Origin of the sequence: Actinospineispora eucalypti (assembly GCF_039543365.1) — a bacterium.
GTDB lineage: Bacteria > Actinomycetota > Actinomycetes > Mycobacteriales > Pseudonocardiaceae > Pseudonocardia > Pseudonocardia eucalypti.
In genome coordinates this window covers 594,826-707,120 of sequence record NZ_BAABJP010000007.1, presented here as the reverse complement: position 1 = coordinate 707,120, position 112,295 = coordinate 594,826, and the positions used below count along the sequence as shown (strand labels likewise).

Sequence of the window (112,295 nt, the reverse complement as noted above, 5' to 3'; positions counted from 1 at the left end):
CTTGGCTCGTATGGAAGGGCATCGTCGCAGACGGGTCCGACAATTTACGACGCTTCACGACCGACCTTCGCATGGTCGACTCCACCCAGCGGGGGCCGCCCCGGACCACCGCCGCCCGGTGGTGCACCGCTGGCTGGAGGGTCTGGCCGGTGTGGTGTTGGTCGCCCTCGGGTCCGGCTCGCCACCGACGCCGCCCGCTGACACGAAACGGCCGGTCCCCGAGTGTGCTCGGGGACCGGCCGTCGTGTACATGCGGGTCGATCAGGTGTGGGTGACGTCCAGGTCGTGCGAGTCCTCGAACCGGGCGTCGTTGTGCGAGCTCACGTCGTCGTGGCTGTCGCTACGGCTGTGGTCCTCGTAGTTCGAGTAGTCGCTGTTGTCGGTGTGGCTCTGGTCCACGCCCTGGTCGGCGTAGCCGTGGTCGCCGGCCACGTTCACCGCGGTGTCCCCGTCGCCGGAGTTGTGCACCGAGGTGTTGGTGTCGTTGTCGCTGTTGTAGCCGTGCGAGTCACCACCCACCGACATGGAGCCGCCGTCACCGAAGCTGGCATGACCGATGTTCGAGCTGGTCGCGTCGCCGGAGCCGAACGAGGTGGTGTTGTCGTCCCCGGTCACCGCCTGGTTGTTGTCGCCGACCACGTTGTGGTCACCGGTGGTGATGTCGCTGTCCCGGATGTCGCCACCCGCGGCCACCGCACCGTCACCCGAGGCCACCACCGGGTCGTTGTCGATGACCTGGTTGAAGTCGCCACCGTCGGTGTCGATGTTCTGGTGGATGGAGTTGTCGATGTTGGTGCTGTGGTCCTCGACGGAGGTGTAGTTGTTGTTGACGTAGCTCTTCAGGTACGTCGCACCGTCGTGGTCGCCGTGGTCGTGGTCGTAGTGCCTCGGCGCCGGGTAGTGCCCGTGGTCGTTGTCCGCGATCAGGGTCAGCGCGTCATACACGTCGGCGCCGCTGAGGTTGTGGAAACCGTGGTCCGCGGCGTACCCGTTCGGGTCATCCAGGAACGCGTCACGGGCGTCCGGGTCGTCCAGCAGGTCGCGCAGCCAATCGAGCAGCGAGGTGCTCATCTCAGTCAACTCCTAGGTCTTGATCGGGGAACGAAGTACGTCGTTGACGGTGACACCGACACTAGGGCGGGTCCTTCACCCGGCAATCGGGGAACCCACCTGGTTCCCCTAGCGCGACACCCAGGCATCGGGCGTTACTCCGATTAGGGGCATAGGGAACCGCTCGGGTGCCGCTCCCCGGCTGGCGAAAACGCCGCGGGCGCCTGGGGCGCCCCACGGCAGCAGGCTGGCCGTGCGGTACCGGCCAGCCCGGCACCTCGGCGAGCGGCGTGTGCGGAAGGTCGTACAGACTGGCCACCGCCTCGGCGTCGGCGTATCACCGGCCCGCCCGGGCGATCGGAGCGATGAGTGCGGCCGAGCAGGCAGCGTTCGCGGCGGGTGCGCGGAGGAGAAGTTCCCAGCCCCTCCGCTCGCCGGTTGGTCGGCAATGCGGTATCGGCCGCTCGCTCGGTGCTCCCCGTGCCCATCCCGCGTACCAGTTCCGCCGTCCCCGTACTCCACACCTGGCCACAAACGATCACAATCGCCTCGTCGGCCTGTCCTGCACGCTGACCGCCCAGAACTCTGAGCAGCGAGAATCGGACCTGTTCGTGCTCGAACCGGTACCGCTGACTGAACTCGTCCGTGGGGTTCTGAGGACCATTTCGACTACCCACGGTCATTCGTGACTCCATCGAGGCCAAGATCATGACCATGGGCAATCGGTAGAGTACTGTTGCGCCGCGACAAATCGATTTCCACTTCTCGGCGGCTCCCCGAAACGCATTCGAGAATGCCGGAAATCCGCTCCCCGACACTCACCGAGAAAGCATTCTAATGCGCAAATTCCCCCTGGTCCTGACCGTCCTCCTCGCCGTCGCCGGCTGTTTCGGCCTCAGCGGCGTGGCCGCCGCCGCACCCAGCGGCCACACCTCACCGGTCGACCTGACCTGCACCGGCAGCGAGACCGTTGACTACCACCCGGGTCTGTTGCTGACCCCGAGAAAGGTCGACGTGGAAGTCCGCGGCGACCTCTCACACTGCAGCTCGTCGGACCACGACCTCACCGCCGGAAAGTACGGCGAGGACTTCCACGCGGAATTGTCCTGCTCCACATTGCTGGCCGGGCGGGAGGGCACCCGGGTCTTCAAGTGGAACAACGGGCACACCAGCACGTTCAAGTTCACCCGGGCGATCAACGACGTCGGCGGGCAGACCACGGTCACCTTCACCGGCACCATCACCGACGGTCAGTTCAACGGTGCCCACGCCGTCGAGCAGGCCGTGATCCCGACGCTCTCCACCGCGAAGTGCCTGGCCCACCCCGGTCCTCACCCGCCTCGGACCGGGCACCGTCCTCCTCACCATCACCAAGCCCTGACCGACCGGGCCAGTTCCTGAACCCTCGGACAGGCCGGAGGCCGGGTCGCAGGGCCTTCGGGCGCCACACCAGGCCGGCGCGGCGACCTGCCGGCCGGGAACCAGGTCCGCCTCCACCGGCCGCGCGTCACCCTTGAGCGAGCGCCACAGGTGGTCGCCTAGTACCACAGAGTGAAACTGGCAATTAAGCCGGCGGCGCCACCTCACCGCGCCATCCGCCGGTCGCGGTCCCCTGGTGCTCGATGTACTCCTTGAAGCGGGTCAGGTCCCCCTTGGTCTGCAGGCCCACCATGCCGAGCGCCGCGCCCGCCTTCTCGGTGAAGCCCTCCGGCTCGAACTCCAGCTGGAGGGTCACCCGGCTGCTGTGGTCGTTCAGCCGGTGGAAGGTGACCACACCGGCGTGGTGCAGGCCGTCCACGGTCTTCCACGCGATGCGCTCGTCCGGGTGCTGCTCGGTGATCTCGGCGGTGAACTCCCGGCGGACGCCCTCCACCTTGGTCGTCCACCGGGTGGTGGTCGGGGTGATCTGCCGGACGTCCTCGACCCCGCCCATGAACTCCGGGAAGGTCTCGAACTGGGTCCACTGGTTGTACGCGATGCGCACCGGGACGGCGACATCGACGGAGTCCTGGATGCTCTTCAAGGTCGGAGCCTCCTCTGTCTCGATCGACTACTGGCGAACCCGGCACATACCCGCCCCGCCCGGCCGGAAACACCCCTCCCCGCGCATGTGGAAGCATCGAACGCGTGAGCATCGTGCTGGGCATCGAAACCTCCTGCGACGAGACCGGCGTCGGGCTGGTCCGCGACGGGGTACTGCTCGGCGACGCGCTGGCCTCCTCCATGGACGAGCACGTGCGGTTCGGCGGGGTGGTGCCGGAGATCGCCGCCCGGGCCCACGTCGCCTCGCTGGTGCCGTGCGTGCGGGAGGCGATGGCCAAGGCCGGCGCCAAGCCGGAGCACATCGGCGCGATCGCGGTCACCGCGGGACCGGGGCTGGCCACCGCGCTGCACGTGGGGGTGGCCGCCGCCAAGGCGTACGCGGCCGCCTGGGGCGTGCCGCTCTACGGCGTGCACCACCTGGCCGGGCACGCCGCCGCCGACCTGCTGGAACACGGCGCGCTGCCGGCCAGGAGCGTGGCGCTGATCGTGTCCGGCGGGCACACCTCGCTGCTCGCGGTCGGCGACCTGGCCCGCGACGAGGTGGTACACCTCTCCGACACCATCGACGACGCGGCCGGTGAGGCGTTCGACAAGGTGGCCCGGATCATCGGGCTGCCCTACCCCGGCGGCCCGTCCATCGACCGGGCCGCGCGCGAAGGTGACCCGAACGCGATCGCCTTCCCCCGCCCGCTCACCGGCCCGCGCGACCCCGAGCTGGGCTTCTCCTTCTCCGGGCTGAAGACCGCGGTGGCCCGCTGGGTGGAGCGGTGCGAGTCGGACGGCCGGCCGGTGCCGGTGCCGGACGTGGCCGCGTCCTTCCAGGAGGCGGTGGCCGACGTGCTGACCTCGAAGGCGATCCTGGCCTGCCGGCGCCAGGGGGTGGACACCCTGGTGGTCGTCGGCGGGGTGGCCGCGAACAGCCGGGTCCGCTCGCTGGCCGAGCAGCGCTGCGCCGAGGCGGGCATCACGCTGCGGGTACCGCCGATGCGCCTGTGCACCGACAACGGCGCCATGATCGCCGCCGTCGGCGACCTGCTGGTGCGGGCCGGCGCGGAACCGACCGGGCTGCACGTGTCCGCCCGCCCCAGCGTGGTGCTGGAGCGGGCGCAACTGGTCTGACCGCTCACTCCGCCGGGCTGTAGGTGGCGGTGAACCTCACCGTGCCCCTCCCACCCGTCGCCTCGAACGGGTTGTCCATCACGAACGAGAAGGTCATCCTCTCGCCCGGATCGCAGGTGAACGCCCGCCGCGCCACCACCTGGCCGTTCGCCTTGACGTTCACCATCCCGTCCGCCCGCCGCACGCCGTTGTTGACCAGCTCCATGTTGATCAGGCAACTGGACGTGTAGCAGGGCGTTTTATCGGTCAGGCGCACGTCGAGGCCGCTGAGGTCGGGCGTCCCGGGCGGCGCCCCGGGCGAACCCGGGTAGGCCGGAGCTACGGCCGGCGGCCGGGCCGGGCGGTCGGCGGGCGGATCGGCCGTCACGCCCGCCCACAGCAGTACGCCTCCGACCCCCAGGACACCGAGCAGCCCGCAGATCGCCAGGATGATTACCGGAACCTGCCAGTCCGGGCGTCGCGCCGGCGGCACGACATGGACGGCCGGGTACGGAGCCCGGTAAGTGGACGCCGCGGGGTGTGGGGTCCGGTAGCCGGGCGACGTGGGGCGAGGGGTGGCGAACGCCGGTTGGTGGTACATCGCACGGCTCCCGTTCGGTCGGCGGCTGGGCTTGCCGGTACCGACCCCGCGCGGCGGCCAGCGGTTGGGGTCAGATTCGTCCGAGCACCGCGCGTACCTCGATCTCGATGACCACTCGTTGCGGGTTGGGCCGGGGTTGCCGGTAGCGCTCGGCGTACCGGCGTTCGGCCTCGGCCACCCGGTCCGGCTCGGCGCGCACCCGGGCCATGCCCTGCACCGACGACCAGCGCCCGCCGTCCACCTGGCTCACCGCCACCGGGGCGCCCCCGTCGCCGGCCGCCCGCACGTTCGCCGCCTTCACCGAGCCGGATGACGTGATCACCCGGGCCACCCCGGCCTCGAGGTCCAGCGTGGCCCCCACCGCGACCGCGTGCGGCCGTCCGTCGGGCCGAACCGTGCTCAGCACGCACACCCGGCGCTCGGTCCAGAACTCGCGGAACCCCGGGTCCGCCGCCGCTTCATCCCACCGCATCGGCCAAGTCTCCCCCGGACCCGCCCCGCACCCCCGTCGACAACAGCTACCGGACGTGCCCGGCCCCAGCGAGCCGCCTCGCCGAGGGGCAGCACAGTCCCCTTTCGATCATGAATTCAGGGGACTGGGCTGCCACTCGACGCCTCTGACCCAGCATGCGGGCGAGGCGGGCGCGGGCACCGGCCCAGTCTCTGTCACATCCCGGCGCGCCGCTCCGTCAAGCAGGTGTAACCACGGACGAAACGGCACGGGAGTGCACCATGGAAGCTCGTTTGAACCTGTTCACCAATCCGGTCGCGGTCAAGTTCCTGCGGCACGTCGTCGCGGCGAGCAAGTCGCTCGTGGACGCGCCGCTGCCGGCCGCGACGGCCGAGCTGATGCGGATCAGGGCGAGCCAGATCAACGGCTGCGGGTTCTGCCTGGACATGCACACCAAGGACGCCACGGAGGCCGGGGAGGACCCGACCCGGCTGCACCTGGTCGCCACCTGGCGGGAGGCCACGGTGTTCACCGAGGCCGAGCGCGCCGCCCTGGAGCTGACCGAGGAGGGCACCCGGATCGCCGACGCGGCCGGCGGCGTCAGCGACGGGGTCTGGGCCAACGCGGCCAAGCACTACGACGAGGACCAGCTGGCCGCGCTGGTCTCGCACATCGCGATGATCAACACCTTCAACCGGCTGAACGTGATCACCCAGCAGCCGGCCGGCAGCTACACCCCCGGCCAGTTCGACTAGAGCCGAGGCGCTAGGTCCCTCGACCGCCGGCCACCCGGCGCACGGTGAGCACGTTGAGCAGCGCCGAGGCGATCAGCAGGATGCCGAGGGCGGCCAGCTGGTACTGGCCGCCCTCACTGCCCTCGAAGGCCAGCAGGATGCCCGCGTTCAGCCAGACCACGAGCAGCGCGGCGACCAGTACGCCACCCACTCGGCCGATGCCACCGGCGATGGCCACGCCGCCCAGCACCGCGATGGTGATCGCGGGCAGCGCCATGCCGTTGCCGGTGCTGCCGGCGTCGGGCCGGGCCGAGGCGAACTGGGCCACGGTGACCACCCCGGCCACCCCGGAGAGCACCCCGGACAGCAGGTAGGCGCGGAACCGCACGGACGCCACGTTGAGGTTGGCGAACCGGGCCGCCGTCTCGTTGGTGCCCACGGCGTAGAGCCGCCGGCCGTACGACGTCCGGTTCACCAGCAGCCACACCAGCACCGCGCTGGGCAGCAGGAAGGTGAACACCTGCAGTGGCACCGACAGGTCGCCGAACAGCGGCACCGACGACGTCAGACCGGCCAGCTCCTGCACCGGCCGGTTGGAGATGGGCGCCGCGTTGGTACTGACCAGGGCCAGCGAGCCGTACCCGTAATAGGTGGCCAGCGTGGCGATCAGCGCGGGAAATCGCAGGTAGGCGACCAGCACGCCGTTCACCGCGCCGAGCGCGGCGCCGACCAGCAGCGCGGCCACCACCGAGGGCAGTACCGGCCATCCCCACTTGCCGACCATGAAGCCGAACGCCATGCCGACCACGGAAACCATCGACCCGACCGAGAGATCGATCCCACCGCGCCCGGACACCATCACCACGAACTCGGCCAGCCCGAGCAGGCACAGCGGCACCACGTTGTCCAGCGTGGCGCCGAGGTAGGGCAGGTCGTAGGGGGCGGTCAGGTAGCCCTGCGCGGACAGCACCGACATCCAGACCAGCAGCACCGCCAGCAGCACCGCCAGCAGCGCCACCCGGTCCGTGAGCAGGCGTTCCAGTGCGCGCCTCACAGCGACCGCCTCCGCCGCTCGCGCAGCAGGTCCACCCCGACGGCGACCACGATGAACAGGCCGATGAACAGCTCGGTGAGGTCGCTGCGCCAGCCCAGCAGGGTGACCGCACTGGTCACCGTGGCCACCAACAGCGCGCCCAGCATGGTGCCGAGCACGGTGCCCCGCCCGCCCAGGATGCTGGTGCCGCCGATCACCACCGCCGCGATCACCTGCAGCTCCAGGCCGACGCCGAAGTTCTGCTGCACCGTGCCGGCCGAGCCGACCGTCACGCACGCGGCCAACCCGACCAGCAGGCCGGTGACCAGGTACACCCCGACCAGCCGCCGGGTCACCCCGATACCGGCCAGCCGGGCGCCCTCGGCGTTGCCGCCGATCGCGTAGAGGTGGCGCCCGGTCGGCACGTACCGCATGTAGACCCAGGCCAGCGCGGCCAGCACGACCGCCAGCAGGAACGCGGTGGGCAGCCCGGCCAAGGTCCCGGGTGAACCGCCGCCGAGGAAGGCCAGCGAGGGCGGCACGCCGTCCACCTGCTCGCCGTCGAAGACCCGGTAGGCCAGGAAGCGGTAGAGGTTGAGCGTGCCGAAGGTGATGATGATCGGGTGCACCCGGCCGTAGGCGGTCAGCACGCCGTTGGCCAGCCCCAGCAGCGCCCCCAGCAGCAGCGCCACCAGCAGCGCGCCCGGAGCCGCCCACTGCGCGTCGCGCAGCAGCTTGCCCACCACCACGGCGACCACCACCAGCGTGCTGCCCACCGAGACGTCGATCCCGGCGGTCACGATCACCGCGGTCATGCCCACGCCGATGATCGCCACCGGGGACATGCTGAACAGGATGTTGTGCAGGTTCGCGCCGCTGAAGAAGGTGTCCGTGGCCAGGCCCAGCACCAGCCAGAGCACCGCGACCACCCCGACCAGCGCCAGCTCCTGGCCCTCCACCGCCCGCGCGGTGATCCGCTTCGGGGCCGTCTTCGGGGTCGTCGGGGCGGTCACGAACGGGCCTCCGAGACGTCACCGGCGGCGGCCGCGAGCACATCGGCCTGGCTGGCGCCCGGCCCGAAGGAGGCGGTGATCCGGCCGGCCCGCACCACCAGCAGCCGGTCGGCCAGGCGCAGCACCTCGGGCAGGTCGGTGGAGACCACCAGCACCGCGCTGCCCTGCTCCGCCTGGCCCCGCACCAGCTGGTGGATCTCCTCCTTGGCGCCGACGTCGACGCCCTGGGTCGGCTCGTTCAGCAGCAGGACCTCGGGGCGGTCCACCAGCGCGCGGGAGATCACCACCTTCTGCTGGTTCCCACCGGACAACGTGCCGACCAGGCTGTTCACCCCCGGCGTCTTGATCGCCACCCGGCGCACGAAGTCGGCCGCCACCCGCCGCTCGGCCGCCCGGTCCACCCAGTACCGGGGCCTGCTGAGCCGCACCAGGTTGCCCACCGAGATGTTGAACGCCACCGACTTGCTCTCGAACACCCCGGCCACCTTGCGGTTGGCCGGCACCAGCCCGATCCCGGCGCGCGCGGCGTCGCTGGGCCGGCGCAGGGTCACCGGGCGGTCGTGCACGACGACCGTGCCCGAGGTCGCCGGGTCGATGCCGTAGAGCGCGTTGGCGATGTGCTCGGTACCCGACCCCACCAGCCCGTACAACGCGACGATCTCCCCGGCGTGCAGCTCGAAGGACACCTCGGTGAACGCGGGCGGGCGGCTCAGCCCGGTCACCCCGAGCACCACCGGGGCGTCCTGGTCGACGGAACCTCGGCCGGCCGACTCGGTCAGCTCGCCGCCCACCATGAGCTCGGCGATCTCCCGCACGCTCAGCTCGGCGGACGGGCGGTCGGCCACCACCCGGCCGTCGCGCAGCACGGTGACCCGGTCGGCGATCTGGGCCAGCTCGTCCAGCCGGTGCGAGATGTAGACGATGCCGACGCCGTCCGCCCGGGCCGCCCGGATGGCGGTGAACAGCCGCTCGATCTCCGAGTCGGTCAGGATCGCCGACGGCTCGTCCAGCACCAGCACCCGCGCGTCCCGGCCGCGGAGAGCAGCGTCAGCGGAACGACCCCGACGACTGAGCGCCTTGGCGATCGACACCAGCTGCTGCTCGGCCACCGGCAGGTCGGCGACCCGGGAGTCGGCGATCGCCGGGTCCAGCCCCAGCCGGCGCAGCAGGGCCACCACCTCGGCGCGCTGCCGGGACCGGTCCAACAGCCGGCGCCGGGTCAGCTCGCGGCCGAGGAACACGTTCTCGGCCACCGACAGCTCACCGAACAGCTGCGGCTCCTGGTACACCGTGGCCAGCCCGGCGGCCAGCGCCTCGGCGGTGGAGCCGCCGGCCAGCCGCCGCCCGGCGATGGTGATCTCGCCCGCGTCCAGGGTCTCCGCGCCGGACGCGATCTTGATCAGCGTGGACTTGCCGGCGCCGTTCTCCCCCACCAGCGCGTGCACCTCACCGGCCCGGACCTCGAAGTCCACCCCGTGCAGCACCCGCACCGGGCCGTAGCTCTTCCTGATCCCGGCCAGCGTCAGCAGTGCAACCATGCGTCAGTAGCTGAACTTGTCGACGTTCGCCGGGGTGAGCACCAGCGGTTCACCGAGCAACAGCGTCTTCTGGGCCGCGTCGTACTTCACCGCCGGCAGCGCCTCGCTGACCCGGTTGGTCTCGGCCAGCGGGGTGCCCTTCACCGACTGGGTGGCCGCCCACGCGGTCAGGTAGCCCAGGTTCTCCACGTCCCACAGCACCGAGCCGGCCGAGGCGCCGCTGGCCAGGTACCCCTTCATGGACTGCGGGGTGCCCACGCCGACGGTCTGCACCGTGCCGATCTTGCCGGCCTCGGTGACCGCCTGGGCCACGCCGGTGGCCGAGGTGGTGCACTGGCCGACCAGCCCGGTCAGGTCCGGGTGGGCGTTCATCAGGTCCTTGGACATGGCCACGGCGGCGTTCTGGTCCTCGCCGGCGTAGACCACGTCGATGAGCTGGGCGTTCGGGTACTTGGACGCCGCGTACGGTTTCTCCACGTCGATCCAGGAGTTCAGGTTGGCGGCGGTCTGCCCGCAGGACACGATGGCGAACTTGCCCTTGCCGCCCATCTTGGTCAGCAGGGTGTCCACCACGACCTCGCCGATGCCCTTGGGGCTGGCCTGGTTCACGAACGCCTCGCGCACCGAGTTGGGCGCGTCGGTGTCCGAGGTGAGCACCTTGATGCCCTTGGACTGGGCCTCGGCCAGCACCGGGGCGATGGAGTCCGGGTCGTTCGGCGCGACCACGATCGCGCTCACCCGCTGCTGGATCAGCGAGCGCACGATGCTGGTCTGCGCCGCCGGGTCGGCGGTGGTGGGGCCGTTGTAGATCCACTGCACGCCGAGCTCCTGGGCGGCTTTCTTCCCGCCGGTGTTCATCGCCTCGAAGTACGGGATGCCCTGGATCTTCGGCACGAACGCGATCTTGACCTGGGCACCGTTGCCGCCCGCGCCGCCGCTCTCCGTCTTCTTGCTGCACCCGGACAGGGCGAGGGCAGCGGCCAAGACCAGCGTCGCGCCCACCGTCAGGGACCTGGACCACTTCGTCATCTGTGTTCCCCTCACGCCGACAAGGAGGACACTCTAACTCGAACTCGACCGACCGGAAATCGTTCTCTCGTCAACTACCAGGTGACCGGCAGCGAGGTCACCGCGTACACGATGGAGAACGGCCGATAGGTCAGCTCCACCTCGGCCACCGCCAGCTTCAGCTCCGGGAAACGGCGCAGCAGGGCGGGGTAGGCGATCGCCATCTCCCGGCGGGCCAGCTCAGCGCCCACGCAGCGATGGATGCCGTACCCGAAGGCCAGGTGCGAGCTGACCGTGCGGGAGGGGTCCACCCGCTCCAGGTCCGACCCGAGGAACGGGTCCCGGTTCGCCCCGGACAGCGAGCAGATCACCATGTCCCCCGGGCCGATCCGCTGCCCGCCGATCTCCACCTCCCGGCGGGCCCACCTCGGGAACGCCACCTGCACCACCGAGATGTACCGCAGCAGCTCGTCCACCAGCGGGTACACCCGGTCCGGGGCCAACGCCGCCGCGCGCTGCTCCGGTTCGCGGAGCAGGATCAGCGTGCCCAGCGCCAGCATGCTGGCCGTGGTGTCGTGGCCGCCGGTGAGCAGGCCGTCGGCCAGCCCGGCCAGCTCCCGGTCGGTCAGGTCGTCGCCGTGCTCGCGGATCAGCCGGCCCAGCAGCCCGTCACCCGGCTCGGCGCGCTGCCGGGCGACCAGGCCGCCCAGGTAGGCCACCGACTCGTTGACCGCGTCCACCCCGCTGTCCAGCGCGCCGGAAAGGTCGAACCGGTTGTTGGACAGCCGCTGGAAGTCGTCGCGCTCCTCGTCCGGCACACCGAGCAGCTCGGAGATCACCAGCGCGGGGATCGGCTGGGCGAAGGTGCTCACCAGGTCCACCGGCGTCTCCGGGTCGGCCGCGCGCGCGGCCGCCATGTCGTCCAGGCACCCCTCCACCACTTCGGTGATGCGCGGCTCCAGCGCGCGTAACCGTTTGGCGGTGAACTCGGGCAGGAGCAGCTTGCGCAACCTGGTGTGTTTGGGCGGGTCGGCCATGCCCAGGCCACCGGGATCGCGGTCCTCGGTGGGGCCGCCCATGTTGGCCAGGTTGGCGAAGTCGTTGCTGAAGCGGTCGGCGTCGCCGAGTACGGCGCGCGTCTCGGAGTAACCGGTGACCAGCCATGCCGTGGGCCCGTTCGGGATCACCAGCGGACTGACCGGACGCTCGGCGCGCAACTGGCCGAGCTCCGGCACCGGGTCGAGACCGTTGCGGAGGAACTGCACCAGGGTCAGGGTTGGCTCGGACATCAATCCGGATAGTTGCCGACGACCGGCGACCGCCTTTCACCGGGGTAGGAAAAAGCCGGCAAAATCACCCCATTTTCTTTGCCATCGGCAAGGGTATTATTGACTTCGTCATAGATCTTGCCTACCGAGTGGCGAAAGGCCTGGCCATGCCGATCAGCACGACGCTCAGCGACGGGACCCGGAGCCGGCAAGTGACCCAGGTCCGCGCCTTCAACCGCTTCTACACCCGGATCATCGGCGCGCTCCGCGCCAACCTCCTGGACTCGCCGTTCTCCCTGGTGGAAGCCAGGATCATGTACGAGCTGGGGCAGCTGCCGGACGGCCTGGAGGGGGCGGCGCTGCGCCGCATGCTGGACCTGGACCCCGGCTACCTGAGCCGGGTTCTCACCAAGCTGGACACCAACGGCCTGGTCAGCCGCACCACCAGCGCGACCGACGGGCGCCGGCAGATCATCCGGCTCACCGAGGCCGGCCGCGCCGCGTTCGCCACCCTGGACCAGGGCTCGGACGACGCCGTGGCCGAGCTGATCGACCCGCTCGACCCGGAACAGCGCGCCCGCCTGGTCGAGGCCATGGTCGCCATCGAGCAGGTGCTCGGCGATCGCCCGGCCGCCCGGGGCTTCGTGCTGCGGCCGCCGGAGCCCGGCGACCTGGGCTGGGTGGTGGCGCGCAACGGCGCGCTGTACGCGGAGGAGTTCGACTGGGATGCCTCCTACGAGGCACTGGTGGCCCGGATCGTGGCCGACTACGCACAGAAGCACGACCCGGCCCGAGAGGCCTGCTGGATCGCCGAGCTGCACGGCCGCCGGGTCGGCGCGGTGTTCTGCGTCACCGACGCCGACGACCCGACCGGGCGGACCGCCCGGCTCCGCCTGCTGCTGGTGGAGCCCTCCGCGCGCGGCCACGGCATCGGCGAGCGGCTGGTCGACGAGTGCGTGCGGTTCGCCCGGCGCAACGGCTACGACCGGATGACCCTGTGGACCAACTCGGTGCTCGCGTCGGCCCGGCGGATCTACCAGCGGGGCGGCTTCACCCTGGACTCGGAGAACGAGCACCACAGCTTCGGGCAGGACCTGGTGGGCCAGACCTGGTCACTGAAGTTGAACTGAGATTACTGAGTGTAGTCGTCTACTTTGCGGACACGGTGATTCATCCCATTGAGTGTCGATGCCATGCTGGGCATACGGACATCTGCGTAACTGTTCGCATTACACGTATGGGCCGAACGCTGGAGGAGACGACGTCGTGTTGCACGGACGCTGGCAGAGCCTGGGCTCGCCGATCCGGTTGGTCTCGGCGGTGCTGAGCATTCTGTTGCTGACCGGCCCGCTGCTGCTGTTCGCCACCGGCACCGCGTCCGCGCACGGCCCCAACGAGCTCACCGCCAGCGAGCCGCCGGCCCACTCCACGGTGTCCGAACCGCCGAAGCGGGTGGTGCTGAACTTCAAGTGGCGGGTGCGGCCCGGGTCGGCCGTGGTCACCGTGCTGGGGCCGGACGGGCGCACCGAGTGGCAGCAGGGGAAACCCGGGGAGCTGGAAAACTCGGTGGGTGTCGACCTGCGCCGGCTGGACGGCGCGGGCCACTACGAGATCCGGTACAGCGGGCTCAGCAAGCGCGGCCACCCGTTCCAGGGCAGCACCGGGTTCACCCTGGCGGCCGGGGTGGCGGGCCGCGGCGGCCTCCCGGTGGCCTGGGTGGCCGGCGTCGTGCTGATCACCGCGCTGGCGACTACCGTCGGAGTTCAGCTGAACCGCCGCCTTCCCTGAAGCCGCCTTCCCGCAAGGAGCCACCCCGCATGGAGTACCGCAAGCTCGGCGCCACCGGGCTGGACGTGTCCCGGATCTGCCTCGGCTGCATGAGCTTCGGCCAGCCGGACCGGGGCGGCCACCCCTGGTCCCTGGACGAGGAACGGTCCCGGCCGCTCATCCGCCGGGCGGTCGAGGCCGGGATCAACTTCTTCGACACGGCCAACGTCTACTCCGCCGGCACCAGCGAGGAGATCACCGGCCGGGCACTGCGCGAGTTCACCGACCGCGACGAGGTCGTCATCGCCACCAAGCTGAACGGGCGGATGCGCCCCGGGCCGAACGGCGCCGGGCTGTCCCGCAAGGCGGTGCTCACTGAGATCGAGCACAGCCTGCGCCGGCTGGGCACCGACTACGTGGACCTCTACCAGATCCACCGGTGGGACCCGAACACCCCGATCGAGGAGACCATGGAGGCGCTGCACGACGTGGTGCGCTCCGGCAAAGCGCGCTACATCGGCGCATCCTCCATGTGGGCCTGGCAGTTTGCCAAGGCGCAGTACACCGCCGAGCGGAACGGCTGGACCAAGTTCGTCAGCATGCAGGACCACTACAACCTGCTCAACCGCGAGGAGGAGCGGGAGATGCTCCCGTTGTGCGCGGACCAGGGCGTCGGGGTGATCCCCTGGAGCCCGCTGGCCCGGGGCCGGCTGACCAGGGACTGGGACACCAGCACCGCGCGCAGCGAGACCGACGAGTTCGGCAACAAGCTGTACGTGGACTCCGACCGGGACATCGTCGCCCAGGTGGCCAAGCTGGCGTCGGCGCGCGGGGTACCCCGCGCCCACGTAGCCCTCGCCTGGCTGCTCAGCAAGCCGGTGGTCACCGCCCCCATCGTCGGCATCACCAAACCCGAACACCTGGACGACGCCGTAACCGCGGTAAACCTCACCCTGGACGCGGACGAGATCACCCAACTCGAAACCCCCTACGCCCCCCACTCCGTCGCCGGCTTCGCCTAACCTCCCTTCCCGCGAGTCGGGAATCTAGGTACGGCGAGTCGGGAAACTAGGTACGGCGAGTCGGGGATCCGGGTACGGCGAGTCGGGCATCCAGGCACACCTAGACACGGCTAGCCGGCCAGGTGGCGCGCCATGGCCTCGGCCGGCGCGGACAGGGCCGCCCGTTCGCGGCAGCACAGCAGCAGGCTGCGCCGCGCCCAGGCGTTGTCCAGCCGCACCGCGACCAGCCCCAGCTCCGCGCGCCACCGGTCCACCGCCGCCTCCGGCAGCACCGCCACGCCAATCCCGGCCGCGACCGCCCGGCAAACCGCCTCGGTGCCGCCCAGCCGCGCGCGGTACCTGGGCCGCAGACCCAGCGGCTCGGCCTGCCCCGCCAGGTGCTCCTGGAACGGGTTGCCCGCCCCTCGCCCGACGAACGGGTGCTCCAGGCACTCGCTGAACGACACTTCCGGCCTACCGGCCAGCGGATGGCCCGGCGGGCACACCACGACCAGCGGATCGGGCCGCAGCGGTTGTGTCTCCAGCCCGCCGTGGTCCACCGTGTCGGCGATGATGCCCAGCTCGGCGCGCCCCTCCCCGACCGCGGCGACGATCTCGTGGCTGGGCCGCTCCTCGGCCTGCACGTCGATGTCCGGGTGCTCGGCGAGGAACTCGGCCAGCGCGGTGGGCAGCAGCGTCTCTATCGCTGAGGTGTTCGCGGGCAGCGGCAGCGAGTTCCGCGCGCCGTCGGCCAGCCGGGCCAGCTCGGCGCGCATCCGGGTCCACTGCCGCACCACCGTCCGGGCGTGCGCGACCAGCAACCAGCCTTCGGGTGACGGGGTGACACCGCGCCGGTGCCGGAGCAGCAGCGGCGCGCCGAGCGCCTGCTCCATCGCCTTGATCCGCGCGCTGGCCGAGGCCAGGGAGAGGTGCGTTTGCGCCGCCCCCTGGGTGATGCTCCCCCGATCCACCACGTCCAGGAACAGCTGCAGGTCGGTCAGGTCGTAGGACACGGTCCCGCATCGTATGCCTTCGACACAGCCGAAGGCTAACCCCTGAGTTTCCGCATTGTGAAAGCCCGACCGCCGGGGCAACCTGGGCGCATGACCGCAACCGAGGTGACCGAACGACGCATCCTGCCCGGCTGGGCACTCGACGCCTGGGCGGACCGGCTGCTGGAGCAGGCCGGCGTCGGGGTGACCATCCTGGACCGGGCCGGACACGTCATGTACTTCAACAAGTGGGCCTCGGAGAACCTGGACCGAAAGACCGAGTACCTCGGCGTCGACGTGCGCAACCGGCACCGCCGGAGCATCACCAACCCCCGGTTCGACGCCATGATCGCGCTGTTCGAGAACGGCCGGACCGAACCGGTGCGCTACGTCGCCCGCCCGTACGGCAAGACCACCATCCTGGTCACCGTCTCGCCGATCAAGGTGGACGGCGAGCTGGTCGGTTTCTCCCAGATCGTGCTGCTCAAGGACGAGGTGCAGGAGCTGTGCGCCCGGTTCGACGAGTCCGGCAACGAGTCCTTCGAACGCGAGATGCTGGGTTAGTGTCTCCCGCACGCGCCTGACTGGGCGCGTGCTCGGCCAGCGCCTTCGGCGCTAACGCCCGGCGGCGTAGCCCTGGGAGCCGCGCGGGTTGGCGGCGGCGGCCAGGTGACCGGGCTCGCGGGCCACGGCGGAGAGCCGGCCCACGCTCCACGGCTCCCGCTCCACCACCCGGTGGCCCCGGCGGCGCAGCTCGGCCAGCACCTCCGGGGCGAACCGGTTCTCGGCGGCGACCTGGCCGGGATGCGCGGCCCGGGGAAAGAACGAGCCGGGGAAGTGCTCGCTGTGCAGCGCAGGCGCCTCGATCGCCGCCTGCAGGCCCAGCCCGCCGTGCACCAGGGCCAGGAAGAAGTGCAGGCTCCACTGGTCCTGCTGGTCCCCGCCCGGGGTGCCGAAGGCCAGCCACGGCTCCCCGTCGCGCAGCGCGAAGCTCGGCGACAGCGTGGTGCGCGGCCGCGCCCCCGGGCGCAGGGAGTTCGGCAGGCCCTGGTCCAGGGCGAACATCTGGCCCCGGGTGCCCAGAGCGAACCCCAGCGCGGGAATCGTCGGCGAGCTCTGCAGCCACCCGCCGCTCGGCGTCGCGGAGACCATGTTGCCCCAGCGGTCCACCACGTCCAGGTGGCAGGTGTCCCCGTTCACCCGGCCGCTGGCCGCGACCCTGGTCGGCTCGCCGACACCGAGCCCGGCCATGCCGAGCCCTCCCGCGCCGACCAGTTCTCCCCCACCGGAGCTCGCGTACGCGGGCAGCCTCGGCGCGCGGCCGCCCGGGCTCCCCGGCCGCAGCTCGTCGCTGGCCGACGGGCCGATCAGCGCCCGCCGCTGTGTGGTGTAACCGGCGTTGAGCAGCAGGGGCAACGTGTCCGGCTCGGCGCTGTCGCCGTACCAGGCCTCCCGGTCGGCGAACGCCAGCTTGGCCGCCTCGATCACCACGTGCAGGTAGTCCGGCGAGCCGTAGCCCAGTTCCCCGGAGCCGAGGCCCATCCCGTCCAGCAGGGCCAGCTGCTGGCCGAACACCGGGCCCTGGCCCCACAGGTCGGTCTTGAGCACCTGGTAGCGCCCGGCGTAGTCGAACCGCACCGGCTGCTCCACGGTCGCCGACCACCGGGCCAGGTCGTCGGCGGTGAGCAGCCCGGCGTGCTCCCGGCCGGAGGTGTCCAGCCAGGCCCGGCCGGCGCTGAACCGCCCGATCTCCTCGGCCACCCAGCCCCGGTACCAGGCGTCCCGGGCCGCCGAGATCCCCGCCTCTCGGCTCGGCCGGCCGCGCGCCTCCTCGGCCAGCCGCCGGTAGGTCTCGGCCAGTGCCGGGTTGGTCATCCAGGCACCCGCCGCCGGCGCGGCGCCTCCGGGCAGCCAGGCCGCCGCCGAGGTCGGCCAGTGCTCGGTGAACAGCTCGTCCACCAGCTCGATCGTCGCGGCGGCGGTGGCCGGCAGCGGGTAACCGGCGGTGGCGTAGGAGATCGCGTAGTCCAGCACCTCGGGCAGGCCCCAGCTGCCCCACCGTTCGAGCAGCAGCGTCCAGACGCCGAACGCGCCGGGCACGGTGGCCGCCAGCGGTCCGGTACCAGGCATCAGGTCCAGGCCCAGCCCCTCCAGATGGGCGATGGTGGCGGCCGCCGGCGCCACGCCCTGCCCGCACACCACGTGCGCCGCGCCCTCCCGGGCGTCCCAGAGCAGCAGCGGGACCTCGCCGGCCGGGCCGTTCATGTGCGGCTCGACCACCTGGAGCACGAATCCGGCGGCGGCGGCCGCGTCGAACGCGTTGCCGCCGCGTTCCAGCACGCTCATCGCGGTGCCGGAGGCCAGCCAGTGGGTGGACGCGGCCATACCGAACTGGCCCAGGAGCTGCGGTCGAGGAGGTGTCACAGAGTAGACAGCGTACGTGTGACGTCGCGCGCGGCGCGAGCCACCAACTCGCCCGTGCCCTTCGGCGGCGCCTGGTGGCTGAACAGCACCGAGATCGACGCCAACAGGCCGCTCCGGGTCGACACCGAGGCGGCGAAGCAGTACACCCCTGGCGCCACGTCCTGATGGTCGATGGCCAGCGCGGAGTGGTCGGTCAGCCGGTCCCGGACGCGCTTCCACTCCCGCCAGGAGTACCCGGGCGGAAGCAGGTGCGGGGGTTGCGCGGCCAGCAGTACCTGCCCGACGGCCGTGCGCACCACCCGTTCGTCGGCGATGCTCAGGTGCTGGCTGTTCTCCGCGCCCGTGCCGGCGCCGGCCACCACCCGCATCTCGCCGCCGTCCAGCACCGCCACCATCGCGGCGGCCGCGGTGAGGCGGGCCAGGGTCCGGCACGGCACCAGCGATGCCCGGCGCAGCGCCGGGTCCGGCTGCCAGCCCCGCCCCAGCCGGGCCAGCGTGCGGCCGATGTAGTAGCGCTGGTTGTGCCGCTGCACCGCCCCACGCGCGACCAGCTGCTCCAGCAGCCGGTGGGTGGTGGCCTTGGGCAGGCCGCTGTCCCGCGCCAGCTCGGACAGCCCGGCCCCGTGCTCGGCCCGGGACAACGTCTCCAACAGATCGAACGCGCCGTCCAGCACGCCCCTGCCGCCACCCTCGGTGGTCATCTCCACCTCGCACGCCCGTGCCCAGGCCAACCGTCCTAGCGTACCGACCGGACGTGATATCTGGGGTCCACTCAGCGGACCGATGCCTTGTTGACACCACTCCCCGAACGGATGATCAGCCGGGATCGCGACCGGGGGGTGCTGGTGGTGAACGTGCCGCTGCGCCTGCTGTCGTCCCTGCTCATGGCGGTGCCGCTGGTGACGGCGGCGGGCGTCCAGGCGAGCCCGTCTTCGACCACGCCCGGCGGTCAGGTCACGGTCACCGGGTCGGGATTCGACTGCGCGACCCCGGACCTGCCGAGCCGGGCCGTGGAGGTCTACGCGACCGGCCCGTCGAGTGACCCCGCCAACCGTCCCGCGCCGGTCCAGGTGGAACCGGACCAGTTCGGCTATTTCCGGGCCACACTCATCTTCCCGCCGACCGCGCCGTCCGGCGAGTACACCGTTGCGGCCTGGTGTGCGGCGGGGACGCACGACGGGCCGGGCATAACGACGAAGGTCACCGTGACCGCGCCGCCGGAGGAGCTGCGGCTGAGCCCCGGCTCGGTCGCCGCCGGCGGGTCGGTCACCGCCACCGGCAGCGGGTTCGTGAAGTGCGCGGCCGCCGGCGCCCGGGTGGCCATCCGGTTCGAGGACGCCACCGGCACCGCCCTCACCGACACCGCGGTCACGGCGGCGGGCACCTTCAGCGCGAGCTTCCGGGTGCCGGCGGGCACGCCGCCGGCCGGGTACGGCGTCGCCGCCGAGTGCACCGCCACCGAGACCGGCGAGTACGCCTCCGCCCCCCTCACCGTCACAGCAGCCCCGCGAACCACCACCCCGGGCCCGACCACGCCCCGCACGGCCTCACCGGACACCGGGACCCCGGAGACCGGGACCCCGGGCACCGGGCAGGGGTCGAGCGGCACCCCGGGCGGGCCGGGTACCTACACCGAGGGGCCTGATCCGTCGGGGCTGTTGGTGCTGCTCGCGGTGGTCGCCGCGCTGGTCGGCGGAGCAGTGCTGGTCCGGAAGCTGCTGCGCGGACGACCCGGCAAGTCGCCCGGGCCGCCGCCGGTGATCCACGCCAGCGCCGGGCCGCCCGAGCCCGGGACGACGCGGCTGCGCACCGGGCCGGGCCGGGCGCTGGCGATCCGGGTGCTGGCGCGCTCCGAACCCGGCGAGACCCGGGTGCGGGGCAGTGGTGGGGAGTGGTCGGAATGAGTCCGAGATGAGCGCCGGGCCGACCCTGGCGACGGTGCTCGGCTCCGGCGACACGGGCCGGGCCGGCACCGAGGTGCGCGGCGGGATGGCGCGGGCGAAGACCGCCGAGGACAACCTGGACGTCGGGCACGGCCCGCCGACCTTCCGCCTGTTCGAGGAACACGTCGCGGACGCACTGGTCGCCCAGCTGAACTCGCCGGTGGCCGACCTCGTGCTGGACGGCTGGCGCAAGTACCGGGAGCTCATCAAGGCCGCCGAGGACAGCCGGAACAACCCCGGATCACCCGCGGCCGTGGAGCTCGCCACCCACGAGATCGGGGTGACCAACCGGTATCCGGTGGACGTGTACGTCAACGGCAACCTGGTCAAGACGTTGGCCTTCGAGCTGGCGGTGTTCCTGGAGCTGCACAGCGTGGTCGCCGAGCTGCGGGACGGCCGGCTGGTCGCGGTGCGGGCCGGGGAGCTGCGGGCCGGCGCGCGGCTCGCGCTGGACGGCGTGACGCTCGCCGAGGGCACGCTGCCGCTCGCGGTAGCTCCCCTGGTCCCACTCGGCGCGGGCCTGGAGCTGGTGCCCGCCCGACCGGCTTCCGCGGCATCGAGCCCCGGCCCGGCTGCCCCGGCACCGCATGCCGGCCCGACTCCGTCCCCGGCGACGCAATCCGCCCCGGCGACGACGCCACCGAGTCCCTCGGGCGCCCCGTGGTGGACGAAGACATCCACCCCCTCGACCTCGGCGACGCCCAAGGAGACCCCCTGGTGGGAGCGCACATGAACCGAGACTGGCGCGCGCTCCCCCTCGCACCGGTGTACGCGCTGCTGATCACCTCGGCGCTGGTGCTGCTGGGCGGCGCGGTGCTGCAGAGCCCCACCACCCGGGTCCGGTTCCTGGACGTTCCGGAACTACCGCACCGGCCGTTCTCCGTGGCCCTGGTCAACGAGCGGGACAACCGGCTGCTGGGCACCGGCCTGGTCGACGACTCCCGTGAGGTCTCGTTCGTGACCCCGACGGAGAGCGCGCAACTCTGCGTCATCCCCCCGGCAACTCCGTCGATATGCCAGCCCGTCCGCGCCAACGCCGAGGAGCTGACCTTCCCGGCCCGGAGGCCCCGATGAGCCGCCCGGCGGTGCTGGCCGCCAGCCTGCTCTGCGCGCTGCCCGGCGGCTGGCTGGCCAGCCTGGCCTGGACGCTGACCACTCCCGTCCGGGTCGCCCTGGTGCTGACCGGCGCACTGGTCGGCGCGGCGGTGGCCGCCCTGGCGGTGACCGGTCCGTCCCCCGCCCGGCCCGGCCCGGCTCGGCCCCCCGAATCCCGGGCGAACGGACCCGGACGGCGCCCGCCGGCCGCGGGGGCTCCGTCCGACACCGCTCTGCCCCGCCACCGGACGGCCGACCGCGCCGTCTCCCGCCACGTCGCGAGCGGCTCCGCCGATCCGTCCCCGCCGGACCCGCACCCCGCCGGGCCAGACGACGCCGGGCCGGTTGGCCCCTGGCCGGACGGCGGGGACCGGGCCGAGCGGGCGGCGCTGATCGCGCAGTGCCCCCGGTGCGGCGAGCTGCGCCTGGACTCCGGCCGCAACGGCCCGGCCTACCGGTTCCGGTGCGGCAACCCGGGCTGCGGCCACGCCTGGACCTGGCACCCGGACGAGCCGTGGCCGCCGGTGGTGGTGCGCCGGAACCTGCCGAGCCGAACCGACCGGAAGCCGGGCTGACCAGAAACGGGAGAACATGTCCGAAACCACCTACAGCCGGTCGGTCACTCGGTCCGACCCCGGGTGCATCGCCGTGCTCCTGGACCGCTCCGACTCGATGAAGACGCCGTGGTCCGGGACGGGTTCCTCGATGGCCGTCGGCGCGGCCCTGGCGCTGAACAACATCTTGTTGGACCTGTGCATCACCGGCACCGCCGAGGTGAACCAACCGGTACGGCACTACTTCGACGTCGGCGTGTTCGGCTACGGCGCCTGTCTGACCAACCCCGGCGAGGGTGTCGAGTCGGCGTTCGGCGGGGCGTTGGCCGGGCGCGGGCTGGTCCCGCTGCCGGAGCTCGCGGACAACCCGCTGACCGTGCGCGAGGAGCCGTCGGTGGATCGGATGGCGGCCAGCTCGATGATCCCGATCTGGGTCGAGCCGGTGCACGGCTACCGCACCCCGATGTGCGAGGCGATCGCGGTGGTCGGCGACCACGTGCTGGACTGGGCGCAGAAGCACCGCGACTCGTTCCCGCCGATCGTCATCAACATCACCGACGGGATGGTGACGGACAGCCCGTACCGGGGCGCCCGGCTGGAGGAGTGGGTCCAGCGGCTCACCTCGATCCGCACCAACGACGGGCCGGCGCTGTTCTTCAACGTCTTCCTCTCCCCCGCCCACGCCCCCGAGGTGCTCTTTCCCGCTCGCGCGGCGGGCCTGCCCGAGCCCGGCCCGCTGCTGTTCGGCCTGAGCAGCGAACTTCCCGCGCCGATGCTGGAGAACGCCCGGGCGGACGGCGTGGACGTGCGGCCGGGGGCGCGCGGGCTGGCGTTCAACGTGGGCCGGTCCACCCTGCTCCGGGTGCTGCAGATCGGCACCCGCGTCCCCGGCCGGCCCTACTAGCGTGGAACGCGCATTCCGAGCGGGCGCCCAGTTCGGCGCACGCGGGCGACACTGGTCCGTGATCCCGACCATGGTGACCTTCTACGCGCCGAAGGCGGGCAACGCCGAGCACGAGTGGGAGGACGGCGCGGCGACCGACCCGGGCGACCCGCTGGCCGGTCGCAACCCCCGGTTCGCGGTGGCCGACGGCGCCACCGAGGGCTTCGGCTCGGCACGCTGGGCCGCGGCGCTCACCGCCGGCTTCCTGGGCAACGGGGCCGAGCGCCCACCCCCACTGAGCCACGGGCCGCTGGGTGAGTGGCTGGTCCGCGCGCAGGAACGGTGGAACCGGGACCCGGCCCTGGCCGGCGCGAACGAGCTGGCCCGGTTGAAGGCCGCCCGGGTGGGTTCGTTCGCCACCTTCCTGGGGTGCGAGCTGACCGGGCTGGCCGGTCCGTCACCGGGCTGGCACGCGATCGGGCTGGGCGACACGGTGCTGTTCCAGGTCCGGGGCCGGCGGCTGGTCACCCAGGCCCCGCCGATCCCCCCGGACGGCTTCGGGGTGAACCCGGACGGCATCTCCACCAAGCCCGAGCGCCTCGCCGCCACGTTGGACCGGCTCGAGTACCACTCCGGCCGGCTGGCCGAGGGCGACCGGCTCTACCTGGCCACGGACGCGCTGGCGCAGTGGCTGGCCGGCGCCGCGCACAGCGGCGCGCACAGCGGCGGGCACGGCGGCGGGCATGGCCGCGGGTCGCCGTGGCCGGCGCTGGCCGCGCTGGAGCACCCGGCCACGTTCCGGGCGCTGGTCACCGAGCTGCGCCGGACGGGCGCGATGGTGAACGACGACGTCACGCTGCTGCGGGTACACCTGGCGGCCGGGCCGCCCCGGCATCTGGTGGTGTGCGGGTAGATGTCGGATTTCCCCAGCAAGGAGGACTACCTGAAGGCGGTCCAGCATTCCGAGGCGTTCCGCTGCGCGGAGCTGCGGAGCGCGGAGTTCGCGCTGCACCCGGTCTGGCGGATTCCCAGCCCGGCCTCGGGCACCAGTGCGGTGGTGTTCAAGGCGGTGCTGGACGGCGAGGAGCAGGCGCTGCGCTTCCCCACCCGGGCCGGCGCCTGCCACCGGGACCGCTACACGGCGCTGCGCGACCACTTCCTCGGCCACCGGCTGACCGACTGCGTGGCCATGTCGCACTGGGTGGACGACGCGATCACGGTGAACGGCCGCACCTGGCCGATGATCCGGATGACCTGGGTGAACGGCCGCACCCTGAACCGGCACGTCGAGGACCTGGTGGAGACCGGCGACACCGGCGCACTGGCCACCCTGGCCGGCACCTGGCGGGATCTGGTCCTGCGCCTGCAGGCGGCCGAGTTCGCGCACGGCGACCTGCAGCACGGCAACGTGCTGGTGGACGGTGCGGGGGTGCCCCGGCTGGTCGACTTCGACTGCTCGTGGATCGGCCGGTTCGCCGGGCAGCCCCCGCCGAGCGAGACCGGGCACCGCAACTACCAGCCGCCGGGCCGGCCGTGGGGCCCGCGGATGGACACCTTCCCCGGGCTGGTCATCTACCTGTCCCTGCTCGCGCTGTCCCGCAACCCAGCACCGTGGCGGAGCCTGCACGTCGGGGACAACCTGCTGTTCCAGCGCGACGACTTCCAGCCGCCGTTCCGCACGCCGACCTGGACGCACCTGGCCGCCCTGCACGACCCGGAGGTGGACCACCTCGCCGACCGCCTGCGGGAGCAGTGCCATCCCGGCTCGCCCATCCCCGAGCTGCACGAACTGCTCACCGGCGCCGCCACCCGCCCGTGGTGGGAACGCCTGGACCAGCCGGTCCCCTCAACCCCGCCGCCGCCCCGGGGGAAGCCCAAGCGGCCGAAACCATCGCCGACGCCACGCGCCTCGGCCAGGCCGACCACCAAGCGAGCGCCCCTGCACCGGCGCATCTCGCGGGCCTTGGGTGCGACGCTGGCCGGCCTGCTCACCTGTGGCTTCTTCACCGCGATGAGCCAGGGGCTGGGTGCGCCGCCGGCGACCGGGCTGCTGGCCGGGCTGGCGATGGGCATCCTGCTGGCGACGGCGGTGCTGGTGCGGCAGTGAGCTACCGCGGGGTGTCGCAGTTGATGCACCGGTAGCGGTGGCCGACCATCGCCACCACAATCGCCACCACCACCCCGGCGACGGCCCAGTGGATGTTCGTGAAGATCCGGTCCACCGGCGGTGTCCCGCCGTGGCTGAGCACCCGGAGGAACCCGCTCTGCATCACCGTCATACCCACCCCGCCGAGGAAGGCGAGCACCGCGACCAGCGCGGCGACGGGGTTCACGTGGCCGGCGTAGTAGCGGCCGCCGCACTGCCGGCACGGACGCTTCCGCGTCACCGAGGTCTGCGCCACGAACCGAGTGTGACGAGGGCACCGCACCGGGTGAAGCACCCGGTCCGCTGGGTGGACCGCCGCTGCCGGTGACCACCCTCACCCGACCTCACCGGTGGGCCAATGAGCGCACAGCCCGAGCAGGGGTCAGGATGTGCTCGGGATATTGACCGGAACGGGAGGTTTTGGTGAGCGAGAGCAGAGTGGCCATCGTGACCGGGGCGGCGCGCGGCATCGGTGCCGCGACCGCGCAGCGGCTGGCCAAGGACGGGCACGCGGTCGCCGTGGTGGACCTGAACGAGGATTCCTGCGCGGACACGGTCACCCGGATCACCAAGGACGGCGGCAACGCGCTGGCCGTCGGCGCGGACGTGAGCAGCACCGAAGCGGTGACCGCCGCCGTCGAGCGGGTCGCCGACGTGCTCGGCCCGCCCACCATCCTGGTCAACAACGCCGGCGTGACCCGGGACAACCTGGTCTTCAAGATGACCGACGAAGACTGGGACATGGTGATCGGCGTGCACCTGCGCGGCTCGTTCCTGATGGCCCGCGCGACCCAGGCGCACATGGTCAAGGCCGACTGGGGCCGAATCGTGAACCTGTCCAGCACCTCCGCACTGGGCAACCGGGGCCAGACCAACTACTCCACCGCCAAGGCCGGCCTGCAGGGCATGACCAAGACGCTGGCCATCGAGCTGGGCCGCTACAACATCACGGTGAACGCCATCGCGCCCGGGTTCATCGCCACCGAGATGACCAAGGCCACCGCCGAGCGGGTCGGCGTGGCGTGGGAGGACTACCAGAAGAACGCGGCGGCCAATATCCCGGTGCGCCGGGTCGGCAAGCCGGACGACATCGCCAACGCGGTCTCCTTCTTCGCCAGCGAGGACTCCGGCTTCGTCTCCGGCCAGGTGATCTACGTAGCCGGCGGCCCCAAGGCCTGACCAGGGAGGGCGGGAGCACCCGACTGCTCCGCGGTTTCGCCGAGCGGCAGCGTAGTTCCCCCATTTCATGATCGAAAAGGAACTGGGCTGCCGCTGGGTGCTAGGGGGCGGCGGCGCGGCGGGCGCGGTGCCAGGTGACCAGGCGGCGGGCGATCGGGTCCAGGACGCGGGCGAGCACCGGGCCGAGAATGGCCATCAGCAGCACATACGTCGTCGCCAACGGCGCCAGGCCGTCGTTGAGCGCACCGGAGGCGACGGCCAGCCCGGCGATCACGATGGAGAACTCGCCCCGGGCGACCAGCGCCGCCCCGGCGCGCACGCGGCCCGTACCGCTGGCCACCCGACGAGCCGCGAACCAGCCGGTGGCCAGCTTGGTGACCGTGGTGACCGCGGCCAGCGCTATGGCCACCGGGAGCACCGGCGGGATCTCCCCCGGGTGGGTGTTGAACCCGAAGACCACGAAGAACATGGCGGCGAACAGGTCGCGCAGCGGGGTGAGCACGCGGGTGGCGTTCTCCGCGGTCTCCCCGGAGATGGCGATGCCCAGCAGGAACGCGCCGACCGCGGCCGAGACCTGCAGCTGCGACGCCAGCCCGGCCACCAGCAACGCGACCCCGAGCAGGCGCAGCAGGAAGACCTCGGAGCTGGGCGAGTCCACGATCAGCGAGACGAACCGCCCGTAGCGCAGCGCCACCACCATCACCACGGCCAGCAGCGCCAGCGCCACCCCGACGCTGCGCAGGCCGTTCAGGAAGCTCACCCCGGCCAGCGCGGCGGTCGTGATGGGCAGGTACAGCGCCATCGCCAGGTCCTCCATGACCAGCACGGAGAGCACCGCCGGGGTCTCCCGGTTACCCAGCCGGCCGAGGTCGCCGAGCACCTTGGCGATGATCCCCGAGGAGGACACCCAGGTCACCCCGGCCATGGCCAGCGCGCCGAGCGGCCCCCAGCCCAGCAGCAGCGCGGCGATCGCCCCGGGCGCGGCGTTGAGCACCATGTCCAGCACCCCGGCCAGCCAGGACTGGCGCAACCCGGTCACCAGGTCGGTCGCGCTGTACTCCAGGCCCAGCAGCAACAGCAGCAGCACCACGCCGACCTCGGAGGCCAGCTCGGTGAACGACTCGATGCCGGCCAGCGGGACCAGCCCGCCCGTGCCGAAGGCCAGTCCGCCGAGCAGGTACAACGGCACCGGGGAGATCCCGATCCGGGACGCCATCCGGCCGAGCACGCCGAGCCCGAAGAACAGCGCACCGAGCTCGAGCAGCGCGATCGCGGTGTGCGGCAACGGCTCAGCCTTGTTCGAGGATGGCGGCCGCCTGCTTCAGTCCGTCCGCTGTGCCGACGATGACCACCAGGTCGCCGCCGTCGAACCGGAAGTCGGGGCGGGGCGAGGGCAGCACAGTGCCGCCCCGGAGCACGGCGACGACGGACGCCCCACTGCGGGTCCGCATCGCGGTGTCGCCGAGCGTGCGGCCGGCGTAGGGCGAACCGTGGGTGATGGGGAACTGCGCGGTGGCCACCCCGGGCACCTCGGACTGCTCGGCCCGCAGCTGGGCGACCAGGTTGGGCGCGCCGAGGAGGGTGCCCAGCGCCACACACTCCGGCTCGTTGAGCGGCACCGCCGCGCTGCACGCGTCCGGGTCGGTCAGGTCGGAGACGAGCAGCTCACGGTGCCCGTCTCGATGGCTGAGCACGCCCACCCGCCGTCCGGTGCTGGTGGTGAACTCCTGCTTCGTGCCGACCCCGGGCAGCCGGGTGACCTCCACATCCACGCCAACCAGCCTAACTTTCTCTGGTTAGTACAACGAACAACAGCCCGGCCAGCATCGCGAAACCGCACATCAACGCGCCCATGCCGAGCGCACCGGCGCCCCCGAGCCATCCCACGGCCGGCGCGGCGGCCGCGCCCAGGGCGAACTGGGTGAGCCCGAGCAGCGCGGAGGCGTTGCCTGCCTCCTCCTTCCGGTCGGCCAGGGCCAGCGCCACGGCGTTCGGCGCGATCAGCCCGACGCTGGCCACCACCACGAACAGCCCGACCAGCACGAACGGCAGGCTCAACCCGAGCGCCGTGGCGACCAGCAGCTCCAGCCCACCCAACACGCTCGCGGTCAGCCCGGCCGCGACCAGCGGGCGCGACGACCAGCGGCGCAGCAGCGCCCGGTTCAGCTGGCCCAGCCCGATGATGCCCACCGAGTTCACCCCGAAGGCGATGCCGAACTCCTGCGGGCTGAGCTGGTAGACGTGCTGCAGCACGAACGGCGTGCCGGCGATGTAGCAGAACAGCGCGGCGAACACCGCGCCCAGGGTGAGCGCGTAGCCCATGAACGACCGGGTGCCCAGCAGCCGCCGCATCACCCGCAGGCTGTCCGCCAGCCCACCGGTGCGCCGGGCCTGCGGCGGCAGCGTCTCGGCCAGCCCGAAACCCACCGCGACCAGCAGCGACGCCCCGTAGACGGCCAGCACGCCGAACAGCGCCGGCCAGGGCAGCACCTCCATCAACAGGCTGCCCATCAGCGGCGCCGCGATCGGCGCCACGCCGTTCACCAGCATCAACAGCGAGAAGAACCGGGCCATCTCGACCCCGGCGAACAGGTCCCGGACCACCGCCCGGGCGATCACCATGCCGGCCCCGCCGGCCAGGCCCTGGACCAGGCGCATCCCGGTCAGCACGGTGACCGATCCGGCCAGCGCGCAGCCGATGGACGCCGCCACGTACACCGCCAACCCGATCATCAGCGGCCAGCGCCGGCCCAGGGCATCACTGGCCGGGCCGACCAGCAGCTGCCCCAGGCCGATGCCCACCAGGCAGGCGGTCAGGGTGAGCTGCACCTGCGCCGCGCCCACCCCGAACTGCCGGGACATCTCGGGCAGCGCGGGCAGGTACAGGTCGATCGACATCGGCGCGAAAGCGGCGAGCGAACCCAGGATCAGGGTCAGCCGGAGGCCCCGGTGTTGGGTTTCGCTCAACGCTCCCGCTAACTCAGCGCTGCCCGATGCGCGGTAAGAACCGCCCGGTGCGCCGGCGGTAGCGCTGGTAGTCGGCGCCGAACAGCCCCTCCAGCGTCGGCTCACGCACCGCGCGGGCCTGCACCTGCACCGCGACCAGCAGCAACAGGGTAGCCAGCACCGCGAGCGGGGTGGGTGCCATGAACAAGGTGCCGGCCATCAGCACCACTATCCCGGTCAGCCCGGGATTCCGCACTCGCGAATAGACGCCGCCGGTGACCAGCCGCGCCTCGGTGCGGCCGTCCCGCCACGCCCGCCGGACCCGGCCCAGGCCCACCTGCGCGGCCAGCAGCAGCGCCACGCCCAGCAACATCACGCCGGCGCCGAGCACGGCCCAGCCGGGCGCGGACAGCGGCCGGATCGGCTGCACCAGGTCGGCGGCCACCAGCACCGAAGACGCCAGCCCGAGCAGCACCGAGGACCACAACAACACGGCGGCCAGGCGCCCGGTGCCGCCGCGCCGCCGGGCGGGCACCCGGTACGGCCCGGGACCGCGACCACCCTGCACCTTCGGCGCGCGCGTGCGCACCAGCCAACCGGCGATGATGCCCACCACCGCGACGCCGAACGCCACCCAGCCGGCGATGTGGTGCCCGGCGGCCTCCCACCGCCCGGCCTGCGCGAACTGGCCGGCCGCGTCGATCAGCAACCAGCCGCCGAACAGCACGAACAGCGCCGACGCGCCGAACCGCACGGTACGTTCCGGCAGCTGCCGGCCCAGCACCCGACCGACCAGGATGGCCAGCGCGTCCGCCACCACCATGCCCACGGTGGAGCCCAGCCAGGTGCCGAACCAGCCGTGGTGGGTGGCCAGCGTGATGGTGGCCAGCATGGTCTTGTCACCCAGCTCGGCCAGGAAGAACGCCCCGGTCACCGCGATCACGGCGGAGCGGGTGGTCCGGTTCGCCCGGCCGCTGTCCGCCTCGGAGAGCTCGTCCCCGCGCAGCGTCCACGCGGCGAACCCGAAGAAGGCCAGCCCGCCGGCCAGCAGGATCCACTGGGTAGGCATTGCCGCGCCGAGGCCGTAGCCGACCGCGACCGAAACCGCGTGCACCAGCGAGGTGGCCAGCGTGATGCCGGCCAGCACGGGCCACGGGCGGTAGCGGACGGCGAACGTCAACGCCATGAGCTGGGACTTGTCGCCGAGCTCGGCGACGAAGATCACCCCGAAGCTCAGCAGGAAGGCTGGGACCCACTCGACCACGTCTGTACCCCCGATCGTGTCGGACCGGAGGAATGCGAGTCTCCGACCCGGCGGTTACGCCGAATCGAAGGTCTCGCTCGCCTCTCTCGTGAACCAGAGAGGCCGCACGGCCGGGCGGCATGGGCCACCAGTGTGTCGACCGCGACGTTGGGAGCTACTCCCCTTCGCTGTCGCCCAGTTTACCAGGTTGGTCCGGCCGGGTGAGGATGACGACCGGGATCTCCCGGTCCGTCCAGGCCTGATAGCTGGCGAAGTCGGCGTAGAGATCGACCAGGCGCGGCCACAGCTCGGCCCGTTCGGCCGGCGTCGCCACCCGCGCGCGCACCGGCTGGTTCGGGTGCCCCTTGAGGTGCACCCGGGTTTCGGGGTGGCTGGTGAGGTTGAAGAACCACTGCGGGTGCTTCGGCAGGCCGCCCTGCGAGCCGACGATCACCAGGTCGTCGCCGTCGCGCAGGTAGAGCAGCGGGGTGGTGAAGCGGCGGCCGGACTTGCGCCCCCGGTGCTCCAGCAACAGCGTCGGCACCGGCTTGCGGAAGCCCGCGCCCATCCGCCAGGTGCTCCCGACCCGCCCGCCGGTGAGCTTGAAGATCTTCACCTGGCCACGCGCCATGTACTTCATGATCTTGGCCGTGACCGGCGAGTTCAGGTGCTTGGGGGGTTCGGGCAGGCGTTCCACTGGTCAACTCCTGTCGGGCGGGCCAGCGAAGATGGCGGTCACCACGTCTACCAGGTGGCTCACCACATCGTCGGCGTTCCAGGGGTGCTCGGCGTGGTTCAGCAGCCGTTGGGTGCGGCCGACGTCGCCGAGGACGTGCAGTGTCAGGTGCATCGCCTGCACCATCCGGAAGTGCAGCGTGGCGGGGGCCACGCCCGGGCTCAGCCGTTCCAGCCGCTCGACGAAGTCCGCGTTGCGCTCGGCGAACGACCCGGCGATCGCGGCGAGCCCGTCGTCGCCGGTGGCCAGCATCTGCCCGACCAGGCGAACCCAGTACCCGCCGCCGTCGTCGAGCACGGCGACCACCGGCCGCACAAACGCCTCCGCCAGGTCCCGAGGGGTGACGTCGGCTCCGGACAGCCGCGCCAGCAGCGAGTCGCGCCCGCTGGACACCTGGTCGGCCCGGCCGCGCAGCACCGCGTCCAGCAGCCCTTGCTTGGAACCGAAGTGGTAGTGGACCGCGGCCACGTTGGTCCCGGCCGCCTGCATCACCGCACGCAGCGACACCGCCCCGACGCCGCGCTCGGCGAAGAGGCGTTCGGCGACGGCGACGAGCCGCCGGTCGGTGTCCACCCCGGCGACTCTATCAACTGATTGAATCGACTGATAGAGGCGGCTTCGCGCATCGTGGTCGACCAGAGTTCGTTTGACCCCGCGTAGGCGACCTTCCAACGGCGGAACGGGGCGGCGGCATGCCACGCAACGGGTGGGCACGACTCGGCACCGGCATGCTGTGCGCGGTGTTGGCCGCCGCCGCGCAACTGGCCGCTCCCGGCGCGGCGGCCGCACAACTGGCCGTTCCCGACGCGGCGGCGCAGCCGGGCGACCACCCCGCGCACGGCTTCGTGGCCGCCGACCCCGGCGACGGTGAGCCGGAACCGCCCGGTTCTCCGCACCTGCCCGCGCTGCCCGGGGTTCCCGGCCTGCCGGGCGTGACCGGCCCGACGCTGCCCGCGAACGACGCGGAGGCGATGCTCGGCGCCATTCCGCCGTCCCGGGTCGCCGAGATGAAGCCGGCGACGACGATCCCGGGCCCGGCGTTGCGCCCGGTGCCCCGGGCGGACTGCGACGGGGACTCGCGCCCGCTGCGCGGGGTGCAGGGGCGGGTCACGGCGGCGGACATGAACTCGCCGGCCGCCGACAAGGGGTGGACCTGCAACGCCACGCAGGTGTCGCACCACCTGACCCCGGGCGGTTTCCGGGTGTGGCGCTACACCGACCGCCAGGGGCACACCTGCGCCTACTACGACACGTCGTTCACCGCCCCGGCCAACCTGCTCAGCGCAGGGGGCGGTCCGTCGCTGGGCGTGGCCGTCCTGGACATGTCCGACCCGGCCCGGCCGAGGCTGACGACGATGTTGCGGACGCTGGCCATGCTCTCCCCGCACGAGTCGCTGAACCTCAGCGAGCGGCGCGGCCTGCTCGCCGCCGCCGTGGGCAACGCCGGGACGGCACCGGGAACCGTGGCCGTCTACGACGTGGCCGGGGACTGCCGCCGCCCGGCGCTGCTGTCCCAGATGCCGATCGTGAACGGGCACGAGAGCGGGTTCAGCCCCGACGGCAACACCTTCTGGGTGGCCGGCGCCGGCGGATACATCTACGCCGTCGACGTGGCGGACCCGCGCCGGCCCCGCACGATCTGGCAGGGTGCCTACTACGCCCATGGCCTGAACGTGTCGCGCGACGGCAACACCCTGTTCCAGTCCGACCCGATCAACGGGAACGTCGGCATTCTCGACGTGGCCGACGTCCAGGCGCGCCGGGCCAAGCCCCAGGTCCGGGACATCAGCCGGATGACCTGGCCGACGGCGTCCATCCCGCAGAACACGGTGCCGTTCACCAGCCGCGGCCACCACTACCTGCTCGAGTTCGACGAGTTCGCGTTCCGGTTCAACCCGGCGACCCTGGACGACCTGGCCGGCGCCGCGCGGATCATCGACATCGAGGACCCCAGGTCTCCCCGGGTCACGTCGGACCTGCGGCTCGAGGTGAACATGCGCGACCAGCACCGGGCGGCCAACGCCGACCCGTCTCCCCTGCCGCCGAACCAGGCGCTGGGCTACGGCGCCCACTACTGCGCGCTGGACCGGCTGGAAGATCCCGAGATCGCCGCCTGCTCGTTCCTCAACTCCGGGCTGCGGGTGTTCAACATCAGCGACCCGTCCAGCCCCCGCGAGGTGGCGTACTTCGTCCCGCCGCCGAGGGCGGGCAAGATCGCCGGGCTGCTACCCGGCAGCCTCGCCTTCTCCCAACCGGCGTTCGACCCGGACCGGCGCGACGTCTGGTACACCGACGCCGGTTCGGGCTTCTACGTCCTGCACCTCTCGGCGCGGGCCTGGCCGCGGCGATGAACTCGAAACTGGCCGCACTGGGAATCCTCGCCGGACTGGTCGGCGCCTTCCTGGTCGGACGCGTGACCGCGCCGGACCAGGACCGGCCGGACCCCGCCGACGTGGCCTTCTCCCAGGACATGAGCACCCACCACGAACAGGCGGTGCTCATGGCCGGGCTGGCGGACAACCGGGCCGGGCCGGCGGTCAAGGTGCTGGCCGACGCCATTCTCGGCAGCCAGTCCCAGGAACTCGGAGGAATGCGCGGCTGGTTGCGACTGTGGGGCAAGCCGGCGGAGTCCGCCCATGCCGAGATGGGTCACTCGATGCCCGGAATGGCCTCGCCCGAAGAACTCACCAACTTGTGGGCCAAGTCCGGCAACGAGTTCGACGTGCTGTTCCTGCGGCTGATGATCCGGCACCACCAGGGCGGAATCGCCATGGCCCGCGACGCGCACCCCACCCTCGAAGTCGTGCGGCAGGCCGCCGCCCAGATGGCGAACGCCCAGACCGAGGAAGTCGGCCAGATGCTGGCCCTGCTCAGAACCTACGGCGCCGCGCCCCTACCGCCTCCGTGAAGAATTGACACCGGTCCGGCGCGGCTTGCCCATCGCCCGCGGCACGCCGACATCCACAACTATCTTCATGCGGTGATCGGTATTCGGGGTTTTCGGCGGGGTGTTTGGCTGGTGTCCATCCATTTCGGGGGGATAAATTCCGGCCAACCGTGGTGGATGCGGATTTCCCACCCGGCGTGGTGGATCATCCGGTGGTGGGCCCAGCAGAGCATGACCAGGTTGCCCAGGTCGGTGCGGCCACCGTGGGCCCAGGGGATGATGTGGTGGACTTCGCAGTGGCGGGGTTTCCTGTTGCAGCCCCACCAGGCGCAGCCTCGGTCGCGGGCGGCGACCGCCCGGCGTTGGTAGTGGTCCACGGTGCGTCTGATCCGCCCGACATCCACGACTTTGCTGTCACCGTCCATCACCACGGGTAGGACTTTGCAGTCACACGCCAGTTGACGGATTTGCGCGGCCGTGGCCCAGCCGAGCCCGAGGGTGGCCCCCCGTATCCGTTCCCGCAGGTCTTGTTCTTGGATGATCACGGTCAAGTGGGGTCGTTCCCCACCTTGGATGGGCAGGTCAGCCTGGTCGAGCGCCTGGACACACAGCGCGCCGAGGGCATCCGCGTCACGCTCAGCCAGGGACTTGTCCTCGTCTTCGTCGCCGCTGGTGCGGTGGCCTTCCAACGCCAACGACAACGCGGTGAAGGTTGTGGTGTCGAGTTGGCCTTTGACCCGGCCGCCCTGGCCGTCGCGGCAGCGGCACAGATACAGCTCGTTCAGCTGTGGTTTCTCGTCCTCGGGTTCCGGACCGTCCTGATCCAAGGTGTTCAGCAGCTGGGCACCGAGGCGACGCAGTTCATCGGGCCGACACGTCACCGCCCATTCGGCGAGCTGTTTCTCCGCACCACCCCACACGCCGGGGTCCAACCGCCGCCCGGTCGGGGAGTTCAACAGGTTCTCGATGACGTCGGCGTGCGCCTGGTCGATGCTCAGCTCACCCAACGCCGAAGCGGTGGCGGGCATGACCGGTTCTACCGGTTGCCCGCCCAGGGCGGTGGGGAACACCGAGCGGGCGACCGCGACCATCCGTCGAGCTCGCCCCGGGTGGTAGCCCAACAGGTCGGCGATCGCGGCGCGGGTGGTGACACAGCGCTGGTCGAACTCCCCCGACCGGTCCAGATCGGCCACCACGGACAGCTTCAGGTGCGACACGTGCCGCCCCAGCCGTTCCAGGGCTTTGAGGCCTTCGATCTGGGTGGCGCCGTCAGCGGTAGCGAGGTACGCGCCGAAGGCGGCCACCGCGGCGGCCGCTTCCTCAACACATTGCTCGAACATGCGTTCATGGTATCGTAGATTGCGAGCCGGGAGCAAATCTATTGAAGATGGAGGTGTGGGTCGTGTGCCGTACCCGGCTTGCAACGCAAGACAGGACCCGGGGCACCGGCTTTCGGAGCGGGTTCCCTGGCTGTGGGCCGTCTTTCGGGGGAGCGAGCGTGGAAACTCGATTCCCCCCGAAATCCGGCTCCTGGTCCCATTCGCCACGCTGCGCGAAGAAGACAACCACTCTGGCCGCCCGGAATTTTATTTGGTTTCACACCTCGCGAGCATGAGGGAACATTGCGCCACCGTAGAATTCGATCATGCTTACTGGGCGCCCTACGGGTCGTCCCGGTGGCACGCGCGCCGGCGGGCTGCGCCCGCGAGATCGCGTCCCGCCCGCTGGCCGAATCCACGCGACGCCGTTGACGAGGCGCCGCGCTTGCGGCTCGCCTGGGGTGCCCACTACGCCAGCGCCCCGCGCGCTTGCTCGGCGGCCGGAAGCGCGCTGAGGCCGGGCAGGTGGGAGGCGTCGGACTTGATGTCCACGGCGCCCGCGATCGTGCGCCCGAGTTCGCCCGTGGCGCCGCGGGGTGTGCGCCATGCGACATGGCCGTCCGGCCGGACCAGGACCGCGCCGTGCTCGCCCACCTCGAACAGGTCAATCAAGGCCCTTTGGTCCGTGGTGGGGGCCGGATCGAGGGCGATGATGCGGAGCGGGGTTCCGGCTGGGAGGACGGCGCGCCACGCCTCGGGCGCGGCGCTGTACAAGCTGTACTCGCGCAGGTCCAGGACGTCGTGCGTGGACACGGCCTCACCATCATGGCTGATGACGGCATGCGGGAGGCGGGCTCCGGGCCAGGTGGTGGGCCGGTACCGGATGACGCCGGCACCCTCGAGGGGCTGTGACGAGTGCTCGCTACGGATGAGCGGACCGTCATAGGCGTAACCGAACTCGAGGCCGGTGGAGGCGAAGTGTTCCAGCTGGGCCGGGATGCGCCGCCTGATCGTGGCGCGACGGTACCGGGAACCGCCGCTGGTGCCCGCGAGCGTGGCGGTGCGGCGTGCCGCGGTGCCGATCAGCCGCTCGCTCGCCGCGCGCAGGACCCACGCCGGCAGGCGGTTGACGAACGGATGGTCGAACGCGGTGGTCAGGTGGCCCAGTGCCCGGTTGGACGCCGCGAGGCCCCGCATGACCTCATCGAGCTTGAAATGGTTGGCGACGCTCTGCGCGGCGAAGCGTTCCACGACCGGTCGGCGCTCGGGTTCGTAGCTGTCCAGCAGCGTGGCCGGCGCGCGGTCCTCCAGTACGGCGGCCAGTTTCCAGGCCAGGTTGTGGGAGTCCTGCACGCCACTGTTGAGCCCGAACCCGCCGGTGTGCGGGAAGCGGTGCGCGGCGTCGCCCGCCAGGATCACGTTGCCCCGCGTGAAGGTCTCGGCGGTTTGGCTCGTCATCGTCCAGGTACCGGTGGAGTGAATGCGTGCGGGCACGTCCCGGCCGATGACCGAGGGCAGGGTCCGCTCCCAATACGCGCGGCTGTCCCGGGCGATCTCCTGCTGGCCGCTGAGGTAGGCCGTCATGAGCACGTAGTTGTCCTCCGCGTGCGCGATGAGCCCGCCGGAGAACGTGGGCGAGTAGATCCAGCTGAGCAGCGGGCGGCGCCCGCCTGAGAACGGCAGCTTGGCCCCGAAGAAGGCGCTGCCCAGCTTGGCCAGGACCGGCCCGCGCATCTGGATCCCGAGCGCGTCACGGACGGCGCTGTTGGCGCCGTCGGCGCCGATGACGTACCGGGCGGGCAGAACGACGCGTCGCCCGCCGGCATCCGCGGCGTGGACCGTCACGCCGGAGGAGTCCGTTGTGACAGCCTGAACCCGCACGCCACGGCGGAAGTCGATCAACGGATCGGCCTCGATAGCGTCCCAGAGGACCGGCATGAGCAGGTGCTGACCGATGTGGGAGACCAGATACCGGCTGTGGCTGGACACCCGGGCGAGGTTGTCCGCGTCGGAGGTGAGGTCGATCTCGCCGAGCGGTGCGGAGTACAGGTCGGTGCACCAGCGCACGACGCCGATCTCGTCCAGGGGTGGTGCGAGCGCGGCGATTCGCGAGGCCAGCTTCGGTGCGGCGCGGCGCCAGATTTCCAGTGAGCGGGCGTTGATGACGTGCGCGGCCGGGTGGTTGAGCGCATCGGTGCGCCGTTCGAGCACCGTGCTCGCGATGCCGTATCGGGAGAGCAGGAGCGCCATGGTGCACCCGGTCGCGCCGGCGCCCACGATGGTGACGTCGCCCATCACAGCGTCCGGAAGTTGATCGCTTTGCGGTTCGCCTTCTGCGTCGTCCCGGGCCGGGTACCTGCGCCCTGTTTCAGCAGTTCACGCTCCGGGACGCCGGCACGGTATCGCTCCAGCAGGTAGCCGGGGTCGATGTTCACACCGATCGGGTTCGCCTCGAATTCGTCGCCCTCGATGTAGTCCATGACCTGCCGGGCGCTGGGGAAGTTCTCGACCTGGAACTCCAACCGGATGCCGTCCGGGTCCTCGTAGTACAGCGACGTGGTCGGCCCGTGGTTGATGGCCCAGACCGGCTCGATACCGATCTCGCGAAGTTTCTCCCACTTGTGTAGCAGCGTCCCCAGGGAGTCGAACCCAAACGCGAGGTGGTCGATTCCGTAGACCTTGCGGCGCAGCTTCGCCAGTGGAAACGCCAGCTTCACCGGGCTGGGCAGCTTGATCAGGGCCAGGCGATGGCTCTCCTCGTCCCAGGTGAGAAAGGCGAACGTCTTGTCCTCGTGCACCACGTGGGCGTCGAAGACGTGCCCGTACCAGTCGATCATCTCCTGGGCTCGGGCGGTCTTGACGACCCAGTGGGCGAGGTATGCCGGGGCTCTTCGGGTCTCGTGCGTCATGCGTTTACTCCTTCAAGGTCAGGTTCGCCGGCCACCAGTGAATCCGCGCGGCCCAGCGACGCGCTTGGACTACGGTTCAAACGGCGGCGACCCGCTTGCACTTCAGTCGAATCGGGTGAGGACGTTTTGACCGGTCCCGGGCGGTGGATCCGCGAACTGAGCCCGCACGAGCCGGACGCCCTGACGCGATCCGCGCTGGGCGCCGAGAAGGTCGGCCGGTTCGTCGAGAGGCTCGGGCCGGGGCCGGTGGGGTGGGCGGTCGAGCTGGGCCGGGGAATGGCGGCGCACATCGCCGCCCAGATCCCGGAGTTGGGCGTGGACGGAGTCGTTCAGGAGATCGGAAGGGGCGGCGAAGCGGTCGCGCTGGGTCTGGTCGCCGCGCTGGCCGATGCGCACGATCTCACCCTGGCCGCACCTCCGGAGTTTCTGGCCGGCCCCGGCGAGGCGGTCAGCCGCGGCGTCGGCATCGAGCACGTGCTGCGCAGCATCCACATCGGGCACGGCTATGCAAGCCGGATGGTGCTCGCGGCAGCCGAGCAGCACCTTCCGCCCGGGGAGCGATTCGCTGAGCTGCGGCGCATCTCCGACCTGCTGTTCACCGCCGTCAATGCGCTGTCCGCCGAGATGGTTCGCGAGTTCGCCACAGTGCGCGACGCGTGGCTGGCGAGCTCGACCGCGGTACGGATCGAGCTGGTGCGCCAGATCCTGGACGGCGACCCGGTGCCCGTCTCCCGGACCACGCGCACCCTCGGCTACGACCTCACCCGCCACCATCTGGCCCTTGTGGTGTGGTCGGAGGAGCCGGTCGGGCCCAGCCAGCTCGAGGGGGTCGCATCGGCGATGCTGAGGAGCGCGGATCGCACCGCCGCGCTGATACTTCCGATCGGCCGGCGGCGGGTGTGGGCATGGGGGTCGGGCGTGCACGCGGCCCCGTTCTCGGGCCCGGTCGCCGCGCCGGCGGCAGGGGTCCGGGTTGCCGCCGGGCTGCCGGCCCCCGGAGTTCGCGGATTTCGGACGAGTCACGTGCAGGCGTTGGAAGCGGCAAGGGTCGGGGCGCAGTCGCGGACCGGGCGCTGGCTGTTCGACTACGCGGAGCTCGACCTCGTCGCCATGCTGAGCACCCGGCTCGACGTCGCGGCGGAGTTCGTGCGGCGCGAGCTGCGCGGGCTGGCCGGTCCGGACGAGAACGCGGCCATGCTTCGGGCCACGCTCAAGAGCTATCTGGACGCGGAACGCAGCCTGCAGCTGGCCGCGGAGCGGCTGCATATCGCACGCGGCACCGTGGCCTACCGGATACAGCGGGCCGAGCAGCTACGCGGCCGTGAGATCGGCGTGCGGCGCATGCAACTGCAAGCCGCGCTGACCCTCGCCGAGGAGCTGGGCGACGCGGTCCTGACCGAGCGGGCCTGAACCCGGGTTCAAGCACCGCCAACGCAATTGCACTCAAGTCCAAGCGGCGGTGGATGTTGGGCGGCTTCACTCTCAGCCAGCCAACCCCTGGAGGATCACATGGTGACCCACCTTGCCCGCTATCGGACCGAAGGCGACGAAATTCGGTGGGCCGTCGTCGATGGAGACAGTCTGGCGCCGCTGGAGGGCAGGTACCACACCACGGCGGAATTCATCGAGCACGGCGCCGCGGTCTGGCAATCGGCCACCCGGCGGTCTGCCCGACAGTCGATCGACTCGGTGGAGCTACTGTCACCGGTGACGGTGCCGTGCCGGGTGATCTGCCAGGGCGCCAACTACCGCCGGCACGCGATCGAATCGGGCCTGGACCCCGATGCCCGCGCCTTCAACGTGTTCTTCGACAAGACCGACGCCTCCGTGACCGGCCCGCGGGCCGCCGTCACCCGGCCCGCTCATGTGCGGCTGCTGGACTACGAGATCGAACTTGCGCTGGTGCTGCGTAGACAGGTGGACGGGCCGGTCGCCGTGACCGAGGAGAACCTGCACGAGTACGTCTTCGGAGTCACCATCGCCAACGACCTGTCCGCACGTGACGTCCAGCTGCCGCAGGGGCAGTTCCTCAAAGGCAAGAGCTACCGGGGCTTCTGCCCGGTCGGCCCGTTCCTCGCCGTCCCCGGCCCAGAGGAGTTCGACCTGCTCGACCGCCTCCAGCTGCGGCTCGAAGTCAACGGCCAGCTCCGCCAGCGGGACAGCACCGCGAACCTCGTCTACCGGCCGGCGGAAACGCTCACCGAGCTGAGCACGTTCTGCAACCTCAGCCCCGGCGACCTGCTGCTGACCGGGACCCCGCACGGCTGCGTCGCCACCTCCCCGCCACCGCTCGTGCGTCGCCTGGCCACCGCGCTGCTCCCCGAGGACAAGCTCTGGGCCATGTTCGTGCGGCAGAACCTGCACAAGCCCTACCTCGCCCCCGGCGACGTCGTCACCGCGTCGATCCACACCGCGGGCCGATCGATCGACCTCGGCGTGCAGCGCACCACGATCACCACGGCGCGTGCCTGAGGGCCGGGCGAGACGTATCCACCTCGAACGTCGGGGTGTCCGGGGAGCTCGAGACCTACTCGCCAGGCCGAAGAGAATCCGTCGCCGCAACGCGGCGCCGGGCCAACCCGTCAATGATCGAGCCCCGGTGACAACACAAATCGGTTGCCGCCCGGCGACGACGGCGGATGCAATGCCGGCATGGTCACCCAGGTAGGAGCCGTTCGGATCGGCGCCCTCGTTCCGCTGACCCGGCCCGGTTGGGTCGAGGCCGGCCGGCACCTGCTCGCCGGGCTCGAGCTGGCCGTCGGCGAGGTCAACGATGCCGGCGGGATCGCCGGCAGGCCACTGGAGCTGGTGGTCCGGGACACCGCCGCCGATCCCCGGCGGGCCGAGGCGGCGGTCGAGGAGCTGGGCCGCCTGGGCGTGGCCGCCCTGGCCGGCGAGTACCACAGCGTGGTCGCTCGCGCCGCCGCCACCAGGGCCGACGCCCTCGGCCTGCCGTTCCTGTGTTCGTCGGCGGTTCTCGATGCGCTCACCGAAGGGCCGACGGAATGGGTCGCGCGCCTCGCCCCGGCGCAGTCGCGGGCCTGGCGGACCTACGCGGACTTCCTGCTCGGGGCGGGCCACCGCCGGGTCGCCGTGGCCGCCGAGCCGAGTGTCTACTGGGCATCCGGGACCCGCATTATGCGGGACCGTCTGGCGCCACACGGCGCAACCGTGACCGAGCTCGACCCGCGATCCGTGGTCGACGAGCTGGTCGAGAGGCGCGCGACGGCCCTCCTGCTCCTGGTCGGCCACCCGGAGCCGGCGGTGTCGATCGTCCGGGCGGTCCGCCGCGACCCGCGCCTGGCCGAGGTCCTGATCGGTGCGCCGGCCGGGCAGCCCGAGCTGGCCGAATGGTCGGCGTTGCTGGGCGACGACGGGGCCGGGGTCCCGTTCCTGCGCTACCTGCCGGAGCGCCTCGGACCGCTCGGTGCGCGGGTCGAGGCCGCGCTGCGCGAGCGGTTGGGCCGGGCGCCCTCCTTCGTCGCCTTCGAGGGATACGACACGGTCACCGTCCTCGCCGAGGTGCTGCGTTCCCACGGCGCGGACCGGGCGGGCATCGCCGAGTGCTGGCCGCGGGTTGCGGTTGAGGGCACCCGAGGGCCGATCCGGTTCTCCCGGGAGCCCGGCATCGGCGTGTGGCAGTGGGCCTGGCCGCCGATCCAGGTCGTCGACCGTGACCCGGCGGAACCCGGTCGTTTTCGGGTCCTCCACACCGGCTGAGAGTGACCCGGCCGACGGCCGGCTGGGCTTCTCCTCGCCCGGACGCTCTGATTAGGTAAGGCTAAGCTTTACTGGCGGGAGGGGGCCGGGGTGGCGGAGACGGACCGGGATCTGGCCGAGCTGGGGCGGTCGGTCCGAGGCCGGGTGACGCTGGCGGCGGGGCTGGCCGCGCTGGGGACGGCGCTGTCGGTCGCGCCCATGGTGGCCGTGGTGGAGATCGGGCGGCGGCTGCTGGCCGGGGAACGCGACGGGTTGTGGCCGATCGCCTGGTTGGCCGTCGGCCTGTTCGCCGCACGGCTGGTGCTGTACGCGCTGTCCGGCCTGATCAGCCACCTGGCCGACGTGAACCTGGCCGTTGCGCTGCGCCAGCGGCTGGCCGACCACCTGGCCCGGCTGCCGCTGCACTGGTTCGCCGGCGCGGTGTCGGCCAAGGTGAAGACCACCGTTCAGGACGACGTGGCGACCCTGCACCACGGCATCGCGCACGCCCGGAGCGACCTGGCCTCGGCGGTGGCCGGGCCGCTGGTGATCGCGCTCTACCTGCTCTGGGTCAACTGGCCGCTGGCGCTGCTCACCCTGGCCGTGGTGGCCGGCGCGCAGTCGGTGCGGATGCGGATGGTCCGGTTGGCCGCGGCGCCGGTCCGGCGGATCGCGGCGGCCAACGCCGAGCTTTCCGCCGCCGCCATCGAGATGGTGCACGGCATCGCGGTGGTCAAGGCGTTCGGCAATGCCCGGGCGCCGGAGCGGTTCCGCGCGGCCGCCGCCGCGTTCGCCGACGCGAACGACTCGGCGCAGCGGGTGTTCATCCGGCAGCGCAGCCTGACCCGGGCCACGGTGGCGCCGGCCAGCATGCTGCTGATGATCACCGGGGTGGGCGTGGCTTTCGTCGCGCTCGGTTGGGCGGCGCCGATGGACGTCGTGGCGTTCGCCCTGCTCGGGCTGGGCCTGTTCGAGCTGATCAGCCCGATCTACCTGGGCCGGGACCAGCGGCGCGCCTCGGCGGCCGCCGCCGGCCGGATCGGCGAGCTGCTGCGCGAGCCGGCCGAGGCCGACGCGGCCGACCCGGCGACCCTGCCCGGCGGGCCGCTCGGCGTGGAGCTGGACGGGGTCCGGTTCGCCTACCGGGACGACGGGCACGAGGTGCTGCGCGGCGTCTCCGCCGAGCTGGCCCCCGGCACGGTCACCGCGGTGGTCGGGCCTTCCGGCGCCGGCAAGTCCACCCTCGGGCTGCTGCTCGCCCGGTTCTACGACGTGACCGGCGGGGCGATCAGGCTGGGCGGGCGGGATATCAGGAAAATCAGCCGGGACGAGCTGTACCGGCACATCGGGTTCCTGTTCCAGGACGTGGTGCTGCTGCGCCAGTCGGTGCGGGACAACATCGCGCTGGCCGTGCCGGACGCCCCGGACGACGCCGTGCACGCCGCCGCCAAGGCGGCCGCGATCCACCAGCGGATACTCGCGCTGCCGCGCCGCTACGACTCGGTGATCGGCGACGATGCCCGGCTCTCCGGCGGCGAGGCGCAGCGGGTCAGCATCGCCCGCACGCTGCTCGCGGACACCCCGGTCCTGGTGCTGGACGAGGCCACCGCGTTCGCCGACCCGGAGTCCGAGGCGGCCGTCCAGGACGCCCTGGCCGAGCTGGCCCAGGGCCGCACCCTGCTGGTCATCGCGCACCGGCTGCACACCATCACCGGGGCCGACCAGATCCTGGTGCTGGACCAGGGAGAGATCGTGGAACGGGGCCGGCACGAGGAACTGCTCGCCCGCGACGGGGTGTACGCGCGGCTGTGGCGCGCCCGGTACGACGCCGCCGAGGGGGTGGCGCGGTGATCGGGCTGCTGTTCCGGGTCTCCCGGCGGTTCGGCGGGGACACCCGGCTGCTGCGCCGGTACCTGGGGTCCACCGGGCTCTACGCGATCAGCGAGGGCGCGGCGTTCGGGCTGCTGGTCCCGCTGCTGGCCGAGCTGCTGGCCGGGCGGCCGGGGCGCGCGGCGTGGTGGCTGCTGCCGCTGGCCGGCTGCGTCGCGGTGGGCTGGTACGCGCACTTCGACATGGGCATGCGGGCGCTGCGGCTGGCCTCGGCGTGGCGGCGCGCGCTGTACGAGGCGATCGGCGCGCACCTGGTCCGGCTGCCGCTCGGGTGGTTCGACGGCTCGCCGGCCACCGCGGTGGAGCGGCTGCTCGGGCAGAGCGTGGACGTGCTGGTGCGCACGGTGATGCTGGCCCAGCAGGTGCTCGCCGCGTGGGTCACCCCGGCCACGATCTTCGTGTTCCTGCTGTTCTACGACTGGCGGATGGCCGCCGCCGTGGCCTGCACCGCCCCGCTGGTGCTGGCCGTGTTCGCCGCCGCGCGCCGGCTCACCGACCGCACCGAGGCGGCGCACCACGCGGCGGCCGCCGAGGCCAGTGCGCGCCTGGTGGAGTTTGCCGGGGCGCAGCCGGTGCTGCGGGCCAACGGGCGCACCGGCGGCGGCCGGGAGCTGCTGCGCACCGCCCTGCTCCGGCAGCACGCGGCGGCCCGGCGGGAGGTCCTCGGCGCGCTGCCCACGATGCACCTGGGCCAGCTGGCGGTGCAGCTGGCGTTCACCGCCGTGCTCTCGGTGGGTCTGCTGCTGGCCACCGGGCAGGAGATCACCCCGGCGCGGGCCATCGCGCTGATCGTGCTGGGCGTGCACTTCCTGCAGCCGTTCGCCTCGGTGGCCGGGGTGGCGGCCGCGCTGCGGCACTGCCGGGCGGCGTTCGAGCGGATCGACGAGGTGCTGTACACCGAACCGCTGCCCGAACCGCTCAGCCCGAAACCGCCGGCCGGCGCGGGCATCGAGCTGGCCGGGGTGCGCTTCGGCTACGGGACGGCCGAGCCCGTGCTGGACGGCGTTGAACTGCGCGTGCCGGCCGGCGGCACCACCGCACTGGTCGGCCCGTCCGGCGCCGGCAAGACCACGGTGATCAAGCTGGTGGCCCGGTTCTTCGACCCGGACGAGGGCGCGGTGCGGATCGGCGGCGTGGACCTGCGGGATGTCGCCGCCGCCGAACTGGAGCGGACCGTGTCGGTGGTGTTCCAGGACGTGTACCTGTTCGACACCACCATCGAGGAGAACATCCGGATCGGCGCCCCGGGGGCCGGCGACCAACAGGTGCGGGAGGCGGCCCGGCGGGCCCGGGTGGACCTGATCGCGCAGCGGCTTCCGGACGGCTGGCGGACCAGGGTCGGCGAGGGCGGCAAGCTGCTCTCCGGCGGCGAGCGACAGCGGGTGGCGATCGCCCGGGCACTGGTCAAGGACGCGCCCGTGGTGCTGCTGGACGAGGCGACCTCGGCGCTGGACACGGAGAACGAGGGCGCCGTGCACCAGGCGCTGGCCGAGCTCGGCCGGGGCCGGACCCTGCTGGTCATCGCCCACCGGCTGGACACCATCGCCGGGGCCGACCAGATCGCCGTGCTGGACGGCGGCCGCATCGCGCAGACCGGCCGGCACGAGGACCTGCTCGCCCAGGGCGGCCGCTACGCCCAGCTGTGGGCGGAACGGGAACGCGCCCGGGGCTGGCGCCTGGTCGAAAGCTAGGCCGGCGCCTGGTCGGACGCTAGGCCCGCGGCTGGTCGAAAGCTAGGCCGGCGGCTGGTCGGACGCCAGACCGCCCAGGGCGGCCAGCCGGGCGCGGCAGTCGTCGATCATCGACCGGGCAATCTCGCCGGCCGGCCGCAGCTCGGTGAACCCGCCGACCACCTGGCCGATGAAGAACGACTCCAGCTCGGTGGCGCCGGGGTGGCCCGACTCGGCGGCGCGGGCGATCCGCCGCATCGCGTCGGACACCAGCATCGGCTGCAACGGCAGCGGCAGCGGGCCGGGGCTGTCCGAGCGGTCCCACTCCTCGTGCCAGGCGGTGCGCAGCTGCCGGGCCGGCTTGCCGGTCAGGGTGCGCGAGCGGACGGTGTCCGAGCTGGTCGCGGCCAGAAACTTGCGCTTCACCGAGGCCTGCGCGATCTCCTCCTCGGCGGACAGCCACACCGAGCCGCACCACACCCCGGCGGCCCCCAGGGCCAGCGCGGCGGCCATCTGCCGCCCGTCGGCGATGCCGCCGGCGGCCAGCACCGGCACGTCGCCGGCCAGGTCCACCACCTCCGGGGTGAGCACCATGGTGGCGATGGTCCCGGTGTGCCCGCCGGCCTCGGTGCCCTGCGCGACCAGCACGTCCACCCCGGCGGCCAGGTGCCGGCGGGCGTGCTCCGGGGTGCCGAGCAGCGCGGCCACCGCCACGCCGGCCTCCTTGGCCCGGGAGACCAGCGACGGCGGCGGGCTGCCCAGCGCACTGGCCACCAGCGCGGCGCGGTGCGCGAACACCACGTCCAGCAGCTCGTCCACGCCGGCCGGGTCCAGCCCGGCCACCCAGCCGTCGGCGCCGTCGGCCCGGGTGGGCAGCTCGGGGATCTGGTAGCGGGCCAGCAGATCGTCCACGAACCGCAGGTGCTCCTCGGGGATCTGCGCGCGCAGGCTGGCCACCAGGTCGCCGGCCTCGCCGCGCGCCATCTTCGAGGGGATTAGCAGGTCCACCCCGTAGGGCCGGCCGTCCAGCCGTTCCTCGATCCAGTGCAGCTGAGCGTCCAGCTGGGACGCGGTGTACACGGTGGCCGCCAGCACGCCCAGCCCGCCGGCCCGGCTCACCTCGGTGACCACCCCGGGCGAGCGGTTGAACCCGACCAGCGGCGCCTCGACGCCGAGCAGATCAGCGAACGCGGTGCGCACCGGCGACCTCCCCGAAGGCCGGCGGCTCGAAGGCCCGCACCGGCGGCGGTTCCCCTTCGAACCGCTCCACCTCGACCAGCGCGTGCTGGCCGGTGCAGCCCTGGGCCAGCCGCGACGAGCCCCGGTCGGCGGTGAGCACGTTGGGGTTGCCGTGCGCGCAGGTCACCTCCTCACCGGAGGGGTCGAACCAGGCGCCCGTGGGCAGCTGCGCCACCCCGGGGCGCAGGTCGGTGGAGAGCACCGCGCCGGCCAGGCAGCTGCCCAGGTCGTTGTGCACCCGCACCAGGTCGCCGTCGGAGATGCCCCGCGCCGCCGCGTCATCCGGGTGCAGCCGGATCGACTCCCGCCCGGCCACCTTGGCGCCCTGGCTGTGCCCGCCCATGTCCAGCTGGCTGTGCAGCCGGGTGGCCGGCTGGTTGGCGATCAGGTGCAGCGGGTATTCGGCGGCGCGGGGACCACCCAGCCAGTCGTGCGGCTCCAGCCAGGCCGGATGGCCGGGGCAGTCCGGGTAGCCGAAGCCGGCGACCGTTTCGGAGAACAGCTCGATGCGGCCGCTGGGCGTGTCCAGCCGGTGCGCCGCCGGGTCGGCGCGGAACTCGGCGAACAGCACCCGGTCGTCGCGCCGGTCGGGCAGCTCGAACACCCCGTCCGCCCAGAACCGGTCGAACTCCGGCACGTCGTAGCCCCGCCCGACCAGCCGCTCCCGCCACTCGCCGTACAGGTGCCGCAGCCACTCGCCGCTGGTGCGCCCCTCGGTGTACTCCTTGCCGACGCCCATCCGCTCGGCCAGCTCGGCGAAGATCTCGTAGTCGTCCCGGCCCGTGGGCTCCAGCGCACGCTTCATGGCCAGCAGGTGGCTGTCCCCCCGGCCGACGCCGAGGTCGTCGCGCTCCAGCGTGGTGGTCACCGGCAGCACGATGTCCGCGTGCCGGGCGGTGGCGGTCCAGTAGGGCTCGTGCACCACCACGGTGTCCGGGCGGCCGAACGCGCGGCGCAGCCGGGTCAGGTCCTGGTGGTGGTGGAACGGGTTGCCGCCGACCCAGTAGACCAGCTTGATGTCCGGGTAGCGCAGCCGCCGGCCGTTGTAGTCGAACGGCTCCCCCGGGTTCAGCAGCATGTCCGAGATCCGGGCCACCGGGATGAAGTCGGTCACCGGGTTGGTGCCCTGGCGCACCGAGGGCAGCGAGTACCGCCCCTGCGCGCTGCCCACGTCGGCCATCGAGCTGTAGCCGTGCCCGAAGCCGCCGCCGGGCCGGCCGATCTGGCCGAGCAGCGCGGCCAGCGCCACCCCGGCCCACACCGGCTGCTCGCCGTGCTCGGTGCGCTGCAGCGACCAGCTGACGTGCATCAGGGTGCGGCGCGCGGCCATCGCCCTGGCCAGCTCGCGCAGCCGCTCGGCCGGCACACCGCAGCGCGGCGCCGCCCAGTCCGGGTCCTTCGGCTGTCCGTCCGGCTCGCCGCGCAGGTACGCGATGAACCGCTCGGCGCCGACCGTGTAGCGGTCCAGGAACGCCCGGTCGGCCAGCCCCTCGTCCACCAGTACCCAGCAGAGGGCCAGCATGGCCACCACGTCGGTGCCGGGCACGATCGAGTACCAGTCCCCCGGCACGTCGTCCGGCAGGTCGTCGCGCAGCGGGCTGAAGTTGGCCACCCGCATGCCCCGGCCGCCGCCCTCGGCCAGGTGCGCGCCGATCGAGTGCCGGGCGTGCCCGCCGGGCGCCACCCAGGCGTTGCTCACCCGCAGCCCGCCGAAGGCCACCAGCAGCTCGGTGTGCCGGGCGATCACCGGCCAGGACGTCCCGCCGGACATGACCTGAGCCGCCCCGCCTGTGCCAACGATGTGCGGCAGCACGACCACCGAGGTGCCGTTGCTGTAGGTGTTCACCGAGCGGGTGTAGCCGCCGATCTGGTTCAGGAACCGGCGCAGATGGCTCTGCGCGTGGTGGAAACGCCCCGCGCTGGCCCAGCCGTAGGAACCGCCGTAGATCGCCGAGTTGCCGTGCCGCTCGCGCACCCGGCCCAGCTCACCGGCCAGCAGCGAAGCGGCGGTGTCCCAGTCCACCTCGACGAACTCGTCACCGCCCCGCGCCGGGTCCGCACCGGGACCGCGCTCCAGCCAGCCCCGGCGGACGGCCGGCCGGCGCACCCGGGACCGGTGGTGCACCGCGCCCGGGATGTTGTCCAGCAACGGGGACGGATCGGGGTCCAGCGGATGTGGTTCGACCCGCAGGCCGGCCGGCCCCGGGCCGGTCACGGTGGCGGTGAAAGCTCCCCAGTGCGTGCTGTTCGGTACCCGGTCCACCCGGCCAGTCTCACTCGCCGCCGGCCGGTGCGTCCAGGGTGACGGCGAGCAACCGGGCCTCCCTGGTGTGCCGGCGCTCGTGCTCGGCGAACGAGGGGGCCGTGCACAGGTACAGGGTGCGCCCGCCCGGTCCGCCGAGGGCGCAGGCGTACACGTGGGTGTCGCCGGCGTCCACCTGCCGCACGATCTCGCCACCCTCGGCGACCTGGATCGCCCGGCGGCCGGTCGCGTCGGCCACCCAGATGGTGCCGTCCGGGGCGGCGCAGATGCCGTCCGGCACCACGTTCAGCTGCCCGAGGACCTCGGTGATGTCCGTGCTCTCCGGCGCCGGGCCGAAGCCGGCCCACTCCCGCCGGTCGGTCAGCCGGCCGTCCGCGCCGACGGTGAACGCGGTCAACCGGTGCCCGAACGACTCCGCGACGACCAGCGTCCGGCCGCCGTCCACCAGCACGACTCCGTTGGGGAACGCCAGGTCGGTGGCGGCGACCTCGGCCCGGCCGTCCGGGTGCACCAGGATCAGGTTGGCCGTGGTCATCGGTGCGCCGCTCATCAGGTCGAAGCCGAAGTTGCCCACGTAGGCCCGGCCGGCGTCGTCCACCAGCATGTCGTTGAGGTACCAGCTGGCCAGCTCACTGAGGTCGGCGTGCACGGCCAGCCCGCCGTCCGGCTCGCGGCGCAACAGCTTCCGGTCGTGCATGGACACGACCAGCAGGCGCCCGTCCGGCAGCCAGCCGAGCCCGGACGGCTGCTCGGGCACCTCGGCGATCGTCTCCACCCGCCCGGTGTCGTCCACCGCGACGACCCGGTGTGTGTAGAAGTCCGACATCCAGATCCGGCCCTCATGCCATCGAGGACCTTCCAGAAAGGAGAACCCGTCCGCCACACTGCGTACCGTCATGATCCGAGCGTCGCACAGATCACGACCACCCGCCGGGGTGATACTCCCTTCGATAGATTGAAAGCTCAACCACTACGGCTCCACGAGGTGTCACCCGATGCTCCACCGACTGCCCTCCCCCACCGGCGACATCGCCGTCCTGATCGGCCGCGTCCTCCTGGGCGTCATCCTGCTCGCGCACGGCCTGCAGAAACTCGGCAACGGCATCGGCGCCACCGCCACCGGTTTCGAGAAGATGGGCGTACCGCTGCCCACCGTCTCCGCCCTCTACGCCACCGTCGTCGAGGTGGTCGGCGGCGCCCTGCTGATCTTCGGCGCGGGCACGGTGATCGTGTCGCTGCTGGTCGTGCTGGACATGATCGGCGCCGCCGTGTTCGTCCACATCAGCAAGGGGATCTTCGCTGCCAGCGGCGGCTGGGAGCTGGTCGGCGTCATCGCCGCGGCCGCCCTGGTCCTCGCCGGCACCGGCGCCGGCCGCTACAGCATCGACCAGGCCCTAGTAGCCCGCCGGAGCAAAGCTTCAGCCTGACCCGCACCCGCCCCACGGCGACGCACCCAACCCTCAGCGACGTCGCGCAGGAAACCGTGACGGCGCATAGCCCGCACCACGTGCGGCGTCACGGTTTCTTGTGCGGCGTCGGACTGCGGAGTGCGGCGCCGGGGGCGAGCGAGCCGACGTCGGGGTGCGTCGGGGTGCGGTGCCGGTCGCAAGACGGCTTGGACGGCCGCGGCTGGGCGGTCTTCCGCGCCTTGGGCCGAGCCGGTGCGACTTGGTGGGCGGCTGTGGCTTGGGCCGGCCGTTGCGGCCAGGCTGGGCTTCGGCCGTGTGGGGTGTTCGGCGGGGTGTGTTCGTCACTCCCGTTTCACGACTGGCACACCATGGGGGCTGACACAAGATCGAACCCGCATGGTGTGCCCCTCATGCAACCAGAGTGACGAATGATGCGCCGCCGGCGGCCAATTCATGATCATCAGGGCATGAGGGCCGCGTCCAGCGCCGCCGGACGACCGCGGTGCCCTGCTGATCATGAAATGCAACGGGCCGCACCCGAGCCGCGGCAGACCGCCCAGCCGCGGCCGTCCAAGCCGTCATTCGAACCGGCACCGCACCCCGATCGCACCCGAACCGGCGGAATACCCGGCCCGCACGCCTGGTTGAACAGTCTGAGGGTGTGCCGGGCGCCACACCTGTGCCGGCTCCATCGACGGCCTCGTCCACCGGGTGGAGGGTCGCGATGTTCGAGGGTTTCCGGGAGTTCGACGTCGCCGGTGTGCACGGGCGGGTCGGCGGCTCCGGGCCGCCGGTGTTGCTGCTGCACGGCATCCCACAGACCCACCTGATGTGGCACCGGGTGGCCCCGGCGCTGGCCGAGCGGTACACCGTGGTGGCCGCCGACCTGCGCGGATACGGCGGCAGCGGGGTCGGCGCCGGCGATCATTCCATGCGCTCGCTGGCCGCCGACCAGGTCCGGCTGATGACGGAACTCGGGTACCGGGAGTTCGCCGTGGCCGGGCACGACCGGGGCGCCCGGTGCGCGTACCGGATGGCCCTGGACCACCCCGACGTGGTCAGCGCGCTGGCCGTGCTGGACGTTGTGCCCACCGCCGAGGCGTTCCGCCGGGCGGACCGGGAGTTCAGCCTCGGCTACTGGGTGTGGTCCTTCCTCGCCGCCCCCGCCCCGGTGCCCGAGCGGCTCATCGCCGCCGACCCGGACACCCTGGTGAACCACATGTTGGAGGCCTGGTCCGAGCGCCCCGACGTGTTCCCGCCCGAGGTGCGCTCCCACTACGTCGAACAGTTCCGCGACCCGGCCCGGGTGCACGCGATCTGCGAGCAGTACCGGGCGGCGGCCACGCTGGACGTGGCCCACGACGAGGCCGACCGGGGCCGGCACCGGATGCGCTGCCCGGTGCTGGCGCTGTGGAGCGAGGCCGGCGCGGTGCACGCCTGGTACGAGCCGCTGGAGGTGTGGCGGGAATGGGCGGACGACGTGCGCGGCGGCCCGCTCCCCGGCGGGCACTTCCTGCCCGAGGAATGCCCGGCCGAGGTCCTCACCGAGCTGACGCGGTTCCTGGACGAGAGTGACCGGCGAGGGGCTGGACCAGGCACTTCATCGCCGAAGGCGATTCGTGAATGACCCTCTGAACAAGCATCACTGTAGCCTAGCCTTACCTGTGGGTATCGGGGCTTGCTTTGGAGGGATCGGTTGGCTGGTGCTGAAACGCCGCCCGCCTCACCGCGGGCCCGGCGCACCGGCCTGCTGTTCGTGCTTCTGGGCCTGATCGCGCTGGCCGCACTGGCCAGCCTGGCGGTGGGCGCCAAGGCGATCCCCCCGGACCAGGTGTGGCAGGCGCTGGTCGCCCCCACCGGCGGGGAGAACGACAGCGTGGTGCGCCAGCTTCGGGTGCCCCGGACGCTGCTCGCGCTGGTGGTCGGCCTGGCCCTCGGCGTGGCCGGCGCGCTGATGCAGGGGCACACGCGCAACCCACTGGCCGACCCCGGGCTGCTCGGGGTCAGCGCCGGCGCCGGGTTCTTCGTCGTACTGGCCAGCCAGCTGCTCGGGCTGACCAGCCTGTACGGCTACATCTGGTTCGCCTTCGCCGGCGCGTTCACCGCCAGCGTGCTGGTGTTCCTGCTCGGCTCGCTCGGCCGGGGCGGCCCGACCCCGGTGACCCTGGCGCTGGCCGGCGTCGCCCTCAGCCAACTGCTGCTCGCGCTGACCACCGCGATCGCGCTGGCCGACGACCGCACGCTGGACACCTTCCGGTTCTGGTCGGTCGGCTCGTTGGCCAACCGGGACCTGGGCATCCTCACCCAGGTGGCGCCGTTCATGCTGGCCGGGCTGGTGCTCGCGGCGATGAACGGCCCGGCGCTGAACACGCTGGCCCTGGGCGAGGACGTGGCGCGGGGTCTGGGCCAGAACGTCGCGCTGGCCCGCGCCACCGGGCTGACCGCGATCACCCTGCTCACCGGGGCGGCGGTGGCCGCCTGCGGCCCGATCAGCTTCATCGGCCTGGTGGTGCCGCACGTGGCCCGGTACTTCACCGGTCCGGACCAGCGCTGGCTGCTGCCCGCGGCCGGGATGATCGGCGCGGTGCTGCTGGTCGCCTCGGACGTGATCGGCCGGGTGCTGGTGCGGCCGGCCGAGCTGCCGGTGGGCGTGGTGGTCGGGTTGATCGGGGCGCCGTTCTTCGTGGCCCTGGTGCGGCGGCGGAAGCTGGTGCGGATATGACGGTGGCTGGGCGGGTCCCGGTCCGGGTGGGCCGGTTCTCCGGGGTGTGGCGGCCCCGGTTCGTCACGGTGACGCTGGTCGGCGTGGCGCTGCTGGTGCTGGCCTCGGCGCTGAACATCGGGCGCGGCGACTACCCGATCTCCCTGCTGGAGGTGCTGCGCACGCTGCTCGGCGCCGGGGACGAGGCGCAGCGGTTCATCGTGCTGGACCTGCGGCTGCCCCGCACCCTGACCGGCCTGCTGGTCGGCGCGGCACTGGGCCTGTCCGGGGCGATCACCCAGTCCATCGCGCGCAACCCGCTGGCCAGCCCGGACATGCTCGGGGTGACCGACGGGGCCAGCGCGGCGGCGGTGCTGGCCATCGTCATCGGGGGTGGGTCCGGGGCCGTGGCCGGGGCGCTCGGCGCGATCGGCGTCCCGCTGGCCGCGCTGATCGGCGGGCTGGCTACGGCGGCGCTGATGTACGGGCTGGCCTACCGGCGCGGGCTGGACAGCTACCGGTTGGTGCTGGTCGGCGTGGGAATCAGCGCGGCGGCCCTGTCGCTGACCTCGTGGCTGCTGGTGGTGGCCAAGATCGAGCAGGCCGGCGAGGTGCTGGTCTGGCTGCGCGGCTCGCTCAACTCGCGGGACTGGGGGGACGTGGTGCCGGTGGGCATCGCGCTGCTGCTCCTGGTCCCGCCGGCGCTGCTGCTCACCTTCCGGCTGGGCGTGCTGCAGCTGGACGACGACGCGGCGCGCGGGCTGGGCGTGCCGGTGGACCGCTCGCGCGGGGTGTTGCTGCTGCTCGCGGTCGGCCTGGCGGCGGTGGCCACGGCGTGCGCCGGGCCGGTCCGGTTCGTCGCGCTGATGGTGCCGCAGATCAGCCTGCGGCTGGTCGGCTCGTCCCGGCCACCGCTGGTCACGTCCGCCGTGTACGGCGCGCTGCTCACCGTGGCCGCCGACATGCTGGGCCGCACCGTGCTCGGCGAGGAACAGCCGGTGGGCATCGTGACCGTGGTGCTCGGCGCCCCCTACCTGCTCTACCTGCTGGTCCGGCAGAACCGAAAGGCGACCGCATGACGTCCCTGCAAGCGCGCGGCGTCCGGCTGGGCTACGGCGAGACCGTGGTCATCGACGGCCTGGACCTGGACGTGCTCGACGGCACGGTGACCGCCGTGATCGGGCCGAACGGCTGCGGCAAGTCCACCCTGCTGCGCGCGCTGGGCCGGCTGCTGCCGCTGCGCGGGGGCCAGGTGCTGCTGAACGACAAACCGCTGCGCCAGTACCCCACCCGCGAGGTGGCCAAGATCATCGGCGTGCTCCCGCAGTCGCCGGTGGCGCCGGAGGGGCTCACCGTCGCCGACCTGGTGGCGCGCGGGCGGCACCCGCACCAGACCTGGTACCGGCAGTGGTCCAGCGACGACGAGCAGGCCGTGGCCGAGGCGCTGAGCTGGACCGGGATGACCGAGTTCGCCGAGCGCACGGTGGACTCGCTGTCCGGCGGGCAGCGCCAGCGGGTGTGGATCTCCATGGCGCTGGCTCAGGGCACCGACGTGCTGCTGCTGGACGAGCCGACCACGTTCCTGGACCTGGCCCACCAGGTCGACGTGCTGGACCTGGTGGAGCGGCTGCACCAGGAGAAGCGCCGCACCGTGGTGATGGTGCTGCACGACCTGAACCTGGCCGCCCGCTACGCCCAGCGCCTGGTGGCCATGAAGGCCGGCCGGATCGAGGCCCAAGGCCCCCCGGCCGAAGTCCTCACCCCCGACCTCCTCCGCCAGGTCTTCGACCTGGAAGCCCAAGTGGTAACCGACCCCGTAGCCGGCACCCCCCTAGTGGTCCCCGTAGGCCGCCGCCACCGCCTCCCAGCCTGATTCAGTCACTTCAGGAGGCCGGTTCAGTCAACAGTGTTGACTGAATCAGCGTGCTGAAGTGACTGAATCGGCGGGGCGGGGTCAGGAGGCGAGGCCAGCCTCGGTGAGCTTGCGGCGGTGCAGGGCTCGGCGGTGGGCGGCGCGGGCCGCCAGCCGGGCGCCCGGTGGGCGGGGCGGCGGTGCCATGGGCCGGGGGACGGTGACGGGGCAAGAGGCGGCGGGTTCGGGGGCCGGGGATTCGGCGGCGGGTGGGCGGGTCGGGTGGAAGGGGCAGCCCAGGTCGGCGTCGGAGTTCTTGTCCGGCAGGAAGTACTGCCGCCACTCCCGGTTCGCCGGGTCGCCGTAGTTGCCCAGCGCGGACGAGGGCGGCGTGCCGTCGAACGCCCGCAACCGCCGGCGGATCACCCGCCGGGCCGCCGCGCCCCGGGGCGAGTCCGCCTCGAGGCCGTCGAACACCCAGCGGGGCTGGAAGGTGATCACGAAGCCGGGTGAGTAGCGGCTGCGCCGGCGCACGTGCGCCGGGGTGTTGCACACCACGAAGATCGAGGTGCCGCCGAAGCTGAACTCCCACAGCGGGTGGTCCGGGTCCTCCGGCACGGCCTCCGGCCAGCGTTCCGGATCCTGCTCGTGCAGGAACTGCAGCACCGACCAGAACTTGGCGTGGTACTCGGCCAGCGAGCGCACCCGCGCCTGGGGCCGGAAGAACACGATCAGCGAGGTGTCGCTGGACAACGACTGGTAGGTGTCCAGGTAGGTGCGGATCACGTCCACCAGCGGATGCCAGGTGTCCTGGTCGTCCAGGTCGTCCACGAAGCTGAACCGCAGCGTGCGCTTCTTCGCCGCCGCCACCGCGAAGGTGCACGGGAACGGCGACTCGTTGGACAGCAGCGCCTCGACCAGGTCGTCCAGGCAGGCCGGGCCCCAGTCCGGCACGGCGCCGAGGGTCCAGTCCTCTACGCCATCCATCAGCTGACCTGCCGCAGCATCTCGTCGGGGATGATCGGTTGGTGGTAGGTGCACGAGCCGGAGAGCACCGTCGAGCCGTGCAGCCGGGAGACCGGGATGAGCAGCTTGTCGCCCTGGTTGAGCTGGATCTTGTGGGTGACGTTGTTCCAGAAGTGCATCTGGCCGACCTCGATCATCACCAGCCGGTGCTCGTTGTGCACGTGCGTGGTGGAGGTCTCCTCCTCGGTCTCCACGAACGTGTCCAGGTCCACCTCGATGTTCTCGTTGGTGATGATCTGGTCCAGCTTCTCGGCCTTCTCCTGGTACTCCGGGATGCGGTCGGCCCAGGTCACCTGCTCGGCCAGGTCGCGGTGCCACAGGTCGGTGAGCCAGGCGGCATCCGCGAAGCCCCGGTGGAACGACTCCAGCACGCGGCCGCCGAAGATGCCCGGGAACGGGCCGAGCAGGGTCTCCAGGTAGCCCTCCAGGTCCAGCTCGGCCGGCCGCCGGAAGTAGTCGGCCGAGGAGCCGAAGCCACCGGAGAACACCTCGGCGAACCGGGCGGCGCTCACCCGTTCGTCGATCTTCAGCTGAACCAGCGCGCCGAGCAGCTCGAAGAACCGCTCGTGGTTGGCCCCCAGGTAGTGCGCGTGGTTGCCCCGGGCCAGCGAGGAGTTCAGGTACAGCTGCCAGTACGCCCCGGCCGTCGGCCGCAGGCCGGCGTCGGTGAGCAGCGAGCGGTAGCGGGTGCCCGAGTCCAGCCAGCCCCGGTACTCGTCCAGCAGCAGGCCGGCCAGTTCGGGGTGCGCGGCGGAGTACTCGCCGATCGCGTTGCGGCCGACCGCCGCGTAGCTGGCCGGCAGGAAGGCGGACAGCTGCAACAGCAGGAAGGTGGCCGACTCGCGGCGGTCCTTGGTGTCCAGTGCGGCCTGGAAGCCCTCGCCGGGCTGCTCGGTGCGGCGGTCCAGGTACTCCCGCGCGTACCGGGTCACCCCGGCCAGGCTGGTCTCCGGCAGCTCGGCCCGCTCGCCGTCCAGGAAGCTGAACAGGTGCCGCTCCAGGATGGGCCGGGCCAGCGCGCCCAGCGAGCGGTTGCGCTCGGTGTAGAAGTTCCGCCGGTCGGCCTCCGCCTCCGCGTTCGCGTCCGGCGCCAGGTAGGTCAGGTCGGCGTCGTAGATGTTGCGCAGCATGCGGTGGCCGAGCAGTCCGGACAGCCGCAGCGCCTTCTCGGTGATGATCGGCTTGCCGTAGTTCAGCCAGTCCAGGTCGTCCGGGCGGACCGGGCGGCGGAACGGGTTGGCCTCGGTGGTCAGCTCTTCCCACTCGGCGGCCCGGAACGCGTGATTCCTGGCGTACGCCTTCACCACCGCGTTCGCGGTGTCGGCGTCGGGCTCGGCGTTGCCCAGGTCCGCCAGCTCCAGCCGCTCCTCGGCCGCTGCCATCATCGTCATCCCTTCGGATTGCCTGCTCTTGGATTGGCGCGTCGCTATGGGGCTACCGTCCGGGCAGCACGTGCCACCGGTCCCCCAACCGCGCATCAGACATTGCCCTTAGGTTAGGCAAGGCTAATTACCGAAGCAAGGCGTCCGTTGGCGTGATGCCGCCCACCCCGCCGCAACCCCTCCGCCGCCGCACCCCGCCGCAACCCCTCCGCCGCGGCGCCCCGCCACAGCGCCGAGGTCGCGACCAGAGACGTTCTACCCGCCGGTAGCGTCTCCGCTCGCGACCTCGGCGCGATGGGCGACCCGGCGACGCCGGAAAACCGCGCGGATGTTACCGATGGTGCGCGCGAGGTTTGCGGTGAGCTGGTGTTTGTCCAGGCGCATGGTGTGCCAGCCGTAACGGGCGAGATCGTTGTCCCGGCGCAGGTCCCTGGCGTGCTGCCGGGGGTCGAGGTGGACCGCGCCGTCGTACTCGAGTGCGAGCTTGGCATCGACGTAGGCCAGGTCCACCCGGGCGATCAGGTACCAGTCCCGGTCCAGGATCTCGTACTGCACCTCGGGCGGCGGCAGGCCGGCATCGATCAGCGCGAGCCGTAGGCGGGTCTCCATCGGCGACTCCGCCCTCGGGTCGGCCAGCGCGACCACCTCATCGAGCCGGCGGCAGCCACGGGCTCCTCGCTGTTTCGCCCGGCGAACCAGCAGATCCGCCGGGTCGAAGCACTTGTGGGCCAGCGCGTCCACCGCCACCACCGCCGCCACCGTCGACAGCCGCCGGGCCAGGTCCCAGGCGGTGCGCTCCGGCGAGGTGACCCGGCACCCGCCGGCCTCGACGAGGTCGGCATCGTCCACCCGCGCCCTGGTCATCCGCAGGCCGGGGTGCGAGTGGCGCGGGCCGGGGACGAAGACCTCCACCGGGGCGTTCCAAGGCGCGCAGTGGGCGCCGAGCAGTGCCGCGGCCGAGTAGCCGGCCAACGCTCCGCCTCGTTCTCCGACCAGTAAATATGCCGCCCGCGAGCGGGTCGCGAAGTCCAGCTCGAGCTCGGCCGGGATGTACACGTCCGGGAAGATCCGGCGGTAGCGCGGCCCATGCAGTCGCCGGTAGCTCACCAGGCCGGACGCCAACGCGGCACTTCCCCGGAACGGCCCCGTCATCACGTCACTCATCGTGCCGGGCGCGCCCGGTCACGGGGGGCGGAACGGAGAAACTCACCGAGGTCGCGACCACAGACGTTCTACCCACCGGTAGCGTCTCTGGTCGCGACCTCGGCGTCGGGTTTCAGTCCTTGAGGAAATCCACGAGCAGGCGGTTGACCTCTTCGGGGCGCTCGAGGTAGCCGAAGTGGCCGGTGTCGGGGATCTCCAGGTAACGAGCGCCGGGGATGGCGTCGGCCACCTCCCGGCAGAGGTATGTCGGGATCATCACGTCGTCCGCGAACCCGATCACCAGGGTGGGCACCCGGATGTCCCGGTAGGCGGCCCGGCGGTCGTCCAGGTGCGAGGAGACCGCGAGCTGCGCCCGCTCCCCCGCCGGCATGGGCGCACTGGACAGCTCGAAGATGTCCAGCCAGTCCCGCACGGCGGACTCGTTGCGCAGGGTGGCCGGCGAGAGGTTCAGGGCCGCGGTCACCGCCGCGTGGTACGGGGCGGGCAGCACCACCTTCTGGTCGAACAGCTCCTGCTGCCCCCGGGTGTAGGCGCGCTGCACCGGGTCCAGCCGGGCGTGCCCGGCCATGGCCACGGCCCTGCGCACCAGGTCGGGGCGCTCCAGCGCCAGCTCCTGGACCACCCGCGCGCCCAGTGAGGTGCCGACCACCCGCGCCGGGCCGCCGCCGAGGTGCTCGATCAGCGCGGCCAGGTCGGCGACCAGGTCCTCGATGGTCAGCCGGTCCGCCGGCGAGGAGCCGCCGAGGCCGCGTGCGTCGTACGTCACTACCCGGTATCCGGCCGCCACCAGCGCCGGCACCTGGTGCAGGTGCCACACCCGGCCGGGGCTGCCGGTGCCCATGACCAGCACAACCAGCTCACCGTCGCCGCTGGCCCGGTAGCTCAGCGAAACCCCGTTCAGCCGGGCGACGGTCATGAACGAAACCCCCTGTTTGATAGCACAGCCTTACCTTGCCATGCTGCTCTCATGGCCACCGGATCAGCCGTGCTGCGTGAGTCGATCATCACCCGCCGCCGGGACCTCACCGTCGCGACCGTCCTGCTCATGCTGCACCAGGCCGGGGAGGCGATGGTCCCGGTGCTGGTGGGAGTGGTGATCGACCAGGCGATCGACCCGGCGACCCTCGGCGGCGGCTCGGTGGCCGACCTGGTGCTCTGGCTGGCCGTGCTCGGGCTGGACTTCCTGCTGCTGTCCAACTGCTTCCGGCTGGGTTCCCGGCGCACCTGGCTGTCCGAGGCGCGAGCCGACCAACAGCTGCGGCTGAAGATCGGCGAGCGGGTGCTCGACCCGCGCGGCGGCGCCGAGGCCGGCCGGATGCCCGGCGCGCTGGTGAACGTCGCGGTCGGCGACGCCAAGCGGGTCGCCGAGCTGCACCTGGCGCTGCCGTTCGGGCTGGCCGGGATGGCGGCGATCGTCGTCGCGGCCATCGCGCTGCTGCGCATCTCGGTGCCGTTGGGGCTGCTCATCCTGCTCGGCATGCCGCCGCTGCTCTGGTTGCTGCGCCAACTCGGCAAGCCCATGCAGCGGCGCAGCGGGCCGGAGCAGGAACGCGCCGCGCAGGCCGCCGGGGTGGCCGCCGACCTGGTCGAAGGGGTGCGGGTGCTGAAGGGCATCGGCGCCGAGCGGGCCGCCGTGCGGCGCTACGAGCGGACCAGCCGCGACGCCCTGCACGCGACGCTGCGCGCGGCCCGGGCGCAGGGCTGGAACGAGGGTGCGACGCTGGCCGCGAACGGGCTGTTCCTGGCGCTGATCGCGCTGGTCGGCGGCCGGTTGGCGGCGCAGGGGTCGATCAGCGTCGGGGAGCTGGTCTCGGCCGTCGGGCTGGCCCAATTCCTGCTCGGCCCGCTGTCCGTGCTGGGCCGGATGAGCGGCTCGTACGCCCAGGCCCGGCCGTCGGCGGACCGCATCGCCGAGATCCTCGCCGCGCCGCCCTCGGTACCGCGCGGCACCGGGGAACCCGCCGATCCGGTGCGCGGAGAGCTGCGGCTGCGCGGCGTCCGGCACGGCCCGCTGCGCGGCCTGGACCTGGACGTGCCGGCCGGCCAGCTGCTGGGCATCGCGGCCACCGACCCGGGCGCGGTGAGCGCGCTGCTGGCCTGCCTGAACCGGGAGGCCGACCCGGAGGACGGCAGTATCAAGCTGGACGGCCGGCCGCTGGCCGAGCTGGACCCGGCCCGGCTGCGCGGCGCGATCCTGGTGGCCGCGCACGACGCCGCGCTGTTCGCCGGCACCCTGGCGGAGAACGTGGCCGCCTCGGCCACCGCCGGGACCGACCTGGCCCCGGTGCTCGGCGCCTCCCGGGCGGACGAGGTGGCCGAGACCCTCGCCGACGGACTGGACACCCCGGTCAGCGAGCAGGGCCGCTCGCTCTCCGGCGGGCAGCGGCAACGCGTGGCGCTGGCCCGCGCGCTCGCCGCCGAGGCCCCGGTACTGGTGCTGCACGACCCCACCACCGCACTGGACACGGTGACCGAGGCGCACGTGGCCGGCGCGCTGCGCGAGCTCCGCGCCGGGCGCACCACCCTGGTGGCCACCACCAGCCCGGCACTGCTGGCCGCCTGCGACCGGGTCGTCACCCTGGGCGAAGCCGGGGTCGTCGCGGCCGGAAGCCACGCCGAGCTGCTGCGGGACCGGGCCGACTACCGGGAGCTGGTGCTCGCGTGACCGCCCGGGAGATCCTGCCCGTCGCGACGCCGGGCCGGGTGCGCGCGGAACTGTCCCGGCTGCTGCGCCCGCGCCGGACAGTCGGCGCGCTGGCCTTCGTCGCGCTGGTCGGCAGCGCGGCGGTCAGCCTGCTCGCGGCCCCGCTGCTCGGCCGGATCGTGGACCTGGTCGCGGCCCGCCGGCCACCCGCCTCGGTGCACGGCCCGGTGCTCGGGCTGGTCGGCGTCGCGGTGGGCCAGGGGTTACTGGCCGTGCTGGGCGTGGTGCTGCTCACCCGGGCCGCCGAGGGAATGCTGGCCGACCTGCGGGAACGGTTCATCACCCGGGTGCTCGAGCTGCCCCTGGAGCGGATCGAGCGGGCCGGCTCGGGCGACCTGACCTCACGGGTCACCGCCGACGTGACGCAGGTCAGCCAGGCCGCCCGGCAGGGGCTGCCCCGGTTCGCCCGGGCCAGCCTGATCATCGTGTTGACCGTGGTCGGGCTGACCGCACTGGACTGGCGGTTCGCCCTGGCCGCGCTGCTCGCCGTGCCCGTCCAGGTGGTCGTCGTGCGCTGGTACCTGCGCCGGTCCAGCCCGCTGTACCGGGTGCAGCGGGAGGTCGGCGGCGCGCAGCAACAGCAGCTGCTGGACACCGTCGGCGGGGCCGCCACGGTGCGCGCGTTCCGCCTGACCGACACCCACGCCGAGCGGCTGCGGGAGCGCAGCGAAGACGTCGTGGGGGCCTCCGTGCGGGTGGTCCGGCTGCAGACCGGGTTCTTCGGCCGGTTGAACATGGCCGAGTTCGTCGGCGTGGCCGCCGTGCTGGCCGCCGGGTACTGGCTGGTTCGCTCGGGCGCCGCGTCGGTGGGCACGGCCAGCGCGGCCGCGCTGTACTTCATCAACCTGTTCAACCCGATCAACCAGGCGCTGTCCTTGCTGGACACGATGCAGTCGGCCGGCGCGGCGCTGGCCCGGCTGGTTGGCGTGCTGGACCTGCCGGCCGACGCCGAGGAGAGGAGTCAGGGCGGGAGGGAACGCCTGGACGCCTCGGTGAAGCTCAGCCAGGTCGGCCACGCCTACCACGACGGCCACCCGGTGCTGCACGACATCGACCTGGAGCTGCCCGCCGGCAGCCGGGTGGCGCTGGTCGGTGCCACCGGGGCGGGCAAGAGCACGCTGGCCAAGCTGGTCTCCGGGGTGCACCGGCCGAGCCGGGGCAGCCTGCGGGTGGGCGCCTCGGTCGGGCTGGTCACCCAGGAGGTGCACGTGTTCGCCGGGCCGCTGGCCGACGACCTGCGGCTGGCGCGCCCGGACGCCACCGACGAACGGCTGCGGGACGCGCTGCGGGCGGTCGGCGCGCTGGACTGGGCCCAGGCGCTGCCCGACGGGCTGGCCACCGTGGTCGGGGCAGGCGCCAAGCAGCTGACCGTGGTGCAGTCCCAGCAGCTCGCGCTGGCCCGGCTGGTGCTGGCCGATCCGCCGATCGCCGTGCTGGACGAGGCCACCGCCGAGGCGGGCAGCGCCGGCGCGCGGGTGCTGGACGCGGCCGCGTTGCGCGCGCTGGACGGCCGCACCGGCCTGATGGTGGCGCACCGGCTCACCCAGGCCGGAACCGCCGACCTGGTGGTGGTGCTGGACGCCGGCCGGATCGTCGAGCAGGGCAGCCATGACGAGCTGCTCGCGGCGGGCGGCCGGTACGCCGAGCTGTGGCGGGCCTGGCAGGCGAACCGGTGACCCACACCCGCCGGAAGCTCCTCAGGTTCGGCGCCCCGATTCAGTCACTCCAGCACGCTGATTCAGTCACTCCAGCACGCTGATTCAGTAACTCCAGCACGCTGATTCAGTAACTTCAGCACGCTGATTCGGTCAACTCGGGCGAGGTGTTAGCCGGCTTCCACCGGGGCAGGTGCTGGACTGACTGAACCGACGTGCTGGAGTGACTGAATCAACGTGCTGAAGTCACTGAATCAGCGGGGGGTCTGGGAGGGTTCGGCCATGGCGACCGCGATCTTGCGCGGGCCGGTGAAGGGCTCGCGGCCGTGGGCCACCGCCATGTTGTCCACCACCAGCAGATCGTCGAACTGGTAGTCGAAGCGGGTGGCGGCGCGCCGGTAGCACTGACGCAGGTGGTCCACGACGTTGTCCGGGATGGCGCCGCCGTCGCCGTAGTAGGTGTTGTTGGGCAGCCCGTCCTCGCCGTAGATCTCCCGCAGGCCCTCCCGGATGGACGGCTCCAGGCTGCTCTCGTGGAACAGCACCACGTGGTTGAACCAGACCGGCTGGCCACTGACCGGGTGCTGGTGCACCGCGTCGCGCACCGCGCGGGTGCGCAGCCCGTTCGGCTCGATCCACTCCGGCTCCACCCCGCCGGCCCGGCACAGCCGCTCCACCTCGGCCCGGTCGTCCGTATTGAAGGCCGTCCACCAGCGCAGCCCGATGTCGTCGCCGTAGTTGCGGACCACCATCCAGCGCCGCCGCTCGAACTCCTCGCGCACGCTCGGGTCGATCAGCCGGTACACCTCGCGGACCGAGGACAGCGGGGTGGCGCCCTGGGTCTCCGGCGGGCTCTGGCAGTGGAAGAACAGGGTCAGCGGCCAGACCGCCTGGTAGGACATCTCGTTGTGCAGCGGGATCTCCGCGTGCGGCGGGTACTCGGTGGACGAGTACACGTTGCCCTTGATCCGGGACCGGGGCGTGGACTGCTCCGTGTAGGTCAACGGCTCGCCGGCCAGCGCGCGCACCGCGTCGGCGAAGCCGTCCACCCCGCCCACGTCGAAGCCGCGCAGCAGCACCGCGCCGTGCTCGGTGAGGCCGGCGCGGATCGCGCTCCGGTCCTGTTTCAGCCGGTCCACCACCGGCCCCGAGCCGGTGATGGTCAGCGCCAACGTCATTTCCTACCTCCTACAGCCCGCGTGAAGCGAGGAACTCGGCGAGCACCGGACCGATCCGGCCGAGCGAGTGCGGCGCCATCAGGTCGTCGTGCCGGAAGTCCACCGGGTGCTCGGTCACCCGGCCGGACAGGAAGGGCCGCCAGCTGGCCAGCGCGGTGGCGCCGCCCAGCTCGGTGTCCGAGGCCGAGAAGAACAGCGTCTCGGAGTCGAAGACCTTCGGATCGGCCGCGTGGTTGATCCGAGTGATGGAGAGCAGGCTGTCCACCAGCACGTCGATCTCCGCCCCGGACAGCCCGTCGAACACCCCGCCGTACTCGGCGGCGTACCGGCGCACGGTCGCCAGGGTGACCGTCGAAGGGTCCAGGCCGCGCACGTCGTAGCCGGCCCGCAGCAGCCACCGGTGGTACAGCGCGGACCGGGCCAGCGGGTCCTCGGCGACCAGCAGCGCGCCGTCGGCCCGGGCGTCCAGCAGCGCCAGCAGCGGCACCTCGTGACCTCGTTCCCGCAGCTCGCAGGCCACCCGGTGGGCGATCCGGCCGCCCAGCGACCAGCCGAGCAACAGGTACGGCCCCTCCGGCCGGTGCGCCAGGATCCGCTCCGCGTAGCTGCGTGCCAGGTAGTCGACGCGCGGCGAGTCCAGTTCCTCGGCGGCCACGTCGGTGGCCTGCAGGCCGTAGACCGGCCGCTCCGCGCCCAGGTGCGGCAGCAGCCCGGTGTACATCCAGGACAGCCCCAGCTTGGGGTGCACGCAGTACAGCGGCGGCCGCGCGCCGGTGCGGCGCAGCGGCAGCAGCGGCGCGAACGCCGAGCCGGCCGGCAGCGACGCCACGTCGCCCACGTCCACCAGCCGGCCGAGCAGCCGGGGGGTCGGCGCATCGAACAGCGCCCGCAGCGCCACAGCCGCGCCCAGCCGCTGTTCCACCGAGGCCACCAGCCGGGTGGCCAGCAGCGAGGACCCGCCCAGCTCGAAGAACGAGTCGTCCGCCCCCACCGACGGCACGTCGAGCAACTCGGCGTACAGCTCGCACAGGGTGGCCTCGGTGTCCGTCGACGGGGCCCGGTGCGGCGCGGCCGCCCCCAGCTCCGGCTCGGGCAGCGCGCGGCGGTCCACCTTGCCCGCCGGGGTCAGCGGGAACTCCGGCAACACCACGATGCCGGCCGGCACCATGTGCTCGGGCAACCGGCCGCGCAGCCAGCCGCGCAGCTCCTCGGCGGTGGCACCCTCGCCCAGCGCGTAGCCGGCCAGCACGTCCGCCCCGGACGGCCCCGGCACCGCGACCACCACGGCGGAGCGCACCGCCGGGTGCTCGGCCAGCACCGCCTCGATCTCCTGCGGCTCCACCCGCATACCGCGGATCTTCACCTGGTGGTCGGCCCGGCCGGCGAACTCCAGCGAGCCGTCCGGCCGCCAGCGGGCCAGGTCACCGGTCCGGTAGAGCCGTTCCCCGGCCGTTCCGCGCGGGTCGGCGACGAACCGGGACGCGGTCTGCACCGGCTCGCCGAGGTAACCCCGGGCCAGCGGCAACCCGCCGACGTAGAGCTCCCCCAGCGCGCCGACCGGGACCGGGCGCAGCGCCTGGTCCAGGACGTGGATGCGGGTGTTCCGGTTGGGCTTGCCGATGGACAGCGAGCCCCGTTCGGCGCCCGGCCGGTACACCTCGTGGCTCACCCCGATGGTGGCCTCGGCCGGCCCGTAACCGTGGTACAGGACGGCACCGAGGCGCTCGCGGACCCGGGCGAACAGCTCCGGGGTGAGCGCCTCGCCACCGCACCACAGGTGGCGCAGCGAGTTCAGCTCCGCCGTGGCCGGCAGCTCGAGCATCACCTCAAGCGCCGAGGAGACCAGGTAGGCGAAGGTCACCCGATGCTCGCGCATCAGCTCGACCAGCCGGGGCACGTCCCGCTCCGCGCCGGGCTCGGCGACCACCAGGCTGGCCCCGCAGACCAGCGGCAGGAAGATCTCGTTGATGGAGATGTCGAAGCCCAGCGGCGCCTTGAACAGCGAGGCGTCCCCCGGACCGAACTCCAGCATGCCGACCTGCCAGCGCAGCCGGGCGCAGATCGGCCGATGGGTGATCATCGCGCCCTTCGGCCGCCCGGTGGTGCCGGAGGTGTAGATGACGTATGCCAGGTTGTCCGGGGACAACCTGGCCCGTGAGTGATTTGTATGGCTATAGCCATACAAATCACTCACGGGCTCAACCGGTACACCGGACAACCCGGGGTTGTCCGGTGTACCGGTGAGCACCAGATCCAACGGCCCGCATACCTGCGCCACCCGGGCCACCGGCCAGGCCGGCTCCACCGGGACGAACGCGGCGCCGGCGCGCAGCACCGCGAGCAACGCGACGATCAACTCGGCCGACCGGTCCAGGTGCACCCCGACCAGCTTCTCCGGCCCGATACCCCGCTCGAGCAGGCGCGCGGCCAGTGCGCCCGAACGGCGGTCCAGCTCGGCGTAGCTCAGCCGCTCGTCGCCGGCCAGCACGGCCGGCGCGTCCGGGGTGCGCGCCACCTGGGCGGCGAACATCCCGTACAGCGTGTCCCCGGCCTCGACCTCGACCACCGGACCGGTGCCGAACTCGCGCAGCTGGTGGCGTTCCGCCTCGGTGAGCGCGTCCAGCCGGTTCAACGGCAGGTCGGGTTGCTCGGCCAGCGTGTGCAGCACCCGGCGCAGCCGGGCCAGCAGGGTGGTAGCGGTCTCCCGGTCGAACAGCTCCGGCCGGTAGCCCAGCTCCAGGCCCAGCCCGGCCACCCCGGCCCGGGAGCCGAACCGGAAGGACAGGTCGAACTTGGCCGCGTTCAGCGAGCCGAGCAGCAGCTCCGCCTCCAACCCGGCGAACTCCGGCGGCACCGGCGCGTCCTGCCGCACCACGGACGCCTGGAACAACGGGTGCCGGCCGGGCGCGCGGGTCGGTTTGAGCACTTCGACCAGCCGCTCGAACGGCAGGTCCTGGTGCTCCAGTGCGCCCAGCACGGCGTCCCGGGTGCGCCCGACCACCTCGCGCAGCGTCGGGTTGCCGGTCAGGTCGGTCCGGATGACCAGGGTGTTCACCAGGAAGCCGACCAGGTCGGCCAGCGCGTCCTCGGTGCGGCCGGCGACCGGTGCGCCGAGCGGGATGTCGGTGCCGGTGCCGGTGGCGTAGAGGGTCAGCGCCACGGCGGCCTGGGCCAGCACGTAGTCGCTGGCCCCCAGCTCCTCGCCGAGCGCGCGCAGGCGAGCCTCGGTGTCCGGGTCCAGCGCGTCCCGCACCGCGTCGCCGTGTCCGCTGGGCTGGCGCGGGCGGGGCCGGTCCAGCGGCAGCGGCAGCTCGTCCGGGATGCCGGCCAGCGCGTCCCGCCAGTACTCGGTCTGCGCGTGAGCCAGCTCGCCGTCGTCGGCCAGCAGCTCGCGCTGCCAGAGCGCGTAGTCCGCGTACTGCGCGGGCAGTGGCTGGAACGCCGGCTCGTGGCCGCCGCGCCGCGCCCGGTAGGCCGTGGCCAGGTCGCGCAGCAGCACGCCCAGCGACCACTCGTCGCCGGCGATGTGGTGCAGCACCACGGAGAGCACGTGCTCGTCCGGGCGCAGCCGCCACAGCGCGACCCGCAGCGGCGGCTCGTTGGCCAGGTCGAACAGGTGCCCGGCCGCCTCCGCCAGCGCCGTCGCCAGCTCGGCCGGCTCCAGCGGACGCACCGGCAGCTCCGGCGTCACCGGCTCCAGGATCCGCTGGTAGGGACCGTCCGGATGCACCCCGACCACGGTGCGCAGGCTCTCCTGCCGGGCCACCACGTCGCCCAGCGCGGCGCGCAGCGCCGGCCCGTCCAGCTCGCCGGTCAGCCGCAGCCCGAAGGGCATGTTGTAGGTGGCGGCGGCGCCCTCGAACCGGTGCAGGAACCACAGCCGCTCCTGCGCGTGGGACAGCGGCACCCGCTCCGGCCTCGGCCCGGCCACCAGCGGCGCCCGGGTTCCGCCGACCGGCCCGGAACCCGCGTCCAACGCCGTGGCCAGCGCGGCCACCGTGGGGTGGTCGTAGATCAGCCGGACGCCCACCTCCCGGCCCAGCGCGGAACGCACCCGCGCGGCCAGCTGGGTGGCCAGCAGGGAGTGCCCGCCCAGCGCGAAGAACGAGTCGTCGGCGCCGATGCTCGTTCCGCTGACGCTGCTCTCGGCACCGATGCTCGTTCCGCTGACGCTGCTCTCGGCACCGATGCTGGTCAATTCGAGCAGCTCGGCGAACAGCTTGGCCAGCGCCCGCTCGGTGTCGGTCTCCGGCGGCCGGGAGTCGGACCGGCCGGCCAGCTCGGGTGCCGGCAGCGCGCGCCGGTCCAGCTTGCCGTTGGTGGTCAGCGGCAGCTCGTCCATCGCCACGAACGCCGAGGGCACCATGTACTCGGGCAGCCGCGCCGCCAGGTAGGCGCGCAGCTCGGCCGGGTCGGCGTCCGGCCCGACGACGTAGCCGATCAAGGTCTGCCGGCCCGCGATCACCGCGCACCGCCGCACGTCGGGGTGGCGGCCCAGCACGGCGGCCACCTCGCCCAGCTCGATCCGGTAGCCGCGAATCTTCACCTGGTCGTCCGAGCGGCCCAGGTACTCGAGGCCCCCGTCCGGGGCCCGGCGGGCCAGGTCGCCGGAGCGGTACAGCCGGGCGCCCGGCGGGCCGAAGGGGTCGGCCACGAACCGGGCCCCGGTGAGCCCCGGCCGGCCCAGGTAGCCGTGCGCCAGCTGGGCACCACCGACGTAGATCTCCCCGGTCACCCCGTCCGGCACCGGGCGCAGCGCGCCGTCCAGCAGGTACATGCGCAGCTCGGACAGCTCGGTGCCGACCAGGCTGGCCGGCGCCTGGGCACTGGCCGCCGGCAGCTCGTAGTACGTGACGTGCACACAGGTCTCGGTGATCCCGTACATGTTCACCATGACCGGGGTGCGGTCGCCGTGCCGGGCGAACCAACCGGCCAGCCGGGTCGGTTCCAGCGCCTCGCCGGCGAAGATCACCGCGCGCAGGGCCAGGTCGGCGGGCGGTTGGCGGTCCGCGTCCGCCGCCTCGAGCGGGTAGAACGCGGACGGCGTCTGGCTGAGCACGGTGACCCGCTCGCGCGCCAGCAGGTCCAGGAACTCCCCGGGCGACCGGGTGATCTCCCGGGACACCACGACCAGCCGGCCGCCGTGCAGCAGGCAGCCCCACATCTCGAACACCGAGACGTCGAACGCCGCCGAGTGGAACATCGACCAGACGTCCCGCTGGTCGAACCGGTAGTGCCGCTGCGCGCCCTCCAGCAGCGCGAGGACCCCGGAGTGCGGCATCGCCACACCCTTGGGGGTGCCGGTGGAGCCGGAGGTGTAGATCACGTACGCCGGGTCGTCCGGCTCGGCCAGGGGCAGCCCGGCCCGGGACAGCCCGGCCCCGGACAGCTCGGCCCGGGGCGGCTCGACTCCGGGCGGCTCGCCTCCGGACGGCTCGGCCGCCGGCGCCGGACCGGCCACGGTGAGCACCGCCGCCGGGGCGCCCTCCACCGGCCGGTCGGTGACCAGCGCGGCCGGCGCGGCGTCGGTGAGGGTGAACCGGATGCGCTCCGCCGGGTGCTCCGGGTCCAGCGGCAGGTAGGCCGCGCCCGCCTTAACCACGGCCAGGATGGCCACCACCAGCTCGGCCGTCCGGGGCAGCAGGATCGCCACCCGGTCGCCCAGCCGCACGCCGTGGTCGGCCAGCCGGCGGGCCAGCGCGTCGGCCCGCTGGTCCAGCTCGCGGTAGCTCAGCCGGTCCGGGCCGGCGACCACGGCGACCGCATCGGGGGTGCGCGCGGCCTGCGAAGCGAACCGGGAGGCGAGGGTGTCGGCAGTGTGGAACTCGACGGGTTCCCTGGCTACCACCGCCGGCAGCGGGTCGAGCGAGGCGGCCGGCGCCTCCGGATCGGCGGCCATCAGCTCGAGCACCCGGACGAACCCGTCCAGCAGCTCGCCGGCCCGCGCGGCGCCGACCACGTCCGGGCGGTACTTGAGGGTCAGTTCCAGGCCGTCCGGCCCGGGCATGGCCTGGACGGTCACCGGGTAGTGCGTGGCGATCGGCCGTTGCATGCCGGACACCCGCAGCCCGGTGGCCCGGCCCACCTCGTCCAGCGCCGCCGGGTCGAACGGGAATGACTCGTACACCAGCAGCGAGTCGAAGAGTTCATCGCCGGCGCCGGCCGCCCGCTGGATCGCGGCCAGGCCGGTGTGCTGGTGGTCCAGCAGCGCGACCTGCTCCCGCTGCACCCGGGTCAGCAGCGCGGCCACCGACTCACCGGGGTCGACCCGGACCCGGGCCGGCAGCGTGTTGATGAACAGCCCGACCATCGACTCCACACCGGGCAGCTCGGCCGGCCGGCCGGAGACGGTGATGCCGAAGACCACGTCCAGCCGCCCGGTCAGCCGGGCGGTGAGCAGTCCCCAGCCGACCTGGAGCACGGTGTTCGGCGTGACGCCGTGCCGGCGGGCCAGCTCGAGCAGCGCCCGGTTCAATGCGGGCTCCAACGACCGGTGCAGGTCCTCGGGCAGGGTGGGCGCCCCGCCACCAGCCAGGCCGCGGGCCTCGGGCACCAGCCGGGTCGGCTCGTCCAGCCCGGACAACGCCTCGGACCAGGCGGCCAGTGAGGCTTTCGCGTCCTGCCGGTGCAGCCAGGCCAGGTAGTCCCGGTACGGGCGGGCCGGCGGAAGCGGCTGACCGGCGTAGCCGGCGAGCAGCTCCCGCAGCAGCAGCGGGGTGGACCAGCCGTCACTGATCACGTGGTGGTTGGTCAGCACGAACCGGTAGCTGCCCTCGGCCAGCTTGATCAGCATGACCCGCAGCAGCGGCGGGCGTTCCAGGTCGAACCGCCGCCGCCGGTCGGCGGCCAGCGCCTCGGCCGCACGGGCCTGCGCCTGGCCGGCCGACAGGTCGGAGAGGTCCAGCTCCCGCCACGGCACCTCGACGGTGCGCAGCACCAGGGCCATCGGCTCGCCGAAGTCCCGGGCCACCGCCGTGCGCAGCGCCTGGTGCCGGGCCACCAGCCCGTCCACCGCCGCGCGCAGCCGCCCGGTGTCCAGCTCGCCCTCCAGGTCGAGCACCAGCTGCGCGGTGTACACGTCCACCGCGTCCGGGTCGTGCGCGTCGAAGTCGGCGTGGAACAACAGGCCCTGCTGCAACGGGGTGAGCGGGAGGACCTCCTCGATCCTGGACGTTCCGCCCGCGTTCACCGGCCGCCCCACTTGGCCTCGAGCGCATCCAGCTGCGCCTGGCTGAGCGACACCAGCGGCATGTCCGACGGGGTGTGCCCGCCGGACCCCGGTCCCTCGGCGTGCCGGGCCAGCCCGCGCAGCGCGTCCCGCCACCGGTCGGCCAGCCGGGCCACCTCCTCCTCGGTGAACAGTCCCGAGGCGTACATCCAGTGCGCGGTGATCCGGTCGCCGACGCACAGCACGTTCAGCGCCAGCCCGGCCAGCGCGGGCATCGCCGGGTCGTAGCCGGCGCCGAAGCCGTCCGGCGCCACCGGCCAGTCGTCCCCGGTGCCGCCGGCGCCGAACCGGCCCAGGTAGTTGAAGCTCAGCTCCGGTTCGGCGAACCGGGCCAGCTGCTCCGCCCCGGCCAGGCGGCGCAGCATGCCGTAGCCGATGCCCCGGTCCGGCATGCCTCGCAGCTGCTCCTTGACCCGCTTGACCAGCTCGCCCGCCGCCGGGCCGCCGCCGAACGCGTCGGCCAGGTCCACCCCGGTGACGTCCAGCCGCGCCGGGTACTGGCTGGAGAACCAGCCGACGGTGCGGGACAGGTCCGCGCCGGGCGCGGCGGCTTCCTCCCGCCCGTGCCCTTCGAGCAGCACCGGGACGCTGGTCAGGTCGTCGCGCCAGCCGGCCAGCGCCAGCCCGAGTGCGGCCAGCAGCACGTCCTCCGGGCCGGCGAAGAAGGCGTTCGGCACGGTGCTCAGCGCCGACTCGGTCAGCTCGGCGTCCAGCGTCGCGGTGTGGGTGCGCACCGTCGGCCAGGTGTCCACACCCGGGTCGTACGGCCGCGACCCGACCGCCGGCCGGGGTCCGGACAGCACCCCCCGCCACAGCTCCAGCTCCCCTGCCCGGTCCGCCGCGCGGGCGGCCAGCCCGGCCGCCCAGCCGCGCAGCGAGGTGCCGACCGGCTCCAACGCCGGGGTTCCGCCGGTGGAAGCCGCCCGGAAGGCGGCCGCGAGGTCACCGGCCAGGATGCGCAGCGAGACCCCGTCCACCACCAGGTGGTGCACCACCAGCAACAACCGGCCGGCCTCGGCCGTGTCGTCGAACCAGACCACCCGCACCAGCTCGCCGGCGGCGGGGTCGAGCGAGGCCACGGCCGCCGCGCGCTCCCCGGCCACGGTCTCCGGGTCGGCGCCGGCCACCCGGCGCACCACCGACTCGGGCGCCACCGCGCCGGCCGGCCGGATCTCCAGGCGCGGCTCCACTCCGGTCCGCAGCACCGCGCGCAGGGCGGCGTGCCGGTCCAGCACCGCCCGCACCGCCTCGGTCAGCGGCCGCTCGGCCAGCGCGGGCACCTCCAGCAGCAACCACATGTGGTGGCGTTCGCCCAGCGGGCCGCGCGCGGCGAACGCGCGCTGGATCGGGGACGGCGTCACCTCCCCGACCTCGTCGGACGCCGCCGGCGCCGGTGCCGCCGCCTCGCCGGCGGGTTCGGGCATCGCGGCGGCCAGCCCCTCGATGGTGCGGTGCTCGAAGACCTCCCGAGGGGTCAGCTTCAGGCCGGCCTTGCGCGCCTTGCTGACCAGCGAGATGACCAGGATGCTGTCCCCGCCGAGCTCGAAGAAGGAGTCGGTCACGCCGACCTCCCGGCCGCCCAGCACCTCGCTGAACAGCTCGGCCAGCCGCCGCTCGGCCGGCGTCTCCGGCGCCCGGGACGCCGGCCCGGCTGTGTCACCGTCGGCCGCCGAGCTGGGCGCCCGACCCCTGCCGGCGCGGCCGGCTGTGTCGCCGTCGGGCGCCGAACTGGGCGCCCGCCCCCTGCCGGCGCGGCCGGCGCGGACGAACTCCGGCGCGGGCAGTGCCCGCCGGTCCGCCTTGCCGGACGGGGACAGCGGCAGCGCGTCCAGCACCAGCACGGCGGCCGGCACCATGTGCTCGGGCAGCGAATCCCCCAGGTAGTCGCGCAGCTCGGCCCCGGTTACCCCTGACTCCGAAAGCACCGCGTACCCGGCCAGGTACACCCCGCCAGGGCCGTCGGTGCGCGCGGAGACCACAGCCTGGGCCACCGAGGGGTGGCGGGCCAGCGCGGCCTCGATCTCGCCCAGCTCCACCCGGAAGCCGCGGATCTTCACCTGGTCGTCCACCCGGCCGAGAAACTCCAGTGCGCCGTCCGGCCGGCGGCGCACCCGGTCCCCGGTCCGGTACAACCGGGCACCGGGCGGGCCGAACGGGTCGGCCACGAACCGGGTCGCGGACAGACCCGGCCGGCCGAGGTAGCCCTGGGCCAGCTGCGTGCCACCGACGTACAGCTCACCGGTCACCCCGATCGGCACCAGCCGCATCCGGCGGTCCAGCACGTGACAGGTGGTGTTGGCGACCGGATGGCCGACCGGCACCGCGCCCGGCCCCGGTGAGTCGGGCACGTCGTAGAGCAGGCAGCCGACGCAGGCCTCGGTCGGGCCGTACTCGTTGATCACGTCGGTGTGCCCGGTGGCCGGCGCGCGCCAGTCGGCCAGCGCCTCCCCGTGCAGCGCCTCGCCGGCGATCACCAGCGTGCGCGCCGCGTCCGGCGCGAACCGCACCGCGTCCAGCAGCGGCAGGTGGCTGGGCGTGACCTTCAGGAAGGTGGCCTCGCCCACCGCGCCGGCGATGGCGTCCAGGCTGTCCTCGCACAGCTCCAGCCGCCCCCCGGCCAGCAGGGTGCCCAGCATCGGGGTGACCGTGAAGTCGAAGGAGATGGACGAGTGCATCAGCGTGTGCCCACCCAGCCCGACGAACCGGCGCAGCGCCCAGTCCAGGTGGTTGGACAGCGCCCGGTGGGCCACCAGCACGCCCTTGGGCACCCCGGTCGAGCCGGAGGTGTAGATCACGTAAGCCGGGTGGTCCGGGTGCAGCGGCACCGTCCGGTCGGCGTCGGTGAGCGGGCCGTCCGGGTGCCCGGCCAGCGCGGCCAGCACCGCCGGGTCGTCCAGCGCCAGCGTCTCGCCGATCCCGTCGGGCAACCACACGGCGCCGTTTCTCGAGGTGTGCAGCACCAGCCGGGCCGCCGAGTCGGTGAGCATCAGCCGCACCCGGTCCTCCGGGTACTCCGGGTCCACCGGCACGTACGCGGCGCCGGCGGCGAGCACCCCCAGCGCCGCAACCATCATCTCCGGCGAGCGGGGCACGGACAGCGCCACCAGGTCACCCGGGCCGATGCCGCGCGCGGCCAGCTCCCGGCCCAGCCGGTTGGCCCGCGCGTGCAGCTCGGCGTAGGTCAGCGAGCCACCGGACGGGTCGACCACGGCCGGCGCCTCCGGGGCGCGCGCCACGGCGGCCGCGAACAGTTCCGGGAAGGGGCGCTCCTCGGGCGGCGCCGACGTCTGGTTCAGCTCCCCGAGCAGCCGGTCCCGCTCTCCCTCGGCGAACAGGTCCAGCTCGGCGACGGGGGTGTCGGGGTCGGTCAGCGCGGCGTGCAGCAACCGGTCCAGGTGGCCCATCAGCAGCCGCACCTGGGCCTCGGCGGCGGCCGCCGACTGCTCGGTCTCCCCGGCCGGGAAGTTGGCTACCGCCGTCAGGTCGTCGTGCTCGATCTCGAAGGCCAGGGTCAGGTCGAACCGCGCCTCGCTGCCCGGCACGTTCCGCCGCGTGGCGGTCAGGCCGGCGGCGGCGAACAGGTCCAGCACCTGGGGGCGCACCGAGAGCACCACGTTGAACAGCCCGGTGTCCGCCCGCTCCCGCTTCGGGTCGGCCACCCGGGCCACGTCGTCCAGCTCCACGTACTGGTGGCTGTACCCGGCCAGGCAGGTGGCCCGGCTGTCGGCCAGCAGGGCCCGGAAGCTCCGGCCCGGGTCGACCTCGGCCCGCAGCGCGATGGTGTTGCTCAGGTAGCCGAAGACCTCGCCGCCGCCGGGCAGGTCCCGGTTCACCACCGGCGCACCGATCACGAAGTCGGTGCGGCCGGTGGACCGGTAGAACAACGCCGAGACCGCCGCGAACAGCACCATGTAGAGCGAGACGCCCTCCGCGCGGGCCAGCTCGCGGACCCGGCCGCCGATGCCGGGGCGCAGCGGCACGAACTGGTCCCGGCCGGCACCCCGGCCGCCGGAGAGCCCGGGCAGGGAGACCGGTTCCGGCAACGGGTCCAGCTGGTCGCGCCAGTAGGCCAGGCCGTCGGCGCGGTCCTGCTCGGTGAGCGCCCGCTCGGCCGCCTCGGCGACGTCGGCGTACTGCCACTCGGCCCGCCCGGGCCGCTGGCCGGCGCCGGAACGGATCGCCCGGTAGCGCTCCACCAGCTCGCCGAAGAACACCGTGGCGCTGCCGTCGTCCCAGACGATGTGGTGCAGCACCACGACCAAGGTGTTCGACGCCGGGCCGGTCTGGATCACCCGCATGCGCACCGGCGAGTCCTTGGCCAGGTCGAACGGCTCCGAGGCCAGGTCCTGGGCGAGTGCCTCCACCCGCGCCGGATCGGTCACCGAGTAGGTGTCGAACCGGGGCGGCAGCTGGTCGTGCACCACCTGGGTGACCGCGCCGACCGCCTCGCCGGTGTCGTCCGTGTGGTAGGTCGTGCGCAGGATGTCGTGCGCCCCGACCACCCCGGACAGCGCCTCGCCGAGCGCGTCGGCATCCAGCTCGCCGGCCAGGTCCAGCGCGATGGCCACGTTGTAGCCGATGGTCATCGGGTCCAGCTGCTGGATCGACCACAGCCGTCGCTGGCCCGGGGAGAGCGGACGGTCGCCGTCCGACGACTCCCGCTCACCCTTCTGCTCGGCCAATCCGGACTGGTTCAGTTGGCGACGCATCAACGCACGGCGGCCCCCCGCGGTTGCCATGTTTTGTAATCCTCCCGTGTCGCGAGCGTCTCTACTTGCCTAAGCGAATTTCACTTTCAGTAACGGAGTGCGTCGATCGGGTGCATCTTTGCCGCCCGGTACGCCGGGTACACCCCGGCCAGCAGCCCCACCACGAGGCTGATCCCGAACGCGATCCCCGCAATCAACGGCGACACCTGGGGCACCCCGAATTCCGGCCACCACCTCGGCACCGCTTCCCGGCCCGCATAGGCCAGCCCGATACCGATCCCGATGCCGAGCAGGCCGCCAATGCCGGCGAGCACCATCGCCTCGATCAGGAACTGCTTCATCACGGCGCCGCTACGGGCCCCGATGGCCTTTCGGATACCGATCTCGGCGGTCCGCTCCGAAACGGTCACCAGCATCATGTTCGCCAGCCCGAGCGCGCCGATGAAAAGCGCCACCGAAGCGACCGCGAGGGAGAAGATGGTGAAGTAGCGCAGGAACTTGTCGATCTGCTCCAGCTGGGCGGCGGGAGTGGACAGCGTGTAGTCCCGCTGGCCGGGATCGGTGATTTTGTGCCGCTGGTCGAGGATTCGCTGGATGTCCGCGATCGCGGCCGGCACGGCGTCGATACTTTTGGCGATCACGCCGAGGCCGTTCAGCCAGTTGCCGCCGGCAAACAGCAGCCGCGACGTGCTGATGGGCGTCAGCACGAACGCGTCCTGGGTCCCGCCGACCTCGGCCATCACGCCGATGACCTTCACCTGGACCCGGCCGACGCGCACGTCGGAACCCACGGCGGCCTGTAGGTTCCCGTCGAAGAGGTTGTCCACGATCCGCTTGCCGATCAGGACGACCCGGGCCCGGTCCGCGCCGTCCTCGGCGGTGATGTTCCGGCCGGCCAGCAGGTGGCGGTCGCGGGTGCGCAGATAGCCCTCGGAGGTCCCGCCGATGTTCACCGCGTACTCGCGCTCGTTGTAGCGCATCACCGCGATACCCGAGCGCAGGGGAATCACCTCGGAGAAGTTGCTGGACGCCTTCGGGTCGGCCAGGGCCTGGTAGTCCTCCTCGGTGAGCGGCTCGGTGGGCGTGGCGTCACCCGCCGAGGCCGAGGTCTTGGAGATGATCACCGAGGTGTTGAGCGGGGCGAACGTGTCGGTGAACTTCTGCCGCGCGCCGGCGCCGAACGCCGACAGCAGCACGACCGCCGTGATGCCCATGACGATGCCGAAGATGGTCAGCGCCGTGCGCATCTTGGCGGTGCGCATGCTGTGGAACGCGATGATGAGCGCTTCCCTGAAGTACATCGGGTCCTCCGGCTATGCGCGCAGCGCGTCGATGGGGTGCAGCCTGGACGCCCGGACCGCCGGGTAGACCCCGGCGAGCAGACCGATCACCAGGCTGATGCCGAATGCCCCGGCGACGGTCGCCGGAGATACGTGGGCCTCACCGACCTCGGGCAGCCAGAGGGGCACGAACCTCGCCGCCAGGAAGGTCAGCCCGACGCCCAACGCGGCGCCGAGCAGCCCGCCCATTCCGGCGAGCACCAAAGCCTCCGCGAGAAACTGCTTCATGATTGAGCTGCGGCGCGCGCCGATTGCCTTGCGAATACCGATTTCGGCGGTCCGGTTCTTCACCGTGACCATCATGACGTTCGCGACCCCGATACCACCGACGATCAACGACAACGTACCGATGATGTAGGTCAGCCAGGTCAGCACGCTGAGGTAATTGTTGATCCGTTTGATCTCCGACGTCATCGGGGCCACATCGAAGTCCCGGAAACCCGGTTCCTTGACGTTGTGCCGTTGGTCCATGACCTCGTTGAGCACGTTGACCGCCGCCGGAACCTGGTCGATGGTATTCGCCATCACCCCGAAGCCGTTGAGGTTCTCGCCGCCACCCATGACCATTCGGGAGGTGTTCAGGGGCATCATGACGAAATGGTCCATGTTGTCGCCGGCATAGCCGAACACGCCGATCACCTTCATGGTGAACCGGCCGACCTGGATTTCTTTTCCGAGGGCGTCACCGGTATTGCCGTAGAAGAGCTGGTTGACCACCCGGCGGCCGATGACCACGACCTTCGCCTTTTCTTCGTTGTCGTCCGCGTTGAACATCCGACCGGCGACGACCTTCATGTTCCTGACCTTGAGGAAGCTCTCGCTCGAGCTATTCACCGAGGCCTTCATCGTCTGGCCCTCGTACTTCACGATCCCGCTGCCGAAGCGGTTCGGCGCCACATCGGAATAGCCGCCGCGCTCCCCGGCGGCGATCACCGCCTGCAGGTCCGACTCGGTGATGGGCCGGGCGCCATTGCCGCCGGGCATCGCGGCGGTCACCTTGGAGACAATGATCATTCGGTTGAGGTCGCCGAACTGTTCGGCAAAACCGTCACGCACTCCGTTGGACAACCCGACCAGGACGATGACGACCGCGACTCCGGCGACAATGCCCAGCGTCGTCAATGCGGTTCGCAACCGGGCCGCCCGCATACTCCGCAACGCGATGCGTACCGCTTCGTAACCCTGCATCGAAGTGCTCCCTAGCCCCGTAGGTCGACGCCGCCCCCCACCGCGAAGTAAAGACAGCCTAACTTAATATATGGCCACGCCCCGGCGCGACAAGGTGTGGCGCTCGCTAAGTCCAGAGAGCCGCATTTGTGGCTCCTCCGTGACCTTGGCCAGGAGCCGGCGGAAGTCGGCGAGCAGCTCGTCGACCCGGGCCGGGGAGAACAACCGGGCGGCGTAGGTCGCCTCGACCCGCATCTGGCCGTCCACCAGGAAGATCTCCACCGCCAGGTCGTGCTGGTAGGTGCCGTTGTGGATGTTGCGCCAACTCGTCCGCAGGCCGGGGAACACCGGGCCGGCCATGCCCTGCGCGAGATAGAGCAGCCGCACGTTGAACGGGTCGCCGTCCGGCCGCTGCTGGGCGACCACATCGCGGTAGGGCATGTCCTGGTGATCCAGCCCGTCGCCGCTGACCCGGTCCGCCCGGTCCACCAGCTCGACGAAGGACGGATCGCCCGAGCAGTCCAGCCGCAGCACCAGCGTGTTCCCGAAGTTGCCCACCAGGGCGCGCAACGCCGCGCCGTCCCGGTTCATCGCGGCCGAGCCGATGGGCAGGTCGACGCGGCCGCAGTGGCGGTACAGCAGCGCGCCGAACGCGGCGAGCACCACCGCGAACACGGTGACCCGCCGCTCGCCGGCCAGCGTCGTCACCGACCGGGTCTCGGCCGCATCCAGCAGGATCGACCGCCGGCCGCCCACTCCCGGCTCCGCGCTCGCCGCCTCGTCGGCCGGCAGCGGTAGCGGACCGGGCAGGCCGGCCAGCTGCCGCCGCCAGTACTCCTGGTCGGCCGGCCGCGCCGGGGCGCTCGCCCGCGCCGCCGCGACGTCCCCGTACTGCAGGGTGAGCGGCTCGGGCGCCCGGTCGCTCGCGCCGGTGGCCAGCGCGTAGCCGAGCGACAGCTCGGCCGAGATCACCGGCCAGCACCCGCCGTCCCACACGATGTGGTGCACCGCGAGCACCAGCCCGTACGCCCCCTCACCGGCGTCGCGGAAGATCACCGCGCGCAGCGGCCACTCCTCGGCCAGGTCGAACCGGTGCCCGGCCAGCTCGGAGATCAGCCGCTCGGCCGAGCCGCCCCCGGGGAGGTCGACCAACGGGGTGAGCCGTTCCGCGTCCTCCGGTGCGGGGTCGATTCGCTGGTAGGGCCGGCCGTCACGGTCGAGCGGGTAACGGGTGCGCAGGACCTCGTGCCGCGCGACCAGTGACAGCAGCGCGGCCCGCAGGGCCGGGACGTCCAGCTCGCCCTCGATGGCCAGGTGGATGCAGACGTTGTACGCGGCGCCGGTGACGTCGGCCCGATGGGCCGCCCAAGTTGCGTGCTGCGCCGGTGACAGGGGTGCCCGGTCGCGGTCCGGCCGGGGCACGATCTCCCGCTCCGGCGGGCGATCCTCCGCGACCCCCGCCGCCATGAGCCGCTTGGACATCAGCGCGGCGCGACGCCCGGCAGAGCCGCCGGGCCCGGAAACTCGCATGTCGGCAACCACCTACGTCCACCAAGTCGGATTCGCCCAGGGCCGCAATCGCGCCCGGCGGCACGGAAACCGGCTGCCCCAGCCGGCGTGAGCAAAGTCGCCCCCCGGCCGGAACAAAGGATAGGCTAGCTTCACTTTCTGACACAAGGCATCGACTACCTGACCGGCCCAGTACCCGGCATGATCGGCAGGTCTGTCGGGGAGGAGCGAACCGGAATGTCCTCGTGGTTGCGCGGAGCCGCCATCCTGCTCATGACGCTGGCGCTGGCCGGGTGCGGGGGCACCGCGCCCGAGCAACCGGCCGCCTCCGCCGACGGCGCGTTCCCGGTCTCGGTGCAGACCAAGTTCGGCACCACCACGATCAACCGGCGGCCAGTGCGCGTGGTGGCCATGACCTGGGCCGATGCCGACTTCGCGCTCTCGCTCGGCGTCGTTCCGGTGGGCATCGGCCGGGCCAACTACGCGCCGACCGAGCTCCAGCCGTGGGCCGCCGAGCGGTTCGCCGGGGAGAAGCCGGTCGTGTTCGACTCCCGGGACGGCGCCCCGGTCGAACGGGTGGCCAGCCTGCGGCCCGACATCATCCTGGCGACCAAGGACTTCCGGCTGGACGACGGCTACGCCCAGCTCTCCCGGGTCGCCCCGGTGGTCGGCTACCTCAACGGCCCCAACAACGACACCTGGCAGCACAGCCTGCGGGCCGTCGCCACGGCACTGGGCAAGGCCGACGAGGGGAAGCGGGTCGTCGACGACACCGAGGGGTGGATGGCCGCCCAGAAGGCGGCCCATCCCGAGCTGGCCGACAAGACCTTCGCCTACGTCATCGCCGCGGACTCCAGCGCGCTGAACACGGTGAACTCCACCGACGACGTCTCCGCCGGAATCCTCACCGCGTTGGGCCTGCGGCTGTCTCCGACCGTGCTGGGCCTGCCGACGGGAAGCATCCCCGGGCGCGCGCCGGTCAGCGGGGAGAACCTGGGGGTGGTGGACGCTGACGTGTTGATCGGTGCCGGCACCCAGCCGGGCCTCGCCGGCCTCGAGCGGCACCCGGTGTTCGTCGCCCTCCCGTCGGTGCGCCGGGGGGCGTTCGTGCCGATCGACAACCAGGTGGCGAATGCGCTGGCCTACCCGACGCCGCTGAGCCTGCGTTGGGCGCTGCCCCGGCTCATCCCGCACCTGTCCGACGCGGCCAATCGGTAACGCCGAGAGCAGCGGCAGCGGAACGAGTATCGGCACGGTCACGCCGGCTCGATCGAGCCGGCCAGCGCCCGCTTGTCGATCTTGCCGACGCCGGTCACCGGTAGTTTCTCCCGGACCACCAGCCGGTCCGGAGTGACGAACCGGGCCAGCCCCCGGTCGGCCAGGAAGGCCCGCAGCTCCTTGAGCTTCGGTGGCCGGTCGGCCTCGGCGGACAGCACGACCACGGCGCAGACCCGCTCGCCGACGCTCTCGTCCGGCAGGCCGAAGACCGCCACCTGGGCGATCGAGGGGTGCTCGGCGAGGTGGTCCTCGAGCATCGTGGCGGACACGTTCTCCCCGCCCCGGTTGATCACTTCCTTGCTGCGCCCGGCCACGACGAGGTGTCCGGACGGAAGCCGGCGCACCAGGTCACCGGTCTTGTAGAAGCCGTCCGGGGTGAACGCGCCGGCGTTGTACGCGTCGGCCCGGAAGTACCCGCGCAGCGTGTACGGCCCCCGGGTGAACAGCTCGCCCACCTCGCCGGGCGGCACGTCCGCACCGGTTTCGCCGTCCACCACCCGGATCTCGTCGTCCGGGCACAGCGGCCGGCCCTGGGTGCCGTTGACCAGGTCGGCCGGGTCGTCCAGCCGGGTGTAGTTGAGCAGGCCCTCGGCCATGCCGAACACCTGCTGCACCCCGCAGCCCAGCTCCGGGGTGACCCGTTCGGCCAGGCCCTGGTCCAGCTTCGCGCCACCCACCTGGAGCAGCCGCAGGCTGGACCGGTCACTGGTGTCCCAACCGGCCGCCTCGACCCACATCCGGGCCATCGGCGGGACCAGCGCGGTGACCGTCACCCGTTCCCGCTCGACCAGCCGCAGGCCCACGTCCGGGCTGGGCGCCGGGGCGAGCACCGTGGTGGCACCCGCTCCCAGCGCGCCGAGGAAACCGGGGCAGGCCAGCGGGAAGTTGTGCGCGATGGGCAGGCAGGCCAGGTAGACGTCCTCGGCGACCAGCCCGCACACCTCGGCGCTGGCCCGCGCGTTGTAGGCGTAGTCCCGGTGGGTGCGCGGGATCAGCTTGGGTTTGCCCGTGGTGCCACCGGAGATCAACAGCACCGCCACGTCACCCGGGCCGGGCTGGTCCAGCGGCTCCGGGGCCCGTCCCGGCACAGCATCCGGCAGCGGGGCGAAGTCGCCGGGCTCGCCGGCCACCAGCACGTGCTCCAGCTCCGGCACGGCGGCCCGTACCGACGCGGCCAGCCCCCGGTAGTCGAAGCCCTCGTGCCGGTCCGGGATCACGTACGCCCGCGCCTCGGCCAGCCGGACGAAGTGCTCGATCTCCAACTGCCGGTGCGCGGGCAGCGCCAGCACCGGCACCACGCCCAGACGCAGCAGCCCGAACAGGGTCACCGCGAACTCCGGCACGTTGGGCAGCTGCACCACCACCCGGTCACCCGCGCGCAGGCCCAGCTCGCGCAGGCCCTGGGCGCGCGCGTCGGCCAGCCGGTTCAGCTCGGCGTAGCTGTACCGGGAGCCGTCCGGGCGGCCGTCCACCAGCGCGACCGCGTCTCCGGACCGCTCGGCCCACTGCCGCAGCAAGCCGCCCAGCGTCTCGTCCCGCCAGTAGCCCGCCGCCCGGTACCGCTCGGCGTACTCCTCCGGCCAGGGAGTGAACCCCCTCACGACTGGGCCTCCAGCGCGGCGGCGACCTCCTCGTCGGACATCGCGGCGATCTCGCAGAAGATCTCCGCGACCTTGTCCAGCCGCCCTTCGCTCGGTTCCGCGCGGCGCATCCGCTCGGCCAGCCCGGCCACCGTGGGCGCGCCGAACAGCATGCGCACCGAGACGCCGGAGGTGTCCAGCACCTCGCGCAGCTCGCTGACCAGTGCGGTTGCCAGCAGCGAGTCGCCACCGGCGGCGAAGAACTCCTGCGTCACGTCCACCGAGTCCAGGTCGGCCAGCTGCAGGGTCTCGGCCCAGACCAGCGCGATGGCCTTCTCCAGGTGGTCGCGCGGGGCCACCCGGCCGGCGCCCGACCCGGCCGCCGAGGCGACCAGCGCGCGCACCGCCTTGCGGTCCACCTTCCCGTTCGCGGTCAGCGGCAGGCGGTCCACCCGCACCACCCGTTCGGGGATCATGTGCGGCGGCAGCAGATCGGCCAGCCCGGCCTTGACGGCTTCGACCGTGGCGTTCGTGGCCAGCTCGACGCCCGCGCCCAACTGGCCGCCAACCAGCGCGGCGGCCGCCGCGCGCACCCCGTCGGCCGAGGACAGCGCCGCCTCCACCTCACCCAGCTCCACCCGGAAGCCGCGCACCTTCACCTGGTCGTCACGCCGGCCGAGGAACTCCACGTTCCCGCCCGGCCGGTACCGGGCCAGGTCACCGGTGCGGTACCAACGACGGCCGGCGTGCTCCACGAACCGGTCGGCGGTGCGCTCCGGGTCGGCCCGGTAGCCCCGCGCCACCCCGTCGCCGCCGATCCACAGCTCGCCGGCCACCCAGTCCGGGCAGTCCCGGCCCAGCTCGTCCACCACGCGCAGGGCCACCCCGCGCAGCGGGCGGCCGTAGGGCACGGACTGCCAGTCGGCCGGCACGTTCTCCGGGTCGACCTCGCACTCCGTGGAGTGGATGGCCGTCTCGGTGGTGCCCCCGAGGCCGACGAACCGGCAGCCGGGCGCCGCTTCGGCGAGCCGGCCGGGGAGGTCCACACCCACCCGGTCACCGCCGAGCAGCACCACCCGCAGCGAGCGCAACTGGTCCGTCGCGCCGGCCGCACGCAGCGTGGCGTCCAGCAGCTGCGGCACGCAGTTGAGCACGGTCACCTCGTGCTGGGCGATCAGCCGCGCCCACTCCTGCGGGTCCTTGCGGGCGGCCTCGTCGAGCACGACCACCGCTCCGCCCACCGACAGCGGACCGAACAGGTCGAACACGGAGAGGTCGAAGTCCAGCGCGGACACCCCGAGGGTGCGGTCGGCCGGGCCCAGCCCGTAGCGCTCGCACAGGTCGGAGATGGTGGCCATGGCCGCGCGGTGCGGCACCTCCACGCCCTTCGGCTCGCCGGTGGACCCCGAGGTGAACAACACGTAGGCCAACCGGTCCGGGTCGCCCGGCACCGACCCGCCCACCGGGTCGGCCTTCAGCGCTTCGGCCAGCTCGGCCCGGTCCAGCAGCACCCGGAAACCGGCCACCGAGGCGATCCGCTCGGCCCGGGCCGGCGGCTGCTCGATGCCCACCGGCACGTACGCGGCACCGGCCGCCAGCGCACCCAGCGCCGCGATCACCTGGTCCGGCCCCTTGGGCAGGGAAACCCCGACCAGGTCACCGGGCACCACCCCGCGCGCGGCCAGCGCGCCGGCCACCCGCAGCGCCCGCTCAGCCAGCTCGCCGTAGCTCAGCGCGCCGTCCCCCCACAGCACCGCCGGGGCGTCCGGCCGGGTCCGGGCCAGCTCGAAGAAGCCCTGGTGCAGCGTCCAATCGGTGCCGATTCCGGGCTGCCCGTTGACCCGCTCGCGGATCTCCCTCTGGTCCGCCGGCAGCAGCTCGCCGACCGGTGCGGTCCAGGTGTCCGCCTCGCTGGCCAGCCCGCGCAGCAGGCCGGCGAACGCGTCGAACATGGCGTCCACGGTGCCCTCGGCGAACTCCCGGGCGCGGATGTCCCAGTTCACCAGCAGGCCGCCGGAGACCTCGGTGACCTGGGCGTCCAGCAGCACCTGCGGACCCTGGGAGATGATCCACACCGCCTCGCCGAACAGCTCGGTGACCTCGGGCGCGAACAGCTCACCCAGGTTCAGCGCGCTGGTGAACACCACCGGCGCCAGCACCTGCTGGCCGCGCAGCCGGGCCAGGTCGCGCAGCACCTCGACGCCGGAGTGGTCGGCGTGCGCGGCGTCCGCGTGCAGGCGGGACTGGGTGGCGCGCACCCGCTCGGCGAAGCCGAGCGGCTCGGTCAGGTCCACCGCGAGCAGCACCGAGCTGGTGAAGTCTCCGATCAGCAGCCCGACGTCCGGGTCCACCGGCGCCCGGTCGAACATCGGCACGTTCAGCAGGAACCGCTGGTTGCCGCTCCACGCGCCGAGCACCTCGGCGAACGCGGTGGCCACCGAGGCGGCGAGGGTGACCCCGTAGCCCCTGGCGTAGCCGGCCAGCTGCTCCCACTCGTCGGCCGGCAGCCACACGTGCTTGCGCACCACAATGGGAGGCCCGGCCACCGGGTGGCGCCCCTCGGACCCGCCCGGCCCACCCGCTGCCAGCGGCAGGTCGGGGGTGCCGGGCAGCTCGTCCAGCCGGGCCCGCCAGTAGCCGGCCGCGCGCTCGGCGGCCTCGGCCCGGGCGGCCGGGCGGCTGGCCAGGTACTCCCGGTAGCTGTAGCCGATCGGCGGCAGCTCTTCGTCCTCGCCGTTGTACAAAGCGGCGAGTTCGGCGAGCAGCATCCGGTAGCTGACCGCGTCGGCGGCCACCATGTCCACGTCCAGGTGCAGGCGGGTGCGGCCGTCGGGCAGCAGGGACAGCGCGGTGGCCAGGACCTCGCCCGCCTCGATGTCCAGCATCTGGTGCGAGTAGGCGTCCCGCACCCGCTCCAGCTCCCGCTCGGCCTCAGCCGGGTCCTGCTCGCGCAGGTCGTGCACGGCCAGCCCCCGCCAGCCGGACTCGGCGGCGATCCGCTGCCGGCCGTTGTCGCTGACCCGCACCCGGAGCATGTCGTGCCGGGCCACCAGCCGGTGCAGCGCGTCGGCCAGCCGCTCCGGGTCCACCGGGCTGCCGCCAGCGCGCTCGAACTCGGTGTAGAGATGGGCGGCGACACCGCCCAGGCGCTGGTCGGCGTCCCGCCCGACCCAGTAGGCGTGCTGCATCAGCGCGAGGTCGAACTCCTCGCCCTCATCCAGCTCTGGGCCAGCTTGGGCGACCGGCTCGGGAGCCACCGCCGCGCTCTTCGCCCGGGACGCCGCGCCGGCCCGCCGCGCGGCCAGCAGCGCCGACCACGCGTTCAGGGTCGGGTGCTCGGCCAGCTCGGCGAAATCGATCTCCAGGCCTTCCCGCCGCCAGTCCGCGACCAGGCGCATCAGCGAAATCGACTCCAGGCCCAGCTCGAACAGGTTCTGGCTGGCCGCGACCTCCTCGGGGGTCTCCTCCAGCAGCTCCGCCAGCTGGGCACCCAACTCCTCCGCGACCGCCTCGGCCGGCTTGGTCACGACGCCACCTCCCCGGCGGACAGCCGCGCATCCTCCGGTACCAGGAACCGGCTGATGCTGCGTAACTTCTCCCTGGTCTCCTCGAACTCCCGCTCCGGGACGGACTGGCCGACCACGCCGGCGCCGGCCCGCAGCCAGGTCTTCCCGTCCTGCTCGAACACAGTGCGCAGCACCAGCGCGGCGTCCAGCGCCCCGGTGGAGTCGCACACCACCACGGCGCCGCCGTACAGCCCGCGCGGCTGGCTCTCGTAGCGGTGAATGGCCTGGCAGGCCTCCGGCTTGGGCAGCCCGGAGGCGGTCACCGCCGGGAACAGCCCGGCCATCGCGTGCCAGCCGTTGCGTCCCTGGTCCAGCTGTCCGCTGACCCGCGAGGCCAGGTGCTGCACGCTCCCCCGCCTGCGCACCACCATGAACTCGTCCACCCGCACCGAACCGTCCCGGCACAGCTCGCGCAGCTCCTCCTGCGCGCCGCGAACGGAGACCGCGTGCTCGTAGACCTCCTTCGGGTCGTTCACCAGCTCGTCGCGCAGGTCGGCGTCGGTGGCCGGGTTGCCCGAGAGCGCCCGGGTGCCGGCCAGCGGCTGGGTGGTGACCCCGCCGTCGGCGCTCACCTCGACCACCGTCTCCGGGCTGAACCCGGTGGCGTGCAGGCCGCCCAGGTCCAGCAGGAACGACCGCGCCGGGGTGTTACCGGACCGGCCGGCCAGGTAGGTGGCGGGCAGGTCGACCCGGCCGGGCACCGGCACGACCCGGGACAGGATGACCTTCTGCAACCGGTGCCGCTGGATGTCCGCGACGGCGGCCTCGACCGCGCCCCGGTAGTCGTCGTAGCCGTGCATCTCGTCGGCCAGGTCCCGCGCCGGCGGCGCGGGCGGCGTGTCCGAGAGCATGCTGATCTCCCGGCACAGCTCGGCCAGCTCGTCGAGGCGCAACGCCCGCAGGTCGGCCTCCCCCTCGGTCAGGCTGACCTCCCGGCGCGGGATCACCAGGTGCGCCAGGGTCGCGTCACCGGCCGCCTCCGGCATCCCGTGCAACAGGTAGGACAGCTCGAAGGCCAGCCAGCCGTAGGCCCGCCAGTCCTCGATGCCGCTGCCCGCGAGCAATGCGCGGATCTGCTGCAGCGGCTCGGCTCCGGTGGGCTCGGCGTGCCAGCCGTCCGGCCCCCGGAAACGGATCTCCTTGGCGTTCAGCACGATTTCCTGCGCGGCGCCGAACCCGACGGTCACCCCGCCCTGGCGCTCGAACAGCAGGAACGGCCCCTCGGCACGCCGGGCCAGCCCGGTCGCGCCGACCACCGGGTCGACGCCGAGGCCGATGCTGGTGCGCGCGTAGCGGAACTCGCCGGTCTCCGAGACGGGGCCGGCCTGGCGGGTGCGCTCAGACATGCCGCTGCCCGGTGCCAAGGCTCGTTCCGCTGACGCTGCTCTCGGTGCCGATGCTCGTTCCGCTGACGCTGCTCTCGGTGTTGCCGGTCTCGGCCATCCGTTCCCGGAGGCTGGCCGGTCGCATGTCCGTCCACACCCGCTCGATGTACTCCAGGCAGGGCTGCCGCCCGTCCGGGCCGAACGCGGTGGACCAGCCGTCCGGCACGGGGACGAACGTCGGCCACAGCGAGTACTGTCCCTCGGCGTTCACCAACGCGTAGAACGTCCCGCTCTCGTCGTCGAACGGGTTGTCGGACATGGGTGTTCCTCCAGAAGATCTGTTGTGAGCGCTCGAGCACGGCGAACTCATCGCGACCGGCGGAGGCCGGCGAGCAGCGTCAGACAAGGTTTCACTCATCTATATTTAGGCCAGGCTAACTAAACACAAATGGCAAGCCGAGGCCCATCCGAGTGAGAGCAAAGTCATCAGTCGATCACGGCCGGTAACGTGAACCGTCCAAACGAGCCCGGCCGTTCCCCCTTCCGTCGAACATCCTTAGGGAAGGCGGCGTAGTTAGGCAAGGCTTGCCTGATACTCAAATTGCGGGCTTGCTCACCCTGCCCAGTCGAAAACCGGGCCGGAGCCCCGAGCCGGTGACCCGTCGGTCGGGCGACCTCGTCTCCGGCCGGGGCTTGGCCCGGACCGTGACCTGATCGCCCACTCCGGCTCGCGCAACCAGAGTGACAGTCGAGGAGGCATCGTTGGGGTGATCGCCGTTTCTGGCGGTTCCGCCGCGAAAATCGAGGCTGAACCGCCACAGTTGGCGATCACCCTTGCCCCTCCACCACTGGAATCGATGGTCAACAGGGCACCACGGCCATGCCGGACGCCCCAGAGCGACCACCGTGCCCTGTTGACCACTGATCACGGGATGAATGCCACCGGGCGGGAGCTGGCGACGATCACGCCCCGGTCAGGGAGTGGGGGCGATGACCAGCCGGGCGATCCGGGCGTCCCGGAACTCGAAGGTCATCGGGCCGGTGCCGTTGTACCCGTCCCCGGTCACCTTCAGCGTGGCGACCACCCGGTCCGGATCGTCGGTGCGCTCCAGCCCGACCAGCTCGAAGTGCGAGCGCTTGCCGATGTTGTCGGTGCGGTTCCAGGACGCCACGCCGTCCCGGCCGTGGAACACCCGGCCCCAGTCGTCCAGCACGGCGTCCTCGGTGAACGCGTCCAGGAACGCGTCGGAGTCGCCGCTGTTCGTCGCGTCGATGAACGCCCGAAGGGCGGCGGGCACGGGCTCACTCATGACCTCTGATCCTCTCGGTCACCGGTGGACAACCGCCCGCCGGCTCGGCTTGGCTGGTCGACCATGACCCCGATCATGCTGACCGACGACCAGGTGGCCGCGACACTCGACCTGGACACCGCGATCGCCAGCCAGCGCGAGGCGTTCACCGCGCTGGGCAACGGCACCGCCCGGCTCGCGGAGAAGGTCGCACTGCCCAACCCGGCGGACGGGTCGGTGGCGCTCTGCTACGTCAGCCGGCTGTCCGAGGAGCACGGCGCGGTGTGCAAGCTGGTGGACGTCCACCCCGGCAACGCCGCGCTCAACCTGCCCACGATCAACGCAACGGTGCTGGTCCTGGACGGGCCGACCGGCCGGCTGGCCGCGCTGCTCGAGGCGACCCGGCTGACCGAGATCCGCACCGCCGCCGGTTCCGCCGTGGCCGCCGACGCGCTGGCCCCGCCGGACGCCGACGAGCTGGCCGTGCTCGGGTCGGGGGTGCAGGGCCGGGCGCACGTGCGCGCGCTGCACCGGGTGCGACCGCTGCGCCGGGTCCGGGTGTGGAGCCCCAACCCGGGCCGCCGGGACGACGCCGCCGCCGAGCTGGCCGCCGAACTGGGCATCGAGGTGCGCGCGGTGGCCAGCCCGGCCGAGGCGGTGCAGGGCGCTCCGCTGGTGGCGGCCTGCACGCTCAGCGACACCCCGGTGGTGCGGGCCGCCGACCTGGCCCCCGGCGCGACCGTGCTCAGCGTGGGCTCCTTCGAGGCGGACCGGTCCGAGGTGGACGCCGAGCTGGTCCGCACGGCGCGGGTGGTGGTGGACCACGTCGACACCTCCCTCACCCACGCCGGCCCGGTGGTGCGAGCCATCGCGGCCGGCGAGCTGGAAGCCGGCGAGCTGGTCTCCCTCGGCGAGGTGCTGGTGGGGAGCCGGCCCGGCCGGACCGGCCCGGACCAGGTGGTCTTCTACAACAGCGTGGGTCTCGGGGTGCAGGACGCGGCGGCCGCGCACGCGGTGCTCGCCGCCCACCGCCGCGAGCACCGGTAGTCAACCGGTAAGCAACGGTTGGCCTGAGCGCCGAGAATCCCACCGGTCAACCCGCGCCGAGCCCTTTCCGCCCGTCCCCCGGACAGGTGAAGCTGCCACACAACCGGAAACGAGGGGGTTAACGGTGCGCGGTGACAGTTTGTTCGGGACCGGCGAACGAGGGGTTTTCCGGCGCACCCTGCCGGCCCCGGAGGAACACCAGGAACGCCGGCTGACCCGGGTACTCGGCCTCGGCCAGCTCACCCTGCTCGGCGTGGGCGCGATCATCGGCGCCGGCATCTTCAGCCTGGCCGGCGCGGTGGCGAAGAACACGGCGGGGCCGGCGGTGCTGCTCTCCTTCCTGATCGCCGGGGTGGCCTCGCTGTGCGCCGCGTTCGCCTACGCGGAGTTCGCCGGCATGGTGCCCAGGGCCGGCTCCTCCTACACCTACGGCTCCGCCGTGCTGGGCGAGCTGGTCGGCTGGGTCATCGGCTGGGACCTGCTGCTGGAGTACACGGCGATCGTGGCGGCGGTGTCCAGCGGCATGTCCGGCTACGTGGGCTACCTGCTCAACGCGGTCGGCGTGCACCTGCCGGCCTGGATGCTCGGGGCGCCAGGCACCGGGGAGGGCCACCGGGTGGACCTCATCGCGATGCTCATCTGTGTCGGCGTGGCCTGGCTGCTGAACCGGGGCACCCGGGCCTCGGCCCGGGTGGACGTGGCGCTCACCGTGATCAAGATCGGCGTGGTGCTGCTGGTCGTCGTGGTCGGCCTCGCCCTGGTCAAACCGGCCAACCTGACACCGTTCGCGCCGTTCGGCTTCGGCGGCGCGGTGGCCGGCGCGGCCACCGTGTTCTTCGCGGTGTTCGGCTACGACGCGCTGTCCACCGCGGCCGAGGAGTCCGTCCAGGCCCGCAAGCACCTGCCCAAGGCGATGATCTACTCGCTGGCCATCTCGATGGTGCTCTACGTGCTGGCCTGCATCGTACTCACCGGGATGGTGCACTACAGCGAGCTGGACCCGAAGAGCGGCTTCTCCGCCGCGTTCGCCTCGGTCGGGCTGGGCGGGGTGGGCACGGTGATCGCGGTCGGCGCGGTGCTGGGCATCGTCACGGTCAGCTTCTCGTTCATGCTGGGCGCCTCCCGGCTGTGGTACGCGCTGAGCCGGGACGGCCTGATGCCGCGCTGGTTCGGCGAGCTGCACCCCCGCCACCGGGTGCCGCACCGGGCCACCTGGGTTCTCGGCGTCGCGGCGGCGCTGCTGGCCGGCTGGCTGCCGGTGGACGAGGTCGCCCAGTTGACCAACATCGGCGTGCTGTTCGCGTTCGTCATCGTGACGGCGGCGGTGATCGTGATCAGGTACCGGCGGCCGGACCTGCCGCGCGGCTTCCGCTGCCCCTGGATGCCCTGGGTGCCCCTGCTCGGCATCGCCTTCTCGATCTGGCTGATGGCCTTCCTCAGCCTGGAGACCTGGCTACGGCTGGGCGCCTGGCTGCTGCTCGGGCTGGTGGTCTACGCGTTGTACGGCTACCGCAACACCCGGCGGGTGCTGCCCGGCGGGTCGGTGAACCTGGCCGACCTGTCCCGGCTGGGAGACGCGGAGGACGCTCAGCGGGCCGACACGGCCTTGGGGTCGACCAGCACGAAGGACTGACCGTCGTCGCTGGTGTAGTAGACCTCACGTTCGCTGCCGGTGATCAGTTTCCGGGTGCTGCGGCCCTTCGTATCGGGCGTCGGCACGACGTACTGCTTGTAGTAACCGTTGCGCTGCGGGGGCAGCGACTGGTCGTTGTTGGGGTACGCCGTGGACGCCACCTTGGCCCCGCTGCCGGAGACGCGCTGGTACAGCTGCCCCACCTCGACCGGGAGCGCGCACATCGCCCGCAGCGGCATCGAGGACGAGGACAGCCGGCCGGGAGTCACCGGGCTGGGCGCCGGGCAGTTCGGGTCGGTCGGGCTGCCCCGGCCCACGTAGGCCTGGGGCGGCGGGGAGGGCTGGGCCGACGCGGCGGCGCTGGGCTCGGCGGAAGGCGCGGCGGTCTCGGAGCTGTCCACCGGCAGCGGCGGCGGCGCGGTTACCACCGGGGCCTCGCCGCAGCCGGCCACCAGGCCGGCGGCCAGGCCGCCCAACAGCAGCGCGGTGATCAGGCCGGACGCCCTCACGCGCCACTCCTCGGCCGGCCGGCACCGCTCCGGCCGCGGGCGCCCCGGCGGGCGTCCCACGCGCCGGAGGCCAGGTCGGCCAGGGTGGCGACGCCGGCGCACAGCGGCAGGAGCACCACAATCGCCAGCGCCACCTGGAACGGGAATTCCAGCTGGGTGATCCACAGTTCGAGTGAGTCCCACCAGTTCGCCAGGGAGCGCAGCACGCCTCACAGGGTAGACAAGACCGATTCGGACTAAGTTCGAGCCCATGTTCGCCGTATACGCAGCCGAGCCCAACGCCGAGAACCCGCTGGCCGCCCTCGCCGCCGGGGAGCGCCCCGACCCGGTCGCCCCCGACGGCTGGGTGACCGTCCGGGTGAGCGCCGCGAGCCTGAACATGCACGACATCTGGACGCTGCGCGGCGTCGGGATCAAGGCCGACCAGTTCCCCATGATCCTGGGCTGCGACGGCGCCGGCACCCTGGACGACGGCACCGAGGTGGTGGTGCACTCGGTCATCGGCGACCCGGCGTGGAGCGGCGACGAGACCCTGGACCCCCGGCGCACCCTGCTCACCGAGAAGCACCAGGGCACCTTCGCGGAGTCCGTGGTGGTACCGGCGCTCAACGTGGTGGCCAAGCCGGCCGGGCTGTCCCCGGTGCACGCGGCCGGGATGGGCACCGCGTGGCTCACCGCCTACCGGATGCTGTTCACCAAGTCCGGGCTGCGCCCGGGGCAGACCATGCTGGTGCAGGGCGCCTCCGGCGGGGTGTCCACCGCGCTCATCCAACTGGGCCGGGCGGCCGGCCTGCGGGTCTGGGTGACCGGGCGCAGCGACGAGAAGCGCGCGCTGGCCGAAAAGCTGGGCGCGCACTCCACCTTCGCCTCCGGGGAGCGGCTGCCGGAGAAGGTGGACGGCGTCTTCGAGACCGTGGGCGAGGCCACCTGGAGCCACTCCATGCGCGCGCTGCGGCCGGGCGGCGTGATCGTCTGCTCCGGGTCGACCAGTGGCCCGAACCCGGGCGCTGACCTGCAACGACTGTTCTTCCTGCAGCTCCGGGTGGTCGGTTCGACGATGGGCACCCTGGACGAGCTGCGGGACCTGCTGGCCTTCGTGCAGACGGCCGGCATCGTGCCCGAGGTGGGCCTGGAACTGCCCATGGAGCGGGCCGAGGAAGGCTTCCGCGCTATGCTCGAGGGGCAGACCGCCGGGAAGATCGTCTTCACTCGACAGTGAGCTTGCGGTCACGAATAGTTACCTGAATCACACCATTGACCGGGGGCGTGTGCCACTTTAGTGCCATGAGACGTACACTCATTGCTCGTGATTAGTCCAATGGTGCCTTCGCCGCGCTCCCCCGAGCGTGACGCAAGCGTGGTAGACCTGCTCGACCGCGCCGACCGCGCGGTCGACGCGGTGCTCACCCCGGTCACCGAAGGTGAAGGCCTGAGCCGGGAGGGCTGGCGCGTGCTGTTGCTGCTGTCCCGGGGCGGCGGCCGCAGCATGGGCGAGATCGCCGAGCACGCCGCCGTGCCCAACCCGACCGCTACCCGCGTGGTGGACCGGCTGGTGTCCCAGTCACTGGCCTTCCGCCGCAACGACCCCACCGACCGCCGCCGCGTACTGGTTCACCTGTCCGCCGACGGCCGGCACGTGGTGGAGCGGGTCAGCCAGCAGCTCGAGGCCCGCGTGGACGGCGCACTGGGCGCCCTGACCCTGAACGGCACCGCCCTGGGCGCACTGCTCACCCAGCTCACCGGCGCCCGGGTCGAGTAGACCTACCGCCCGGGACGCCGCACCAGCTCAGCGGGAACCACCCGCACCGGGAACGGCCGTTCCGCCAAGAACTCCTCCTCGTCCTTGACCACCGCAACCTGCTGGAAATGGCCGGACTGATCCGCCTCGAACACCGTGAGCACCAGCTCTTGCGGGTCGACCAACCAGTAGCTGGCCACCCCCATCCGCTCGTACGCGGCCTTCTTGGTGTGCAAGTCGTAGAGCGTCGTACTCGGGGAGAGCACCTCGACAGCCAGCAACGGCGCGGTCGGCAAGTTCTTGTCGGTCAGGTCGGCCTCTCGGGCCACCAACAAGTCGGGCTGCAGCTCGGTACTCCGCGATGGCTGGACGGCGAACGGCGCGATCAGCAGCTCCATCTCGTCCGGACATGCCACCTCCAGGCGCATCCCGAGCAACACGATCACCCGCTGGTGCCGCCTGCCCGGCGCGGGGCTCACGATGAGCACTCCGTCCAGAAGCTCGTAGCGGCGGCCGTCATCGGGCATTCCCGCCAGGTCGTCGACCGTGAGCGGGCCGCTGCCGGGGCCGAACAGGTCCGTGGTCACGGATGTCATGGTCCCTCCTTTTCCGCATGGTGACCAGTACACCGGGAGGTACCGACAGAACCGGGCTACTCGGAAGCCACCCGCCGGAGCAGGCGCTCGACAGCCGCCAGCAGCGGCAGGAGGTCGTTGACCAGGGTCGCTCGCACGACGCTGTGGGCCGTGTCGAAGTACCGATGCGCCAGGTGGTTCCGCATCCCCCGCACGTCGGCCCAGGGCACGTCCGGCTCATACTCCAGCAACTCCGGCCCTAACGCGCCAACCGCCTCACCGATCTCGATCAGCCGGACGCGGACCGCATCGAATATCAGCCCATCGTCCAGATCGCCGCGCTTGGTGTGCTCGGAGATCGCGGCGACCGCCGCCAGGACGGACGTCCCCCAGACGTTGACGGTCATTCCGACTCACAACGGAACCGCTTCGGCGAGCACCTCAACCCGAACGCCCGGCTTCAGCATCGCGGCCGGCACGACGTCGACACTTACCTTGAGCAGCTCGGTCAGCTCCCGACGCAAGCCGGCCAGCGAGATCAGGCCGACCCCGTCGTCCAGATCAACCAGCAGGTCGATGTCGCTTTCCTGTCCGTCCTCGGCTCTGGCGACACTGCCGAATACCCGCACGTTGCGCGCGCCCCGGCGCTCAGCCACCGCCAGAACCGCACGCCGGTGACGCCGCAGGCGCCGGCCCAGTGGGGTGTCCGGCAGCCCGAGCTGACGGCGTGGCGCGGGGACGAGGCCAAAGGTCAGTTCGTGCCCGGTGGCCTCGATGAGTTTGGTGAGAGTCCCCAGTCCTGGCTCTCGGCGGTCGGACTCATAAGCGCTGATGACGGACTGCGCGACACCGGCGCGTCGGGCCAGCTCGGTCTGCGAAAGCCGGCCTATTTCTTGGACTTGGCCTTGTCGCCGGCCTCGTCGGTGGACAGCGCGGCGACGAAGGCCTCCTGCGGGACCTCCACCCGGCCGATGGTCTTCATCCGCTTCTTGCCCTCCTTCTGCTTCTCCAGCAGCTTGCGCTTGCGGGTGATGTCACCGCCGTAGCACTTGGCCAGCACGTCCTTGCGGATGGCGCGGATGTTCTCCCGGGCGATGATCCGCGAGCCGATGGCCGCCTGGATCGGCACCTCGAACTGCTGGCGCGGGATCAGCTCGCGCAGCTTGCTGGCCATCGTCGTGCCGTAGGCGTAGGCCGAGTCCTTGTGCCGGATCGCGGAGAACGCGTCCACGGTCTCGCCCTGCAGCAGGATGTCCACCTTGACCAGGTCGGCCACCTGCTCGCCGGCCTCCTCGTAGTCCAGCGAGGCGTATCCCCTGGTCCGCGACTTGAGCGCGTCGAAGAAGTCAAAGATGATCTCGGCCAGGGGCATCGTGTAGCGCAGCTCGACCCGGCTCTCGGACAGGTAGTCCATGCCGCCGAGCTGGCCGCGCCGGGTCTGGCACAGCTCCATGATCGCGCCGATGAACTCCGACGGCGCCAGGATGGTCACCTTGACCACCGGCTCGTACACCTCGGCGATCTTGAGTCCGGTGGGCCAGTCGGACGGGTTGGTCACCACCAGCTCGGTGTCGTCCTCGAGCACCACCCGGTACACCACGTTCGGCGCGGTGGAGATCAGGTCCAGGCCGGCCTCCCGCTCGAGCCGGTCACGGGTGATCTCCAGGTGCAACAGGCCGAGGAACCCGCACCGGAAGCCGAAGCCCAGCGCGGTCGACGTCTCCGGCTCGTAGGTCAGCGCGGCGTCGTTGAGCCGCAGCTTGTCCAGCGCCTCGCGCAGCTCCGGGTAGTCCGACCCGTCGACCGGGTAGAGCCCCGAGTAGACCATCGGGCGCGGTTCGCGGTAGCCGGTGAGCGCCTCGGTCGCGCCGTGCCGCTGCGCGGTGACGGTGTCGCCGACCTTCGACTGGCGGACGTCCTTCACGCCGGTGATCAGGTAACCCACCTCGCCGACCCCGAGGCCCTCGGACGGCTTGGGCTCCGGTGAGACGATGCCCACCTCGAGCAGCTCGTGGGTGGCGCCGGTGGACATCATCTTGATCCGCTGCCTCGGCGTGATCTTGCCGTCCACCACCCGGATGTAGGTGACCACGCCCCGGTAGGTGTCGTAGACCGAATCGAAGATCATCGCCCGGGGCGGCGCGTCCGACTCGCCGACCGGCGGGGGCACCAGCCGCACCACCTCGTCGAGCAGCTCCCGCACGCCCGTCCCGGTCTTCGCGCTGACCCGCATGACGTCGCTCGGCTCACACCCGACGATGTGCGCCAGCTCGGCGGCGTAGCGGTCCGGGTCGGCCGCCGGCAGGTCGATCTTGTTCAGCACCGGGATGATGGTGAGGTCCTTCTCCAGCGCCAGGTAGAGGTTGGCCAGCGTCTGCGCCTCGATCCCCTGCGCGGCGTCCACCAGCAGGATCGCGCCCTCGCAGGCCTCCAGCGCGCGGGACACCTCGTAGGTGAAGTCCACGTGGCCCGGGGTGTCGATCAGGTGCAGGACGTGGTCCTCGCCCCCGACCTGCCAGGGCAGGCGCACGTTCTGGGCCTTGATGGTGATGCCGCGCTCGCGCTCGATGTCCATGCGGTCCAGGTACTGGGCGCGGTAGCTGCGCTCGTCGAGCACGCCGGTGAGCTGCAGCATGCGGTCGGCCAGGGTGGACTTCCCGTGGTCGATGTGCGCGATGATGCAGAAGTTGCGGATCCGCTCCGGCGCGGTGAACGTACGGTCGGCGAACGTGGTCACTCGGGTCCTTCGCTAAGTGGGTTCCCCAATATCGTCGCACGTCCGCGGGAGCGGTCCCCGCGCCGGAGCGGCCCAGGGTCAGCGCACCGGCGCCCCCGACTCGACGGGCAGCCCCGCCTCGGCCCAGTCCTGGATGCCCTCGCGGTACTTGCGGACGTTCGTGTACCCGAGGGCGGCCAGCTTGGCCGCCACCTGCTCGCTGTTCTGGCAGGCCACGTTGGAGCAGTAGGTGACGATCGCGGCGGCCCGGTCCGGCAGCAGCCCGCCGGCCCGCGCGTCGACCTCGTCGGCGACCAGGTTCACCGCGCCGGGCAGGTGGGCCTGCTCGTAGTACGACTCCGGCAGGGCGTCGACAACGGTTACCGTGCCGGCATCGACGGCGGCACGCAGCTCTTCCCGGGTGATCAAGGCGGTCATGAGTGGTTCCTCCCAGTTATGCGGACTATGGTCCGAATATGCCTCTCGAAGTTATCGGACCGCGGTCCGGTTCGTCAACGCCGGTGGAGCTCGGCCGCGTTCCGGCCCGGCCCGAGCGCGCCGACGCGGCCCGCAACCGGCGGCGCATCCTGGACGCGGCCGAGCGGTTGTTCGCCGAACACGGCGTGGACGGGGTGAGCCTGGACGCGGTCGCCGCCGAGGCGGGCGTGGGCAAGGGCACCGTTTTCCGCCGGTTCGGCGACAAGTCCGGACTGGCCGCCGCGCTGCTGGACCAGCGGGAGCGCGAGCTGCAGCGGGCCATGCTGGACGGACCGCCACCGCTCGGCCCCGGCGCCCCGCCGGCCGAGCGCGCCGCCGCTTTCACCCGGGCCTACCTGGACTACGTGCTGGCCGCCCCGGAACTGGTGCGGATGTCCGAAACGGCCAGCCCCGGCGCCCGGTACCGCCTGGGTGCCTTCGGGTTCTGGCACACCCACCTGCGGGTGCTGCTCACCGAGGCGGGTCACCCGCCGGCGCTTGCCTCGGTGCTGGCGCACGCCCTGCTCGCGCCGCTGGCCGCCGAGCACCTGCTGGCCCAGCTGTCCGCCGGGACGTCCCGGGCCGTCCTGTGCGCCGGGCTGGGGCGGCATGCCGAGCTGGTGGTCGGCGGGTGAGCGCGGGAACGGGTGCTGCCCCTGCGGGCCCGGCCCACGCGCTAGTCGCTCGTGCAACATCATGTTCACGCAGAGCTGCTTGCCACCCCGGGAACACCCCGGGGACGATCAGGTCATGACCTTCACCCCGCTGCCCAACCTCAACCGCCGGGACGCCGCGACCGCCGTGCTGGCCGCGAAGCGCCGGCTCGGCCTGACCTGGGCGGCCATCGCCGAACGCCTCGAGCGGTCCACCGAGTGGACCACCTCGGCCCTGCTCGGCCAGCAGCCACTGACCGAGGAGCAGGTCAAGACCGTGCGCGCGCTGCTGGACCTGGACGAGGCCGTCGCCGAGGCCCTGCTGCTGCCCCCGCTGCGGGGCGCCGGGGCGGTGGACACCAGCGAGCCGATCGTCTACCGGCTGCAGGAGGCCATCCAGGTCTACGGCACCGCGATCAGCGAGCTGATCCGGGAGGAGTTCGGCGACGGGATCATGAGCGCGATCGACTTCGAGCTGGCCCTGGAGCGGGTGCCCGACCCCAAGGGGGACCGGGTCAAGCTGACCTTGAATGGAAAGTTCCTGCCGTACCGGGTGTGGTGACCTCGGCCGGTCCGGCGGCCTGGCCGACGGCGGCGAGCACCGCGGGCCTGGTCCTCTGGGTGAAGTCGGGGGCGACCCTGGTGACCAGGCCGAGCTTGCGGTCGGCGTTGCTGGGCCGTCCCCGTCCGCGCTTGTAGGCCAGCACCACGCCGTCCTGCAGGATCTCCCCGCCCCAGACGCCCCACGGCTCGGCGCGCTCCAGCGCGCCGGCCAGGCAGCTGGCCTTGAGCGGGCAGGCGGAGCAGAGCGCCTTGGCGACGTTGAGGTCGGCGGGCCGCTCGGCGAACCAGAGCTCGGGGTCGGCCTGGGAGCATGGGGTGCGGTCGCTCTGGCTGGTCTGGCTGGCGTTACTGGTGTGGCTGGCGAGTGATCCCCTCATGCATTCGATCGTGCTCAGCGCGGCGCCGCCGGGCATCAGGGGGAACACCCAGATTCGCCCCGGGGACCCTGAGGCCCTGGCGCACTGTTACCCTGGTAAACCGATTGCCCTGCGTGACCCTCTCTCCCGCCGGGCGCTTGTGAAACACCCGCGCCCACGCGGCGCGCGGCGGACAACGACGAACAGAAGGACCAGAGGCAGTCGCGTGGCCAACATCAAGTCCCAGATCAAGCGGGTCAAGACCAACGAGAAGCGTCGCCTGCGCAACAAGTCGGTGCGCTCCGCGGTCCGGACGGCGATCCGCCGCTTCCGCGAGGCCGTGGAGGCCGGGGACAACGAGCAGATCGTGGAGCGTCAGCGCTTCGCCAGCCGCGCCTTGGACAAGGCCGCGAGCAAGGGCGTCATCCACCGCAACCAGGCGGCGAACAAGAAGGCCGCCATGGCGCAGCGGGTCAACTCGCTGTAGCGGTAGTTCCTTTTCGCACCGGGTGTAACACCCGTCCACCGGCTGGCGACTAACCAGTCGAAGAGACTTTCCCGCGGTGCCAATCGGCGGCGCTGTCCACTCCCGTGGGGCAGCGCCGCCGAGCTGTTTCCGCTGGTGGCCTTCAGGCGCGTTCGCGAGAGCGGAGCCGGCGCGGCATCCGGGCGTCCTGGAAGCCCACCGCCCGGGCGGCCAGCTCGACGCTCTCCCCCTGCCCGATCAGCTGCTCCGCCCGTTCCATCCGCAGGGTCTGCTGGTAGCGCAAGGGGGTCAGCCCGGTGGCCTCGGTGAACAGCCTGGTGACCGTGCGCTCGCGGTGACGACCTCGGGCCGGTCCGCCACGTAGTGCATGGCGTACGGCCGGCCGAGGGCGGCCAGCTCGGAGAACACCTGCGCCGGGCCGGCGAGGTCCAGCAGGTGCAGGCCCGGGGCGAGCAGGAAGACCACGCGGTGCACGATCCGGTCAGCCTACCGGCGAGGCTGCCCCGGTCACCTGCGCGGTGCTGGCGATGGTGGCGAACCGCCCGGCCAGGACGTACTCGGTGCGCGCCACGATGTCCTCCACCCGCATCGTCGCCGGGTCGGCGAGCACCTCGGCCAGGCTCCGGTCATCCGGGGCGGTCCAGTGCGGCAGCGGGGTGGTTGCGGTCGCATCGGTCACGAAGGTGACCCGGTAGCCCAGGTCGGAGGCGATCCGGGCGGTCGTCTCACAGCACTGCTCGGTGCGGATACCGGAGACGCAGACGTCGGTGACGCCCCGCTCGGTGAGCAGTTTGCCCAGGTTGGTAGTGGTGAAAGCGTTGTGGGCGGTCTTGGTCAGCACCGGCTCCGCCTCCCGTGGGACCAGGCCGTCGAGGGGGCGCACGTACCCTGTGGCCGGGTCGAACACCGTTCCGGTGCCCGGCTCCGCGTGTAGCACCCACACCACCAGATGTCCCTCCGCGCGCGACCAGGTCACCAGGTCGTTCACCCTGGCGACGATGTCCGGATTGGAGAGCGCGGCCCAGCTCTCCCGCCGCCGGAACGACTCCTGCGCATCCACCACGAGCAAGGCTTTGGTCATAGCCACAGCCAACCGCGTTGAGGCGGGTGCGGCCAGGCGTGTTCCGGCCCGATCCCGGAACGATCCGGTCACCGCTGGCGAGCGGTTAGCGGAGGCCGTGGGCGGCGACTATGCGGAGGACGGCGCGTTGGAGGGCGTAGTCGGCGTCGGCGGCCACGCCCTTGACGTCGGCGTTCACCTCGGCGACCGCCGCCATTGCGGTGGCGATGCCGGCGGGGCGCCAGCCCCGGGCCTGGGATTGGGCCTTGCGCACCTTCCAGGGCGGCATGCCGAGCTGGCCGGCCATCCGGAACGGGTCACCCCGGCCGGCGGCCCCGACCTTCGCCACCGTGCGCACCGCATCGGCCAGCGCGTCCGCGACCAGCACGGACGGCACGCCGAGCAGCTGGGCCCAGCGCAACGCCTCCAGCGCGCCGGCCCGGTCGCCGGTGATCGCCTTCTCCGCCACCGCGAACCCGGTCACCTCGGCCCGGCCACGGTGGTAGCGGCGCACGGCCGCCTCGTCCACCGCGCCGTCGGTGTCCGCGACCAGCTGCGCGGCGGCCGAGGCCAGCTCGCGCAGGTCGTTGCCCACCGCATCGATGAACACCCGGACGCCGTCGGCGGTGATCTTCCCGCCGGCCTGGCGGATCTCCGCCCGCACGAAGTCCACCCGCTCGTCGTACTTGGTCAGCCGGGCGCACTGGGTGACCTCCGCGCCGGCCTTGCGCAGCGCGTCGGCCAGCGCCTTGCCCTTGGCCCCGCCGGCGTGCAGGACCACCAGGCTCACGCCGTCGGCGGGGTCGGCCACGTACTCGGTGATCGCCGAGGCGACCTCCTTGCCGGCATCCTGAGCGGCCTCCAGCACGACCACCCTGGCCTCGGCGAACAGCGACGGGCTGACCATCTCGGCCAGCTCGGCCCTGGTCAGCGAGGCGGCGGCCACCCGGCGCAGCTCGGCGGTGGGGTCGGCGGCCCGCGCGGTGGCCAGCGCCGCCTCCACGGCCCGCTGGACCAGCAACTCCTCGTCGCCGACGATCAGCCGCAGCGGGACCGGCCGGATTGCCGCTGGTTCCTTGCTCACCCGCGCACCGCCTTTCTCCCCCGCCATCTTGTCAGGTCCGTCACGCCGCCCGGATGGATCCCTCAGACACGCCCTCAAGGGTGAGTCCGCTCGCAGATCAACCAACGGGCTGGGCGAAACGGGCGACGTTGACGTAACGTGGTCGGCGGTCCGCCGTCGATGGCGGACCGTGACAACCGAATACGGCTCATCCAGAGGGGCAGAGGGAACGGCCCTACGAAGCCCCGGCAACCGGCGTCTGCCGATCTGCGCGTGTGCCGCCGCGCAGCACGTCCGTCCGGGCGAGGTCGTCGACGATCACGGTGCCAATTCCGACCCGCGAACGCGGGACAGATGAGGAGACCTCGCCATGAGTTCTGCTGTGACTTCCGCCGCCCCGACCAAGACCCTGGACCTCGGCCCGGCCCGGGCGCTCTCCTGTCGGGAGTGCGGCCACCAGATCCCGCTCGCCGCCGAGTTCGCCTGTCCGGAGTGTTTCGGGCCGCTCGAGGTGGCCTACGATTTCGCCGGGGTTACCCGCGAGCGGATCGAGGCCGGACCGAAGTCGATCTGGCGCTACGCCTCCCTGCTGCCGGTGCCGACCAACGTCACCGAGCACCCCAACACCGAGCCCGGGCTGACCCGCCTAGTGCGGGCGGAAAAGCTGGGCAAGGCGCTGGGCATCAAGCGGCTGTGGCTGAAGGACGACACCGGCAACCCCACCCACTCGTTCAAGGACCGCGTGGTCGCGGTGGCCCTGGCCGCCGCCCGTGAGCTGGGCTTCACGGTGCTGGCCTGCCCGTCCACCGGCAACCTGGCCAACGCGGTGGCGGCGGCCGCCGCGCGCGCCGGCTGGCGGTCCGTGGTGCTGATCCCGAAGTCGCTGGAGCAGGCCAAGATCCAGATGACGGCGGTGTACGGCGGCACGCTGATCGCCGTGGACGGCAACTACGACGACGTGAACCGGCTGGCCACCGAGCTGGCCGCCGAGGAGGAGGACTGGGCGTTCGTGAACGTGAACGTCCGGCCCTACTACGCGGAGGGCTCCAAGACGCTCGGCTACGAGGTGGCCGAGCAGCTGGGCTGGCGACTGCCCGGACAGGTGGTGATCCCGGTGGCTTCCGGCTCGCAGCTGACCAAGGTGGACAAGGCGTTCGGCGAGCTGGGCAAGCTCGGTCTGGTGGAGCCGACCCCGTACCGGGTGTTCGGCGCCCAGGCCACCGGGTGCTCGCCGGTCGCCACCGCGTTCGCCGAGGGCACCGACGTGGTCCGCCCGGTGCGGCCGGACACCATCGCCCGCTCGCTGGCCATCGGCAACCCGGCCGACGGCCCGTACGTGCTGGACACCGTGCGCCGCACCAACGGCGCGGTGGCCGACGTGTCGGACGCCGAGGTGGTGGACGCGATCCAGCTGCTCGCCCGTACCGAGGGCATCTTCGCCGAGACCGCCGGTGGCGTCACCGTGGCGTGCGCCCGCAAGCTGGTCGAGTCCGGCCAGCTGGACCCGGACGCTGACACCGTGCTGCTGATCACCGGCGACGGGTTGAAGACCCTCGACGCGGTGGCCGGCCACGTCGGCCCGACGGCGACCGTGTCCACCTCCACCGCCGAGGTCCGCCGCGCGCTGAGCGGCTGACGCAGAGCGCGGAGCCGGCCCGGTCAACCGCGGCGAGGCGGCGGTGGCAGGGGCCGGCCCGGTCAGCCCCGCCGGGGCGCAGGCAGGGGGTGGCCCCGGGACACCGCGACCGGGCCGTCCCGGGCGGCAACCACGGCGACGTCACCGGACTCGTCGGTTCGCCGGACCAGGGCGCCGCCCGCGCGCAGGCTGGCCAGCAGCGTGGCGTTCGGGTGGCCGTAGCGGTTGCCGGCGCCCACGCTGACCAGCGCCAGACGGGGCCGGACGGCGGCGAGGAAGGCCGTCGACGTGTACCGGGAGCCGTGGTGCGGAACCTTCAACACCTCGGCGCGCAAGTCGGCCCCCGAGCTGATCAGGTTCGCCTGGGCGAGCAGCTCGATGTCCCCGGTGAGCAGCATCCGGCCGCCGGGAGTGTGCGCCCGGATGACCACGGAGGTGTTGTTCACGTCGGTGCCGTCCTCGGGGTCGATCGGCTGGGCCGTCCCGCTCGGCGCCAACACCTCGAGCAGCAGGGCCGGCCAGCGCAACCGTTGCCCGGCCCGCAGCTCCAGTACCGGGACGCGCTGCTCCCCCGCCACCCGGCGCACCCGGTCGAACGCCCAGGCCGGCCGGCGGGCCGGCCCCAGGGCGACCGCGCCGACCGCCCGGCCGCGCAGCGCGGCGGCCAGCCCGCCCATGTGGTCGGCGTGCAGGTGGCTGATCACGACCAGGGACAGCGCGTGCACACCGAGACGGCTGAGGCAGCCGTCCACGGCCGCCGTCTCGGTACCGGCATCCACCAGCACCGCCCGCCCCGGTAGTCCGGTGGCCAGCACCAGCGCGTCACCCTGTCCGACGTCACAGGCCACCATCGCCCAGCCGGCCACCGGCCACCCCGGGGTGACGAACCGGCTGGGCACCAACACCAGCAGCGCGCCGAGGCACGCGGCCACCAGCACCACCCGCACCCGCCGACGCCGCACCAGTACGACCCCGAGCAGCAGCACCGCCCCCAGCAGGAACGCGCCCCCGACGCCTCGCGGCCATGCCACCGCCGCACCGGGCGTTCCGGCGGCCAGGTGCGCGACCTCGACCAGCCACGCCACCGCCGGACCGGCCAGCCAGGCGCACGCCTCGGCGACGCCGCTGCTGATCGGGGAAAGTACGGCGGCCAGCGCCCCGAGCACGGTGATCGGCGCCACCGCCGGCGCCACCAGCAGGTTGGCCGCCACCGCGACCAGGCTGACCTGCCCAGAGATCCCGGCCACCAGTGGCGCGGTGACCAGGTGCGCGGCCGCCGGCACGGCCAACGCCTCAGCCACCCCCGGCGGGACACCGCGGGCTCGGAGCCAGGCCGCCCACGGCGGGGCGACCAACGCCAGCGCGCCCGTGGCCATCACGGACAGCGCGAACCCGGGGTCGGTCCCCAGCGCGGGATCCACCAGCAACAGAACGATCGCCGAGGCGGCCAGCGCGGGTACCACCGGGCGGCGGCGCCCGGCCAGCACCGCGAACAACCCGACCCCACCCATCACGGCCGCGCGGAGCACGCTCGGCGACGGGCGGGCCAGGATCACGAAGCCGACCAGCGCGATCAGGGCCACCGCGACCCGGGTTCGGGGCCCGGCCCGCAGCAGCGTGAGCAGCCCGAACACCGCGCCAACCAAGATCACGACGTTCGCCCCGCTGACCGCCGAAAGATGGGTGAGCCCGGCGGTGCGGAACTCGTCGCGCAGCGCCGCCGACATCAGGCTGGTGTCGCCGATGGCCAGGGCCGGGAGCAACGCCGCCGAGTCCTCCGGCAGCACCTCGGTCGCGGCGCCGCGCAGGCCGTCCCTCGGCACGTCGGCGGCGCGCTGCCACCAAGGCGCGGCGGTGACCTCCGCGGGCGGTCCGCGCACCCGCAGGACCGCGACCGTGAGGTCCGGCCTGGTCGCCGGGGCGAGCAGGCCGGAGGCGGTGACCTCCATGCCGGGCAGCACCTGTTCCCAGCCTTCCCGGGGCGCCAGCAGCAACACCCGTCCACCACCCGCCCAGGTCTGACCTCCGCTGCTCGCCGTCAGCAGGTCGGCCCGGACGGACACCTGCCCGGCGGCCCGCGCCAGCCCGCCGTACCCGGGAGCGCCCAGCACGGGGGCCGGATCACCACTCACCGCAACCCGCACGGTGGCCGCGCTACCCTGCCCGGCCGCCAGGCGCAGCGGGTGTCCGGCCAGCGAAATCGCGTGCAGGGTGACCACCAGGCCCACCGCCGCCACACAACCGGCCGAGGCGAGCGCGCCGGCGGCGTACCGACCGGGCAGCCCGGAACGAAGCCGACGCCGGCGCGGCGCGGCCCCCGGCCAGCCCACCGCCGGGGCGGCGAACGCCGCCAGGACGGCCGCGGCGGCGGTGCACACCGCCGCCGGGATCCACCCGCCGGTCAGGCCGAGGATGACCACCAGCCAGCTCAGCAGGGCGGCGGGTACCAGGCGCAGGTCGGGCCGCTCCGCCTGCGGTTCCTCATCGCGCCGCCGCGCCGGCGAGGACAGCCCGGTCACACCGTCACCGACCCGCGCAGCTGGCTGAACCGCCGCTCGCCGATTCCTTCGATCTCCCGCAGCTGGTCCACCGAGTTGAACCGGCCGTGCGCGGTGCGCCACTCGATGATGCGCTTCGCGGTCACCGGGCCGACCCCGGGCAGAGTGTCGAGCTGCTCGACCGTCGCCTGGTTCAGGTCCACCTTCCCGCCCCCGGCGGCGGCCGGACCGGGCGAGCCGGCGGGCTGGGGCACGCTCGGCGGTTGGGGCAGACCGACCACGATGTGCTCGCCGTCGACCACCCGGCGGGCCAGGTTGAGCGCGGTGAGGTCGGCACCGGGCAACGGCCCGCCGACCTGGCTGATCGCGTCCGCGACCCGGGCACCCCCGGGCAGCCGCACCAAGCCGGGCCGACGGACCTTGCCGGCCACGCTGACCACCGTCGGCGCGGCCGGCTCGACCGACGGCGGTGGCCCACCAGGACCGGCCGGCGCGGTCGACACCTCGGCACCGACCACCGGCAGCGGCGGTGCCGGCTCGGCCACCGGGCGGTCCCGCCAGACGGCGAAGACGGCGAGCAGCGCGGCACAGCCGGCAACCACCGCCAGCGCCAGGGCGCCGGGGCGGCCCGGGTCCAGCCGCGCGCCACGCCATGCGGCCGGCACCCACCGCTCGGCCACCCGGGCAACCAGCCGAGTCCGGGCGGCACCGCGGACCGGCAGCGGGGCCGTGTCGGGCGGGGCTTTCCGAGACCCGTCGGGTGGGCGACCCGGCGGCGTGTCCGGCCGGCGCGGCAGGGCGGCGGCGGTGGGCGGGAACCCGGTCGGGCCAGGCCGGTCCCCGCCCAGCCCGGCCGGGGGCCGCCGATCGCGACCGGGCGGGTTCGGGCGCCGATCCGAGTCAGGCGAAACCGGGCGCCGATCCGAGTCGGGCGAAACCGGACGCCGATCCGAGTCGGGCGAAACCGGACGCCGATCCGAGTCAGGCGAAACCGGACGCCGGCCCGCGCGCAGGGCGGTCAGGCGTTCGCTGCCCGGGCGTGGCGGGGCTTCGGGGGCCGGGAGGTTGTCGTTCTCGAGGGTCCGCACCGGGCCGACGCTAGGCGGCCGGGACGGGGCCGGCCGATCTTCGCCGGGCCGCTGTGGACAGCTGGGAGCAATGTGGACAACCAGGCGCTTCCGGCCTCCGCGTGGGCTTGGTTGTCGGTGGGTTGTGGCAGGCTGGAACCCCCTGCGCCCGGTCCGCGATCAAGCCTCATCGGGCGGCGCCCGGCCCCGAACCGGGGGCGTTCAGTCGGATGCCGGAGGCACAACCACCACGCCCAGGAGACCCGGGCCGGCGTGCGCACCCAGCGCGGCACCGACCTCGGAGATCACGCACGGCGACGCTGCGGGCAACCGCTCCGCCAACCGGCCGGCCAACTCGGCCGCCCGCTCCGGGGCGCCGAGGTGGTGCACCGCCAGCTCCACGTTCTCCCCACCGGTCCGCCGGCCGGCGGCCTGCTCGGCCAGGTCGACCATCCGGGCCACCGCCCGGGTCAACGTGCGCACCTTCTCCAGCGGCTCGATCAGCCCGTCGCTCACGTGCAGCATCGGCTTCACCGCGAGCGCGCTGCCCAACCAGGCCGCCGCCGCGCCGATCCGGCCGCCCCGGCGCAGGTACTCCAGCGAGTCCACGCAGAAGAACACCCGGCTGCGCGCGGCCACGTCGGCGGCCGCCTCCTCCACCACCACGCCGGCACCCCCGGCGGCCGCCGCCCGAGCGGCGGCGAGCGTGGCGAACCCCAGGCCCATCCCGGCCGAGCGGGAGTCGACCACCCGCACCCGGGAGGAGTCGACCTCGTCGGCGGCGATCCGGGCGGCCTCCCAGGTCCCGGACAGCAGCCGGGACAGGTGCACCGAGACCACCTCGGTCGCCCCGCCCGACAGCAGCTCACGGAAGAGCGCCGCGAACTCGGCGGGCGAAGGCCTCGACGTGCCCACCGCGACGGCCTGGTCGCCCAGCGCCGCGATCAGCTCGGCCGGCCCGACCTCCACCATGTCCCGGACCGTGCGTTCACCCAGCGTGACCCGGATCGGCACCACTCCGATACCGTGCCGCGCGGCCAGGTCCGGGGGCAGGTATCCGGTGGAGTCGGTGACGACCGCGACCGCCACCTCAGGTCAGCTCCGGGGCGAGCAGCTCGGCCAGTGCCTCGCCCACCCGCTTGTGGCCCCACCAGCCGAAATGCATGCCGTCCGGGTTGCCCTCGCCGGCCATGATGTGGTCGCCGATCAACGCCGGCAGGTCCAGCAACCCCACCCCGGCGGACGCCGCCCAGGCCCGGGTGGCCCGTTCGGCGGCCGGCCGGCCGGCGTGCACGCCGCCGTAGGCCGGCGCCCGGTGCACGCTGGGCAGCAGGGCCACCACCGGGATATCGGGGCGGATGAAGGTCACCGCGCGCCGGCAGGACTCCAGGTAGCGCACGGTCAGGTGCGGCGGCAGCGCCACCGGGCCACCGCCGGGCAACACGCTGAACGCCCGCGACAACGCCGGCTGGGCCGCCTGGTAGCCGACCCGCACCGCGCGCCGCAGGCCGTCCGGGCGCAGCGACGGGATCATCTCGCGCAGCGCGGTGGGCAGCGGCGAGGGCAGCGTGTCCATCCCGCCGACCCCGAACACCAGCGCGTCCACCTTGGGCATCACCGGCCAGATGCGCGGGTCGCGGGTGAGTCCCCGCCAGGCGTGCCGGGCGGTCCAGCCGTAGCCGGCGAGCAGCTCGGCCCGGCCGCCGAGCGCCTCGGCCGCCACGTTGTGCCAGAGCCGGGGCTCGTCGGCCGGCTCGGCGCGCTCCGGACCGTGGAAGGCCAGCGAGTCCCCCAGGACCAGCAGCACCGGACCGGTCAACGGTCGACCCCGAGGTTGTAGCCGGTCAGCCGCCACTTGGACCCGGGTCGCTGGCGGCGGCGTAGGCTGGCCCAGCAGGCGTTCTCCAGGCCGCCGATCGCCGTCCAGTGCACCGGGTCGAAGCCGAGCAGCGCACAGACCAGCGCGGCGATCACCCCGCCGTGCGAGCAGAGCAGCACGGTGGTCGGCGGGTCGGCCGCGTACTCCCGCTCCAGCTCGTCGACCAGCGGAATGGCCCGCGCGGCCACCGTGACCCTGGACTCGCCACCCGGCGGAGCCCAGCTGGAGTCGGCCCGCCAGGTGTCCAGCGCGCCCGGCCACCGCTCGCCGACCTCGGCCACGGTCAGGCCCTGCCACTCGCCCAGGTCGGTCTCGCGCAGCCGGGGGTCCAGCTTCACCGGCAGCCCGCAGGCCTGGCCGATCTCGTCGGCGGTGCGGGCCGCGCGGCTCAGGTCGGAGCTGATCAGCAGGTTCGGCCCCTGCTCGGCCAGGGTCGGGCCGATCGCGCGCGCCTGGTTCAGACCGAGCTCGGTGAGATGCGAGTCGAGATGGCCCTGCATGCGGCCTTCGGCGTTGTAGTCGGTCTGCCCGTGCCGCACGAACAACAGCCGGGCGAGCGTCACCCGCCGCGCCCGTCCGCTAGCTCCTCGTCGGCCAGCGGGTCCACCCGCGCCTCCGGGATGTCGATCCGGGGGCAGTCCTTCCACAGCCGGTCCAGGCCGTAGAAGCCGCGTTCCTCGGAGTGCTGGATGTGCACCACCAGGTCGACGAAGTCGAGCAGTACCCAGCGCCCCTCCCGGGCGCCCTCCCGCCGGATCGGCTTGGCGCCGGCCAGCCGCAGCCGCTCCTCCACCTCGTCCACGATGGCCTGCACCTGGCGCTCGTTGGGCGCCGAGGCGATCACGAAGCAGTCGGTGATGGCCAGCTGCTCGGAGACGTCCAGCACGACGATCTCCCGCGCCTTCTTGTTGGCCGCGGCGCCGGCCGCCACCCTGGCGAGTTCCAATGAGTGCTCGCTAGCGCCCACCGTGCTCCCTTCCCGGTCGGGTCCTGGCCCCTCAGCCTACTGACCCGCGCCGACGAGCCAGGTCAGGCACTAGCGAGCAGCGCGCGGGTAGCCTGCCCGCATGGTGCTTCCCAGGTGGCTGGCCCGGGTCAACCGGGTGGCTACGAACCGGGTGCTCGGGCGGCTGCCGGTGTTCGCCACGGTGAGGCACGTCGGGCGGCGGTCCGGTCGCCGGTACCAGACGCCCATCGCGGTGTTCCGCGCCGATCGCGGCTACGTGGCCGCCCTCACCTACGGCCCCGGCGCGGACTGGGTGCGCAACGTGCTGGCCGCCGGCGGGTGTGAGCTGCGGGTGCGGGGCGAGTGGGTTCCGCTGGTCCGGCCGATGGTGGTGCACGATCCGGAGCGGCGGGCCGTGCCGCCGGTGGTACGACTGTTCCTGGCGGTCCCGGGGGCGGTCGACTTCCTGCACCTGGACCTGGCTCAGCCGGAGCGGTAGAGGCAGCACTTCGAGATGTACTGGACGACCCCGTCCGGGACCAGGTACCAGACCGGCAGGCCCTTGGCCACCCGCTGCCGGCACCCGGTGGACGAGATGGCCATGGCGGGCACCTCGACCAGGGTGACCGCGCCGTCCGGCAGGTGCTCGTCACCCAGCTCGTACCCGGGCCTGGTCACCCCGACGAAGTGGGCCAGCTCGAACAGCTCCTCCACCTTGTGCCAGGACAGGATCTGGGACAGCGCGTCCGCCCCGGTGATGAAGTACAGCTCGGCGTCCGGGTGCTTGGCATGCAGGTCACGCAGGGTGTCCACGGTGTAGGTGGCACCGGGGCGGTCGATGTCTGCCCGGTCCACCGAGAACCGGGGGTTGGACGCGGTGGCGATCACCGTCATCAGGTAGCGGTCCTCCGCCGGACTGATCACCCGGGTGCTCTTCTGGTACGGTTCGCCGGTCGGTACGAAGATCACTTCGTCTAGGCCGAACCGGGCCATCACCTCGCTGGCCGCGACCAGGTGCCCGTGGTGAATCGGGTCGAACGTGCCACCCATCACCCCGATCCGGGTCGCGTCGTCGGCACAACGCTCACGCATCGGCGAAGCGTATAGCGGCGGTTTCGGCCATCCGCTCACCGGTCCACCGGCGCAGGTAGGGGCACTGCTCGGCCGGGTGGTCGTCCGGGCAGGTCAGCAGGTGCTCCAGGTGGTCCTTGGCGGCGGCCAGCCGGCGCTGCTGCTCGGAGATCACCGCCAGCCGCTCCCGCACGGCGGTGCGCCAGTCGCTGTCCCGCTGGGTGCCGGCCAGCACCGCGGCTATCTCGTCCAGGCTCATCATCCCGGTGTCCCGCCACATCTGGATGAGCCCGATGCGGTGCAGCTCGTCGGGGCCGTAGCGGCGCCAGGTCCCCCGGCGGTCGGCCGGGCGGAGCAGCCCGCGTTCCTCCCAGTAGCGCAGTGTGGACTCGGCCAGCCCGAACGCGGCGGCCGCCTCCCCGATGCCGATCAGCCCGTCGGGCAAGGCCACTCCCTCGATCCTTGACTTCAAGCCAACTTCAGATGTCCTAGTTAGGCAATCCTAACTTATCGAACCGAAGTGAGCCCATCATGATCAAGACCGATCTGCTGGAGTGGCTGCACGGCGCCACCGGGCCCTGCCGCGGCGGGCCGGTTTGATCTACGCGGCGCCGCGGCCGTTGGCCGGGTTCGACCGGATCTGCTCATCGAGGCCATGCCGGGGTGAAATCGTTTGCGCTCGCCGGCCCCCGGCGGCTTACCCTCGGGAGGTGCCGGGAACCCCCATCACCACGCTGGAACAGCTGCGCGAGGTCATCGACGAGCCCAGCAAGCTGGTCGCGGAGAAGGCGATCGACCACATCGACGCGGAGTCCCGGCGGTTCATCGAGGCCTGCCCGTTCTTCCTGCTGGCCACCAGCGCGGCCGACGGCAGCTGCGACGTCTCCCCGCGCGGCGACCCGCCGGGCAGCGTGCTGGTGCTGGACGACCGGACCGTCGCCTTCGGCGACCGCAAGGGCAACCGCCGGCTGGACAGCCTGCGCAACATCATCGCCCAGCCCCAGGTCGGCATGCTGTTCCTGGTGCCGGGGATGGGCGAGACCATCCGCCTGAACGGCACCGCCCGGATCGTGCGGAACGCCCCGTACGCGGACCGGCTGACCCTGCGCGGCGTCCGGCCCGAGCTGACCATCGAGATCTCCGTGGTCGAGCTCTACCTGCACTGCGCCAAGGCGTTCAAACGGTCCGCGCTGTGGGAACCGGACAGCTGGCCGGAGCGGGGCGAGCTGCCCACCGGGGGCCAGCTGCTGCGCAGCCAGGGCGAGTTCGCCGCCTCGGCCAGGGAGCTGGACGACTACCTAGACAAGTCCTACCGCACCACCATGTACTAGCGCGGAACGCGCTAGGCGAGCGTGCGCCCAGTTCGGCGCACGCGGGAGAATCAGACCGGTAGGAGCGTCTCCACCACGTCGGCCAGCTGCGCCACCGTGCGGCACTCGTGCATGGGCATCAGCTCGGCGTAGCGCAGCGCGGCCGAGTCGCCGCTGCCCCACTGCTTGCGCGGCTCCGGGTTCAGCCAGTGGCTGTGCCGGGCCTGGCCGATCAGCCGGCGCAGCACGGCCAGGTTGGGGTCTCGGTAGTTGGTGCGGCCGTCGCCGAGGATGAGCAGCGAACTGCGCGGACCCACCGCGTCCGG

At 72.6% G+C, this 112,295-nt stretch carries 100 protein-coding genes, 2 pseudogenes and 1 riboswitch (1 of these 103 running past the window's edge); of the genes and pseudogenes, 40 read left to right on the top strand and 62 right to left on the bottom strand.

Annotated elements, in window-relative coordinates; translation table 11 throughout:
* Positions 1-261: 261 nt before the first annotated feature.
* Positions 262-1,071, bottom strand: a complete 810-nt coding sequence (locus ABEB12_RS10915; protein WP_185066398.1) for a hypothetical protein — start codon at positions 1,069-1,071, stop codon at positions 262-264.
* 816 nt (positions 1,072-1,887) lie between these two features.
* On the opposite strand from ABEB12_RS10915, the gene ABEB12_RS10910 reads away from it, so the two are divergent.
* Positions 1,888-2,451 (top strand): hypothetical protein, encoded by a 564-nt coding sequence (locus ABEB12_RS10910; protein WP_185066399.1) that lies wholly within the window; start codon positions 1,888-1,890, stop codon positions 2,449-2,451.
* A gap of 163 nt (positions 2,452-2,614) precedes the next feature.
* Here the strand turns inward: ABEB12_RS10910 and ABEB12_RS10905 are convergent, their stop codons facing one another.
* On the bottom strand, positions 2,615-3,073 hold the full coding sequence (locus ABEB12_RS10905) for an SRPBCC family protein (RefSeq protein WP_185066400.1): 459 nt from the start codon (positions 3,071-3,073) through the stop codon (positions 2,615-2,617).
* Positions 3,074-3,177: 104 nt separating this feature from the next.
* Between ABEB12_RS10905 and tsaD the strand changes: the two genes are divergently transcribed.
* The gene (gene tsaD, locus ABEB12_RS10900) at positions 3,178-4,212 is read left to right on the top strand and encodes a tRNA (adenosine(37)-N6)-threonylcarbamoyltransferase complex transferase subunit TsaD (protein WP_345702727.1); all 1,035 of its coding nucleotides are present in this window, start codon (positions 3,178-3,180) and stop codon (positions 4,210-4,212) included.
* Between the two features lie 4 nt (positions 4,213-4,216).
* Here tsaD and ABEB12_RS10895 read toward each other — a convergent pair whose 3' ends face one another.
* On the bottom strand, positions 4,217-4,792 hold the full coding sequence (locus tag ABEB12_RS10895) for a hypothetical protein (RefSeq protein WP_185066401.1): 576 nt from the start codon (positions 4,790-4,792) through the stop codon (positions 4,217-4,219).
* A gap of 70 nt (positions 4,793-4,862) precedes the next feature.
* A complete protein-coding gene (locus ABEB12_RS10890) occupies positions 4,863-5,264 on the bottom strand; it encodes a TIGR03618 family F420-dependent PPOX class oxidoreductase (RefSeq protein ID WP_185066402.1) in 402 nt (133 codons plus the stop codon).
* Positions 5,265-5,524: 260 nt separating this feature from the next.
* On the opposite strand from ABEB12_RS10890, the gene ABEB12_RS10885 reads away from it, so the two are divergent.
* Positions 5,525-5,998: a carboxymuconolactone decarboxylase family protein gene (locus ABEB12_RS10885; RefSeq protein WP_185066403.1), complete on the top strand. Its 474-nt coding sequence runs from the start codon at positions 5,525-5,527 to the stop codon at positions 5,996-5,998.
* A gap of 10 nt (positions 5,999-6,008) precedes the next feature.
* Here the strand turns inward: ABEB12_RS10885 and ABEB12_RS10880 are convergent, their stop codons facing one another.
* The 5 genes from ABEB12_RS10880 to ABEB12_RS10860 form a co-directional block, all read right to left on the bottom strand.
* A complete protein-coding gene (locus ABEB12_RS10880; protein WP_221499057.1) occupies positions 6,009-7,031 on the bottom strand; it encodes an ABC transporter permease subunit in 1,023 nt (340 codons plus the stop codon).
* On the bottom strand, positions 7,028-8,023 hold the full coding sequence (locus tag ABEB12_RS10875) for an ABC transporter permease subunit (RefSeq protein WP_185066404.1): 996 nt from the start codon (positions 8,021-8,023) through the stop codon (positions 7,028-7,030). The genes ABEB12_RS10880 and ABEB12_RS10875 overlap by 4 nt, the downstream gene beginning before the upstream one ends.
* A complete protein-coding gene (locus tag ABEB12_RS10870) occupies positions 8,020-9,561 on the bottom strand; it encodes an ATP-binding cassette domain-containing protein (RefSeq protein WP_185066405.1) in 1,542 nt (513 codons plus the stop codon). The genes ABEB12_RS10875 and ABEB12_RS10870 overlap by 4 nt, the downstream gene beginning before the upstream one ends.
* 3 nt (positions 9,562-9,564) lie before the next feature.
* Positions 9,565-10,590, bottom strand: coding sequence for a substrate-binding domain-containing protein (locus tag ABEB12_RS10865; protein WP_185066406.1), 1,026 nt, complete (start codon positions 10,588-10,590; stop codon positions 9,565-9,567).
* Between the two features lie 74 nt (positions 10,591-10,664).
* Positions 10,665-11,858 (bottom strand): cytochrome P450, encoded by a 1,194-nt coding sequence (locus ABEB12_RS10860; RefSeq protein WP_185066407.1) that lies wholly within the window; start codon positions 11,856-11,858, stop codon positions 10,665-10,667.
* Between the two features lie 191 nt (positions 11,859-12,049).
* On the opposite strand from ABEB12_RS10860, the gene ABEB12_RS10855 reads away from it, so the two are divergent.
* The 3 genes from ABEB12_RS10855 (at position 12,050) to ABEB12_RS10845 (ending at position 14,626) form a co-directional block, all read left to right on the top strand.
* Positions 12,050-12,967 (top strand): bifunctional helix-turn-helix transcriptional regulator/GNAT family N-acetyltransferase, encoded by a 918-nt coding sequence (locus ABEB12_RS10855; protein WP_345702726.1) that lies wholly within the window; start codon positions 12,050-12,052, stop codon positions 12,965-12,967.
* 136 nt (positions 12,968-13,103) lie between these two features.
* Complete coding sequence (locus ABEB12_RS10850) at positions 13,104-13,625, top strand: copper resistance protein CopC (RefSeq protein ID WP_185066409.1); 522 nt, start codon at positions 13,104-13,106, stop codon at positions 13,623-13,625.
* A 29-nt stretch (positions 13,626-13,654) separates the two neighbouring features.
* Positions 13,655-14,626, top strand: coding sequence for an aldo/keto reductase (locus ABEB12_RS10845; protein WP_185066410.1), 972 nt, complete (start codon positions 13,655-13,657; stop codon positions 14,624-14,626).
* A gap of 110 nt (positions 14,627-14,736) precedes the next feature.
* Here ABEB12_RS10845 and ABEB12_RS10840 read toward each other — a convergent pair whose 3' ends face one another.
* A complete protein-coding gene (locus ABEB12_RS10840) occupies positions 14,737-15,618 on the bottom strand; it encodes a LysR substrate-binding domain-containing protein (protein WP_185066411.1) in 882 nt (293 codons plus the stop codon).
* A gap of 90 nt (positions 15,619-15,708) precedes the next feature.
* Here ABEB12_RS10840 and ABEB12_RS10835 point away from each other — a divergent pair, with 90 nt between their 5' ends.
* Positions 15,709-16,161, top strand: a complete 453-nt coding sequence (locus ABEB12_RS10835; RefSeq protein ID WP_185066412.1) for a PAS domain-containing protein — start codon at positions 15,709-15,711, stop codon at positions 16,159-16,161.
* Positions 16,162-16,212: 51 nt separating this feature from the next.
* Here ABEB12_RS10835 and ABEB12_RS10830 read toward each other — a convergent pair whose 3' ends face one another.
* Together ABEB12_RS10830 and ABEB12_RS10825 are read right to left on the bottom strand one after the other, a co-directional pair.
* Complete coding sequence (locus ABEB12_RS10830) at positions 16,213-18,021, bottom strand: gamma-glutamyltransferase family protein (RefSeq protein ID WP_345702725.1); 1,809 nt, start codon at positions 18,019-18,021, stop codon at positions 16,213-16,215.
* On the bottom strand, positions 18,018-18,752 hold the full coding sequence (locus ABEB12_RS10825; RefSeq protein ID WP_185066413.1) for a helix-turn-helix domain-containing protein: 735 nt from the start codon (positions 18,750-18,752) through the stop codon (positions 18,018-18,020). Before ABEB12_RS10825 ends, ABEB12_RS10830 begins: the two co-directional genes overlap by 4 nt.
* An 81-nt stretch (positions 18,753-18,833) precedes the next feature.
* Between ABEB12_RS10825 and ABEB12_RS10820 the strand changes: the two genes are divergently transcribed.
* Genes ABEB12_RS10820 through ABEB12_RS10790 form a run of 7 tightly spaced genes read left to right on the top strand, consistent with a single transcriptional unit; the run spans position 18,834 to position 24,603 of the window.
* Complete coding sequence (locus ABEB12_RS10820; RefSeq protein ID WP_185066414.1) at positions 18,834-19,925, top strand: hypothetical protein; 1,092 nt, start codon at positions 18,834-18,836, stop codon at positions 19,923-19,925.
* A gap of 7 nt (positions 19,926-19,932) precedes the next feature.
* On the top strand, positions 19,933-20,697 hold the full coding sequence (locus ABEB12_RS10815; RefSeq protein ID WP_185066415.1) for a hypothetical protein: 765 nt from the start codon (positions 19,933-19,935) through the stop codon (positions 20,695-20,697).
* On the top strand, positions 20,694-21,038 hold the full coding sequence (locus ABEB12_RS10810) for a hypothetical protein (protein WP_185066416.1): 345 nt from the start codon (positions 20,694-20,696) through the stop codon (positions 21,036-21,038). The genes ABEB12_RS10815 and ABEB12_RS10810 overlap by 4 nt, the downstream gene beginning before the upstream one ends.
* Complete coding sequence (locus tag ABEB12_RS10805; protein ID WP_185066417.1) at positions 21,035-21,634, top strand: hypothetical protein; 600 nt, start codon at positions 21,035-21,037, stop codon at positions 21,632-21,634. The genes ABEB12_RS10810 and ABEB12_RS10805 overlap by 4 nt, the downstream gene beginning before the upstream one ends.
* 16 nt (positions 21,635-21,650) lie before the next feature.
* Positions 21,651-22,517, top strand: a complete 867-nt coding sequence (locus tag ABEB12_RS10800; RefSeq protein WP_185066418.1) for a vWA domain-containing protein — start codon at positions 21,651-21,653, stop codon at positions 22,515-22,517.
* 1 nt (position 22,518) lies between these two features.
* Positions 22,519-23,409, top strand: a complete 891-nt coding sequence (locus ABEB12_RS10795; RefSeq protein ID WP_221499058.1) for a hypothetical protein — start codon at positions 22,519-22,521, stop codon at positions 23,407-23,409.
* A complete protein-coding gene (locus tag ABEB12_RS10790) occupies positions 23,410-24,603 on the top strand; it encodes a phosphotransferase (protein ID WP_185066419.1) in 1,194 nt (397 codons plus the stop codon).
* A gap of 1 nt (position 24,604) precedes the next feature.
* On the opposite strand, the gene ABEB12_RS10785 is transcribed toward ABEB12_RS10790, so the two are convergent.
* The gene (locus ABEB12_RS10785) at positions 24,605-24,898 is read right to left on the bottom strand and encodes a hypothetical protein (RefSeq protein ID WP_185066420.1); all 294 of its coding nucleotides are present in this window, start codon (positions 24,896-24,898) and stop codon (positions 24,605-24,607) included.
* Between the two features lie 167 nt (positions 24,899-25,065).
* Between ABEB12_RS10785 and fabG the strand changes: the two genes are divergently transcribed.
* On the top strand, positions 25,066-25,821 hold the full coding sequence (gene fabG / locus ABEB12_RS10780) for a 3-oxoacyl-ACP reductase FabG (RefSeq protein ID WP_185066421.1): 756 nt from the start codon (positions 25,066-25,068) through the stop codon (positions 25,819-25,821).
* Between the two features lie 100 nt (positions 25,822-25,921).
* On the opposite strand, the gene ABEB12_RS10775 is transcribed toward fabG, so the two are convergent.
* From ABEB12_RS10775 to ABEB12_RS10750, 6 genes are all read right to left on the bottom strand, one after another.
* A complete protein-coding gene (locus ABEB12_RS10775; protein ID WP_185066422.1) occupies positions 25,922-27,106 on the bottom strand; it encodes a cation:proton antiporter domain-containing protein in 1,185 nt (394 codons plus the stop codon).
* A gap of 4 nt (positions 27,107-27,110) precedes the next feature.
* Positions 27,111-27,593 (bottom strand): TrkA C-terminal domain-containing protein, encoded by a 483-nt coding sequence (locus ABEB12_RS10770; RefSeq protein ID WP_185066423.1) that lies wholly within the window; start codon positions 27,591-27,593, stop codon positions 27,111-27,113.
* A gap of 10 nt (positions 27,594-27,603) precedes the next feature.
* The gene (locus ABEB12_RS10765) at positions 27,604-28,788 is read right to left on the bottom strand and encodes a multidrug effflux MFS transporter (protein WP_345702724.1); all 1,185 of its coding nucleotides are present in this window, start codon (positions 28,786-28,788) and stop codon (positions 27,604-27,606) included.
* A 13-nt stretch (positions 28,789-28,801) separates the two neighbouring features.
* A complete protein-coding gene (locus ABEB12_RS10760; protein ID WP_185066424.1) occupies positions 28,802-30,031 on the bottom strand; it encodes a TMEM165/GDT1 family protein in 1,230 nt (409 codons plus the stop codon).
* 154 nt (positions 30,032-30,185) lie between these two features.
* The gene (locus ABEB12_RS10755) at positions 30,186-30,650 is read right to left on the bottom strand and encodes a nitroreductase/quinone reductase family protein (protein WP_185066714.1); all 465 of its coding nucleotides are present in this window, start codon (positions 30,648-30,650) and stop codon (positions 30,186-30,188) included.
* A 60-nt stretch (positions 30,651-30,710) separates the two neighbouring features.
* The gene (locus tag ABEB12_RS10750; RefSeq protein ID WP_345702723.1) at positions 30,711-31,319 is read right to left on the bottom strand and encodes a TetR/AcrR family transcriptional regulator; all 609 of its coding nucleotides are present in this window, start codon (positions 31,317-31,319) and stop codon (positions 30,711-30,713) included.
* A gap of 119 nt (positions 31,320-31,438) precedes the next feature.
* Here ABEB12_RS10750 and ABEB12_RS10745 point away from each other — a divergent pair, with 119 nt between their 5' ends.
* On the top strand, positions 31,439-33,097 hold the full coding sequence (locus ABEB12_RS10745) for an LVIVD repeat-containing protein (protein WP_185066425.1): 1,659 nt from the start codon (positions 31,439-31,441) through the stop codon (positions 33,095-33,097).
* Complete coding sequence (locus ABEB12_RS10740) at positions 33,094-33,654, top strand: DUF305 domain-containing protein (RefSeq protein ID WP_185066426.1); 561 nt, start codon at positions 33,094-33,096, stop codon at positions 33,652-33,654. The genes ABEB12_RS10745 and ABEB12_RS10740 overlap by 4 nt, the downstream gene beginning before the upstream one ends.
* Positions 33,655-33,719: 65 nt before the next feature.
* On the opposite strand, the gene ABEB12_RS10735 is transcribed toward ABEB12_RS10740, so the two are convergent.
* The 3 genes from ABEB12_RS10735 to ABEB12_RS10725 all read right to left on the bottom strand — a co-directional run bounded on the left by ABEB12_RS10735 (position 33,720) and on the right by ABEB12_RS10725 (position 37,861).
* Positions 33,720-35,057, bottom strand: a complete 1,338-nt coding sequence (locus ABEB12_RS10735; RefSeq protein WP_345702722.1) for an HNH endonuclease signature motif containing protein — start codon at positions 35,055-35,057, stop codon at positions 33,720-33,722.
* A gap of 363 nt (positions 35,058-35,420) precedes the next feature.
* Entirely contained in the window at positions 35,421-37,247 is a 1,827-nt protein-coding gene (locus ABEB12_RS10730) for an FAD-dependent monooxygenase (RefSeq protein WP_185066428.1), read from the bottom strand.
* The gene (locus ABEB12_RS10725) at positions 37,247-37,861 is read right to left on the bottom strand and encodes a VOC family protein (protein ID WP_185066429.1); all 615 of its coding nucleotides are present in this window, start codon (positions 37,859-37,861) and stop codon (positions 37,247-37,249) included. The genes ABEB12_RS10730 and ABEB12_RS10725 overlap by 1 nt, the downstream gene beginning before the upstream one ends.
* 126 nt (positions 37,862-37,987) lie before the next feature.
* On the opposite strand from ABEB12_RS10725, the gene ABEB12_RS10720 reads away from it, so the two are divergent.
* From ABEB12_RS10720 to ABEB12_RS10700, 5 genes are all read left to right on the top strand, one after another.
* Positions 37,988-39,271: a helix-turn-helix domain-containing protein gene (locus tag ABEB12_RS10720; protein ID WP_185066430.1), complete on the top strand. Its 1,284-nt coding sequence runs from the start codon at positions 37,988-37,990 to the stop codon at positions 39,269-39,271.
* Between the two features lie 99 nt (positions 39,272-39,370).
* Positions 39,371-40,333 (top strand): fumarylacetoacetate hydrolase family protein, encoded by a 963-nt coding sequence (locus tag ABEB12_RS10715; protein ID WP_185066431.1) that lies wholly within the window; start codon positions 39,371-39,373, stop codon positions 40,331-40,333.
* 180 nt (positions 40,334-40,513) lie between these two features.
* A complete protein-coding gene (locus ABEB12_RS10710) occupies positions 40,514-41,581 on the top strand; it encodes an ABC transporter substrate-binding protein (protein ID WP_185066432.1) in 1,068 nt (355 codons plus the stop codon).
* A 90-nt stretch (positions 41,582-41,671) separates the two neighbouring features.
* Positions 41,672-43,411, top strand: coding sequence for an ATP-binding cassette domain-containing protein (locus ABEB12_RS10705; protein WP_221499060.1), 1,740 nt, complete (start codon positions 41,672-41,674; stop codon positions 43,409-43,411).
* Positions 43,408-45,141: an ATP-binding cassette domain-containing protein gene (locus ABEB12_RS10700; RefSeq protein WP_221499061.1), complete on the top strand. Its 1,734-nt coding sequence runs from the start codon at positions 43,408-43,410 to the stop codon at positions 45,139-45,141. The genes ABEB12_RS10705 and ABEB12_RS10700 overlap by 4 nt, the downstream gene beginning before the upstream one ends.
* Positions 45,142-45,183: 42 nt before the next feature.
* Here ABEB12_RS10700 and ABEB12_RS10695 read toward each other — a convergent pair whose 3' ends face one another.
* From ABEB12_RS10695 to ABEB12_RS10685, 3 genes are read right to left on the bottom strand one after another with little or no spacing between them, the layout of a single operon-like run.
* On the bottom strand, positions 45,184-46,320 hold the full coding sequence (locus ABEB12_RS10695) for a nitronate monooxygenase (RefSeq protein WP_185066433.1): 1,137 nt from the start codon (positions 46,318-46,320) through the stop codon (positions 45,184-45,186).
* Positions 46,301-48,622, bottom strand: coding sequence for a molybdopterin-dependent oxidoreductase (locus ABEB12_RS10690; protein WP_185066434.1), 2,322 nt, complete (start codon positions 48,620-48,622; stop codon positions 46,301-46,303). Before ABEB12_RS10690 ends, ABEB12_RS10695 begins: the two co-directional genes overlap by 20 nt.
* Positions 48,623-48,632: 10 nt before the next feature.
* Positions 48,633-49,520 (bottom strand): SMP-30/gluconolactonase/LRE family protein, encoded by an 888-nt coding sequence (locus ABEB12_RS10685; RefSeq protein WP_185066435.1) that lies wholly within the window; start codon positions 49,518-49,520, stop codon positions 48,633-48,635.
* Positions 49,521-49,617: 97 nt separating this feature from the next.
* On the opposite strand from ABEB12_RS10685, the gene ABEB12_RS10680 reads away from it, so the two are divergent.
* From ABEB12_RS10680 to ABEB12_RS10660, 5 genes are all read left to right on the top strand, one after another.
* A complete protein-coding gene (locus ABEB12_RS10680; RefSeq protein WP_185066436.1) occupies positions 49,618-50,049 on the top strand; it encodes a DoxX family membrane protein in 432 nt (143 codons plus the stop codon).
* A 706-nt stretch (positions 50,050-50,755) separates the two neighbouring features.
* Positions 50,756-51,658, top strand: a complete 903-nt coding sequence (locus tag ABEB12_RS10675) for an alpha/beta fold hydrolase (protein WP_185066437.1) — start codon at positions 50,756-50,758, stop codon at positions 51,656-51,658.
* Between the two features lie 69 nt (positions 51,659-51,727).
* Positions 51,728-52,753: an iron chelate uptake ABC transporter family permease subunit gene (locus ABEB12_RS10670; protein ID WP_221499062.1), complete on the top strand. Its 1,026-nt coding sequence runs from the start codon at positions 51,728-51,730 to the stop codon at positions 52,751-52,753.
* Positions 52,750-53,811, top strand: coding sequence for an iron chelate uptake ABC transporter family permease subunit (locus ABEB12_RS10665; protein WP_185066439.1), 1,062 nt, complete (start codon positions 52,750-52,752; stop codon positions 53,809-53,811). Before ABEB12_RS10670 ends, ABEB12_RS10665 begins: the two co-directional genes overlap by 4 nt.
* A complete protein-coding gene (locus ABEB12_RS10660) occupies positions 53,808-54,605 on the top strand; it encodes an ATP-binding cassette domain-containing protein (protein ID WP_185066440.1) in 798 nt (265 codons plus the stop codon). The genes ABEB12_RS10665 and ABEB12_RS10660 overlap by 4 nt, the downstream gene beginning before the upstream one ends.
* An 81-nt stretch (positions 54,606-54,686) precedes the next feature.
* On the opposite strand, the gene ABEB12_RS10655 is transcribed toward ABEB12_RS10660, so the two are convergent.
* The 4 genes from ABEB12_RS10655 to ABEB12_RS10640 all read right to left on the bottom strand — a co-directional run bounded on the left by ABEB12_RS10655 (position 54,687) and on the right by ABEB12_RS10640 (position 59,072).
* A complete protein-coding gene (locus ABEB12_RS10655; protein WP_185066441.1) occupies positions 54,687-55,571 on the bottom strand; it encodes a YqcI/YcgG family protein in 885 nt (294 codons plus the stop codon).
* A complete protein-coding gene (locus ABEB12_RS10650) occupies positions 55,571-56,992 on the bottom strand; it encodes a cupin domain-containing protein (protein WP_185066717.1) in 1,422 nt (473 codons plus the stop codon). Before ABEB12_RS10650 ends, ABEB12_RS10655 begins: the two co-directional genes overlap by 1 nt.
* A gap of 255 nt (positions 56,993-57,247) precedes the next feature.
* Complete coding sequence (locus tag ABEB12_RS10645) at positions 57,248-58,144, bottom strand: DUF559 domain-containing protein (protein ID WP_185066442.1); 897 nt, start codon at positions 58,142-58,144, stop codon at positions 57,248-57,250.
* A gap of 124 nt (positions 58,145-58,268) precedes the next feature.
* Entirely contained in the window at positions 58,269-59,072 is an 804-nt protein-coding gene (locus ABEB12_RS10640) for an alpha/beta fold hydrolase (RefSeq protein ID WP_185066443.1), read from the bottom strand.
* Between the two features lie 51 nt (positions 59,073-59,123).
* Here ABEB12_RS10640 and ABEB12_RS10635 point away from each other — a divergent pair, with 51 nt between their 5' ends.
* Positions 59,124-60,821, top strand: a complete 1,698-nt coding sequence (locus ABEB12_RS10635; RefSeq protein WP_185066444.1) for an ABC transporter transmembrane domain-containing protein — start codon at positions 59,124-59,126, stop codon at positions 60,819-60,821.
* Entirely contained in the window at positions 60,818-62,536 is a 1,719-nt protein-coding gene (locus ABEB12_RS10630) for an ABC transporter transmembrane domain-containing protein (protein ID WP_185066445.1), read from the top strand. Before ABEB12_RS10635 ends, ABEB12_RS10630 begins: the two co-directional genes overlap by 4 nt.
* A 233-nt stretch (positions 62,537-62,769) precedes the next feature.
* Here the strand turns inward: ABEB12_RS10630 and ABEB12_RS10625 are convergent, their stop codons facing one another.
* The 6 genes from ABEB12_RS10625 to ABEB12_RS10600 all read right to left on the bottom strand — a co-directional run bounded on the left by ABEB12_RS10625 (position 62,770) and on the right by ABEB12_RS10600 (position 79,667).
* A complete protein-coding gene (locus ABEB12_RS10625; RefSeq protein ID WP_185066446.1) occupies positions 62,770-63,693 on the bottom strand; it encodes a TauD/TfdA family dioxygenase in 924 nt (307 codons plus the stop codon).
* A gap of 10 nt (positions 63,694-63,703) precedes the next feature.
* Entirely contained in the window at positions 63,704-70,882 is a 7,179-nt protein-coding gene (locus tag ABEB12_RS10620) for a non-ribosomal peptide synthetase (protein ID WP_185066447.1), read from the bottom strand.
* Positions 70,879-75,630 carry an amino acid adenylation domain-containing protein gene (locus ABEB12_RS10615; RefSeq protein ID WP_345702721.1) on the bottom strand — a complete coding sequence of 1,584 codons (4,752 nt, stop codon included), beginning with the start codon at positions 75,628-75,630 and terminating at the stop codon, positions 70,879-70,881. The genes ABEB12_RS10620 and ABEB12_RS10615 overlap by 4 nt, the downstream gene beginning before the upstream one ends.
* 86 nt (positions 75,631-75,716) lie before the next feature.
* Positions 75,717-76,931: an ABC transporter permease gene (locus ABEB12_RS10610; protein ID WP_185066449.1), complete on the bottom strand. Its 1,215-nt coding sequence runs from the start codon at positions 76,929-76,931 to the stop codon at positions 75,717-75,719.
* 12 nt (positions 76,932-76,943) lie between these two features.
* Positions 76,944-78,158: an ABC transporter permease gene (locus tag ABEB12_RS10605; protein WP_185066450.1), complete on the bottom strand. Its 1,215-nt coding sequence runs from the start codon at positions 78,156-78,158 to the stop codon at positions 76,944-76,946.
* 63 nt (positions 78,159-78,221) lie between these two features.
* On the bottom strand, positions 78,222-79,667 hold the full coding sequence (locus ABEB12_RS10600) for a condensation domain-containing protein (protein WP_185066451.1): 1,446 nt from the start codon (positions 79,665-79,667) through the stop codon (positions 78,222-78,224).
* Between the two features lie 216 nt (positions 79,668-79,883).
* On the opposite strand from ABEB12_RS10600, the gene ABEB12_RS10595 reads away from it, so the two are divergent.
* Entirely contained in the window at positions 79,884-80,864 is a 981-nt protein-coding gene (locus ABEB12_RS10595) for an ABC transporter substrate-binding protein (RefSeq protein ID WP_185066452.1), read from the top strand.
* Positions 80,865-80,902: 38 nt separating this feature from the next.
* Here the strand turns inward: ABEB12_RS10595 and ABEB12_RS10590 are convergent, their stop codons facing one another.
* The 5 genes and pseudogenes from ABEB12_RS10590 to ABEB12_RS10570 form a co-directional block, all read right to left on the bottom strand.
* A complete protein-coding gene (locus ABEB12_RS10590; RefSeq protein ID WP_185066453.1) occupies positions 80,903-82,525 on the bottom strand; it encodes an AMP-binding protein in 1,623 nt (540 codons plus the stop codon).
* A complete protein-coding gene (locus ABEB12_RS10585) occupies positions 82,522-86,031 on the bottom strand; it encodes a non-ribosomal peptide synthetase (RefSeq protein ID WP_345702720.1) in 3,510 nt (1,169 codons plus the stop codon). Before ABEB12_RS10585 ends, ABEB12_RS10590 begins: the two co-directional genes overlap by 4 nt.
* Positions 86,028-87,416 (bottom strand): salicylate synthase, encoded by a 1,389-nt coding sequence (locus ABEB12_RS10580; RefSeq protein WP_221499064.1) that lies wholly within the window; start codon positions 87,414-87,416, stop codon positions 86,028-86,030. Before ABEB12_RS10580 ends, ABEB12_RS10585 begins: the two co-directional genes overlap by 4 nt.
* 94 nt (positions 87,417-87,510) lie before the next feature.
* Positions 87,511-87,714, bottom strand: a pseudogene (locus ABEB12_RS10575) (MbtH family protein); the annotation flags it as partial.
* 655 nt (positions 87,715-88,369) lie between these two features.
* Positions 88,370-88,705, bottom strand: coding sequence for a nuclear transport factor 2 family protein (locus ABEB12_RS10570; RefSeq protein WP_185066455.1), 336 nt, complete (start codon positions 88,703-88,705; stop codon positions 88,370-88,372).
* A 63-nt stretch (positions 88,706-88,768) separates the two neighbouring features.
* On the opposite strand from ABEB12_RS10570, the gene ABEB12_RS10565 reads away from it, so the two are divergent.
* Together ABEB12_RS10565 and ABEB12_RS10560 are read left to right on the top strand one after the other, a co-directional pair.
* A complete protein-coding gene (locus ABEB12_RS10565; RefSeq protein WP_345702719.1) occupies positions 88,769-89,731 on the top strand; it encodes an ornithine cyclodeaminase family protein in 963 nt (320 codons plus the stop codon).
* A gap of 124 nt (positions 89,732-89,855) precedes the next feature.
* Positions 89,856-91,364 carry an amino acid permease gene (locus ABEB12_RS10560; protein WP_185066456.1) on the top strand — a complete coding sequence of 503 codons (1,509 nt, stop codon included), beginning with the start codon at positions 89,856-89,858 and terminating at the stop codon, positions 91,362-91,364.
* On the opposite strand, the gene ABEB12_RS10555 is transcribed toward ABEB12_RS10560, so the two are convergent.
* The gene (locus ABEB12_RS10555) at positions 91,319-91,873 is read right to left on the bottom strand and encodes a ribonuclease domain-containing protein (RefSeq protein ID WP_185066457.1); all 555 of its coding nucleotides are present in this window, start codon (positions 91,871-91,873) and stop codon (positions 91,319-91,321) included. The genes ABEB12_RS10560 and ABEB12_RS10555 overlap by 46 nt on opposite strands.
* Entirely contained in the window at positions 91,870-92,079 is a 210-nt protein-coding gene (locus ABEB12_RS10550; RefSeq protein ID WP_185066458.1) for a hypothetical protein, read from the bottom strand. Before ABEB12_RS10550 ends, ABEB12_RS10555 begins: the two co-directional genes overlap by 4 nt.
* A 44-nt stretch (positions 92,080-92,123) precedes the next feature.
* On the opposite strand from ABEB12_RS10550, the gene ABEB12_RS10545 reads away from it, so the two are divergent.
* Both ABEB12_RS10545 and ABEB12_RS10540 read left to right on the top strand, forming a co-directional pair.
* Positions 92,124-93,092: a zinc-binding dehydrogenase gene (locus ABEB12_RS10545; RefSeq protein ID WP_185066459.1), complete on the top strand. Its 969-nt coding sequence runs from the start codon at positions 92,124-92,126 to the stop codon at positions 93,090-93,092.
* Between the two features lie 87 nt (positions 93,093-93,179).
* Positions 93,180-93,632 (top strand): MarR family transcriptional regulator, encoded by a 453-nt coding sequence (locus ABEB12_RS10540; RefSeq protein ID WP_185066460.1) that lies wholly within the window; start codon positions 93,180-93,182, stop codon positions 93,630-93,632.
* Between the two features lie 2 nt (positions 93,633-93,634).
* Here the strand turns inward: ABEB12_RS10540 and ABEB12_RS10535 are convergent, their stop codons facing one another.
* From ABEB12_RS10535 to ABEB12_RS10510, 6 genes and pseudogenes are all read right to left on the bottom strand, one after another.
* Positions 93,635-94,207, bottom strand: coding sequence for a Uma2 family endonuclease (locus ABEB12_RS10535; protein WP_185066461.1), 573 nt, complete (start codon positions 94,205-94,207; stop codon positions 93,635-93,637).
* A 56-nt stretch (positions 94,208-94,263) separates the two neighbouring features.
* The gene (locus tag ABEB12_RS10530) at positions 94,264-94,593 is read right to left on the bottom strand and encodes a HepT-like ribonuclease domain-containing protein (protein ID WP_221499065.1); all 330 of its coding nucleotides are present in this window, start codon (positions 94,591-94,593) and stop codon (positions 94,264-94,266) included.
* 6 nt (positions 94,594-94,599) lie between these two features.
* Positions 94,600-94,842, bottom strand: coding sequence for a nucleotidyltransferase family protein (locus ABEB12_RS10525; RefSeq protein ID WP_345702718.1), 243 nt, complete (start codon positions 94,840-94,842; stop codon positions 94,600-94,602).
* A gap of 117 nt (positions 94,843-94,959) precedes the next feature.
* A pseudogene (locus tag ABEB12_RS10520) lies at positions 94,960-95,076 on the bottom strand (helix-turn-helix domain-containing protein); the annotation flags it as partial.
* Entirely contained in the window at positions 95,073-96,923 is a 1,851-nt protein-coding gene (gene lepA / locus ABEB12_RS10515) for a translation elongation factor 4 (RefSeq protein ID WP_185066462.1), read from the bottom strand. The gene lepA and the pseudogene ABEB12_RS10520, both read right to left, overlap by 4 nt.
* Positions 96,924-97,001: 78 nt before the next feature.
* On the bottom strand, positions 97,002-97,340 hold the full coding sequence (locus ABEB12_RS10510; RefSeq protein WP_185066463.1) for a rhodanese-like domain-containing protein: 339 nt from the start codon (positions 97,338-97,340) through the stop codon (positions 97,002-97,004).
* Between the two features lie 38 nt (positions 97,341-97,378).
* On the opposite strand from ABEB12_RS10510, the gene ABEB12_RS10505 reads away from it, so the two are divergent.
* Both ABEB12_RS10505 and cynS read left to right on the top strand, forming a co-directional pair.
* Positions 97,379-98,014, top strand: coding sequence for a TetR family transcriptional regulator (locus tag ABEB12_RS10505; RefSeq protein WP_185066464.1), 636 nt, complete (start codon positions 97,379-97,381; stop codon positions 98,012-98,014).
* A gap of 115 nt (positions 98,015-98,129) precedes the next feature.
* Complete coding sequence (gene cynS / locus ABEB12_RS10500; protein ID WP_185066465.1) at positions 98,130-98,594, top strand: cyanase; 465 nt, start codon at positions 98,130-98,132, stop codon at positions 98,592-98,594.
* Here the strand turns inward: cynS and ABEB12_RS10495 are convergent.
* Positions 98,548-98,973 carry a WhiB family transcriptional regulator gene (locus tag ABEB12_RS10495; protein ID WP_185066466.1) on the bottom strand — a complete coding sequence of 142 codons (426 nt, stop codon included), beginning with the start codon at positions 98,971-98,973 and terminating at the stop codon, positions 98,548-98,550. The two genes, cynS and ABEB12_RS10495, sit on opposite strands and share 47 nt — an antisense overlap.
* A 205-nt stretch (positions 98,974-99,178) precedes the next feature.
* Here ABEB12_RS10495 and rpsT point away from each other — a divergent pair, with 205 nt between their 5' ends.
* Positions 99,179-99,439, top strand: coding sequence for a 30S ribosomal protein S20 (gene rpsT / locus ABEB12_RS10490; RefSeq protein WP_185066467.1), 261 nt, complete (start codon positions 99,179-99,181; stop codon positions 99,437-99,439).
* Between the two features lie 142 nt (positions 99,440-99,581).
* On the opposite strand, the gene ABEB12_RS10485 is transcribed toward rpsT, so the two are convergent.
* From ABEB12_RS10485 to holA, 4 genes are all read right to left on the bottom strand, one after another.
* Positions 99,582-99,722, bottom strand: coding sequence for a hypothetical protein (locus ABEB12_RS10485; RefSeq protein ID WP_345702717.1), 141 nt, complete (start codon positions 99,720-99,722; stop codon positions 99,582-99,584).
* A gap of 5 nt (positions 99,723-99,727) precedes the next feature.
* Positions 99,728-99,913, bottom strand: a complete 186-nt coding sequence (locus ABEB12_RS10480; protein ID WP_185066468.1) for a type 1 glutamine amidotransferase family protein — start codon at positions 99,911-99,913, stop codon at positions 99,728-99,730.
* A 7-nt stretch (positions 99,914-99,920) separates the two neighbouring features.
* Positions 99,921-100,520, bottom strand: a complete 600-nt coding sequence (locus ABEB12_RS10475) for an isochorismatase family protein (RefSeq protein ID WP_185066469.1) — start codon at positions 100,518-100,520, stop codon at positions 99,921-99,923.
* 85 nt (positions 100,521-100,605) lie between these two features.
* Complete coding sequence (gene holA, locus ABEB12_RS10470; RefSeq protein ID WP_345702716.1) at positions 100,606-101,583, bottom strand: DNA polymerase III subunit delta; 978 nt, start codon at positions 101,581-101,583, stop codon at positions 100,606-100,608.
* Between the two features lie 184 nt (positions 101,584-101,767).
* Positions 101,768-101,923: riboswitch (SAM riboswitch) on the top strand.
* A 9-nt stretch (positions 101,924-101,932) separates the two neighbouring features.
* On the opposite strand from holA, the gene thrC reads away from it, so the two are divergent.
* On the top strand, positions 101,933-103,198 hold the full coding sequence (gene thrC / locus ABEB12_RS10465; protein WP_185066471.1) for a threonine synthase: 1,266 nt from the start codon (positions 101,933-101,935) through the stop codon (positions 103,196-103,198).
* Positions 103,199-103,260: 62 nt separating this feature from the next.
* Here the strand turns inward: thrC and ABEB12_RS10460 are convergent, their stop codons facing one another.
* From ABEB12_RS10460 to rsfS, 6 genes are all read right to left on the bottom strand, one after another.
* Entirely contained in the window at positions 103,261-105,717 is a 2,457-nt protein-coding gene (locus ABEB12_RS10460) for a ComEC/Rec2 family competence protein (protein WP_345702715.1), read from the bottom strand.
* Complete coding sequence (locus tag ABEB12_RS10455; protein ID WP_185066472.1) at positions 105,714-106,376, bottom strand: helix-hairpin-helix domain-containing protein; 663 nt, start codon at positions 106,374-106,376, stop codon at positions 105,714-105,716. Before ABEB12_RS10455 ends, ABEB12_RS10460 begins: the two co-directional genes overlap by 4 nt.
* A 609-nt stretch (positions 106,377-106,985) precedes the next feature.
* Positions 106,986-107,852, bottom strand: coding sequence for a DegV family protein (locus ABEB12_RS10450; RefSeq protein WP_185066473.1), 867 nt, complete (start codon positions 107,850-107,852; stop codon positions 106,986-106,988).
* A 1-nt stretch (position 107,853) separates the two neighbouring features.
* A complete protein-coding gene (gene octT, locus ABEB12_RS10445; protein WP_185066474.1) occupies positions 107,854-108,582 on the bottom strand; it encodes a diglucosylglycerate octanoyltransferase in 729 nt (242 codons plus the stop codon).
* Positions 108,579-109,205: a histidine phosphatase family protein gene (locus tag ABEB12_RS10440; protein WP_185066475.1), complete on the bottom strand. Its 627-nt coding sequence runs from the start codon at positions 109,203-109,205 to the stop codon at positions 108,579-108,581. The genes octT and ABEB12_RS10440 overlap by 4 nt, the downstream gene beginning before the upstream one ends.
* The gene (rsfS, locus tag ABEB12_RS10435; protein ID WP_185066476.1) at positions 109,202-109,609 is read right to left on the bottom strand and encodes a ribosome silencing factor; all 408 of its coding nucleotides are present in this window, start codon (positions 109,607-109,609) and stop codon (positions 109,202-109,204) included. Before rsfS ends, ABEB12_RS10440 begins: the two co-directional genes overlap by 4 nt.
* A 100-nt stretch (positions 109,610-109,709) precedes the next feature.
* Here rsfS and ABEB12_RS10430 point away from each other — a divergent pair, with 100 nt between their 5' ends.
* Complete coding sequence (locus ABEB12_RS10430; RefSeq protein ID WP_185066477.1) at positions 109,710-110,087, top strand: nitroreductase family deazaflavin-dependent oxidoreductase; 378 nt, start codon at positions 109,710-109,712, stop codon at positions 110,085-110,087.
* Here ABEB12_RS10430 and nadD read toward each other — a convergent pair.
* Positions 110,072-110,680: a nicotinate-nucleotide adenylyltransferase gene (gene nadD / locus ABEB12_RS10425; RefSeq protein WP_185066478.1), complete on the bottom strand. Its 609-nt coding sequence runs from the start codon at positions 110,678-110,680 to the stop codon at positions 110,072-110,074. The genes ABEB12_RS10430 and nadD overlap by 16 nt on opposite strands.
* Positions 110,673-111,110, bottom strand: coding sequence for a MerR family transcriptional regulator (locus tag ABEB12_RS10420; protein ID WP_185066479.1), 438 nt, complete (start codon positions 111,108-111,110; stop codon positions 110,673-110,675). Before ABEB12_RS10420 ends, nadD begins: the two co-directional genes overlap by 8 nt.
* A gap of 259 nt (positions 111,111-111,369) precedes the next feature.
* Between ABEB12_RS10420 and ABEB12_RS10415 the strand changes: the two genes are divergently transcribed.
* Complete coding sequence (locus ABEB12_RS10415) at positions 111,370-111,990, top strand: MSMEG_1061 family FMN-dependent PPOX-type flavoprotein (RefSeq protein ID WP_345702714.1); 621 nt, start codon at positions 111,370-111,372, stop codon at positions 111,988-111,990.
* 50 nt (positions 111,991-112,040) lie between these two features.
* Here the strand turns inward: ABEB12_RS10415 and ABEB12_RS10410 are convergent, their stop codons facing one another.
* Positions 112,041-112,295, bottom strand: partial view of a VWA domain-containing protein gene (locus tag ABEB12_RS10410; protein WP_185066480.1) — the 3' end only. It continues 1,143 nt past the right edge of the window; the window shows 255 of its 1,398 coding nt (coding positions 1,144-1,398); its start codon lies beyond the right edge, outside the window; its stop codon occupies positions 112,041-112,043.

Coding starts and splice junctions, on each gene's coding strand:
- ABEB12_RS10505 (WP_185066464.1), top strand. CDS start 97,379: ATGCCTCTCGAAGTTATCGGACCGCGGTCCGGTTCGTCAACGCCGGTG.
- ABEB12_RS10755 (WP_185066714.1), bottom strand. CDS start 30,650: ATGAAGTACATGGCGCGTGGCCAGGTGAAGATCTTCAAGCTCACCGGC.
- ABEB12_RS10730 (WP_185066428.1), bottom strand. CDS start 37,247: ATGGGCGACGTCACCATCGTGGGCGCCGGCGCGACCGGGTGCACCATG.
- ABEB12_RS10675 (WP_185066437.1), top strand. CDS start 50,756: ATGTTCGAGGGTTTCCGGGAGTTCGACGTCGCCGGTGTGCACGGGCGG.
- ABEB12_RS10710 (WP_185066432.1), top strand. CDS start 40,514: ATGGTCACCCAGGTAGGAGCCGTTCGGATCGGCGCCCTCGTTCCGCTG.
- ABEB12_RS10535 (WP_185066461.1), bottom strand. CDS start 94,207: ATGACATCCGTGACCACGGACCTGTTCGGCCCCGGCAGCGGCCCGCTC.
- ABEB12_RS10800 (WP_185066418.1), top strand. CDS start 21,651: ATGTCCGAAACCACCTACAGCCGGTCGGTCACTCGGTCCGACCCCGGG.
- ABEB12_RS10495 (WP_185066466.1), bottom strand. CDS start 98,973: ATGAGGGGATCACTCGCCAGCCACACCAGTAACGCCAGCCAGACCAGC.
- ABEB12_RS10890 (WP_185066402.1), bottom strand. CDS start 5,264: ATGCGGTGGGATGAAGCGGCGGCGGACCCGGGGTTCCGCGAGTTCTGG.
- ABEB12_RS10665 (WP_185066439.1), top strand. CDS start 52,750: ATGACGGTGGCTGGGCGGGTCCCGGTCCGGGTGGGCCGGTTCTCCGGG.
- ABEB12_RS10430 (WP_185066477.1), top strand. CDS start 109,710: ATGGTGCTTCCCAGGTGGCTGGCCCGGGTCAACCGGGTGGCTACGAAC.
- nadD (WP_185066478.1), bottom strand. CDS start 110,680: ATGCGTGAGCGTTGTGCCGACGACGCGACCCGGATCGGGGTGATGGGT.
- ABEB12_RS10745 (WP_185066425.1), top strand. CDS start 31,439: ATGCCACGCAACGGGTGGGCACGACTCGGCACCGGCATGCTGTGCGCG.
- ABEB12_RS10915 (WP_185066398.1), bottom strand. CDS start 1,071: ATGAGCACCTCGCTGCTCGATTGGCTGCGCGACCTGCTGGACGACCCG.
- ABEB12_RS10610 (WP_185066449.1), bottom strand. CDS start 76,931: ATGTACTTCAGGGAAGCGCTCATCATCGCGTTCCACAGCATGCGCACC.
- ABEB12_RS10790 (WP_185066419.1), top strand. CDS start 23,410: ATGTCGGATTTCCCCAGCAAGGAGGACTACCTGAAGGCGGTCCAGCAT.
- ABEB12_RS10650 (WP_185066717.1), bottom strand. CDS start 56,992: ATGGCAGCGGCCGAGGAGCGGCTGGAGCTGGCGGACCTGGGCAACGCC.
- ABEB12_RS10645 (WP_185066442.1), bottom strand. CDS start 58,144: ATGACGGGGCCGTTCCGGGGAAGTGCCGCGTTGGCGTCCGGCCTGGTG.
- ABEB12_RS10655 (WP_185066441.1), bottom strand. CDS start 55,571: ATGGATGGCGTAGAGGACTGGACCCTCGGCGCCGTGCCGGACTGGGGC.
- ABEB12_RS10475 (WP_185066469.1), bottom strand. CDS start 100,520: ATGACCAAAGCCTTGCTCGTGGTGGATGCGCAGGAGTCGTTCCGGCGG.
- ABEB12_RS10565 (WP_345702719.1), top strand. CDS start 88,769: ATGACCCCGATCATGCTGACCGACGACCAGGTGGCCGCGACACTCGAC.
- ABEB12_RS10510 (WP_185066463.1), bottom strand. CDS start 97,340: ATGACCGCCTTGATCACCCGGGAAGAGCTGCGTGCCGCCGTCGATGCC.
- ABEB12_RS10835 (WP_185066412.1), top strand. CDS start 15,709: ATGACCGCAACCGAGGTGACCGAACGACGCATCCTGCCCGGCTGGGCA.
- ABEB12_RS10530 (WP_221499065.1), bottom strand. CDS start 94,593: ATGACCGTCAACGTCTGGGGGACGTCCGTCCTGGCGGCGGTCGCCGCG.
- ABEB12_RS10625 (WP_185066446.1), bottom strand. CDS start 63,693: ATGACGTTGGCGCTGACCATCACCGGCTCGGGGCCGGTGGTGGACCGG.
- thrC (WP_185066471.1), top strand. CDS start 101,933: ATGAGTTCTGCTGTGACTTCCGCCGCCCCGACCAAGACCCTGGACCTC.
- ABEB12_RS10545 (WP_185066459.1), top strand. CDS start 92,124: ATGTTCGCCGTATACGCAGCCGAGCCCAACGCCGAGAACCCGCTGGCC.
- ABEB12_RS10870 (WP_185066405.1), bottom strand. CDS start 9,561: ATGGTTGCACTGCTGACGCTGGCCGGGATCAGGAAGAGCTACGGCCCG.
- ABEB12_RS10725 (WP_185066429.1), bottom strand. CDS start 37,861: ATGACGCACGAGACCCGAAGAGCCCCGGCATACCTCGCCCACTGGGTC.
- ABEB12_RS10570 (WP_185066455.1), bottom strand. CDS start 88,705: ATGAGTGAGCCCGTGCCCGCCGCCCTTCGGGCGTTCATCGACGCGACG.
- ABEB12_RS10685 (WP_185066435.1), bottom strand. CDS start 49,520: ATGACGGTACGCAGTGTGGCGGACGGGTTCTCCTTTCTGGAAGGTCCT.
- ABEB12_RS10845 (WP_185066410.1), top strand. CDS start 13,655: ATGGAGTACCGCAAGCTCGGCGCCACCGGGCTGGACGTGTCCCGGATC.
- ABEB12_RS10600 (WP_185066451.1), bottom strand. CDS start 79,667: ATGCGAGTTTCCGGGCCCGGCGGCTCTGCCGGGCGTCGCGCCGCGCTG.
- ABEB12_RS10615 (WP_345702721.1), bottom strand. CDS start 75,630: ATGCGTCGCCAACTGAACCAGTCCGGATTGGCCGAGCAGAAGGGTGAG.
- ABEB12_RS10860 (WP_185066407.1), bottom strand. CDS start 11,858: ATGTCCGAGCCAACCCTGACCCTGGTGCAGTTCCTCCGCAACGGTCTC.
- ABEB12_RS10580 (WP_221499064.1), bottom strand. CDS start 87,416: ATGTCTGAGCGCACCCGCCAGGCCGGCCCCGTCTCGGAGACCGGCGAG.
- cynS (WP_185066465.1), top strand. CDS start 98,130: ATGACCTTCACCCCGCTGCCCAACCTCAACCGCCGGGACGCCGCGACC.
- ABEB12_RS10740 (WP_185066426.1), top strand. CDS start 33,094: ATGAACTCGAAACTGGCCGCACTGGGAATCCTCGCCGGACTGGTCGGC.
- ABEB12_RS10895 (WP_185066401.1), bottom strand. CDS start 4,792: ATGTACCACCAACCGGCGTTCGCCACCCCTCGCCCCACGTCGCCCGGC.
- ABEB12_RS10715 (WP_185066431.1), top strand. CDS start 39,371: ATGGTGACCCACCTTGCCCGCTATCGGACCGAAGGCGACGAAATTCGG.
- ABEB12_RS10820 (WP_185066414.1), top strand. CDS start 18,834: ATGATCAGCCGGGATCGCGACCGGGGGGTGCTGGTGGTGAACGTGCCG.
- ABEB12_RS10885 (WP_185066403.1), top strand. CDS start 5,525: ATGGAAGCTCGTTTGAACCTGTTCACCAATCCGGTCGCGGTCAAGTTC.
- ABEB12_RS10595 (WP_185066452.1), top strand. CDS start 79,884: ATGTCCTCGTGGTTGCGCGGAGCCGCCATCCTGCTCATGACGCTGGCG.
- ABEB12_RS10640 (WP_185066443.1), bottom strand. CDS start 59,072: ATGACCGTCGCCCGGCTGAACGGGGTTTCGCTGAGCTACCGGGCCAGC.
- ABEB12_RS10910 (WP_185066399.1), top strand. CDS start 1,888: ATGCGCAAATTCCCCCTGGTCCTGACCGTCCTCCTCGCCGTCGCCGGC.
- ABEB12_RS10635 (WP_185066444.1), top strand. CDS start 59,124: ATGGCCACCGGATCAGCCGTGCTGCGTGAGTCGATCATCACCCGCCGC.
- ABEB12_RS10680 (WP_185066436.1), top strand. CDS start 49,618: ATGCTCCACCGACTGCCCTCCCCCACCGGCGACATCGCCGTCCTGATC.
- ABEB12_RS10815 (WP_185066415.1), top strand. CDS start 19,933: ATGAGCGCCGGGCCGACCCTGGCGACGGTGCTCGGCTCCGGCGACACG.
- ABEB12_RS10660 (WP_185066440.1), top strand. CDS start 53,808: ATGACGTCCCTGCAAGCGCGCGGCGTCCGGCTGGGCTACGGCGAGACC.
- ABEB12_RS10865 (WP_185066406.1), bottom strand. CDS start 10,590: ATGACGAAGTGGTCCAGGTCCCTGACGGTGGGCGCGACGCTGGTCTTG.
- ABEB12_RS10805 (WP_185066417.1), top strand. CDS start 21,035: ATGAGCCGCCCGGCGGTGCTGGCCGCCAGCCTGCTCTGCGCGCTGCCC.
- ABEB12_RS10810 (WP_185066416.1), top strand. CDS start 20,694: ATGAACCGAGACTGGCGCGCGCTCCCCCTCGCACCGGTGTACGCGCTG.
- ABEB12_RS10605 (WP_185066450.1), bottom strand. CDS start 78,158: ATGCAGGGTTACGAAGCGGTACGCATCGCGTTGCGGAGTATGCGGGCG.